Annotated in this window: 114 protein-coding genes, 4 pseudogenes and 1 riboswitch (1 of these 119 running past the window's edge); of the genes and pseudogenes, 57 read left to right on the top strand and 61 right to left on the bottom strand. The window is 68.9% G+C overall.

Annotated elements, in window-relative coordinates; translation table 11 throughout:
• On the top strand, positions 1-484 hold the final stretch of the coding sequence (locus VJT49_RS35135) for a hypothetical protein (protein WP_414635878.1). 503 nt of this gene lie to the left of the window's left edge; only the last 484 of its 987 coding nucleotides appear in the window; the start codon falls outside the window, past its left edge; the stop codon is at positions 482-484.
• Positions 485-505: 21 nt separating this feature from the next.
• Here VJT49_RS35135 and VJT49_RS08775 read toward each other — a convergent pair.
• Positions 506-1,744 (bottom strand): annotated as a pseudogene (locus VJT49_RS08775) (MFS transporter); the annotation flags it as partial.
• Between the two features lie 92 nt (positions 1,745-1,836).
• Positions 1,837-2,259 (bottom strand): MarR family transcriptional regulator, encoded by a 423-nt coding sequence (locus VJT49_RS08770; protein ID WP_324164286.1) that lies wholly within the window; start codon positions 2,257-2,259, stop codon positions 1,837-1,839.
• Here VJT49_RS08770 and VJT49_RS35130 point away from each other — a divergent pair.
• Positions 2,158-2,544 carry a helix-turn-helix domain-containing protein gene (locus VJT49_RS35130; protein WP_414635881.1) on the top strand — a complete coding sequence of 129 codons (387 nt, stop codon included), beginning with the start codon at positions 2,158-2,160 and terminating at the stop codon, positions 2,542-2,544. The genes VJT49_RS08770 and VJT49_RS35130 overlap by 102 nt on opposite strands.
• Here VJT49_RS35130 and VJT49_RS08765 read toward each other — a convergent pair.
• Positions 2,483-3,922 carry an NCS2 family permease gene (locus tag VJT49_RS08765; protein WP_324164217.1) on the bottom strand — a complete coding sequence of 480 codons (1,440 nt, stop codon included), beginning with the start codon at positions 3,920-3,922 and terminating at the stop codon, positions 2,483-2,485. The two genes, VJT49_RS35130 and VJT49_RS08765, sit on opposite strands and share 62 nt — an antisense overlap.
• A gap of 63 nt (positions 3,923-3,985) precedes the next feature.
• Between VJT49_RS08765 and VJT49_RS08760 the strand changes: the two genes are divergently transcribed.
• Positions 3,986-4,273 carry a DUF2530 domain-containing protein gene (locus tag VJT49_RS08760; RefSeq protein ID WP_324164216.1) on the top strand — a complete coding sequence of 96 codons (288 nt, stop codon included), beginning with the start codon at positions 3,986-3,988 and terminating at the stop codon, positions 4,271-4,273.
• A 145-nt stretch (positions 4,274-4,418) separates the two neighbouring features.
• Here the strand turns inward: VJT49_RS08760 and VJT49_RS08755 are convergent, their stop codons facing one another.
• Both VJT49_RS08755 and VJT49_RS08750 read right to left on the bottom strand, forming a co-directional pair.
• Positions 4,419-7,232, bottom strand: coding sequence for a sacsin N-terminal ATP-binding-like domain-containing protein (locus tag VJT49_RS08755; RefSeq protein WP_414635877.1), 2,814 nt, complete (start codon positions 7,230-7,232; stop codon positions 4,419-4,421).
• Positions 7,219-8,007 carry a DUF3027 domain-containing protein gene (locus tag VJT49_RS08750; RefSeq protein ID WP_324164214.1) on the bottom strand — a complete coding sequence of 263 codons (789 nt, stop codon included), beginning with the start codon at positions 8,005-8,007 and terminating at the stop codon, positions 7,219-7,221. The genes VJT49_RS08755 and VJT49_RS08750 overlap by 14 nt, the downstream gene beginning before the upstream one ends.
• 87 nt (positions 8,008-8,094) lie before the next feature.
• Here VJT49_RS08750 and VJT49_RS08745 point away from each other — a divergent pair, with 87 nt between their 5' ends.
• From VJT49_RS08745 to VJT49_RS08735, 3 genes are all read left to right on the top strand, one after another.
• Positions 8,095-8,865 carry a glutaminyl-peptide cyclotransferase gene (locus tag VJT49_RS08745; protein WP_414635876.1) on the top strand — a complete coding sequence of 257 codons (771 nt, stop codon included), beginning with the start codon at positions 8,095-8,097 and terminating at the stop codon, positions 8,863-8,865.
• A gap of 157 nt (positions 8,866-9,022) precedes the next feature.
• Positions 9,023-10,579 (top strand): MFS transporter, encoded by a 1,557-nt coding sequence (locus VJT49_RS08740; RefSeq protein ID WP_324164213.1) that lies wholly within the window; start codon positions 9,023-9,025, stop codon positions 10,577-10,579.
• Between the two features lie 10 nt (positions 10,580-10,589).
• Positions 10,590-11,090 carry a DUF2771 family protein gene (locus VJT49_RS08735; RefSeq protein WP_324164212.1) on the top strand — a complete coding sequence of 167 codons (501 nt, stop codon included), beginning with the start codon at positions 10,590-10,592 and terminating at the stop codon, positions 11,088-11,090.
• A 15-nt stretch (positions 11,091-11,105) separates the two neighbouring features.
• On the opposite strand, the gene VJT49_RS08730 is transcribed toward VJT49_RS08735, so the two are convergent.
• Positions 11,106-11,492 (bottom strand): cold-shock protein, encoded by a 387-nt coding sequence (locus tag VJT49_RS08730; RefSeq protein WP_324164284.1) that lies wholly within the window; start codon positions 11,490-11,492, stop codon positions 11,106-11,108.
• Between the two features lie 130 nt (positions 11,493-11,622).
• Here VJT49_RS08730 and VJT49_RS08725 point away from each other — a divergent pair, with 130 nt between their 5' ends.
• Entirely contained in the window at positions 11,623-11,844 is a 222-nt protein-coding gene (locus tag VJT49_RS08725) for a hypothetical protein (protein ID WP_324164211.1), read from the top strand.
• On the opposite strand, the gene VJT49_RS08720 is transcribed toward VJT49_RS08725, so the two are convergent.
• Positions 11,822-12,439, bottom strand: a complete 618-nt coding sequence (locus VJT49_RS08720; protein WP_324164209.1) for an HAD family hydrolase — start codon at positions 12,437-12,439, stop codon at positions 11,822-11,824. The two genes, VJT49_RS08725 and VJT49_RS08720, sit on opposite strands and share 23 nt — an antisense overlap.
• An 81-nt stretch (positions 12,440-12,520) precedes the next feature.
• On the opposite strand from VJT49_RS08720, the gene VJT49_RS08715 reads away from it, so the two are divergent.
• Both VJT49_RS08715 and VJT49_RS08710 read left to right on the top strand, forming a co-directional pair.
• Positions 12,521-13,126: a TetR/AcrR family transcriptional regulator gene (locus VJT49_RS08715; protein WP_324164208.1), complete on the top strand. Its 606-nt coding sequence runs from the start codon at positions 12,521-12,523 to the stop codon at positions 13,124-13,126.
• 2 nt (positions 13,127-13,128) lie between these two features.
• The gene (locus VJT49_RS08710; RefSeq protein ID WP_324164207.1) at positions 13,129-14,088 is read left to right on the top strand and encodes a R2-like ligand-binding oxidase; all 960 of its coding nucleotides are present in this window, start codon (positions 13,129-13,131) and stop codon (positions 14,086-14,088) included.
• A 36-nt stretch (positions 14,089-14,124) separates the two neighbouring features.
• Here the strand turns inward: VJT49_RS08710 and VJT49_RS08705 are convergent, their stop codons facing one another.
• A complete protein-coding gene (locus VJT49_RS08705; RefSeq protein WP_324164206.1) occupies positions 14,125-15,480 on the bottom strand; it encodes a hypothetical protein in 1,356 nt (451 codons plus the stop codon).
• A 310-nt stretch (positions 15,481-15,790) separates the two neighbouring features.
• Here VJT49_RS08705 and VJT49_RS08700 point away from each other — a divergent pair, with 310 nt between their 5' ends.
• The 7 genes from VJT49_RS08700 to VJT49_RS08670 all read left to right on the top strand — a co-directional run bounded on the left by VJT49_RS08700 (position 15,791) and on the right by VJT49_RS08670 (position 21,947).
• Entirely contained in the window at positions 15,791-16,384 is a 594-nt protein-coding gene (locus VJT49_RS08700; RefSeq protein WP_324164205.1) for a ferric reductase-like transmembrane domain-containing protein, read from the top strand.
• A complete protein-coding gene (locus tag VJT49_RS08695; protein ID WP_324164204.1) occupies positions 16,381-16,581 on the top strand; it encodes a ferredoxin in 201 nt (66 codons plus the stop codon). Before VJT49_RS08700 ends, VJT49_RS08695 begins: the two co-directional genes overlap by 4 nt.
• On the top strand, positions 16,578-17,843 hold the full coding sequence (locus VJT49_RS08690; RefSeq protein WP_324164203.1) for an NAD(P)/FAD-dependent oxidoreductase: 1,266 nt from the start codon (positions 16,578-16,580) through the stop codon (positions 17,841-17,843). The genes VJT49_RS08695 and VJT49_RS08690 overlap by 4 nt, the downstream gene beginning before the upstream one ends.
• A gap of 37 nt (positions 17,844-17,880) precedes the next feature.
• Positions 17,881-19,515 carry an AMP-binding protein gene (locus tag VJT49_RS08685; RefSeq protein WP_324164202.1) on the top strand — a complete coding sequence of 545 codons (1,635 nt, stop codon included), beginning with the start codon at positions 17,881-17,883 and terminating at the stop codon, positions 19,513-19,515.
• A gap of 124 nt (positions 19,516-19,639) precedes the next feature.
• Complete coding sequence (locus VJT49_RS08680; RefSeq protein WP_324164201.1) at positions 19,640-20,401, top strand: PhzF family phenazine biosynthesis protein; 762 nt, start codon at positions 19,640-19,642, stop codon at positions 20,399-20,401.
• On the top strand, positions 20,401-20,775 hold the full coding sequence (locus VJT49_RS08675) for a YccF domain-containing protein (protein ID WP_324164200.1): 375 nt from the start codon (positions 20,401-20,403) through the stop codon (positions 20,773-20,775). The genes VJT49_RS08680 and VJT49_RS08675 overlap by 1 nt, the downstream gene beginning before the upstream one ends.
• Positions 20,776-20,783: 8 nt before the next feature.
• Positions 20,784-21,947 (top strand): alcohol dehydrogenase catalytic domain-containing protein, encoded by a 1,164-nt coding sequence (locus tag VJT49_RS08670; protein ID WP_324164199.1) that lies wholly within the window; start codon positions 20,784-20,786, stop codon positions 21,945-21,947.
• Positions 21,948-21,954: 7 nt separating this feature from the next.
• Here the strand turns inward: VJT49_RS08670 and VJT49_RS08665 are convergent, their stop codons facing one another.
• Genes VJT49_RS08665 through VJT49_RS08630 form a run of 8 tightly spaced genes read right to left on the bottom strand, consistent with a single transcriptional unit; the run spans position 21,955 to position 27,823 of the window.
• Complete coding sequence (locus VJT49_RS08665) at positions 21,955-22,764, bottom strand: metallophosphoesterase (protein ID WP_324164198.1); 810 nt, start codon at positions 22,762-22,764, stop codon at positions 21,955-21,957.
• A gap of 15 nt (positions 22,765-22,779) precedes the next feature.
• The gene (locus VJT49_RS08660; RefSeq protein WP_324164197.1) at positions 22,780-23,364 is read right to left on the bottom strand and encodes a DUF2087 domain-containing protein; all 585 of its coding nucleotides are present in this window, start codon (positions 23,362-23,364) and stop codon (positions 22,780-22,782) included.
• Between the two features lie 44 nt (positions 23,365-23,408).
• Positions 23,409-24,191 (bottom strand): HAD-IIA family hydrolase, encoded by a 783-nt coding sequence (locus VJT49_RS08655; protein WP_324164196.1) that lies wholly within the window; start codon positions 24,189-24,191, stop codon positions 23,409-23,411.
• Positions 24,192-24,220: 29 nt separating this feature from the next.
• Positions 24,221-25,339 carry an ABC transporter ATP-binding protein gene (locus VJT49_RS08650; protein WP_324164195.1) on the bottom strand — a complete coding sequence of 373 codons (1,119 nt, stop codon included), beginning with the start codon at positions 25,337-25,339 and terminating at the stop codon, positions 24,221-24,223.
• Positions 25,336-26,103 (bottom strand): ABC transporter permease, encoded by a 768-nt coding sequence (locus tag VJT49_RS08645; protein WP_324164283.1) that lies wholly within the window; start codon positions 26,101-26,103, stop codon positions 25,336-25,338. Before VJT49_RS08645 ends, VJT49_RS08650 begins: the two co-directional genes overlap by 4 nt.
• Positions 26,104-26,134: 31 nt before the next feature.
• On the bottom strand, positions 26,135-26,896 hold the full coding sequence (gene modA / locus VJT49_RS08640; RefSeq protein ID WP_324164194.1) for a molybdate ABC transporter substrate-binding protein: 762 nt from the start codon (positions 26,894-26,896) through the stop codon (positions 26,135-26,137).
• Positions 26,893-27,297, bottom strand: a complete 405-nt coding sequence (locus VJT49_RS08635; protein WP_324164193.1) for a helix-turn-helix transcriptional regulator — start codon at positions 27,295-27,297, stop codon at positions 26,893-26,895. The genes modA and VJT49_RS08635 overlap by 4 nt, the downstream gene beginning before the upstream one ends.
• 46 nt (positions 27,298-27,343) lie before the next feature.
• A complete protein-coding gene (locus VJT49_RS08630) occupies positions 27,344-27,823 on the bottom strand; it encodes a MarR family winged helix-turn-helix transcriptional regulator (protein ID WP_324164192.1) in 480 nt (159 codons plus the stop codon).
• 87 nt (positions 27,824-27,910) lie between these two features.
• On the opposite strand from VJT49_RS08630, the gene moaA reads away from it, so the two are divergent.
• The 3 genes from moaA (at position 27,911) to VJT49_RS08615 (ending at position 30,314) form a co-directional block, all read left to right on the top strand.
• Positions 27,911-28,975 carry a GTP 3',8-cyclase MoaA gene (moaA, locus tag VJT49_RS08625; RefSeq protein ID WP_324164191.1) on the top strand — a complete coding sequence of 355 codons (1,065 nt, stop codon included), beginning with the start codon at positions 27,911-27,913 and terminating at the stop codon, positions 28,973-28,975.
• Between the two features lie 40 nt (positions 28,976-29,015).
• Entirely contained in the window at positions 29,016-29,273 is a 258-nt protein-coding gene (locus VJT49_RS08620) for a MoaD/ThiS family protein (protein WP_324164190.1), read from the top strand.
• 372 nt (positions 29,274-29,645) lie between these two features.
• Positions 29,646-30,314, top strand: coding sequence for a transglycosylase family protein (locus VJT49_RS08615; RefSeq protein WP_324164189.1), 669 nt, complete (start codon positions 29,646-29,648; stop codon positions 30,312-30,314).
• 172 nt (positions 30,315-30,486) lie between these two features.
• On the opposite strand, the gene VJT49_RS08610 is transcribed toward VJT49_RS08615, so the two are convergent.
• The 6 genes from VJT49_RS08610 to VJT49_RS08585 all read right to left on the bottom strand — a co-directional run bounded on the left by VJT49_RS08610 (position 30,487) and on the right by VJT49_RS08585 (position 34,484).
• Positions 30,487-31,422 (bottom strand): molybdenum cofactor biosynthesis protein MoaE, encoded by a 936-nt coding sequence (locus VJT49_RS08610; RefSeq protein ID WP_324164188.1) that lies wholly within the window; start codon positions 31,420-31,422, stop codon positions 30,487-30,489.
• A 67-nt stretch (positions 31,423-31,489) separates the two neighbouring features.
• Positions 31,490-31,978: a cyclic pyranopterin monophosphate synthase MoaC gene (moaC, locus tag VJT49_RS08605; RefSeq protein ID WP_324164187.1), complete on the bottom strand. Its 489-nt coding sequence runs from the start codon at positions 31,976-31,978 to the stop codon at positions 31,490-31,492.
• Between the two features lie 9 nt (positions 31,979-31,987).
• A complete protein-coding gene (locus tag VJT49_RS08600) occupies positions 31,988-32,395 on the bottom strand; it encodes a VOC family protein (protein WP_324164186.1) in 408 nt (135 codons plus the stop codon).
• 10 nt (positions 32,396-32,405) lie between these two features.
• Positions 32,406-32,795: a helix-turn-helix transcriptional regulator gene (locus VJT49_RS08595; RefSeq protein ID WP_324164281.1), complete on the bottom strand. Its 390-nt coding sequence runs from the start codon at positions 32,793-32,795 to the stop codon at positions 32,406-32,408.
• A 92-nt stretch (positions 32,796-32,887) separates the two neighbouring features.
• Complete coding sequence (locus VJT49_RS08590; protein WP_324164185.1) at positions 32,888-34,282, bottom strand: NAD-dependent malic enzyme; 1,395 nt, start codon at positions 34,280-34,282, stop codon at positions 32,888-32,890.
• 13 nt (positions 34,283-34,295) lie between these two features.
• The gene (locus VJT49_RS08585; protein ID WP_324164184.1) at positions 34,296-34,484 is read right to left on the bottom strand and encodes a hypothetical protein; all 189 of its coding nucleotides are present in this window, start codon (positions 34,482-34,484) and stop codon (positions 34,296-34,298) included.
• A gap of 87 nt (positions 34,485-34,571) precedes the next feature.
• Between VJT49_RS08585 and VJT49_RS08580 the strand changes: the two genes are divergently transcribed.
• Positions 34,572-36,800 (top strand): helicase-associated domain-containing protein, encoded by a 2,229-nt coding sequence (locus VJT49_RS08580; protein ID WP_324164183.1) that lies wholly within the window; start codon positions 34,572-34,574, stop codon positions 36,798-36,800.
• 200 nt (positions 36,801-37,000) lie between these two features.
• On the opposite strand, the gene VJT49_RS08575 is transcribed toward VJT49_RS08580, so the two are convergent.
• The 6 genes from VJT49_RS08575 to VJT49_RS08550 form a co-directional block, all read right to left on the bottom strand.
• Complete coding sequence (locus VJT49_RS08575; protein ID WP_324164182.1) at positions 37,001-37,582, bottom strand: DUF742 domain-containing protein; 582 nt, start codon at positions 37,580-37,582, stop codon at positions 37,001-37,003.
• A gap of 3 nt (positions 37,583-37,585) precedes the next feature.
• A complete protein-coding gene (locus VJT49_RS08570; RefSeq protein ID WP_324164181.1) occupies positions 37,586-38,008 on the bottom strand; it encodes a roadblock/LC7 domain-containing protein in 423 nt (140 codons plus the stop codon).
• Between the two features lie 154 nt (positions 38,009-38,162).
• Positions 38,163-38,771, bottom strand: coding sequence for a GTP-binding protein (locus tag VJT49_RS08565; RefSeq protein ID WP_324164180.1), 609 nt, complete (start codon positions 38,769-38,771; stop codon positions 38,163-38,165).
• Positions 38,752-39,435, bottom strand: a complete 684-nt coding sequence (locus tag VJT49_RS08560) for a DUF742 domain-containing protein (RefSeq protein ID WP_324164179.1) — start codon at positions 39,433-39,435, stop codon at positions 38,752-38,754. The genes VJT49_RS08565 and VJT49_RS08560 overlap by 20 nt, the downstream gene beginning before the upstream one ends.
• A 24-nt stretch (positions 39,436-39,459) precedes the next feature.
• The gene (locus VJT49_RS08555) at positions 39,460-39,915 is read right to left on the bottom strand and encodes a roadblock/LC7 domain-containing protein (RefSeq protein ID WP_324164178.1); all 456 of its coding nucleotides are present in this window, start codon (positions 39,913-39,915) and stop codon (positions 39,460-39,462) included.
• Positions 39,912-42,764 carry a nitrate- and nitrite sensing domain-containing protein gene (locus tag VJT49_RS08550; protein ID WP_324164177.1) on the bottom strand — a complete coding sequence of 951 codons (2,853 nt, stop codon included), beginning with the start codon at positions 42,762-42,764 and terminating at the stop codon, positions 39,912-39,914. The genes VJT49_RS08555 and VJT49_RS08550 overlap by 4 nt, the downstream gene beginning before the upstream one ends.
• Positions 42,765-42,999: 235 nt before the next feature.
• Here VJT49_RS08550 and VJT49_RS08545 point away from each other — a divergent pair, with 235 nt between their 5' ends.
• Together VJT49_RS08545 and mdlC are read left to right on the top strand one after the other, a co-directional pair.
• Positions 43,000-43,785, top strand: coding sequence for an ABC transporter ATP-binding protein (locus VJT49_RS08545; RefSeq protein WP_324164176.1), 786 nt, complete (start codon positions 43,000-43,002; stop codon positions 43,783-43,785).
• 121 nt (positions 43,786-43,906) lie between these two features.
• Positions 43,907-45,466, top strand: a complete 1,560-nt coding sequence (mdlC, locus tag VJT49_RS08540; RefSeq protein WP_324164175.1) for a benzoylformate decarboxylase — start codon at positions 43,907-43,909, stop codon at positions 45,464-45,466.
• Here the strand turns inward: mdlC and VJT49_RS08535 are convergent.
• The 4 genes from VJT49_RS08535 to VJT49_RS08520 all read right to left on the bottom strand — a co-directional run bounded on the left by VJT49_RS08535 (position 45,456) and on the right by VJT49_RS08520 (position 50,736).
• Entirely contained in the window at positions 45,456-46,214 is a 759-nt protein-coding gene (locus tag VJT49_RS08535; RefSeq protein ID WP_324164174.1) for an ABC transporter permease, read from the bottom strand. The two genes, mdlC and VJT49_RS08535, sit on opposite strands and share 11 nt — an antisense overlap.
• Complete coding sequence (locus VJT49_RS08530; protein ID WP_324164173.1) at positions 46,211-46,984, bottom strand: ABC transporter permease; 774 nt, start codon at positions 46,982-46,984, stop codon at positions 46,211-46,213. The genes VJT49_RS08535 and VJT49_RS08530 overlap by 4 nt, the downstream gene beginning before the upstream one ends.
• A gap of 3 nt (positions 46,985-46,987) precedes the next feature.
• Entirely contained in the window at positions 46,988-48,016 is a 1,029-nt protein-coding gene (locus tag VJT49_RS08525; protein WP_324164172.1) for an ABC transporter substrate-binding protein, read from the bottom strand.
• 191 nt (positions 48,017-48,207) lie between these two features.
• Positions 48,208-50,736, bottom strand: coding sequence for a nitrate- and nitrite sensing domain-containing protein (locus tag VJT49_RS08520; RefSeq protein WP_324164171.1), 2,529 nt, complete (start codon positions 50,734-50,736; stop codon positions 48,208-48,210).
• Positions 50,737-50,935: 199 nt separating this feature from the next.
• Here VJT49_RS08520 and VJT49_RS08515 point away from each other — a divergent pair, with 199 nt between their 5' ends.
• The 3 genes from VJT49_RS08515 (at position 50,936) to VJT49_RS08505 (ending at position 54,522) form a co-directional block, all read left to right on the top strand.
• On the top strand, positions 50,936-51,898 hold the full coding sequence (locus VJT49_RS08515) for an ABC transporter substrate-binding protein (protein ID WP_324164170.1): 963 nt from the start codon (positions 50,936-50,938) through the stop codon (positions 51,896-51,898).
• 277 nt (positions 51,899-52,175) lie between these two features.
• Positions 52,176-52,958 carry an FAD-dependent monooxygenase gene (locus VJT49_RS08510; RefSeq protein ID WP_324164169.1) on the top strand — a complete coding sequence of 261 codons (783 nt, stop codon included), beginning with the start codon at positions 52,176-52,178 and terminating at the stop codon, positions 52,956-52,958.
• Positions 52,885-54,522, top strand: a complete 1,638-nt coding sequence (locus VJT49_RS08505) for a DNA repair helicase XPB (protein ID WP_324164168.1) — start codon at positions 52,885-52,887, stop codon at positions 54,520-54,522. Before VJT49_RS08510 ends, VJT49_RS08505 begins: the two co-directional genes overlap by 74 nt.
• 52 nt (positions 54,523-54,574) lie before the next feature.
• Here VJT49_RS08505 and VJT49_RS08500 read toward each other — a convergent pair whose 3' ends face one another.
• Positions 54,575-55,534: a YafY family protein gene (locus VJT49_RS08500; protein ID WP_324164167.1), complete on the bottom strand. Its 960-nt coding sequence runs from the start codon at positions 55,532-55,534 to the stop codon at positions 54,575-54,577.
• 61 nt (positions 55,535-55,595) lie between these two features.
• Between VJT49_RS08500 and VJT49_RS08495 the strand changes: the two genes are divergently transcribed.
• The gene (locus tag VJT49_RS08495) at positions 55,596-56,189 is read left to right on the top strand and encodes a DinB family protein (RefSeq protein ID WP_324164166.1); all 594 of its coding nucleotides are present in this window, start codon (positions 55,596-55,598) and stop codon (positions 56,187-56,189) included.
• Between the two features lies 1 nt (position 56,190).
• Positions 56,191-56,442 (top strand): annotated as a pseudogene (locus VJT49_RS08490) (VOC family protein); the annotation flags it as partial.
• A gap of 72 nt (positions 56,443-56,514) precedes the next feature.
• On the opposite strand, the gene VJT49_RS08485 reads toward VJT49_RS08490, so the two are convergent.
• Entirely contained in the window at positions 56,515-56,952 is a 438-nt protein-coding gene (locus VJT49_RS08485) for a hypothetical protein (protein WP_324164165.1), read from the bottom strand.
• Here VJT49_RS08485 and VJT49_RS08480 point away from each other — a divergent pair.
• Positions 56,836-58,041 carry an XRE family transcriptional regulator gene (locus VJT49_RS08480; protein ID WP_414635873.1) on the top strand — a complete coding sequence of 402 codons (1,206 nt, stop codon included), beginning with the start codon at positions 56,836-56,838 and terminating at the stop codon, positions 58,039-58,041. The genes VJT49_RS08485 and VJT49_RS08480 overlap by 117 nt on opposite strands.
• A 158-nt stretch (positions 58,042-58,199) precedes the next feature.
• Here VJT49_RS08480 and VJT49_RS08475 read toward each other — a convergent pair whose 3' ends face one another.
• Positions 58,200-59,111, bottom strand: a complete 912-nt coding sequence (locus tag VJT49_RS08475; protein ID WP_324164163.1) for a GntR family transcriptional regulator — start codon at positions 59,109-59,111, stop codon at positions 58,200-58,202.
• A gap of 415 nt (positions 59,112-59,526) precedes the next feature.
• On the bottom strand, positions 59,527-59,895 hold the full coding sequence (locus VJT49_RS08470) for an Imm1 family immunity protein (protein WP_324164162.1): 369 nt from the start codon (positions 59,893-59,895) through the stop codon (positions 59,527-59,529).
• A gap of 696 nt (positions 59,896-60,591) precedes the next feature.
• Here VJT49_RS08470 and VJT49_RS08465 point away from each other — a divergent pair.
• The 4 genes from VJT49_RS08465 (at position 60,592) to VJT49_RS08450 (ending at position 64,392) form a co-directional block, all read left to right on the top strand.
• Entirely contained in the window at positions 60,592-60,951 is a 360-nt protein-coding gene (locus VJT49_RS08465) for a WhiB family transcriptional regulator (RefSeq protein ID WP_324164161.1), read from the top strand.
• On the top strand, positions 60,948-61,280 hold the full coding sequence (locus tag VJT49_RS08460) for a hypothetical protein (protein ID WP_324164160.1): 333 nt from the start codon (positions 60,948-60,950) through the stop codon (positions 61,278-61,280). Before VJT49_RS08465 ends, VJT49_RS08460 begins: the two co-directional genes overlap by 4 nt.
• Positions 61,277-62,035 (top strand): hypothetical protein, encoded by a 759-nt coding sequence (locus VJT49_RS08455; protein WP_324164159.1) that lies wholly within the window; start codon positions 61,277-61,279, stop codon positions 62,033-62,035. Before VJT49_RS08460 ends, VJT49_RS08455 begins: the two co-directional genes overlap by 4 nt.
• A 206-nt stretch (positions 62,036-62,241) precedes the next feature.
• Positions 62,242-64,392 carry a hypothetical protein gene (locus VJT49_RS08450; RefSeq protein WP_324164158.1) on the top strand — a complete coding sequence of 717 codons (2,151 nt, stop codon included), beginning with the start codon at positions 62,242-62,244 and terminating at the stop codon, positions 64,390-64,392.
• A gap of 226 nt (positions 64,393-64,618) precedes the next feature.
• On the opposite strand, the gene VJT49_RS08445 is transcribed toward VJT49_RS08450, so the two are convergent.
• The gene (locus VJT49_RS08445) at positions 64,619-66,127 is read right to left on the bottom strand and encodes a recombinase family protein (RefSeq protein ID WP_324164157.1); all 1,509 of its coding nucleotides are present in this window, start codon (positions 66,125-66,127) and stop codon (positions 64,619-64,621) included.
• 32 nt (positions 66,128-66,159) lie between these two features.
• Here VJT49_RS08445 and VJT49_RS08440 point away from each other — a divergent pair.
• From VJT49_RS08440 to VJT49_RS08425, 4 genes and pseudogenes are all read left to right on the top strand, one after another.
• Positions 66,160-66,381: pseudogene (locus VJT49_RS08440) on the top strand (VOC family protein); the annotation flags it as partial.
• Positions 66,382-66,930: 549 nt separating this feature from the next.
• Positions 66,931-67,062, top strand: a complete 132-nt coding sequence (locus VJT49_RS08435; RefSeq protein ID WP_324164156.1) for a hypothetical protein — start codon at positions 66,931-66,933, stop codon at positions 67,060-67,062.
• A 41-nt stretch (positions 67,063-67,103) separates the two neighbouring features.
• Positions 67,104-67,883 carry a DUF4253 domain-containing protein gene (locus tag VJT49_RS08430; protein WP_324164280.1) on the top strand — a complete coding sequence of 260 codons (780 nt, stop codon included), beginning with the start codon at positions 67,104-67,106 and terminating at the stop codon, positions 67,881-67,883.
• A 30-nt stretch (positions 67,884-67,913) separates the two neighbouring features.
• The gene (locus tag VJT49_RS08425; protein ID WP_414635880.1) at positions 67,914-68,726 is read left to right on the top strand and encodes a DUF72 domain-containing protein; all 813 of its coding nucleotides are present in this window, start codon (positions 67,914-67,916) and stop codon (positions 68,724-68,726) included.
• Between the two features lie 43 nt (positions 68,727-68,769).
• Here VJT49_RS08425 and VJT49_RS08420 read toward each other — a convergent pair whose 3' ends face one another.
• A complete protein-coding gene (locus VJT49_RS08420) occupies positions 68,770-69,342 on the bottom strand; it encodes a type 1 glutamine amidotransferase domain-containing protein (protein ID WP_324164155.1) in 573 nt (190 codons plus the stop codon).
• A gap of 92 nt (positions 69,343-69,434) precedes the next feature.
• Here VJT49_RS08420 and VJT49_RS08415 point away from each other — a divergent pair, with 92 nt between their 5' ends.
• Complete coding sequence (locus VJT49_RS08415; RefSeq protein WP_324164154.1) at positions 69,435-70,400, top strand: o-succinylbenzoate synthase; 966 nt, start codon at positions 69,435-69,437, stop codon at positions 70,398-70,400.
• A gap of 163 nt (positions 70,401-70,563) precedes the next feature.
• Here the strand turns inward: VJT49_RS08415 and VJT49_RS08410 are convergent, their stop codons facing one another.
• On the bottom strand, positions 70,564-72,936 hold the full coding sequence (locus VJT49_RS08410) for a xanthine dehydrogenase family protein molybdopterin-binding subunit (protein ID WP_324164153.1): 2,373 nt from the start codon (positions 72,934-72,936) through the stop codon (positions 70,564-70,566).
• Between the two features lie 186 nt (positions 72,937-73,122).
• On the opposite strand from VJT49_RS08410, the gene VJT49_RS08405 reads away from it, so the two are divergent.
• On the top strand, positions 73,123-73,338 hold the full coding sequence (locus VJT49_RS08405; protein WP_324164152.1) for a PspC domain-containing protein: 216 nt from the start codon (positions 73,123-73,125) through the stop codon (positions 73,336-73,338).
• A 66-nt stretch (positions 73,339-73,404) separates the two neighbouring features.
• Here VJT49_RS08405 and groL read toward each other — a convergent pair whose 3' ends face one another.
• The 4 genes from groL to VJT49_RS08385 form a co-directional block, all read right to left on the bottom strand.
• Positions 73,405-75,036, bottom strand: a complete 1,632-nt coding sequence (groL, locus tag VJT49_RS08400; protein ID WP_324164151.1) for a chaperonin GroEL — start codon at positions 75,034-75,036, stop codon at positions 73,405-73,407.
• A 254-nt stretch (positions 75,037-75,290) separates the two neighbouring features.
• On the bottom strand, positions 75,291-76,661 hold the full coding sequence (locus VJT49_RS08395; RefSeq protein WP_324164150.1) for a serine/threonine-protein kinase: 1,371 nt from the start codon (positions 76,659-76,661) through the stop codon (positions 75,291-75,293).
• 67 nt (positions 76,662-76,728) lie between these two features.
• Positions 76,729-76,935, bottom strand: coding sequence for a cold-shock protein (locus VJT49_RS08390; RefSeq protein ID WP_324164149.1), 207 nt, complete (start codon positions 76,933-76,935; stop codon positions 76,729-76,731).
• Between the two features lie 100 nt (positions 76,936-77,035).
• The gene (locus VJT49_RS08385; protein WP_324164148.1) at positions 77,036-77,650 is read right to left on the bottom strand and encodes an AIM24 family protein; all 615 of its coding nucleotides are present in this window, start codon (positions 77,648-77,650) and stop codon (positions 77,036-77,038) included.
• A 115-nt stretch (positions 77,651-77,765) separates the two neighbouring features.
• On the opposite strand from VJT49_RS08385, the gene glp reads away from it, so the two are divergent.
• The 6 genes from glp (at position 77,766) to VJT49_RS08355 (ending at position 83,006) form a co-directional block, all read left to right on the top strand.
• The gene (gene glp, locus VJT49_RS08380) at positions 77,766-78,977 is read left to right on the top strand and encodes a gephyrin-like molybdotransferase Glp (RefSeq protein WP_324164278.1); all 1,212 of its coding nucleotides are present in this window, start codon (positions 77,766-77,768) and stop codon (positions 78,975-78,977) included.
• A gap of 75 nt (positions 78,978-79,052) precedes the next feature.
• Entirely contained in the window at positions 79,053-79,328 is a 276-nt protein-coding gene (locus VJT49_RS08375) for a GlsB/YeaQ/YmgE family stress response membrane protein (protein ID WP_324164147.1), read from the top strand.
• Between the two features lie 229 nt (positions 79,329-79,557).
• Complete coding sequence (locus VJT49_RS08370) at positions 79,558-80,271, top strand: phosphatidylserine decarboxylase (protein WP_324164146.1); 714 nt, start codon at positions 79,558-79,560, stop codon at positions 80,269-80,271.
• Between the two features lie 9 nt (positions 80,272-80,280).
• Positions 80,281-81,243: a CDP-diacylglycerol--serine O-phosphatidyltransferase gene (gene pssA / locus VJT49_RS08365; RefSeq protein WP_324164145.1), complete on the top strand. Its 963-nt coding sequence runs from the start codon at positions 80,281-80,283 to the stop codon at positions 81,241-81,243.
• A gap of 233 nt (positions 81,244-81,476) precedes the next feature.
• Positions 81,477-82,646: a helix-turn-helix transcriptional regulator gene (locus VJT49_RS08360; RefSeq protein WP_324164144.1), complete on the top strand. Its 1,170-nt coding sequence runs from the start codon at positions 81,477-81,479 to the stop codon at positions 82,644-82,646.
• A 63-nt stretch (positions 82,647-82,709) separates the two neighbouring features.
• On the top strand, positions 82,710-83,006 hold the full coding sequence (locus VJT49_RS08355; RefSeq protein WP_324164143.1) for a hypothetical protein: 297 nt from the start codon (positions 82,710-82,712) through the stop codon (positions 83,004-83,006).
• 536 nt (positions 83,007-83,542) lie between these two features.
• Here the strand turns inward: VJT49_RS08355 and VJT49_RS08350 are convergent.
• Both VJT49_RS08350 and VJT49_RS35125 read right to left on the bottom strand, forming a co-directional pair.
• Entirely contained in the window at positions 83,543-84,001 is a 459-nt protein-coding gene (locus tag VJT49_RS08350; RefSeq protein WP_324164277.1) for a recombinase family protein, read from the bottom strand.
• A 155-nt stretch (positions 84,002-84,156) separates the two neighbouring features.
• Positions 84,157-84,477, bottom strand: a pseudogene (locus VJT49_RS35125) (recombinase family protein); the annotation flags it as partial.
• A 281-nt stretch (positions 84,478-84,758) separates the two neighbouring features.
• Here VJT49_RS35125 and VJT49_RS08345 point away from each other — a divergent pair.
• Positions 84,759-86,972: an AAA family ATPase gene (locus VJT49_RS08345; RefSeq protein WP_324164142.1), complete on the top strand. Its 2,214-nt coding sequence runs from the start codon at positions 84,759-84,761 to the stop codon at positions 86,970-86,972.
• Positions 86,973-86,996: 24 nt separating this feature from the next.
• Here the strand turns inward: VJT49_RS08345 and VJT49_RS08340 are convergent, their stop codons facing one another.
• The 6 genes from VJT49_RS08340 to VJT49_RS08315 all read right to left on the bottom strand — a co-directional run bounded on the left by VJT49_RS08340 (position 86,997) and on the right by VJT49_RS08315 (position 91,387).
• The gene (locus tag VJT49_RS08340; protein ID WP_324164141.1) at positions 86,997-88,007 is read right to left on the bottom strand and encodes a hypothetical protein; all 1,011 of its coding nucleotides are present in this window, start codon (positions 88,005-88,007) and stop codon (positions 86,997-86,999) included.
• 25 nt (positions 88,008-88,032) lie between these two features.
• On the bottom strand, positions 88,033-89,274 hold the full coding sequence (locus VJT49_RS08335; RefSeq protein ID WP_324164140.1) for a hypothetical protein: 1,242 nt from the start codon (positions 89,272-89,274) through the stop codon (positions 88,033-88,035).
• Positions 89,271-89,543: a hypothetical protein gene (locus tag VJT49_RS08330; protein ID WP_324164139.1), complete on the bottom strand. Its 273-nt coding sequence runs from the start codon at positions 89,541-89,543 to the stop codon at positions 89,271-89,273. The genes VJT49_RS08335 and VJT49_RS08330 overlap by 4 nt, the downstream gene beginning before the upstream one ends.
• Before the next feature lie 53 nt (positions 89,544-89,596).
• Entirely contained in the window at positions 89,597-90,133 is a 537-nt protein-coding gene (locus tag VJT49_RS08325; protein WP_324164138.1) for a YbaB/EbfC family nucleoid-associated protein, read from the bottom strand.
• A 304-nt stretch (positions 90,134-90,437) separates the two neighbouring features.
• Positions 90,438-91,046, bottom strand: coding sequence for a LytR C-terminal domain-containing protein (locus VJT49_RS08320; protein WP_324164137.1), 609 nt, complete (start codon positions 91,044-91,046; stop codon positions 90,438-90,440).
• Complete coding sequence (locus VJT49_RS08315; RefSeq protein ID WP_324164136.1) at positions 91,043-91,387, bottom strand: DUF3263 domain-containing protein; 345 nt, start codon at positions 91,385-91,387, stop codon at positions 91,043-91,045. The genes VJT49_RS08320 and VJT49_RS08315 overlap by 4 nt, the downstream gene beginning before the upstream one ends.
• A 117-nt stretch (positions 91,388-91,504) precedes the next feature.
• Here VJT49_RS08315 and VJT49_RS08310 point away from each other — a divergent pair, with 117 nt between their 5' ends.
• From VJT49_RS08310 to thiD (VJT49_RS08285), 6 genes are all read left to right on the top strand, one after another.
• Complete coding sequence (locus tag VJT49_RS08310; RefSeq protein WP_324164135.1) at positions 91,505-92,062, top strand: peptide deformylase; 558 nt, start codon at positions 91,505-91,507, stop codon at positions 92,060-92,062.
• 116 nt (positions 92,063-92,178) lie between these two features.
• The gene (locus tag VJT49_RS08305) at positions 92,179-93,093 is read left to right on the top strand and encodes a S1C family serine protease (protein WP_324164133.1); all 915 of its coding nucleotides are present in this window, start codon (positions 92,179-92,181) and stop codon (positions 93,091-93,093) included.
• Positions 93,094-93,381: 288 nt separating this feature from the next.
• Positions 93,382-93,834: a hypothetical protein gene (locus VJT49_RS08300; protein ID WP_324164132.1), complete on the top strand. Its 453-nt coding sequence runs from the start codon at positions 93,382-93,384 to the stop codon at positions 93,832-93,834.
• A 689-nt stretch (positions 93,835-94,523) separates the two neighbouring features.
• Positions 94,524-96,188, top strand: coding sequence for a phosphomethylpyrimidine synthase ThiC (gene thiC / locus VJT49_RS08295; protein WP_324164131.1), 1,665 nt, complete (start codon positions 94,524-94,526; stop codon positions 96,186-96,188).
• Positions 96,185-97,015, top strand: coding sequence for a bifunctional hydroxymethylpyrimidine kinase/phosphomethylpyrimidine kinase (gene thiD, locus VJT49_RS08290; protein WP_324164130.1), 831 nt, complete (start codon positions 96,185-96,187; stop codon positions 97,013-97,015). Before thiC ends, thiD (VJT49_RS08290) begins: the two co-directional genes overlap by 4 nt.
• Positions 97,016-97,035: 20 nt before the next feature.
• Positions 97,036-97,884, top strand: coding sequence for a bifunctional hydroxymethylpyrimidine kinase/phosphomethylpyrimidine kinase (gene thiD / locus VJT49_RS08285; RefSeq protein ID WP_414635872.1), 849 nt, complete (start codon positions 97,036-97,038; stop codon positions 97,882-97,884).
• Here the strand turns inward: thiD (VJT49_RS08285) and VJT49_RS08280 are convergent, their stop codons facing one another.
• The 4 genes from VJT49_RS08280 to thiO form a co-directional block, all read right to left on the bottom strand.
• Positions 97,885-98,322, bottom strand: a complete 438-nt coding sequence (locus VJT49_RS08280) for a MarR family winged helix-turn-helix transcriptional regulator (RefSeq protein ID WP_324164129.1) — start codon at positions 98,320-98,322, stop codon at positions 97,885-97,887.
• Between the two features lie 110 nt (positions 98,323-98,432).
• Positions 98,433-99,209 carry a thiazole synthase gene (locus VJT49_RS08275; RefSeq protein WP_324164128.1) on the bottom strand — a complete coding sequence of 259 codons (777 nt, stop codon included), beginning with the start codon at positions 99,207-99,209 and terminating at the stop codon, positions 98,433-98,435.
• A 4-nt stretch (positions 99,210-99,213) separates the two neighbouring features.
• On the bottom strand, positions 99,214-99,414 hold the full coding sequence (thiS, locus tag VJT49_RS08270) for a sulfur carrier protein ThiS (RefSeq protein ID WP_324164127.1): 201 nt from the start codon (positions 99,412-99,414) through the stop codon (positions 99,214-99,216).
• Between the two features lie 12 nt (positions 99,415-99,426).
• Positions 99,427-100,524: a glycine oxidase ThiO gene (gene thiO / locus VJT49_RS08265; RefSeq protein WP_324164126.1), complete on the bottom strand. Its 1,098-nt coding sequence runs from the start codon at positions 100,522-100,524 to the stop codon at positions 99,427-99,429.
• Positions 100,518-100,626, bottom strand: a riboswitch (TPP riboswitch). (Overlaps the previous gene by 7 nt.)
• Positions 100,627-100,646: 20 nt before the next feature.
• On the opposite strand from thiO, the gene thiE reads away from it, so the two are divergent.
• Positions 100,647-101,312, top strand: a complete 666-nt coding sequence (thiE, locus tag VJT49_RS08260) for a thiamine phosphate synthase (protein WP_324164125.1) — start codon at positions 100,647-100,649, stop codon at positions 101,310-101,312.
• 130 nt (positions 101,313-101,442) lie between these two features.
• On the opposite strand, the gene VJT49_RS08255 is transcribed toward thiE, so the two are convergent.
• The 3 genes from VJT49_RS08255 to VJT49_RS08245 all read right to left on the bottom strand — a co-directional run bounded on the left by VJT49_RS08255 (position 101,443) and on the right by VJT49_RS08245 (position 104,660).
• The gene (locus VJT49_RS08255; protein WP_324164124.1) at positions 101,443-102,321 is read right to left on the bottom strand and encodes a hypothetical protein; all 879 of its coding nucleotides are present in this window, start codon (positions 102,319-102,321) and stop codon (positions 101,443-101,445) included.
• Positions 102,322-102,459: 138 nt separating this feature from the next.
• Positions 102,460-103,935 carry an MFS transporter gene (locus VJT49_RS08250; RefSeq protein ID WP_324164123.1) on the bottom strand — a complete coding sequence of 492 codons (1,476 nt, stop codon included), beginning with the start codon at positions 103,933-103,935 and terminating at the stop codon, positions 102,460-102,462.
• Positions 103,932-104,660: a GntR family transcriptional regulator gene (locus VJT49_RS08245; RefSeq protein WP_324164122.1), complete on the bottom strand. Its 729-nt coding sequence runs from the start codon at positions 104,658-104,660 to the stop codon at positions 103,932-103,934. The genes VJT49_RS08250 and VJT49_RS08245 overlap by 4 nt, the downstream gene beginning before the upstream one ends.
• Positions 104,661-104,817: 157 nt before the next feature.
• Between VJT49_RS08245 and VJT49_RS08240 the strand changes: the two genes are divergently transcribed.
• Both VJT49_RS08240 and VJT49_RS08235 read left to right on the top strand, forming a co-directional pair.
• Positions 104,818-105,852 carry an SIS domain-containing protein gene (locus VJT49_RS08240; RefSeq protein WP_414635871.1) on the top strand — a complete coding sequence of 345 codons (1,035 nt, stop codon included), beginning with the start codon at positions 104,818-104,820 and terminating at the stop codon, positions 105,850-105,852.
• Positions 105,849-106,769 carry an N-acetylglucosamine kinase gene (locus VJT49_RS08235; RefSeq protein ID WP_324164120.1) on the top strand — a complete coding sequence of 307 codons (921 nt, stop codon included), beginning with the start codon at positions 105,849-105,851 and terminating at the stop codon, positions 106,767-106,769. Before VJT49_RS08240 ends, VJT49_RS08235 begins: the two co-directional genes overlap by 4 nt.
• 88 nt (positions 106,770-106,857) lie before the next feature.
• Here the strand turns inward: VJT49_RS08235 and VJT49_RS08230 are convergent, their stop codons facing one another.
• On the bottom strand, positions 106,858-107,499 hold the full coding sequence (locus tag VJT49_RS08230) for a DUF3159 domain-containing protein (protein WP_324164119.1): 642 nt from the start codon (positions 107,497-107,499) through the stop codon (positions 106,858-106,860).
• A 208-nt stretch (positions 107,500-107,707) separates the two neighbouring features.
• Between VJT49_RS08230 and VJT49_RS08225 the strand changes: the two genes are divergently transcribed.
• Genes VJT49_RS08225 through VJT49_RS08215 form a run of 3 tightly spaced genes read left to right on the top strand, consistent with a single transcriptional unit; the run spans position 107,708 to position 109,901 of the window.
• Entirely contained in the window at positions 107,708-108,514 is an 807-nt protein-coding gene (locus tag VJT49_RS08225; RefSeq protein WP_324164118.1) for an SGNH/GDSL hydrolase family protein, read from the top strand.
• Positions 108,515-108,543: 29 nt separating this feature from the next.
• On the top strand, positions 108,544-109,023 hold the full coding sequence (locus tag VJT49_RS08220) for a DUF6932 family protein (protein WP_324164117.1): 480 nt from the start codon (positions 108,544-108,546) through the stop codon (positions 109,021-109,023).
• Complete coding sequence (locus VJT49_RS08215) at positions 109,023-109,901, top strand: hypothetical protein (RefSeq protein ID WP_324164116.1); 879 nt, start codon at positions 109,023-109,025, stop codon at positions 109,899-109,901. Before VJT49_RS08220 ends, VJT49_RS08215 begins: the two co-directional genes overlap by 1 nt.
• Before the next feature lie 231 nt (positions 109,902-110,132).
• On the opposite strand, the gene VJT49_RS08210 is transcribed toward VJT49_RS08215, so the two are convergent.
• Positions 110,133-112,877, bottom strand: a complete 2,745-nt coding sequence (locus tag VJT49_RS08210; RefSeq protein ID WP_324164115.1) for an AfsR/SARP family transcriptional regulator — start codon at positions 112,875-112,877, stop codon at positions 110,133-110,135.
• A gap of 315 nt (positions 112,878-113,192) precedes the next feature.
• A partial coding sequence (gene thpD / locus VJT49_RS08205) for an ectoine hydroxylase (protein ID WP_324164114.1) occupies positions 113,193-113,957 on the bottom strand: 765 nt, incomplete at its 5' end.

Below are 113,957 nucleotides of genomic sequence, written 5' to 3'. Positions count from 1 at the left end.
CGTGGGTTTCAGCCGGGCCACGGATCGCCCGGGACCGGCGCTGGACGAGCTGATCACCACGGTCGCCCGTGAAGTGGTCGCAACGACCATGACGGCCGATCTGCCGCTGCCGCCGGTGGCACCGGACGGGACCATCCCGATGCGTCAAGCCGATCCGGTGCCAGGTCACGGCATTCTCGACTCACCGTGGCCGGCGATCTCGTGGCAGCTGTGCACCCGGCTGGCCCGAGAACTCGCAGGTACCCCCAGACCGGCATTCGACGGCCGCTGCACCGTCCGCGGCATCCAGGTCGCCTACACCGACGCCGTTTCGCCGCGGCGTTATCCCGACACCATCGCCGGCAGGCCGGCCCTGGTCACCGCCGATTTGGTGGCGATCAGGCTCACCGACGACACAGTCCAGGAGCTGACCTTCACCGGCAGCGGCCGGTCGCTCGAGGCGCTCGCCGAGAAGGTCCTGCCCGCTCTGCTCGGTACCGCCTGACGGGCTTGCCCTGCCGGTGAACAGCACATGGAAACCGGTGAACGGGCGGGCCCGCCAGGTCACCCCGCCTCGGCGGAGCAGCGCGACCGCGCAGACGGCCGCGGCGAGCATGGAGACAACGCCGCCGACGAAGAACGGCGACCGGCCGCCGAAGGTGTCGGCCATCCAGCCGACCATCGGCCCGCCGACCGGATTGCCGCCGATCATCACCAGCACGTAGATGCCCATCACCCGGCCCCGCATCTCGGGGCCGACCGCGGTCTGGACCAGTGCGTTGGCGGTGTTGAGGAAGGTGATCGTGGCGAACCCCAGCGGCACCAGGGCCAGGCCGAACGCCAGATACGTCGGCATGAGCCCGGCGAAGAACTCCACCGCGCCAAGGCCGAACGCGGCGGCCAGCAGCAGGCGAACCCGGGGCTTGCCCTTCGCGCCGCGGCGCGCGGCCAGCAGCGAGCCGGTGAAGCTGCCCACCGCGAGCAAGGTGGACAACAGGCCGTAGCCGTCGGCCTCGGTGCCGAACACGTTCCCGGCGATGATGGCCAGTGACGTGAAGAAGGTGATGCCGAAGGTGCTCACGAAGAACATCAGGGCCATCACGGTCACCAGGTCCAACCGGCCGCGGACGTAGGCGAGCCCTTCGCGAAGCTGGCCCTTGGTGCGCGCGAGCGCCGGCGCACGGTAGAGCTGGTCGGAGTTCATCAGCAACAGGCCGGCGATCACGGCGAGGGTGCTCACCGCGTTCGCCAGGAACATCCAGCCCGTCCCCACCAGGGTGATCGCGAACCCGGCGATCGCTGGGCCGACGATCCGGGCCATGTTGAACACCGACGAGTTGAGCGCGACCGCGTTGGCGATCTGCTTGCGCCCCACCATTTCCGCCACGAAGGCCTGCCGGGCGGGCACATCCAGCGCGGTGAACGCGCCGAGCACGACGCACAGCACGTACACCTGCCACAGCGTGACAACGCCCGTCACGTCGAGCAGCCCCAGCACCAGCGCCTGCACGGCCGAGCCGCTCTGGATGAAGACGCACAGTCTGCGCTTGTCCATGCGGTCGGCGAGTACCCCGGCCCACAGTGACAGCAGCAGCGTCGGCGCGAACTGCAGAGCCACCGCGACGCCGAGCGCGACCGGGCTGTTCCCGGAAAGCCGGAACACGAGCCAGTCCTGGGCGATGCGCTGCATCCAGGTGCCGATGTTGGAGATCACCTGACCGGAAAAGAACAGCCGGTAGTTCCGCACTCGCAGGGAGGCGAACATGCTTTCTTTACGGGCCGGTGGTGGGGCCTGTCCCCGGGTAGCTGTGGTTGTCGGAAAGGACTTCTGCTCGCCACCCGTGTTCGGCCGCACTGTTATTCGTTCCCCGCCATCCTGTCGATGATCTCGGCGGCGTGGGAGAGCACTTCGCGCTCCTCGCCGCTCAACTCCGCCAGCTTGCGGTCCAACCAGGCCTCACGAACGGAGATCGTCTCCCGCACGAAGCTCAGGCCCACCGGGGTCAGCGTCACGATCGACTGCCTCCCGTCGGTGGGGTGCGGGCTGCGCTCGACGTACCCGAGGTCTTCGAGCGCCGCGATCACCCTCGTCATCGACGGCGGCTGGACGCCTTCCTTCGCGGCCAGTTTGCTCGGCGTGAGCGACCCGCACTTGTACAGCGTGGACAACGCCGCGAGCTGCGTCAGCGTGACGTTCTGGCCGGCCCGCTGTGCCCTCAATTTGCGGTTCAGCCGCACCACCGCGAGCCGCAACCGGCTCGCCAGCGCAGGCTCCCGCATATCGGACACATATTTAGCATACCTTACGATCCACACCGCAGTCGCGGTCTGACCCAGCAGCATCTCGCCGACCGGATGGGCGTCACCGAGGGACGGGTCTCCCAGATCGAGCAGGGCAAGGTGTCGGGCCTGGACGTGCCTGCCCGCTACGCTGCCGCGATCAGCGGCACGCGCGATCTACTTCGACGACGGCGACATCGCCGCCATCGCCTGAACAACCAGGTCACCGGAGGGCGGCTTGGATGGGGCCGATGGCGAAGTAGACGACGAACGCCAGCGAGATGACCCACATCAGCGGGTGGATCTCACGGATCTTGCCCGTTGCCACCCGGATCACCGTGTAGCTGATGAACCCGGCGCCGATGCCGTTGGCGATCGAGTAGGTGAACGGCATCACCACGATCGTGAGGAACGCGGGCAGTGCCACGGAGAAGTCGGTGAAGTCGATGTCGCGGACCTGGCCGATGAGCAGCGCACCGACCACCACCAGCGCGGGCGCGGCCGCTTCGACCGGCACCGACTGGTACAGCGGGGTGAGGAACATCGCCGCGATGAACAGGATCCCGGTGACGATGTTCGCCAGGCCCGTCCTGGCACCCTCGGCGATACCGGAGGCGGACTCCACGAAGACCGTGTTGGAACTGGCCGAGCCGAACCCGCCGGCCGCTCCCGCCAGGCCCTCGACGAACAGCGCCCGGCCGACACGCGGCAGTTGCCCGTCGGGAGCGAGCTGTCCGGCTTCCTTGGCCAGGCCGGTCATGGTGCCCATCGCGTCGAAGAAGTCGGCCAGCACGAGCGTGAACACCAGCAGGATCACGGTGAGCACCGGCAACCGCGTCCACGCGCCGAAGGACACCTGCCCGACCAGCGACAGATCGGGCAGGCCGACGATCCGGCTGGGCAGCGCCGGGTAACCGAGGTTCCAGCCCTTCGGGTTGGTGCCGTTGGACGGGCCCGCGTGCACGAGGGACTCGACGATGATCGCCAGCACGGTCGTGGCGAGCACGCCGATCAGGATGCCGCCGCGCACCCGCTTCGCCACCAGGATCCCGGTGATCAGCAGCCCGGCCACGAACACCGCGGTCGGCCAGGACGCGATCGATCCGCCGATGCCCAGGCCCACCGGCACCGTGGTGTTCGCCGCGTCCGGCAGCCGCCGCACGAACCCGGCGTCGACCAGGCCGATGAAGCAGATGAACAGGCCGATGCCGACCGCGATGGCCGACTTGAGCGCCGCGGGCACGGCGTTGAACACCGCGGTGCGGAATCCGGTGAACACCAGCAGCACGATGATCAGGCCCTCGATCACCACCAGGCCCATCGCCTCCGGCCAGGTGACCTGCGGGGCGATGGTGACCGCGACCAGGCTGTTGATGCCGAGCCCGGTGGCGATGGCGAACGGGTACCGCGCGATCAGTCCCATCATGATGGTCATCACACCGGCCACCAGCGCGGTGACCGCGGCGACCTGCGGCACCGGGAGGATGTTGCCCAGCACGTCCTTGTGCGCGCCGGCGTCCGTGGGCGAGAAACTGCCGATGATCAGCGGGTTGAGCACGACGATGTAAGCCATCGTGACGAAGGTGACCAGACCGCCGCGGATTTCCCGCCCGGTGGTCGAGCCCCGTTCGCTGATCCGGAAGAACCGGTCGATCGTCGACATGCCGTCCCACCTTGTTTCGAACCCGATCGGGTTAACCGCGCATCCGCGGGTAGCCTTCCTGACGTGGCCGATTCGATCAACTCCCGGGTGGCGAAGGGCACCTTGCGTCCGGTACCCGAGCTGCCGCCCCGGCTGATCGACCTGTTCCCGATCGTGCTGGTCGGCACCGGGCTGTGGCTGGCCGCCTTCGTGGTGTTGCTGGTCCACGCGCTCATCAGCGACCAGGCGCCCGGCGTGTGGCTGTGGACCACCGTCGCCGGCGTCGTGATCAGCTGCATGGGCCTGGGCATCATGAGCTGGCAACGCGCCGCCGCCCGCCGCGGCTCGAGAAGCGCCCAAACCGGCCTCTAACCGCGCGAGTCCGTCCTCGCGACAGGCGAGTCCAGGTCTCCCGACGCGCGAGTCCAGCTTTCGCGACGCGCGAGTCCAGCTTTCGCGGTGGGCGAGTCCAGCTTTCGCGGTGGGCGAGTTCGGCTTTCCGGCCGCTGCGCGGGCGCTAGGCGTACGCCGCCACCGGGTCCGAGCCCTCGAGCAGGGCCGTGATCAGGTGCCGGTCGGGCCAGCGCTCGCAGGCCCAGGCGAAGGCGCGGGCGAGACCGAACGGCGTGTCCTCCGCGTGATGTTCCCCGTGAAACCGACCACTTTCGACCCACCACGGCGCGGCACGCTTGACACCGTCGACCTCGACCGCCAACTCTTCGTGCACGAGTACTCCGCCGTCCGGCAGCGGGATGTCGAGCAACTCGGCCACCAGGGTGATCGCGGTCAGCTCCAACCACGGAACGTACTCACCATCGTCCGGTACGCGCGCCGAAACCAGTTCGCTCAGCACCGGAACGTCCAGCAACTCGGCCAGCAGTTCGGCCCGCCCCGGCACCTCGAACAACTCGACGGCGACCAGCCGGTCCGACGGCCAGACGGGGACCAGCCACGGCCGGTCGAGGACGGCGGCGTGTTCGGCGTCGAGCACCGTGCCGTCGACGGCGCGCACCCGTTCGGGCGGAGCCAGTTCGGACCAGTCGAGATCGGCGTCCGCCACGGCCGCATAAGCCCGCGACGTCAGGCCGGACGCGATCGAGCGCGATGGGTCACCCAGCCGGTCCAGCAGGTCGGCCGCGTCGTCGAGATCGGCGACACCCAGTTCGGTGCGCACGCCGATCGCGGCGAGCACGTCCAGCGCTTTCTGGGGGTGCAACCCCCAGATCCCGCCTGGGGCCAAGCCTCCAGACCCGCTCCGGACGCCGACCTCGGGCACCGGGTCGTACAACCCGGCCAACGCCGTGGCGTCCGGCATCCGCCAGTCCTCCGGCGCGCGGCCGGCGAGCACCGCGTTCCGGGCGAGCCACTGGCCGGACGGACCGCTCAGCGCCTGCCAGGTTTCCCGCTCACCGGCGAGCAACCCCAGCGCCTGCGGCCACGCTTCGTCGGCGACCAGGTCGAGATCGCGGATCTCCCCGCCGGCCACCGCGAAACCTTCGACCGCCCCGACCCTCGTCAACGCGCCGGCGGGCCAATCCGCGGCGAAATCGGGATCCAGCACGGAATACGGGCCGTCCGGACCAAGCATGTCGGGATCGAACACCTCGAGCAGCGGCGAACCGGGCAAGATCAGCTCGTCGGCTCGCCGCCAAGTGTCCTCAGTGGGCAGTGCGAGCGCGCCCAGCCCGCTCACCCCGGCCTCCGACGCCAGTCGCAGCACGGCCTCGGCGAGCGGCAGAGTGTCCAAACCGGACTGTGCGTCTTCGACGCTGCGGTCCACCGCTTCCCGCAGCGCGGGCGCGTCGAGCAGGTCGCCCGCGTCGGCTCGTTTCGCGCCGAGGCGCTCAAGCAGAGTATGAGCGGCGTCAGGGTGCACCAGACGCAGGCCGGTCACCTCCGCCCGTGCCAGCAAATCCAGCAGTTCGCCGCCGAACTGCAGGGCACCACGGGGACCGGGCACGGTCCGGCCGTCGGCCAGCGGAACCGGCAGTGCCCCGAGGTCGTCGGTGGAGACGGAGTGCGCCTCCAGCAACGTCAGCAGGACTTCGTAAAGGGAATGCCACCAGGCGACCGGACGGTCGACGCCGGTCAGGATCTCGACCAGTTCCGGCATGTCGAGCCGCTCGGCGCCGACGACGGCGAGCGCGCCCACGGCGTCGGGACCGCACGGCGTGGCCAGCCGCGGCACGATCTCCGCCAGCAACTCGACCAGTTCCGGCGAATCGACGCTCAGTACGCGCGCGCCCGAACAAGGCAGCTCGCCACCCGCGGCGGCGGGCAGCCACGCCTGCCCGGCCAGCTCCCGGAGCACCAGCTCCCGCAACTGGCCGTCTACTTCGGACAGCGGGAACCCGGCCCGTGGCACCAGGGCGAGGCGCTGCTCCGGCGCGAGGAGGCGAACCAGTTCGGGGTAGCCCCAAGCCGCCGTCCGGAGTGCCGCTTCCGAACCTGGAAGCAGACGGCGGCGCGACGGCTCGAGCGGCACGGAAGCAAGCAAGCGGGCGGGCAGCGACAGCCGCTCGTCGGTCGGTGTCGGAGCGTGCAGCACGTCGTGTGAAAACGCTTCCGGCTCACCGTCGAAGGGAACGGCCCAGACGCACCCATTCCCGTTCCAGGTCAGCCAGCGCCGGACGGAATCCGGCGCGGACAGCTCGACCAGACCGTCGACTTCGGATCTGGTCCAGGCGACGCCGTCGACCTCGACGCGCGCCAGCCACGGCAGGGCGAGCAGCAGATCCTCGACCTCCCCGGCCAAGCGGTCGAGCAGGTCCTCCGGGTCGATGTCGTCGGCCAACGGCAGCCGGACCTCGGTGTCGAAGCCCTCCGGCGGTTCGTCACCGGCAGGCCACGGCAGCCGGAGCACGGGAACGTCGCCCTCGCGCCCGGCCGCCTCCCGGGTCGCCTCGGCCGAGAACGCGACCCCGCCGGTCCGCGAGATCACCCGGGGTTCGCCGGTGACCGCGAGCACCGCGGCGAAACCGACCCCGAACTGGCCGACCGCGCCGTTCTCCTTCCGCGACGCGCGCAGCGAGGAAAGCGCTTCGACACCGGCGGAATCCAGCGGGGCGCCGGTGTTCGCGAACCGCAGTTCACCGTCCACAACGGACACCCGGACCGCACCTGGCGTGCCCACGGACATCGCCGCGTCGGCGGCGTTCTGCGCCAGTTCCACGAAGAGCCGGTCGCGGTAGGCGCCCACCCGGAGATCACGTTCGGCGTTGGTGTCCTCGGTGAACCGGGTCGGCGAGTCGCGCCACGAGCGCAGCACGGACTCCCGCAGGGCTTCGGTGCCGAAGGGATCCTCGGTCACGAGAGGGTCATTCGCCGTCATCGGCGTGGACCGCGTCGGCCAACGGCTCCATGTCCAGCAGCGAATCGTCGTAGACCAGTTCGGCCACCGGCACCGAGGAGGTCAGCTCGACCTCGACCTCGGAATGCGCGCCACAGCCGTACTCGGCGTTGACCACATGCCCGTCGGCCGGGGAGATCTCGTTGCCGCACACGCCGAACGCGGCTCGCAGTGAGCCGGCCAGCGGCAGGTAGAACCCGCACGTGCCGCAGCTTCCCGGCGCGCTGCGGGCCATGTCGGAGCGAGGCCCGAACTCGCCGTTACGCCACCGTGAGGCCACTTCCTGACGACCGAAGCGGGAAAGCACGTGCACCCGGCCGAGCCCGGCCTCGTGCGCGACCGCTTCCACCGCGGAGTCGTCGGAGGCCAGGTAGGCGGGGACCAGCCGCGGATCGTCTCCGTCGGTGGGAAGGATGTCGCCGACCCCGAGGTCACCGGCCCGCACCCGCCGCTCCCACGGCACCCACTTCGGCGCGACCAGCGCCTCCGGTCCCGGCGTGAGCACGACCTCGCTCACCGTCACCGGCATGCCGAGCCCGCAGGTGGCGACCGTGACCGACCAGTGCCAGCCCCGGTAGCCGGGCACCCACGCCTCGAACAGGTGACTCACGGCCACGGCGTCCTCGTGCCGGACCCCGGCGTGCGGACCGACCTGCTCGGCCCCCGCTTCGGCGACCGCGGCCTCGCGGGCAAACTCGACGGCGTCGACCAGGGCTCGCCGGACGGAACCGTCGTCCAGGGTGAGCAGCAGCGTCATAAGTCAATTGTGCAGCGGCGGTGACGGGGATACACGTTCGGGTCAGATGAGGCTGCGACTTCACTTCCGACATGTCAGGGTGTGCCCGTGCGCATACTTCTCGCCATCATCCTCGTGGTCACGCTCACCGCTTGCGCGACCGCCAACTCGAGCAAGGGCAACGTCCCGAGCTTGCGGCTCGAGGTGCTGGCGACCCTGCCGCACGACAGGGGGTCCTTCACCGAGGGTCTGGAAATCTCCGGCGAAACGCTGTACGAGAGCACCGGGCTCGAGGACCGCTCGTTCGTGCATGCCGGCCCGGTGGGCCGGCCCCCCACGATCAGCACGGACTCGTTGCCGTCCCCGATGTTCGGCGAGGGCATCACCGTGCTCGGCCCCACGATGTGGCAGCTCACCTGGAAGGACGGCATCGCCATCGAGCGCGACACCGCCACCCTGGCGGAGCTGCGCCGCGTCAGGTACGAGGGCGAGGGCTGGGGACTGTGCCACGAGCAGGGCAGGCTGGTCATGAGCAACGGCACCGACCGGCTCACCTTTCGCGACCCGGCGAGCTTCGCCGAGCTCGGCGAGGTCACCGTCCACTCGGTGAACAAGACGTACTCCCAGCTCAACGAACTGGAGTGCGTGGACGGCAACGTCTACGCCAATGTCTGGCAGACCGACTACATCCTCCGCATCGATCCCGCGACCGGCGTGGTCACCGGGCTGATCGACGCGTCCGGCCTGCTCACCGCCGAACAGCAGCAGGGCGCGGACGTGCTCAACGGTATCGCGGCGATCCCCGGAACCGACGAGTTCCTCATCACCGGCAAGCTCTGGCCGGTGACATTCCGGGCACGGTTCCTGCCCGCGAGTTGAGGTGCGTGCTGAAGAACCACGCAGGTTCAGGCAAGATTGACGCGTGGGGCGCAAACGGAAATGGACGCCGGAACCCGGGGCCGGCCAACCGTGGCGTCCCGATGCCCCACCCCGGCGCCCGGTGGCCGCGCGAGATCAGGCACGCCGCCCCCCGCACATGACGGAGCCGATCGACCCTTACCCGAGGAGTGATCGCGCCGCCCCGCCGCCTCCCGGAGCCCGCCCTTACCCACCGCGGCAACCGCCGCCGCGAAGGACGGAACCGCTCTACGAGCACTACGACACCGACGGCGGTTATCCGCGGCCCCCGCGCGAGGAGACCCACCGCAACCACAGCGAGGCAGCCGCGGGCACGTTCCCGCGTATCCCGAAGAAGATCACGGTCACCCGCGTCGCGATGATGCGCGGCCGCGAACTCGGCGGCCGGGCCGTCAACGCCTTCCATCGGGCGACGAAGGCCGACGGCGCCGAGAAGTCCGGGCTCACGTCGCTGACCTACGCGGTGATGCTGAACTACGCCAGTGACGCGGCGATGGCCGTGGCGCTGGCCAACACCCTGTTCTTCGCCGCGACCAGCGGGCAGGGCCGCGGCAAGGTTGCGCTCTACCTGCTCGTCACGATCGCCCCGTTCGCGCTGGTCGCACCGGTGATCGGACCGGCACTGGACCGGATCCAGCGCGGCAGGCGGCTCGCCATGTGCGTGTCGTCGCTCGGGCAGGCGCTGATGGCGGCGATCATGGCGCTGCACTTCGACGACTGGGGGCTGTACCCGGCCGCGCTGGGCATGATGGTGCTGTCCAAATCGTTCACCGTGCTGAAGTCGGCGATCACGCCACGGGTGCTGCCGCCGGAGATCACCCTGTCCAAGACCAACGCGCGGCTGACCGTGTTCGGCCTGGCCGCCGCCGGGGTGTTCGGCGCTGTCGCCAGCGGGGTGAACTCGATCTTCGGCTCGGGGGGCGCGCTGTGGTTCACGGCGCTGATCTGTCTCGCGGCCGCGTGGCAGTCGATGCGCATTCCGGCCTGGGTGGAGGTCACCGAGGGTGAGGTGCCGGCCACGCTCAAGCTGCGTGCCGGGAAGAGCCGCCAGCCGCTGGGCCAGGACGTCGTGGTCGCGTTGTGGGGCAACGGGACGATCCGTGTACTCACCGGGTTCCTGATGATGTTCGCCGCGTTCGCCGTGAAGGCGCAGGCCGAGCACAGCGGGGACAGCCCGTTCGTGCAGTTGCTGATGCTCGGTGTCATCGGCGCGGCCGCGGGCGCGGGCGGGTTCGTCGGCAACGGGCTGGGCTCCCGGCTGCATTTCGGGCACCCCAACCAGGTGGTGCTGGCCGTCGGGGTGGCGACGCTGGTCTCGACCGTGCTCGGCGCGATCTTCGCCGGGATCGTCACGGCCGCGATCGTCGGCCTCGTGGGCGCCACGGCCAGCGCGCTGGCGAAGGTGAGCCTGGACGCGGTGATCCAGGAGGACCTGCCCGAGGAGTCGCGGGCCTCGGCGTTCGGCCGATCGGAAACCGTGTTGCAGCTCGCGTGGGTCTTCGGCGGCGCGGTCGGATTGCTGCTACCGCCCATCTACTGGGTCGGCTTCCTGGTGGTTTCGCTGCTGCTGGCGATCGGGCTGGCGCAGACCTTCCTGGTCCGGAGCGGGACTTCGCTGCTGCCGGGTCTGGGCGGCAGGCGGCCCCGACACCCGGCGCGCACTGCCGACTCGTAGTGTTTCACCCATGCGGAGGCTGTGGCGCAACGTGGTGGTGCTGGTCGGTGGCGTGCTCGCGCTGAGCGGATGCTCGGCCGCGGGGCCGCCCGAGGTCACCTTCTATTCGGACGGCCACACGGTGAACGCCAGGCCGCTGAAGGAATGCGACGCGCTGGTACGCGACTGCACCGCGGACCCGGACGCCGCGGTCAGCCTCAAGGTCCGCCCGGGCAAGCCGGTGCAGGTGTCGGTGCCGTCGGAGATCGGCGACACGCCGTGGCTGGTGATCACCCAGTACGCCGACGCCACCGGCACGCTCAAGGCCAAGCAACAGTTCTTTTCGCCCAACGCCAAGCTCGCCTACACGGCCACTTCGGACACGCCCGCGGATCAGCTCATGGTGGTCGAGGTGCAGCAGCTGGGGGCGGCCTACGCCGCGGACGCGGCGGGTAATCCGGTCCTCGACGAAAACGGCAATCCCCAGCTTCTCGCCCGCGCCTACTGGTCGCTGCAGGTTCAGCCCGGTTAAGCGTTTTCCCGTGGCCTACGGGTCGAGGTCGCGCGCGACGGCCCGCATCACCTCGGCGATCCGCTTGGTGTGCCGGCGGTCCGGGTAGCGGCCCCGGCGCAGATCGGGCTGGACCTTCATCTCCAGCAACTTGATCATGTCCTCGATGAGGCCGTGCAGCTCCTCGGCCGGCCTGCGCCGCGCCTCCACCACCGACGGCGGGGCGTCGAGCAGGCGGACGGAAAGGGCCTGCGGGCCGCGCCTGCCGTCGGCCACGCCGAACTCCAGCCGCTGACCTGCCTTGAGTGCCTCGACGCCGTGCGGGAGCGCGGTCTTGCGGATGTAGACGTCTTCGCCACCGTCCTGCGTGACGAAACCGAACCCCTTCTCCGCGTCGTACCACTTGACCTTGCCGGTCGGCACTGCCCTCACCCAATTCCTTCACTCTGTTACACGACGAACGCGCCCTGGGCGTACCCGGGACGCGTACCGTTCAGCCTATCGCTGAAACGTGCCCTATGGGGAGTGGATAGCGCGTTCTAACCTTTGACGCATGGGAACTTCGGCGAAGACATACCCTCGCAAACCCTGGCTCATGCGGCTGGGCATAGGTGTGTTCGCAGTGGGCGTACTCGCCGTGCTGGCCGTATTCGTCATGTTCGCCGCGGGCCTACGTGACCTGCCGGTCTGGCTGAGCGCGGCGGCCGGGGTGGCGACCCCGCTCGGCATCGCGCTCGGCCTGATCGCGCTCGTCAGGGAACACCGAGCCCGCTGACCGCCAGCCAGGCGGGGAACTCGGCGAGTGTGTCGAAGACGACTTTTGCCCCGGCGGCGAGAAGCTCGTCGCGGGTGCACGGGCCGGTGGCGACGCCGATCGGGACCACGTTCGCGGCCTGCGCGCCACGAACGTCCCCGAGATGGTCGCCCACATAGGCAGCTGCGCCGTACTCCTTCAGCGCCGTCGCCTTCTGGTGTGCCCACAACTCGCCGATGAGCACGTCGACGTCGAAACCGAGCGCCTTGACGTGCCGCGCGGCGTTCGGCCGGTACTTTCCGGTGACCACCAGCGTCCGGCCGCCCACCCGGCGCACCGCCGCCAGTGCCTGGTGCGCGCCCGGCAACGCGACCGTCGAGGCGACCACGATGTCCGGGTAGAGCTCGCGGAACCTGGTGACCAGCGCGGGAATGCGGTCTTCCGGCGCGCCGGAGTCCCGGAGCACGTGGTCCAGCGGGGGGCCGAGGTGGGCGGCGAAGTACTCGCCGTCCAGCGGCAGCCCGCTCTCCTCACCGAGCGCGTTCATCACGGCGACCATCCCCGGCCGCGGATCGATGAGGGTCATGTCGAGGTCGAACCCGATGGTGGTCGGCACCCGGGCCACGGTAACGGTTTACAGCACGATTTAAAGAGTCGAAGTTCTTGACATGAGTCATACTTGTGTCAAGCTAGCAGAGTGGCCAAGATCACCTTCATGGAGCAGACGAAGGCATCCCTCCGCGAGGCGCTGCTCGATGCCGCCACCGACCTGCTGGCCACGCACGGCTACGGCGGACTGCGGATGGTCGACGTCGCGGCCGCCGCGGGAGTGAGCAGGCAGACCGTCTACAACGAGTTCGGCAACAAGACGTCCCTCGTCCAGGCCGTGGCGTTGCGTACGACCTCGGAGTTCCTGGAGGGCATCCGCCTGCGGCTCGATTCGGCCGGGGACCTGCTCACCGGCGTGCACGCCGCCGTCGTCTACACGATCGAGCACGCCACGGACAACGAACTCGTCGCCTCGGCGTTGGGCACCCGGGCCGGAGAGGACCTGCTGCCACTGCTGACCACCCGCGGCGAGCCCGTGCTGTCCGCGGCCAGCGGCATGGCCGCGGTGGTTTACCGGGAACTCGCGCCGGATCTCGACGAGCACAGCGCCGAACTGCTCGCGGAAACCGTGGTCCGGCTGGCGTTGAGCCACCTCACGCTGCGAACCCATTCCGCGACCGAGGCCGCGGACATGATCTGCGCCGCCGTCGTCGCCCCGTTCCTAGCCAGTCGCCGATCGTCCACAATGGAGTAGACATGACCGAGACGTTGAGTTCCCACCGCACCGGCTTCGCCTCGCTCCGCGAAGGCGGCCTGAACTGGGATTCCTTCCCCCTGCGGCTGTTCGTCAAGGGAAACCACAAGTTCTGGAACCCCGCCGACATCGACTTCAGCCAGGATCCCACCGGCTGGCAAAGCCTCGATGCCGAAGATGAACGTTCGGCCACCTACCTCTGCGCCCAGTTCATAGCCGGGGAAGAGGCCGTCACGCAGGACATCCAGCCGTTCATGAGGGCGATGGCCGCCGAGGGCCGGTTCGGCGACGAGATGTACCTGACGCAGTTCGCCTTCGAGGAGGCCAAGCACACCGAGGTGTTCCGCCGGTGGATGGACGCGGTCGGGCTGACCGGGGACCTGACGCCGTTCGTGGCCGAAAACCCGTACTACCGCAAGCTTTTCTACGAGGAGCTGCCCGAGTCGATGAGCGTACTGGAGCGGGACCCGAGCCCGGCGAACCAGATCCGCGCGAGTGTCACCTACAACCACGTGATCGAGGGCAGCCTGGCGCTCACCGGGTACTACGCCTGGCAGGTGATCTGCACCGAACGGCGGATCCTGCCCGGAATGCAGGAGCTGGTGAAGCGGATCGGCGACGACGAGCGCAGGCACATGGCCTGGGGGACGTTCACCTGCCGCCGCCACATCGCGGCCGACGACTCACTGTGGGACTCCGTGCAGCAGCGGATGGGTGAGCTGCTGCCGCACGCCCTCGGCATGATCCAGTGGGTCAACGACCAGTTCGCGGAACCCCCGTTCAACCGGGATCCGCAGGAGTTCCTCAACTACGCGGCCGATCGCGCCCAGCGCCGGCTGGGCGCGATCGAGTCGGCGCGAGGCGTTCCGGTCGAGCAGATCGATCTCGACTACTCGCCGGAACACCTCGAGGACACCTTCGGCGAAGAGGACGCGAAGGCGCTTGCCGAGGCGGGCAAGTGAGGGAAGTGTTGCGGGGCAACACTTCCCTCACCGGCCTCACTTGCCGCAGTTGAGTTCCTTGACCGATGCCGCCAACCGTTGCTCGAGGAAGTCGAGCAGGTTGCGGGCGGCCTCCGGGTCTGGCGACGGCGCCTCGGCGAACAGGCCCTGGGCCGCCTTCAGCCGCTGCCGGCCGATGGTGACCATGTTGGTGCAGTACGCCTTGGCGGTGTCCGTGGCCAGGTTCACCGGGGGCTGGTTGACGCCGGCGCGGTACAGGTTCGCCTTCACCAGGTTCGGCTGGTCGTCAACCAGCGTCATCGGGTCGTTCGGTGGAATGAGCGCCGACGGTGGCTGCTGGAAGGCGGCCGCCTGGAGCTCGTTGAGCGCGAGCGACGTGGTGGGCGCGCCACCCGCGGTCAGATCCGGTGCGGTGAACGGCCGGCAGCCGAGAGCCGGCTCGACAAAGGCGTTGAGCAACCGGTTGTCGCTGCCGTTGGCCAGGACCGTCGCGTTCGCGATCGGGTTGCCCGCCTGGGCGGTGCGGCCGTCAGCCGTCGCCAGGTAGGTCGTGTCGACGTTGTCGCTCTGGTCCTGGTCGACCACGCCGAAGTCCCGGACGGTCGGGCAGGGCAGGCCGTCCTTACCGGTGCCGAGCGGGGGAATTACCAGCTTCTTCGCCGCGATCTCGCCGTTGGCGGCGGAGAAGAACGCGGGCGCGTTGCAGTAGGCGAACTGCCCGAACTGCGACTCGCCGAGCCCGTTCACGCAGTTGCCCTGCTCCAGCGAGTTCGCCGTACCCCGCAAGGCGAGCGTGTCACCGTTGAAGCCGAACCAGATGCCGACCACGGCCCCGGCGGGCAGGGTGGGCACGACCGGTGCGGCGGCCGGCTTGGTGCCGCGGTCGATCACCAGCGGGCGATAGACGGACAGCTTTCCGGTGGCGGGGTCGAGAATGGTGGCTTCGACGAACGCCGACTGGCCATCGGTCGCTTCGTGGCAGGCGCCGCCGGGCTCGGTGCCGGTGAGCACGTACGGAGCGGCGAGCCCCTGCGCGGTCAACGGGTTCGCCGGCACCGTCAGCGTGCAGTTGGGGTTGGGCTCGTCCGCTGGCTTCCGCTGGTCGTCCTGGTCCTGCTGGTTCTGCCGACGGCCGCCGTCGGCCGGGTCCTGCTTCCGCTTCCGGTCACCCCTCTCCTTCGTCGGCGGACTCGTCGCCGGTGTCCTGGTCCAGGTCTCCTTGGTGCGCTGAGCCGTTGCGCTCGCCTGGACGTCCTGCCCGCCCGGCCTGTGCTGGGCCGCGAGCGAGGTGAGGCCGAAGGCGAGGGTCAGCGGGATCGCCAGAAGCAGGCCGCCGAACAGAAAACGCCGTACAGGTCGGGATGCACGATGGCGAGCACGTCGTCGGGGCAACGTTTTTCTCCTCGTCCGGTTGGTTTGACAGGCGTTGACCTGTCCCCCCTGCTGAACGGCTCGGAACGCTAGCACGGATAACGGAAAGATCACACCAGGGCGAACGCGTCCAGGTGGGACAACAACCGGCCAAACAGGACAGAAGAAGAACTCTCCTTGGCAGCAAAGGGAAAACGGTGAATCGAGACGCTCACCACTCCCGTTTCCGGGGCGACTCATGTAGGTTGCCTCCCGACAACCGATCGAGACCTAACCGAGATCTTGAGGGTCCTTGCCGGTTGGGGGAGCACCTGGCCCACAGGGAGGGATCGTGTACCAACTGGCGGTGCTCGCCGCGTCGGAGTCCCCGCACGACGCCGGGGTGCACCAGGTGGCCGCGCTGTCGGCCCGGATGGCGTTCGCCTTCATGTGCCTCGGCCTGAGCTGGGGCACCTTCACCAGCACCGGGTGGCTGTACCGGCTGACCGGCCGCCAGGCGACCCGGAGCAGTCACATCGTGTTCGTCACGCTGGCGATCGCCTTCGCGACGATCCACGCGCTGGCCTTCCTGTTCATGGAAAACGACGTGTTCGGCCTTGATGACCTGTTCGTCCCGATGATGTCCCGCGGGCTGCCGGAGGCGCTCGGCACCGTCTCGCTGGAGCTCATGCTCGCCATCTGGCTTTCCAACGCCCTGCAACGGATGTTGCGGTACGGGCAGTGGCTGCGGTTGCACCGGCTCGGCTATCCCGCCGTCGCGCTGGGCGTGCTGCATTCCTTCGTCGGTGCGGCCATCGACGGGCACCTGGAGCCGCTGTGGATCTCCGGCCTGGCGATCGCGGTGCCGACCGCACTGGTGGTCGCGCTGCGGTTCCTGCCGCCCGGGCTGCTGACCCGGTCCGGACTGGTCAAGGCGGAGCGGTGAGCCTGCTGCGGGTGAGCGTGGACAATCACCGGTGCCACCGATATGCCTTCTGCCAGGCCGAAGCGCCCGAGAACTTCAAGGTCACCGAGGACGGCCGCCTCGACTACGAACGCCGGCCGCGCACCCCGGACACCGATCGCGTGCTGATGGCCGCGCGAAGCTGCCCGATGCAGGCAATTCACGTGGAAATGCGATGAAATCCCCCGAACACATCGCGGTGGTGGGAGCCGGGCTGGCCGGGCTCCGCGCCGCCGAACGGCTGCGGGAACTCGGCTTCCACGGGGAACTGACCATCATCGGTGCGGAAAAGCACAAGCCCTACCACCGTCCCGCGCTGTCCAAGCAGTTTCTCGAGGGCGGGCTCCGTGGCCGCGACCTCATGCTGCCGAGCTACTTCGACCTCGACGCGGAATGGCGGCTGGGCACGCCGGTGCAGCGGCTGGATCCCGCGCGGCGCGTGCTGTATCTGCCCGGCGAGCCCCCGGTGCGGTACGACGGGCTGGTCATCGCCACCGGGGTCCGCTCGCGCGCCCTGCCCGGAGCGCCGCTGCGCGACCCCCGCGTGCACATGCTGCGCACGATCGACGACGCGACCGCACTGCACCGCTCACTGGCCGCGTCGGACCTGCCGTGCCTGATCATCGGCGGTGGCTTCACCGCCTGCGAACTCGCCTCGACCCTGCGCGATCTCGGCCGGGACGTGGTGCTGGTGTCCAGGTCGAAGACGTTGCTGCGCGGGGCCTTCGATCCGGTGATGGGCGAGGCGATCACCGGGCTGCACCGGAGCAAGGGCGTCGACGTCCAACTCGGCGCTCAGGTCCGGCACTGGGCTCCCGCCGAACGGGGCGTCGGCGCGTACCTGAGCACCGGGAAGTTCGTCGTCGCCGGGTGCGTGGTCCTCGCGGTCGGCGGCGAGCCCGAGACGGACTGGCTGTACGGCGCGGGTCTCGACATCTCCGACGGCGTGCTGTGCGAGCCGACATGTCACGTGGTCGGGGCGTCGGACGTCGTCGCGGCCGGGGACATGGCTCGATGGCCGAACCGCCGCTTCGGATCGACTCCACGGCGGATCGAACATTGGCTCAACGCCATGGAAATGGGCCGGGCGGCGGCGGAAAGCCTGCTCGCCGGGCGGGCGGCGGCCGTTCCGTTCGAGCCGATGCCCCGGTTCTGGTCGGAACAGTACGGAGTCCGCTTGCAGGCCGCGGGCATGCCGCGCCTCGGACGCCGGGTCGTCCGGCTTTCCGGGGACGCCCGCACCGGCGCAGGGGTACTCGGCTACTTCGCGGATGACCTGCTCGTCGGCGTGGTGGGCCGGGAAAGCCCGCGCGCCATGCTGCACTGGGCGGCCAAGCTGCGCGCGTCGCTGACCCCGGCGGCCGCGGCCGCCGCTACCCGCAGGCGGATCTGGCGGGCCTGGCGGCAAACGACATGTACAGCGGAAGGAGCCACTGCCTAAACTTCGGTTGGTCGACACCGATGGTCTGGAGGCGTCCATGTTCGCTGTGAGCTACTCGTCCGGAACCGCCGAGACGCCGATGCTGGGGGACACGATCGGCACCAACTTCGACCGCGCCGTGGCCGCGTTCGGCGACCGGGAAGCACTGGTGGACCGGCCGACCGGCCGCAGGTGGACATACACCGAGCTGGCCGCCGAGGTCACCGCGCTGGCGGTGGGCCTGCTCGAACTCGGTATCACCAAGGGCGACCGGGTCGGGATCTGGGCACCCAACTGTGCGGAATGGACGATGACCCAGTACGCGACCGCGAAGATCGGCGCGATCCTGGTCAACATCAACCCGGCATACCGGTCACACGAGCTGGCGTACGTGCTCAACCAGGCCGGGGTCAAGCTGCTGGTAGCCGCGGAGAAGTTCAAAACCTCGGACTACGCGGGCATGATCGCTGAGGTGCGGCCGAAGTGCCCGAACCTCGCCCACGTCGTGCTCCTCGGCAGCGAGGAGTGGAACTCCCTGCGGCGCGGCGAAAACGACCCCGGCCGGCTCACCGCGATCGGGCTGTCCACGGACGATCCGATCAACATCCAGTACACGTCGGGCACCACGGGCTTCCCCAAGGGCGCGACCCTGTCACACCACAACATTCTCAACAACGGTTTCTTCGTGGGCGAGCTGTGCAACTACACCGAAGCGGACCGGATCTGCCTTCCGGTGCCGTTCTATCACTGCTTCGGGATGGTGATGGGAAATCTGGCCGCCACCACGCACGGCGCGTGCATGGTCATTCCGGCACCCTCGTTCGAGCCGAAAGCGACGCTGGAAGCGGTGCGGGCGGAACGGTGCACGTCGCTGTACGGGGTACCGACGATGTTCATCGCGGAACTGGCCGAACCCGATTTCGGCTCCTATGACCTGTCCTCGCTGCGCACCGGGATCATGGCGGGTTCGCCGTGCCCGGTGGAGGTGATGAAACAGGTCATCGAGCGGATGGGCATGGCCGAGGTGGCGATTTGCTACGGCATGACCGAGACCTCGCCGGTATCCACCCAGACCAGGGCGGACGACTCGATCGAGCGCAAGGTGTCCACTGTGGGCAGGGTGGGGCCGCACCTGGAGGTCAAGATCGTGGATTCCGAGACCGGGCTGACCGTGCCCCGCGGCAAGCCCGGCGAACTGTGCACCCGCGGCTATTCGGTCATGCTCGGGTACTGGGAACAGCCGGACAAGACCGCCGAGGCGATCGATTCCGCGCGCTGGATGCACACCGGGGATCTGGCCGTGATGGACGACGAGGGTTACGTCAACATCACCGGCCGGATCAAGGACATGGTGATCCGAGGCGGGGAGAACATCTATCCGCGGGAGATCGAAGAATTCTTCTACACCCATTCCGACATCCTCGACGCCCAGGTCATCGGCGTGCCCGACGTGAAGTACGGCGAGGAACTGATGGCCTGGATCCGTATGCGCGAGGGCGCCACCCCGCTGACCGCGGAAAGCCTCCGCGAATTCTGCACCGGAAAAATCGCGCACTACAAGATTCCGCGCTACGTGCACGTCGTCGAAGAGTTCCCGATGACGGTCACCGGGAAGATCCGGAAGGTCGAGATGCGCGAGCGGTCGATCACGTTGCTCGGCCTGGGGTCCGTCGCCCGGGCCCGCCACGCGTAGCCCCGAAGCCGGACTCGCGCGCCACGAAACCCCGACTCGCCCATCCCCAAACCCCGACTCGCCCGTCACGAAAGCCGGACTCGCGAGGGGGCGTTGACCGCGGGCGTCGGGCTAAAGTGGTCGTATGCGCCTGCATGTCGTCGACGCGTTCACCGGCACCGCCTTCGCGGGCAACCCGGCCGGGGTGGTGTTGCTGGACGAACCCGCGGATCCGAAGTGGATGCGGACGGTGGCCGCCGAACTCAAGCACTCGGAGACGGCGTTCGTCGAAATCGGCGGAGACGGCCCGAAAAACCTGCGATGGTTCACCCCGACCGTCGAAGTGGACCTGTGCGGGCACGCCACCCTGGCCACCGGGCACGTGCTCGGCGGTGAGCAGGTTTTCGCCACCAGGAGCGGGGAACTGCGCACCCGGGCCGAAGGGGGCTGGGTCAGCATGGACTTCCCGGTCGACCCACCGTCGGCCGCCGGGGACGAGGTGGCTTCCGCGTTGCCGGGCGCGACGGTCGCGGAGGTCGTCCGTGGCAAGTGGGACATCCTGGTCCGCGTCGCCGACGCCGCCGAGGTCCGCGCGCTGAAGCCGGATCTCGAGCTGATCGCCGGCTGGGATGCCCGGTGCGTGATCGTCACCGCGGCCGCAGACAGGCCCGGGACCGACTTCGTCAGCCGCGTGTTCGGCCCCGCGGTCGGTGTGCCGGAGGACCCGGTGACCGGCTCGGCGCACTGCCTCCTGTCGCCGTACTGGTCGGCCCGCCTGGGGCGCGAAGAACTGGTCGGCGAGCAGGCTTCGGAACGGGGTGGCATCGTCCGGGTCGTACCGAACGGGGACAGGGTCACCCTCGCCGGTCAAGCGGTCACCGTCTTCCGTGGGGAGTTGCTGGTCTGATGCGCCTGCTGCTGAACGTGATCTGGCTGGTGCTGGCCGGCTTCTGGTTGGCGGTCGGCTATGTCGTCGCCGGAATCATCTGCTGTGTCCTGATCATCACGATCCCGTTCGGTATCGCGTCCTTCCGGATCGCGAACTATGCCCTGTGGCCGTTCGGCCGGACCCTGGTCGACCGGCGCGACGCCGGCGTGGCGTCGCTTCTCGGCAACGTCATCTGGATCGTCTTCGCCGGCTGGTGGCTGGCGCTCGGGCATCTGGTGACCGGGTTCCTGCTCTGCCTCACCATCATCGGCATCCCGCTGGGGCTGGCGAACTTCAAGCTGATCCCGGTGTCCCTGGTCCCGCTGGGCCGCGAGATCGTCCCCGCACCCTAGTTCGGATCATGAAGGCAGTCGTCTACGAAGGCGTCCGCACCCTCGGCGTGCGGGACGTCGCGGACGCCGCTCTCGAGGGCGGCTCCGCCGCCGTGGTCCGGGTGACCTCCAGCGCCATCTGCGGTTCTGACCTGCAGATGTACCAAGGCCGGACCGGAGCGGAACCGGGGCTGGTGCTCGGCCATGAGCCGCTTGGTGTGGTCGCGCAGGTGGGGGCGGCCGTCGAGACGATCTCGCGCGGCATGCGGGTCGCCATCCCCACCCACCTGTACTGCGGAAACTGTCACATGTGCGACCGCGCGTTGTCGGCATTCTGCCTCCGGGCACGACCGGAGGGGCTGGGCGCCGCCTACGGTTACGCGGGGATGGGTGACTATCAGGGAGCCCAGGCCCAACTGCTTCGCGTGCCGTGGGCCGACGCCAACTGCATCCGGCTACCCGGAGAGCCCGGCGACAGCTACGAAGACGACTTCGTCCTGCTCGCCGACGCCTTCGTCACCGGCTGGCATGCCACCAATCTCGCCGAGGTGGGCGCGGGCGACACGGTCGCCGTCTTCGGCGCCGGCGCCATCGGCCTGCTCTCCGTCTACTCCGCGTTGCTGAAGGGCGCCCGCGAGGTGTACTGCGTGGACGGTGTCGACGTCCGGCTGGACAAGGCCGGCGAACTCGGCGCCATCCCGGTCGACTTCCGGCAGGGCGACCCGGTGTCGCAGATCCGCCAGCGAACCGCACAGCCGATCGGGCAGGAAAAGCTGGGCGGCGTCGACAAGGTCATCGACGCGGTCGGCTTCCAGGCGCGCGACCGCGCCCGTCCGGACACCGAACGTCCCGATCAGGTGGTCGCGGACGCCGCGCGCCTGGTCAACCCGGCCGGTGCGGTGGCCATCGCCGGCGTGTACCCGGAACGGGACCTGGCCCCTCGGCCCGGCGCCACGGCCGCCGGGGACCTCACGGTTCCGTGGGCGACCTTCTTCGGCAAGGGTGTCACCGTCCGGTTCGGCCGGACCCACGACCGCCGATACACCACCGGTCTGCGCGACCTGATCACCTCGGGCCGCGCCCGTCCCGGCACGATCGTCAGCCACCACGGCAAACTCGAAGACGCGCCTGAGCTCTACCGCCGGTTCGAGAGCCGCGAAAACGGCGTCGTCAAGGCCGTCCTCCAGCCGTGAGCGGCACTTAGTCCTCCGGTTCCCACGGCAGTTCCACGACCAGGCACGGGCCGCCCGCGAACAGGCCGCCGTCGATGCCGAGCGCCAGGCCGCCCGCGTACAGGAAGGGCGCCTCGACCTGCGCGGGAAGGATGCCCAGCTGGTCGGCGATCACGCTGTGCCCGTGCACGATCCGCTCGCCGCCGAGCCGGACCAGCAACTCGGCCGCCGCCTGGTGTCCGTGCGGGCCGCGGAACGCGTAGCGGGACGTCATCCGGCGCCACACGTCCCACCACTCGGCGAGGTCGTCACCGGCCAGGATCTCGGCGGCCACCTCGTTGATCTCGTCGACGTCGTCGCCCCACTCCAGGTACTCGAGGGTGTCGGAGTGCAGCAGGAGGTGGTCGGCGGCGTGCGCGACGAGCGGGCGGGTGCTCAGCCACTCGACGTGCTCGCTGGTCAGCTCGTCCTGGTCCGCCGGCCGGCCGCCGTTGATCTGCCAGCTGCGCGCGAAGCTGCGCGACCCGAAGCCGCCGGAATCGCTGGGGATCTCGGTATCGCCGAAGTGGTGCATGCCGAGCAGCAGGATCTCGTGGTTGCCCAGCAGTGTCTGTACCGAGCCGCCCGCCTTGGCGGCCTGCTCCTGCAACCGCATCACCAGGTCGATCACGCCGATGCCGTCCGGCCCGCGGTCGACGAAGTCGCCGAGGAACCACAGGTGCGCGTCACCACCGCACCAGTCGTCGGCGTCGTCGACGAGCTTGCTCGCGCGCAAGGCGGCGGCCAGCTCTTCCCGATGCCCGTGCACGTCACCAACGACATACGTTTGGACATCCACCCCAAGACGATAAGCCTAGGTCCCCTTCGACAGATCGACCGGTCCGTTACAGCGGCGGTAGATGCCGTCCTCCCGGCACAGCAACTCCTCGTCGACCAGGTAGCGGCGCAGGCTGACGTGATCGACGCCGCCGCCTGCCCATTCCCGGAGCACGACATTGACCTCGCGTTCCGGGTAGTCGACGCCGGGTTCGAAACACTGGACCACGTGCTCGAGCACCAGCCGGCGCCGGCCGCGCTGTGCCGGGAGGCCGCGCAGCCGGTTCTCCCGCACGAACGTGCCGACCACGCGCGCCATCGTTCGGTCGACGTACCCGTGGTCCTCGGCCGACGGCCGTCGCACCTGCCGGGCCAGTTCTCTGCCTTCTGGGGGCAGGCCCCCGGACCGCCTCAACACCTCCGGGCGCGGAGCAACCCTGTCGCCCGACAACTCGACGAGGCCGGCAGCGCTCAGGCGCCGCAGCGCGACCGCCGCGGCGCGGACACCGACGCCGGCGGCTTCGGCTGCCTCGGCGGCGGTGTTCGCGCCGAGCACCAGCGCGGAGAACACCTTCAAGCGCGTCGGTTCGGCGAGCATTCGTACCAGCGCGTCGGCATCCATCCGCCGAATGTAGGCGCCGGGCTACCCTGCCGCCAAAGGAAATTTCACCGACCGAACGGGTCCCGGGTACGTCCGACCAGCTCGGCGATCGAGTCGATCACCATGGTCGGCCGGTACGGGTAGAGGTCGGCGGACTCCTTGGTCGAGATGCCCGACAGCACGAGGATGCTTTTGAGCCCGGCCTCGATCCCGGAATGCACGTCGGTGTCCATCCGGTCGCCGATCATGATGGTGTGCTCGGAGTGCGCACCGAGGTTGTTGAGCGCGGAGCGCATCATCAACGGGTTCGGCTTGCCGACGAAGTACGGCTGCCGCCCGGTCGCCCTCTCGATCAACGCGGCGATCGACCCGGTCGCGGGCAAAATCCCTTCGACGCTGGGCCCGGTGGCGTCCGGGTTGGTGGCGATGAACTTCGCCCCCGCGGCGATCAGCCGGATCGCCTTGGTGATCGCCGTGAAACTGTAGGTCCGGGTCTCGCCGAGGACCACATAGTCCGGGGCCGTGTCGGTGAGCACGTAGCCGATCTCGTGCAGCGCGGTGGTCAGCCCCGCCTCGCCGATGACGAAGGCCGAGCCGCCCGGCCGCTGGCTGTCCAGAAACTTGGCGGTGGCCAGCGCCGAGGTCCAGATCCGGTCCTCCGGCACGTCCAGTCCCGTCCGCAGCAACCTGGCCCGCAGGTCACGCGGGGTGTAAATGGAGTTGTTGGTGAGCACGAGGAACTTCGTGTCGTGGGCGCGCAGTTCGGCGAGGAACTCGTCGGCTCCGGGCACCAAGTGCTCCTCGCGCACCAGCACGCCGTCCATGTCCGTCAGGTACGTCCACGTCATGCTGTGAGACTAACGGCGTTTGGGCCCGGCTACGCGCGTCCGATCGCGCGCGAGGAAGCCGAGGAAGCACTGTGACTGGTGGCGATCGCCGGGTGAATGGTGACCGTGGTGGCTTTGATCGACAGCTGGACCACGGTGCCCGGCTCCAGGTGCAGCTCGGCGACCGCGGCCGGGGTGAGATCCGCCGACAGCCCCGCCGACCAGCCTTCGCCCGTGGTGCGCAGCCGGATCACCGGACCATGCGGTTCCAGGGTGCCAACCACCGCGGCCACGGTGTTCCGCGGACTGCCGGGATGACCGTCTTCGGCGGGGTACACCGAAACCGCGCTGGGGGCGAAAACCGCGACCGCCGGCTTGCCGACCTCGGCGTCCGAGGCGAACATCCCGGCTACCAAATCGCCGTCCTCGGTACGCAACCCTCCATCGGTGGCGGTCCCGGGGACGAGATTGAGCCCCGCGATCCGGGCGGTGAACGCGGTTCGCGGCGCGGTGAGCACTTCTCGTGTCGGGCCGCGCTCGACGATCCGGCCGCCGGCCAGGACGACCACCTGGTCGGCCAGGGCGAGTGCGTCCAACGGGTCGTGCGTGACGAGCACGGTCGCCCGGTTACCCGGCTCGGTGAGAACCCGGCGCAGCAGTCCCCGGATCGCCGGTGCCGCGTCGACGTCCAGTGCCGCCAACGGCTCGTCGAGCAGGAGGAGCTCGGGATCGGCGGCCAGCGCCCTGGCCACCGCGACGCGCTGCGCCTGCCCGCCGGAGAGCTGCCCCGGCCTGCGATCGGCGAACTCGCCCGCGTCGACCTGCTCGAGCCAGTGCCGGGCGATCTCCCGTGACCGGGCGCGGCCGACGCCCCTCGCCCTCGGCGAGAAGGCGACGTTATCCACAATGGACATATGCGGGAAGAGCAGCGGATCCTGGGACAACATGCCCACCGCGCGGGCATGCGCGGGCAGGCCGTGCAGGTCACGACCGCCGAGCGTGATCCGGGCCCGCCCCGGCCGCAGCAACCCGGCAAGGCAGCCGAGCAGGCTCGACTTGCCGGAACCGTTGGGGCCGAGGATCGCCAGCACACCGCCCGCCGGAACGTCGAAACTCACGTCCAGTTGGAAGGCACCCCTGGCCAGCACGATCTCGGCGGTGAGGCTCACTGTCGCAGGCCCTCCACGGCGCGCGGCCTCGCCACCGCGATGACCACGATGGCGACCACGATCAGCAACAGCGCCACCGCGACCGCGCTGTCCACATCGGATTCCGCCTGCGTGTAGACCTCGAGCGGGAGCGTCCTGGTCACCCCCTCCAGGCTGCCCGCGAAGGTGATCGTCGCGCCGAACTCGCCCAGTGCGCGGGCGAAGCTCAGCACCACACCCGAGCCGAGCGCGGGCACCAGAAGCGGGAGGGTGACCCGGCGAAACACCGTCCACGGCCGCGCACCCAAAGTGGACGCGACCCGCTCGTAGGCGTCGCCGCCACCCCGCAGGGCACCCTCGAGGCTCACCACGAGGAACGGCATCGCGACGAAGGTCTGCGCGATCACCACCGCGGTCGTGGTGAAAGGAACCTGGATGCCGGCGGTCTCGGTGAGAAGGTAACCAAGGAAGCCCTTGCGGCCCAACAGATATAACAGTGCGAGCCCACCCACCACCGGCGGCAGTACCAGCGGCAGCAGCACCACGGCTCGCAGCACCCGGATCCCGGGCACCGCCGACCGCGCGAGCACCACCGCCAGCGGCACCCCGAGCAGCACACACGCGAGCGTGGACAGCGCCGCGGTTTCCAGCGACAGCCGCAACGCCCGCAAGGCGGAGTCGGAGACGATCAGGCCCGGCACCCGCCGCAGATCCGTCCGCGACAGCAGCCCGGCCACCGGCAGCACCACGAGCGCCAGCGCCAGCCCAGCGGGTACCCACAACACCCACGGAACTCGCCGCGTGCCGGATCCCCGCTCAAGAAGTGCCAAAGCCCACCTTCGCCAGTTCCTGCTTGCCCTGGGCGCTCAGCACGAACTGCTCGAACTGCCGGGCAAGGTCCGTCTGCGGAGCACCCCTGACCACGGCGATCGGGTAGTTGTTGATCGCACCGGCCGCCTCGGGGAAGTCGACCTTGTCCACCTTGCCGTTCGCGGTCGCGGCGTCCGTCACATAGACGAGCCCGGCGTCGGCGTCCCCGGAAGACACCTTGGCCAGCACCTGCTTGACGTCCTGCTCCTCGCTGGCCGGCTTCAGCGTGACCCCGGTGTTCTTCTCGACCTTCTGGGTCGCCGAACCGCACGGCACCTGCTGGGCGCAGACGATTACGGTCAGCCCACCGGCGGCCAGATCCGCGAACCCCTTGATGCCCTTGGGATTCCCCGGCGCGACCGCGATGGTCAGCTTGTTCGTGGCGAACACGGTGGGCGTGCCGTCGATGACCCCGCCCTGCACCGCCTTGTCCATGTTGGCCTGGTCGGCGGAGGCGAACACGTCGGCTTTCGCCCCGTTGGTCAACTGCTGCACCAGAACCGAGGACCCGGCGAAGTCGAAGATCACGCTGACGCCGGGGTGCTGGGCCTCGAACTCGGTCTTGAGCTCCCCGAACGACTCGGTCAGGGACGCGGCGGCGAAGACCGTCAACGCCTTCCCCTCGGGAGTTCCGCCCGACGAGCCTCCGGAGGAACCGCAAGCGGCTACCAGCAAGGTCGTCGCTATGGCGGCCAGAACCTTCTTCATCGCTCTCCTCCCGGAGTCTCCACGACAACCTGCGTCGCCTTCACCACGGCGACCGCGAGCACTCCCGGCCGCAGTCCGAGTTCCCGCACCGCCTCCGTACTCATCAGCGACACCACCCGGTGCGGGCCGCACTGCAGCTCCACCTGTGCCATCACCTTGTCCGCGGTCACCTCGGTGACCAGGCCGACGAACCGGTTGCGGGCCGAACGGCCGACCTCCGACGGATCCTCGGGCCGGGTAGCCTGGGTCCGGGCGAACGCGGCGAGTTCGGCACCGTCGACAACCTTGCGGCCCGCCGGGTCGCTGGACGCGGTCAGCTGGCCGGCCCGCACCCACCGGCGGACCGTGTCGTCGCTGACGCCGAGCAGCCCGGCGGCCTCGGACAACCGAAATTGCGGCATAGCGGGGACATTATCTCCGCAAGTACGGCTCTGACAACGAAACCTGTCAGGCGTTCTCGCCGAGGAGGTCGGCCCGGATCAAGTCGATCAACTCGCGCTGGAACCGCTCGATCGCCGCGCGCTCCTCGGGCGAGAACCGCCGGAGGACCTGCTCGGTGGCGTCCTGGGCCGAGCTGAACAGCGGGGTGAGCTTGTCCTCGTCCACCGGCACGATCTCGACGAGCACCTTGCGGCGATCCTCGATGTCGCGGACGCGGCGGACGAAACCGGCTCGCTCGAGCCGGTCGATCACCCCCGTCACCGCGCCCGTGGAAAGCCCGGTCAGCTGCGCGATCCGGCCGGCGGTCAACGACCCCTCCGCACGGGCGGCCAGATCGAGCGCCTTGTGGTCGGTGGCGGACAGGCCCATCTGCTCGGCGATCCTGGCGTGCCGGAGCACGGCGAGGGTGCTCATCTCCCGTCCGAGTTCACTGAACCGGGCCAGCTCGTCCGGCGGCACGGAGTACCTCGGTTCCTCCTCCGCCATCCTGCTCCCTCCACGCACGAAAAGACCCGATGCGCGAAATATTCTAGTGATCGTCCTGAGCCGGTTTAACCAGCTAGGCTGGTTCCAATGAGTGTGGTGAACCTCGGACTCCCGCGCGTACCGGCAACGCAGGACCTCCCGGCCAGGCCGCGGCCGGACAACCCCGCCCTCGTCGACACGTTCGGCCGCGTCGCCACGGATCTCCGTGTCTCCCTCACGGACCGCTGCAACCTGCGCTGCAGCTACTGCATGCCCGCGGAGGGCCTGCCTTGGCTGCCGAGCGAGAACGTGCTCACCGACGAGGAACTGTTGCGGCTGCTGCGAATCGCGGTGAACCGCCTCGGCGTCACCGACATCCGGCTCACCGGCGGTGAACCGCTGCTGCGGCCGGGCCTGGAGGGGCTCGTCGCGGAGATCGCGCGGCTGCGTCCCCGCCCCCGGCTTTCCCTGACCACCAACGGAATCGGGCTCGCCAAGCGAGCGGCCGCGCTGCGGCAGGCCGGCCTGGACCGGATCAACGTCTCGCTGGACACCGTCGATCGCGAAACGTTCACCCGGCTGGCCCGGCGCGACCGGCTGTCCCACGTGCTCGCCGGGCTCGCCGCGGCACGGGAAGCCGGGCTCGACCCGGTCAAGGTGAACGCGGTCCTGCTGCGCGGCGTCAACGAGCACCAGGCGCCGCGCCTGCTCCGGTTCTGTCTCGAACACGGCTACCACCTGCGGTTCATCGAGCAGATGCCACTGGACGCCCAGCACGGCTGGAACCGCGCCGACATGGTGACCGCGCAGGAGATCCTCGACGCGCTGCGCGCCGAGTTCACGCTCACGCCGAGCCCCGCCAAGCGCGGTGGCGCGCCGGCCGAACGCTGGCTGGTGGACGGCGGCCCCGGCGACGTCGGCGTGATCGCGTCGGTGACCAGGCCGTTCTGCGCGGCGTGCGAGCGAACGAGGCTCACCGCTGACGGCGCGGTCCGGTCATGCCTGTTCAGCAACGACGAAACGGACCTGCGTGGCCTCCTGCGCGGGGGTGCCGACGACGAAGAAGTGGCGCGGGCCTGGCGGATGACCATGTGGGGCAAGCTCGCCGGGCACGAGATCAACGAGGCCGGGTTCGCCCAGCCGATCCGGCCGATGAGCGCGATCGGCGGCTGACCAGGCCGGCCAGGGCGCCAGGAGAGGGAAAGGACAGCCCTTGACCACCACTGTGCTGGTGCGGTACTTCGCGTCCGCGCGCGCTGCCTCAGGTGTGGACCAGGAGATCCTCCGGCTGCCCGCCGGCGCCTCCGTCGAGGAGGCTCTGGGGGCTCTCCGGGAGCGCCATCCGGAGACCCTCCCGCGCGTTCTCGAGGCGGCCAGCTTCCTGCTCGACGGAGTCGCCGTCCGCGACCCTTCCCGACCGCTCCCGGACGGGTCCGAACTCGATGTGCTGCCCCCCTTCGCAGGGGGTTGAGTGCCCGGTTCGGGTGTCGCACCAACGGCCCAGTCACTCAAAATTGACGTGACCCATGCCTCACGATCCGTGAAATATCTCGGCTTGGATACGGCCCGGTAACGGGCAGTTGACCAGCAAGAACGTCTGAATCGGCAAAGGTTGCGTTACGTTACTGTGATGTAGGTCACATCACGAATAATTTCCGATCACGCGCTTCGTTACGTACCGTCGCTTTTCGGCTGGCCCCGACCAGCCATGGCACGACCGGGATTCCGAAGCGCCACACCTGTCCGGCGGAATCCCGGAACCCGATACCCCGAGCGAAAGACGGCTCCTGGACAGGGCGAGGGGACCCGACCCCACGGCGGCGCGGGAAGCCGAGAAGTTGGAATGTCCTACCGAGGCAAGCACCGCAAGATGTCCCCCGCCGTTCGCAACATCGCCCGCGCCGCCGTCGCGGGAATCGCGGTCGGCACCCCGCTGGCGATCGCTGCGACCCCCGCGCAGGCCGCCAGCGTGAACTGGGACGCCATTGCGCAGTGCGAGAGCGGTGGCAACTGGAGCACCAACACCGGCAACGGCTTCTACGGCGGCCTGCAGTTCACGCAGGGCACCTGGAAGGCCTACGGCGGCACGGGCAGCCCGCAGAACGCTTCCCGTGAGCAGCAGATCGCGGTCGCGGAGCGCGTTCTGCAGGGCCAGGGCATCGGCGCCTGGCCGGTCTGCGGCAAGAAGGGCGGCTCGGCCGGAACCTACAAGGGGACCAACACCCAGGGTTCCATCAAGCAGAGCACCCCCAAGAAGAGCACGCCGGCCCCCAAGAAGACCACGCCGGCCCCGAAGAAGGCGACCACTCCCGCTCCGGTGCGGACCACCGCCGCGGCGGCGCCGAGCTCGAACCCGAACGGTGACTACACCGTCGCGGCGGGCGACACCCTGTCGCAGATCGCCGCGAAGTTCAACGTTCCGGGTGGTTGGCAGCAGCTCCAGAAGCTCAACTCCCAGTACATCCCGAACGCCAACCTGATCCTGGTTGGCCAGAAGATCGCCACCAAGTGACCTGCTGAAGGCCACTGTGCCCCCACCGCTATCCCCCGGGCGGTGGGGGCGCGGCATTCTTCCGTGGGAGTGCCGGGCCACGCTGCCCGGCACTCCCACGGAAGTACCACGAATCTTCCCGCGGAAAACCATCTTCCAGCGGAAAATTCAGAGCCACTGAAAACACGGACGTTCAGGGCGAGTTGACCCACTCGTCGGTGCCGTCGGCGAAATGCTGGTGTTTCCACACCGGCAGGCGGGCCTTGACCTCGTCGACCATTTCGGCGCACGTAGCGAAGGCTTCGGCCCGGTGTTCGGCGGCCACGGCGCAGGCCAGGGCCACATCGCCGATCTCGAGAGCGCCGAGCCGGTGGCTCACCGCCACGGCACGCACGCCCGCACGGCGGGCAGCCACCTCGGCGACCACTTGGGCCAGCACCTCCGAGGCGCTCGGATGCCCCTCGTACAGCAAATTCAGCACGGTCTTGCCGCCGTCGTGGTCCCGCACCACACCGCCGAAGGTCACCACGGCACCCGCCGCGGCGCCGGCGACCAGATCGGCGTGAGCCTCGACGGACAGCGGTTGCTCGGTGACCTGAGCCAGCGCGATCCGTACCGAGGACGGCGAGGGCCCTGGTGCGGCCTCAGCAAGCCGTGAATGGTCTCTACCAGACAACTGGTCCAGAGCATGCTCGAGAACCCCTTCCAGCACGCTCAGGCCGTCTCTGACGCCGCCACGCGAGCCGGGCAGGTTCACCACCAGCGTCCGGCCGGAGACGCCGGCGAGCCCGCGGGACAGCACGGCGGTGGGCACCTTGGGCAGGCCGGCCGTGCGGATCGCCTCGGCAAGGCCGGGCAGCTGGTAGTCCAGCAGGACCGCCGTCTCGTCCGGGGTGCGATCCGTCGGGGAGATCCCCGTGCCGCCCGTGGTGATGACGACGTCCACATCGTCGTTCAAGCATCCACGCAGCGCCCGCCCGACCGCCTCGCCGTCCGGCACCACCAGTGGTTCCGGCACGTCGAAGGATCGCCCGGACAGCCAGTCCACGATCAGCGGTCCTGTCCGGTCGGCGTAAACCCCGGCGGCCGCACGATTGGAGGCGACCACCACCCGCGCAATGCGCTTCATTCCCGCTCCTGTGTCATGCGGGACACCCGCACCCGGTCGCGACAACAAGCAACTCCGCAATCGTGGCTCATCGTCGCTCCTGTGTTTTGGGGGAAACCCAGAGTCCGGTCTTCCCGCCCTCCTTGCGCACCAAACGCACCTCGTCCAGGGTGGCGGCGGGATCGACGGCCTTGATCATGTCATGCACGGTGAGCCCGGCGACCGCGACCGCGGTCAGAGCCTCCATCTCCACCCCGGTACGGTCCGTGGTGCGCGCGGTGGCCTGGATCCGCACTTCGGCCTCACCGAGCGAGAACTCCACGTCCACTCCGGACAGCGCTATCTGGTGACACAACGGAATCAGCTCCGGAACCCGCTTCGCGCCCATGATCCCGGCGATCCGCGCGGTGGCGAGCGCGTCGCCCTTGGGCAGCCCGTTCGACGACAGCAGCCCAAGCACTTCCGCGGTCGTCCGCACGACGCCGGTCGCCACGGCCGTCCGGGCCGTCGCCTGCTTACCCGAAACGTCGACCATACGGGCGGCGCCCGTATGGTCGACGTGACTCAGTTCGCTCACATGGCCAGCCTACTTCGGCTGAAGTATCCGAATCGCATTGCCGAAGGGGTCCCGCAGGCCGCAGTCGATGCCGTACGGGCGGTCCATCGGTTCCTGGGTGAACTCGACGCCCTTCGCGACCAAGTCCTCGTAGGTCTTGTGGCAGTCGTCGGTGGCGAATCCGATCCAGCCACCGGCCGCGCCCTTGGTGAGCACGTCGCGGACCTGCTCGGCGGTCTGCTCGCTCATCCTCGGCGGGCCGGGCTTCTCCAGCAGGATCTCGCGGCCCGGCTCGCCCGGCACGGTGACCGTCAGCCACCGCATGAAGCCGAGATCCTGATCCTCCTTCACCTCGAGGCCGAGTTTGCCGACGTAGAAGTCGAGCGCCTCGTCCTGGTCGAGCACGAAAATCTGGGAAAGTGTGATCGCGTTCAGCATGACGGCAACGCTAGTCAGCGGCTACGGCCGTGGCTTCTCCAAAACTGCTCGGTCTCGTCCAGGCCATGGTGAAGCAGGTGGGCACCGGCCGGGCCTCGCCACTCGCCCGGTACTCCGACGGCGACTGGCCGACGATCTCGGAGAATGTCCGGGAAAACGTGCCCAGGCTGGTGAAGCCCACGGCGAAACAAATGTCCGTGACGCTCCGGGTGGTCTCCCGCAGCAGCGACATCGAGCGCTCGATGCGGCGGCGCTGCAGGTAGCGATGCGGTGTCTCCCCGAAGGTCGCGCGGAAGACGCGGATGAAATGTGCCTCCGAGACGCAGGCGACGCGGGCGAGCGCGGCGGTGTCGAGCGGTTGTGCGTAGGCCCGGTCCATCGCGTCCCGGGCCCGCAACATCCGCCGGTTGGAGTCCTCCACCGCGGCGCTGTGCCTTCTGGGGGTTTTTCCCCAGACCCCGGCTGGGGGCAAGCCCCCAGACCCCCTGCCCGTCACCCCGCCGCGCCGGTGCGGCGAGCGGCCGCCTTGACCGCCTCGGCCACCGCCGGGGCGACCGCCGAGTCGAACACGCTCGGCACGATGTAGGAGGCGTTGAGCCGGTCGTCCACCACGTCCGCGATCGCGTTCGCGGCGGCGAGCAGCATCTCGTCGTCGATGTCGTGCGCCTGGGCGTCGAGCAGGCCGCGGAACACGCCGGGGAAGGCGAGCACGTTGTTGATCTGGTTGGGGTAGTCGCTGCGCCCGGTGGCCACCACGGCGGCGTGCTTCTGCGCCTCCAGCGGGTCGATCTCCGGGTCCGGGTTGGCCAGCGCGAACACCACTGGATCGTGGGCCATGGTGGCCACCTGGCCGGCCCCGAACAGGTTCGGCGCGGAGACACCGATGAACACGTCCGCGCCGACCAGCGCGTCGTGCAGGGTTCCGGAAACGTTGCCCTTGTTGGTGTTCTCGGCCAGCCAGCGCAGATTGGGGTCCAGGTTGGACCGTCCGTTGTGGACGATCCCGTCGATGTCGGCCGCGATCACGTCGGCCGGCTTCTGGTGCAGCAGCAGGCGGATGATCGCCGAACCGGCGGCGCCCGCGCCGCTGACCACGATCTTGCAGCCGGAGATGTCCTTACCGACCACGCGCAGCGCGTTGCGCAGCGCGGCCACCACCACGATCGCCGTGCCGTGCTGGTCGTCGTGGAAGACCGGGATGTCGAGCTGTTCGCGCAGCCGGGCCTCGATCTCGAAGCAGCGCGGCGCGGCGATGTCCTCCAGGTTGATCCCGGCGTAGACCGGCGCCAGCGCCTTGACGATACGGATGATCTCCTCGGTGTCCTGGGTGTCCAGGCACACCGGCCAGGCGTCCACGTCGGCGAACTTCTTGAACAGCGCGGCCTTGCCCTCCATCACCGGGAGCGCGGCGGCGGGCCCGATGTTGCCCAGGCCCAGCACGGCCGAACCGTCGGTGACCACCGCGACCGTGTTGCGCTTGATGGTCAGCCTGCGGGCGTCCGCGGGATTGGTGGCGATGGCCGTGCACACCCGGGCGACGCCCGGGGTGTAGGCGCGGGAGAGGTCGTCGCGGTTGCGGAGCTGGACCTTCGGCGCGACGGACAGCTTGCCGCCGAGATGCATCAGGAACGTGCGGTCGGACACCTTCCGCACCCGCACACCGGGCAGCGCGTCGAGCTCCTTGGTGACGTCCTCGACATGGTCGGCGTTGGAAACGTTCGCGGTGATGTCGACCACGATGGCGTCGGAGTGCGACTCGACGACGTCGAGCGCCGTGAGCACACCGCCCACCCTGCCGACCGCGGTGGTGAGGTCACCCGCCGCGCTCGCCGACGGGGGCGCCTCGACACGGACAGTGATCGAATAGCCAGGGCCGGGAACCGGCACGTCACCTACCCCTTTACTTGTTGATCTCGGTCTGCGGATGCACGTAGGGCACCGATTCCAATGGGAACGCGAGGTCACCGAACGGGGACAGCGCACCCTGCCGGTCGGCGGCCAGTTCGGTCACCGGGTGCTCGCCGTCGCCCACCTCGGGCCAGGTCGGGTCGATTCGCGCGCTTTTCCTGCCGTTGTCGCCTTTGGCCACAGCGTTCTCCCTCCTGCGGATACCTGTGGTCCAAGTCTGCCTCAACCGGCTGAGAACCTCGTGTCCAGGGAGGTATTCTCACCTGTGATGCCCGCGACCTCTCTGGCGGACTGGCTGCGTTCGGCCACCGATGACGAGCTGGCCGCGTTGCTGCAGGCCAGACGAGACCTGGCCACGCCGCCGCCGGCCGACAGCACAGTCCTCGCCACCCGTGCCGGGAGCGCGGGCTCGGTGGCTCGCGCGCTGGAAGATCTTGACACCGTCACGCTGGCCGCGCTCGACGCACTGCTGCTCACCGAGGCCGACACCGAGGCGGTGCCACTGGCGGCGGTCGCGACACTGCTCGGCACCGACCCGTCGCCCGCCCTGGCCCGGCTCCGCGGGCGCGCCGTGGCCTGGGGGCCGGACGACGCGATCCGCGTGGTCCCCGTGGTCCGGGAACTGGTCGGCCCATTCCCGGCGGGGCTGGGCGCCTCCGTGCCCGAGCTGGCCGGCGCCGACCTCTCCTCGATCCGCGACGACGAACGCGCGGTGCTGAACACCCTCGCCGCGGGCCCGCCCATCGGCCGCACCCGGGACGCGGGCCGCGAAACGAGCCTGGCCGAAGCGACCACGCCGATCCAGCGGCTGCTCGCGCGCGGCCTGCTGCTGCGCCGCGACGGCCAGACCGTCGAACTGCCCCGCGAGATCGGGATCGCCCTGCGCGGCGGACGCTCGTGCTCGCCAGGGGCGCTCGCCGAACCAGAACTGCCCACCATCCCCCATCAGACGTCCACAGTGGACACAACGGCCGCCGGCGAGGCGCTGGAGTTCCTGCGCCAGATGGAATCCCTGCTCACGCTGTGGTCCGAACAACCGCCGCCGGTGCTCAAGTCCGGCGGACTCGGCGTCCGTGAGCTGCGTAAACTCGCCCGCGAACTCGAGGTCGACGACACTCGCGCGACCCTGCTCGCCGAACTCGCGGCGGGTGCGGGCCTGGTCGCGGACAGTCAGGCCACCACGCCCGAGTGGGTACCGACGACTCTGACCGATTCGTGGCTGGCCTCCGCCCCCGCGCAGCGCTGGCTCACGCTCGCCCAGGCCTGGCTCGACCTGCCGCGTTTGCCGGGACTGGCCGGGCAACGCGACGCCAAGGACAAGCCGATGGCGCCGCTTTCGGACGACTTGCGCCGCCCGCTCGCACCGCCCGCCCGGCGCCGCGTGCTGAGCGCTCTTTCCGATCTCCCGGCCGGGTCGGGGGTGCGCGATCCCCAGGACCTGGTGGCGGTGCTGGCCTGGCGCGCGCCCCGCCGTGGCGGGCGGCTGCGGGACGAGACCGTGCGCTGGACCGTCGCGGAGGCGGCGGTGCTCGGCGTGCTCGCGCTCGGCGCGATGACCAGCGCGACCAGGGCGCTGCTCGCCGACGACCGCGGCGCCGCGCTGTCCGCGATGGCCGACGCCCTGCCCGCGCCGATCGACCACGTCCTGGTCCAGGCGGATCTCACGGTGATCGCGCCCGGCCCGATGGAACCGGAACTGGCCAGGGAGATCAGGGCGGTGGCCGATGTCGAATCCGCCGGGCACGCCACGGTCCACCGGGTCACGGAGTCCTCCGTGCGCCGCGCCCTTGATGCCGGCCGCACCGCGGACGAGCTGCACGAACTGTTCCGCAGCCGGTCGGCGACGAGTGTGCCCCAGTCGCTGACCTACCTGATCGACGACGTGGCCCGCCGGCACGGCCGCCTGCGTGGCGGGGCGGCCGGGTGCTTCCTGCGGTGCGACGACGAGGTGCTGCTGGCCGAGGTGCTCGGCCAGCCGGTGGCGGCCGAACACGAGCTGCGGAGGATCGCGCCGACCGTGCTGGTCAGCCCGTTTCCGCTGGCGGAGGTGCTGGACGGGCTGCGGGCCGCGGGATTCGCGCCCGCCGCCGAAGGCCCGGACGGGCGGGTCATGGACCTACGTCCCGGGGGCCGCCGGATCCCCCCGCGCCCTCGCAACACCCGCCGCGTCTTCAGCGAGCCGACGGTCAACCCGGACCAGGTGATCACGGTGATCACGCAACTCCGCGCGGGAGACCGGGCGGCGAGCCGGCGGAAGGGAGCGGAAGTACGGCTCCCGGGTGGTGGAGGTGGTTCGGACACGGCGGCGACGATGGCGCTGCTGGCGCGGGCGAGCCGGGAGCAACGCGAGGTGTGGATCGGCTACGTCGACTCGCACGGCACGGCAAGCCAGCGCATCCTCACTCCGGCGCGTGTCGGCGGCGGCGTCCTGATGAGCACGGACGACGAGCGCTATCCCCTGCACCGCATCACCTCCGCCGCCCTCGTCGACGACTGACCCGCCCCGCGAGTCCCACCTTCGCCGCGCACGAGTTCCGCGGTCGCGGCTCTGAACGTGGAACCGTGCGCCGGGAACGTGGGACTCGCAGTGCGGGAGTGGGACTTCGAGTCACCACGTGATCACGGGCCGGCCACTAACCACTGAACCAGCGGCAACACCAGACTGGCACCGAGTGGGACTCGCGCTGGGCCCCGGGTTCAGATCGAGCGGAGGCCCTTGAGGACGCGCGCCATGAACTCGCGCGAGGAGCGGTCGCCGAAGGTGAGGCCGGGCTGGTGGATCATCACCAGCCCCAGGTTGTCCATGTCACTGACCAACACCTTCACCACGTTCAGCGGCAGCACCAGGTACGCGGCGATCTCGGCGACCGAGCGGGTGGCCACGCAGCAGAGCTCGCAGATCCGCCGGTGCTGCACCGAAACCGCGCCCTCGAACCGGCGCCCGCGCTCGCTGGTGGACACCAGCGCCTCCAGCGCGAGGTCGTAGTCGGGCCGGGTGCGGCCGCGGGTGCGGGCGTAGGGCCGCATCAGCATGCGGTGCCTGATGTTCGCGGTGGACCCGGTGGCCGGCACCGCGGGCTTGGGCATGGCGGGCGACTGTTGCGCGACCGCCGGCGGACCGTGCCTGCCAAGGCCGGGAACGCGCACCGGCAGCAGCACCGCCGACTTGTTCAGTACGTACCGGGACGGCGAGTCGAGGCCTTCCCTGTCCAGACCCTGGTGCAGGGCTTCCCAGGCGTCGTGCTCAGGGCGGGACGCCCCGGATGTCGGTTCTCTCATCGGTTATCCGCGCACCCCACCCTGCAACTGCATGCGCAGCGCCGGCGTCATCTGCTGGCCGACCCGGTCCACCAGCAGGGTCATTTCGTAGGCCACCGTGCCGATGTCGGAGGTCGGCGCGGCGAGCACCGCCAGGGCGGACCCGTCGGAGATCGACATCAGGAACAGGTAGCCACGCTCCATCTCGACCACGGTCTGGTTGGCCGCACCGGCCTCGAAACAGCGAGCCGCGCCGGCGGTCAGGCTGACCAGCCCCGACGCGACCGCGGAGAGCTGGTCGGCGCGGTCCCTCGGCAGCCCTTCCGAACTGGCCAGCAGCAGCCCGTCGGAGGACACCACCACGGCATGTGCCGCGCCGGGGACCCTGCGGACGAAATCGGTGATGAGCCAGGCGAAGCCGCCCGACGAGTCTGCCCGAGCCGTCACTGTCCCCTCCTCCAGCCTGTCGTGGGCGGCATGCGCCGTGAGTGTCGCCGCTGCCAGGGTATTACCCCGAACGGCATTGTCGACCCGCGGTGAGAAGTGAACCCTTCCTTTCACCCCAACGGCCGCAGCCCGCACAGGACGCCGCACACCGCGCTCATCCCGGCTGTAGTGCGGTGTCGCGCGAAATGGCATGTTCCACCACGGAGATCAAGACCTGCTTCGCCGACTCCCGTTCCCGCGCGTCGCAGGCGATGATCGGCACCTCGTCCGAGATCGTCAGCGCGTCCCGGACGTCGTCGATCTGGTGGTGCAGCAACCGGTCGAAACAGTTGATCGCCACGATGTAGGGCAGGCCGCGGTTCTCGAAGAAGTCGATCGACGGGAACGCGTCGGCCAGCCGCCGCGTGTCCACCAGCACCACGGCGCCGATCGCGCCGAGCGCCAGGTCGTCCCACATGAACCAGAACCGGTGCTGTCCCGGCGTGCCGAAAACGTAGAGCACCAGGTCCGAGTCCAGCGAGATCCGGCCGAAGTCCATCGCCACCGTGGTGGTGACCTTGTCCGGGGTGGCGGAGATGTCGTCGACCGAGAGGCTCGCCTCGGTCATCTGCGCCTCCGTGGTGAGCGGGTCGATCTCGGACACCGCACCGACGAGCGTCGTCTTGCCCGCGCCGAAACCGCCGGCCACCACGATCTTGGCCGACTGCGTCGGCCCACTGGCCGCCGACGTGTTCGCGTCGGAGTCAAATTCTCCGAAGCCCACTGAGCACCCTCTCCATGAATTCGATACTGGGGCGGTCACCGACCACGGATGTCGCGGAGTGCACCAGAACAAGGCCCAGGCTGGCAACGTCGCCGATGAGCACTCGCACCACTCCCAACGGTAACCGAAGATACGCGGCCACTTCGGCCACCGAACGCGTGTCCAGGCACAGGCTGCAGATCGACCGGTGCTCGGGAACTCGTACGCGGCCCAGCGCGCGGCCGCGCTCGCTGGTCGACACCAGCGCCTCGACAGCGAGGTCTTGACTCGGCCTGGTCCGGCCGCCGGTCCGGAAGTAGGGACGGACGAGGCCGGACGTCTCGGCCGGTACCGGCGGCACGGGAGGCAGGCTCGGATGGCTCATCGGCCCCGGTGAAGCCGGGGGGAAGGCGGTGAACTCCGAGTCGCACGACGAATCGCCGAACAGTTCCGCGGCTGGTCCGGACAACAGGCGGTCGCGGTAGTCGTCCGGACCACCGTGAGCCGGGTCGGACGCGTCTTCCTCGCGCGAGTTCCGCGCCCGCCGTTGCCGCCACTCCCGGTCCACTCTGGCCCGGAAGGACGTCCAGTCCTCCTCGGCCGACGTGTTGCGCGGCTCGTCGCCGGAGGCGTCCTCGCTCGCTCGCTCGTCCCCCACGTTGGTGCTCTCCAGCCCCGCTTCCACGTCACTGCCTCCATGCCCGGCGCGCTATCCACGCGCCGCCCCCTGTAGCTGGGCCCGTAACTCGGGCGTCAGCTGCTGGCCCACCCGGTCCACCAGCAGCGTCATCTCGTACACGACGAGACCGATGTCACTGTCCGGCGAGCCCAGCACGGCCAGACACGAACCGTCCGAAACGGACATCAGAAACAGGAAGCCATTGGCCATCTCGATCACGGTCTGCGCGACCGGCCCGCCCTCGAACACCTTCGAGGCGCCGCGGGCGAGACTGGTCAGCCCGGATGCGACGGCCGCCAACTGGTCCGCACGGTCCTTCGGAAGCCCGCGGGAAGCGGCAAGTAACAGCCCGTCCGCCGAAACCACGACGGCGTGCGCGGCACCGGGTACCCGGTGCACGAAATCCGTGATGAGCCAAGCGAAACCGTTCTGCGCGCTGGCGGCGGCCTTGCTGCCGCCAGGGCGCCTCGAACCCGGCCTTGTCACTCGTCACTCCTAACCGCGGCGTCCGGTGGGGTGGACTCCCCGCCATCGACCGAAACACTCCGTCCCCCAGTGCCCTCACGCAGCGCGTGCCGGCCCGAGGTGTAACCGTGTTGGAAACTAACCATACGTTCCCGGGCAGTTGTCGCCGAACGTGCGATGGCGCTTTGCCCTGGCTGCCCGGCCGTCCGGTCGACGAACGAGTCCGGCTCTCCGCCGGAGACCGAACCCGGGATCAGGTAGGCGTTGGGAACGCGCTTCGGAAGCCCGGCAGAGGTGGTTTCTTCGGCCTTCTTGTCGAGCAGTGCCCGCGCGGCCTGCCAGCCTTCGTCGGCGACACTGCGCCAGGCGTCGTCCGCGACCCCGGCGGTCTGCTCCTGCGGAGCCTGTTCGGGCGCGACCTCGGCGGAGTCCTCCGTTTCCGGCTCCGCGGCCACCTCCCCGGCGCGGTCTTTGTCGCCCCCCTCGGCGAACCAGCGCGAGACGACCGACTGGTAGATCGGCAGGCGTTTGGTCGGGACGTCGTCGTCCAGCACCCGGGGTTCCGGCAGGACCGGTTCCGGCTCGGGGCCCGGCTCCGGCGGCGTGAACCGCGGTTCCCGTTTCGGCAGCTCCGGCGGGTTGAACTGGTCGGACTGCCTGCCTCCGTTCGGTTTCGGCTCGGGGGAGGACGAAGTCCGGCCCTGGCTCAAAAAGGCCGCACTGGAGGAACCGGCGACCAGATCGTCGAGGCTGATCGGCTCATCGAGCGGGCGCAGGCCACCGGCCGCGGTCTGCTCGGCCGCCGAGGGCGAGCGCGGACGCTGGGCAGGCACCTCGGGCGGGGCGTCCACGGCCTCGGCGGACGGCCAGGAGATCTCCGAGGCCGACTGCGGTAGCGGTGGCGGGGCTTCCGCGCTCACCGGGCCGAGCAGTTCGGCGGGCACCACGACGCGGGCGATCACACCACCGTCGATGTCCTCGTTCTCCCGCAACCGCACCTCGACGCCGTGCCGCCGGGCGAGCCGCGCGACCACGTAGAGACCCATTCGCCGGGTCACCGAGACGTCCAGTTCCGGCGGGTCGACCATGCGCTTGTTGGCCTCGCCGAGCTGTTCTTCGGACATCCCGACGCCGCGGTCGGTGATCTGGATGGCCAGCGCCTTGCGCCTGGTCACCACCGCACGCACGTTCACCTTCGTCTCCGGCTCGGAGAAGTAAGTGGCGTTGTCGAGCAGTTCGGCGAGCAGGTGCACGAGGTCGTGCACGGTCAGCCCGCGCACCGCGACGTCCGGGATGACGCCGACCTCGACCCTGGCGTACTGCTCGATCTCGGACACGGCCGCGCCGATCACGTCGGCCGCGCAGACCGGCTTCGGCACGGACTTGGCCAGGCCCGCGCCGGAGAGCACCAGCAGGCTTTCGCCGTTGCGGCGCAACCGGGTCGCCAGGTGGTCGAGCTCGAACAGGCTCGCCAGGTGGTCGGGGTCCTGCTCGTCGGCCTCCAACCGGTCGATGACACTGAGCTGGCGTTCGACCAGCCGCTGCGACCGGCGGGACAGATTGACGAAGATGCCGTTGACGTTCTCTCGCAGCAGCGCCTGCTCGGCCGCCATCTTGATGGCCTGCTCGTGCACCGCGTCGAAGGAGCGCGCGACCTCACCGATCTCCTCGCGAGTGGTGATCGGGACCGGCTCGGCCGCGTGCTTCGCCGCGGCCATCGGGTCGGCATCCTCGAGGATCTTGTGCACCGTCTGGGGCAGCCGGGAGTAGGCGATGTCGAGCGCGCTGCGGTTGAGCACCCGCAACGGCTTGAGCATCGCGCGGCTGATCACGACGGTCAGCCCCAGTGCGAGGACCAGCGCACCCAGCACGAAGCCGATATCCCGCCACGCGGCCATCAAAGCCGCGCCGGCGAGTTCGTCGGAACGCGCCCGGACGCTGTCGAGCAGGCCGGTCTCCACCGCGCGCAGCTTGTCGAGGTTGACCGCGCTGGCCGAAGCAAGCGCATCCCGGCTGATGCCCGGCGTCGCGCCGTTGGCGGCGTGCGCCAGTGCGGTGGCGGCCAGCTGGGCCCTGGTGTCGACCTCGGGGCCGCTGACGGTGTCGGTGTAGGCCTCGATCTCGGCGGTGGTCGCGTTGGCCTTGAACACGTCGAGCGAGGCCGCCGCACTGGACTGGGCGGCCCTGACCTGGTCGAGCAGGATGCCGGTGAACGCGTTCCGCAGCGCGGCGATCTCCAGCGCGGCGTCCTCGCGAGCCGTGAACTCCTTGGTCTCGGTGAGCGCCTGGGCGTTGGTCCGGTCGCGGAGCAGCACCCCGTCCTCCACAGAGGACGTCCCACGGCCGAGCTGGATCAACGAGTCGAGCACCGAGCTGTAGGTGGTGAACGCGGCCAGTTCCGAGTAGGGCGGCGTGTTCACCGAGGTGCGCAGAGGGGCCAGCGCGTCGAGCCGCGCGAGACCGCGATCGAACCGCTGCTGGATGGTCGGGTCGTCGAAGCGCACCTGGTCTTCCTGGGTGCGCAAGGCCGCGACGGCCTCGTTGACCGCGGAGATCTGGGCGTTGAGCGAGGTCTGCAGTTGGACGTCCGCCGGGTTGATGATCTTGGCCACGGCCAGCGCGCGCTCACCCTGCAGCAGGTGCACCACCTCGGTCACCCGGCCCATGAGATCGGCCTGCGCGGTGGTCTGTTCGAACTTGGTGGCCTGGTCCAGTTCGTCCACCGCGCGCAGGACACCGAGTGCGAGCGCGGTCACGGTCGGGATCGCCAGGACGAGCGCGAGCTTGGAGCGCACCTTCCAGTTACGTAAGCTCAGCCTGGAACCCGAGGATGGAGTGCCCGCTACCCCTGGGGTGTCTTCTTTCGGCACCGCTGTACCACCGTCGTTCCCGCCAGCGTTCGGCTTACTGGATTGCAGGTGCAGAGGGTAGCGAAGTGCCGCTGACGATGTAACCCTTGCTTGGCCAACCGGTTAATGGGCGCCACCGCATACTTCCCTGAGCGGACAAGACGCTCGCCCCACGATCTGTGCGCAATACTCTCAGTAAACCGTTGATCAACAGAGACGACACCTGGTGAACTTCGTCACTGGAGAAGGAGTTGCGTTGCCGGCACAGCTCGAAGTCCGCGCGCTCGATCACCGCTACGGCGACCACCAGACGGTGCGGGACGTGTCGTTCACCGTCGAGGCGGGACAACTGGTCTGTATCGTGGGTCCGTCGGGCTGCGGCAAGTCCACGCTGTTGCGGTGCATGGCCGGGCTGCTCGGCCCGGCATCGGGAACCGTGCACCTGCACGGCGACCTGGTGCGGGGCGTGCCCGAAGACCTGGCCGTGGTGTTCCAGGACTACAGTCGCTCCCTGTTCCCCTGGCTGTCGGTGACGGGCAACGTCGAGTTCCCGCTGCGGTCGGCGCGGATGGGACGCGACGAGCGCCGCAAGCGTGCGCAGGAGGCCCTCGAATGGGTCGGGCTCGGCGAGGTCGGCCGGAAGTACCCGCGGCAGCTTTCCGGCGGGATGCAACAGCGGGTGTCGATCGCGCGGGCGCTGGCCAGCCGTCCCGCCCTGCTGCTGATGGACGAGCCGTTCGCCTCCGTCGACGCGCAGACCCGGTTCGAGCTGGAAGACCTGCTGCGGCGGGTGCGGCGGGAACAGGGCAGCACCGTCCTGCTGGTCACGCACGACATCGATGAAAGCGTTTACCTGGCCGACCGCGTGCTGGTGCTTTCGCCCGCGCCGGCGTCGATCGTCGCCGACCTGCCGGTGGACCTGCCCGCCGAACGCGATCAGATCACCACCCGCGAGTCGGCGCGGTTCGTCGCGCTGCGCGGCGAAATCGCCCGCCTGATCCATCGCGAGTCCTTCGCTCGCGCACCGCGAGTCCCCCTCTGACGCACCCCGAGTTCGGCTCCCAGGTCACAAGAGTTCCTGATTCATGACAAAAGGGGTGGAAGGCTTGGGACCGCTTCGGCATGCTCGGTCCGGGACAGCTCCGAATAATCCGGGAGACGCGATGACCACGGTCCGGGACGCGGTACGGGCACTGATGCGGGGCTGGAAGCTCACCACGGTGTTCGGCAATCCGGGCAGTACAGAACTGACGTTCCTCGCCGACTGGCCTGACGACTTCCGTTACGTACTGGGCCTTTCCGAAACTTCGGTGGTGGCGATGGCCGACGCCTTCGCGCAACTGTCCGGGAACGCGGCGGTGGTGAACGTGCATTCCGCGGGCGGCCTCGGGCACGGGCTGGGCAGCCTGGTCACCGCCTTCCACAACCGGGCGCCGCTGATCGTGCTGGCCGGCCAGCAGTCGCGGTCGCTGCTTCCCGGTGACCCCTACCTGGGCGCGCTCGAGGCCACCGAGTTCCCCCGGCCCTACGTGAAGTGGAGCTACCAGCCCGCCCGCGGCGAGGACGTGCCCGCCGCCTTCGCCAGGGCCTACCACCTGGCCATGCAGCCGCCCACCGGCCCGGTCTTCCTGTCCGTCCCGGCCGACGACTGGAATCTGCCCGCCACGATCCCGCGCGCCGGACCTCGGATCGCCCCCTTCTCTCCCGATCCGGAGGCGCTGGCGTCGGTGGCGTCCGCGCTGGATGCCAGCACCCGGCCCGCGCTCGTGGTGGGCGCCGCGGTGGACGCCGACAACGCCGTATCCGAAGTCGTCGAGCTTGCCGAGAAAACGCTTACCGCGGTGTGGGCCGCGCCGTTCTCGGCGCGCAGTTCCTTCCCCGAGAACCATCCGCTGTTCGCCGGTTTCCTGCCGCCGAACCCGGCGGGCGTGGCCGGGGCGCTGGCGCCGTACGACTGCGTGGTGGTGCTCGGCGCGCCGGCGTTCACCTATCACGTGGTCTCGGCGAACGGCCCCGAGTTGCCTCCGCTCCACGTGATCAGCGACGACCCCCAGATCCTCGCCCGCGCCCCGGAAGCGGCCGGCGTGCTCGCGACCGCGCGAACCGCGGCCGCCCACCTCAAGGCCCTGGTGCGCACCGCCGATCGTCCCGCGCCGGAACCCCGGAAACCCGCGCCCCCGGCTCCCGAACCCGGTCCGGGCATGCCGATGTCGCCCGCGTTCGTCTACCGGACGCTCGCCGAACTGCTGCCGGAGGACGCGCTCGTCGTCGAGGAAGCGCCCACGCACCGAGGGGTGCTCCAGGAGCAACTGCCGATCGCCCCGCCCCGGGGTTTTCTCACCATGTCCAGCGGTGTCCTCGGTTACGGGCTCCCCGCGGCGGTGGGCGCGGCACTGGCCCAGCCCGCACGTCAGGTCGTCGCGGTTCTCGGTGACGGCTCCAGCATGTACGCCATCCAGGCGCTTTGGACCGCCGCGCGGCAACGGACCCGGGTGGTTTTCGTCATCCTGGACAACGGCGAATACGGCGCGGTGCGCAAGCATGCCACCCGGAACGACGCGGGGAAGGTGCCCGGCATCGAACTCGGTGGCCTGGATTTCACCGCACTCGCCCAGGGCATGGGCTGCGCCGCGCACCGGATCGACACCGCCACGCACCTCCGCTCCGCCCTGACCTCGGCCTTCACCTCCGCCGAGCCGACGCTCCTGCACGTCACCCTGTGAAACCCTGGTGCCAGGCCAGGGCACGCCGCTCCACCTGCGCCAACAGGGCGTTCAGCAGATACCCGAGCACGCTCACCAGCACGATCCACGCCCACATTTCCGGGAACAGGAAGTTGCCCTGCGCGTTGATCATTCGGAAGCCGATACCGCTGGTGACGCCCACCAGCTCCGACACCACCATCAGGATGATCGCGATCGACAACGCCAGCCGCATGCCCGCGAAGATCTTCGGCGCCGCCGCGGGCAGCAGCACCCCGGCGACCCGGCGCGGCCCGCGGATCCGGAACGCACGACAGGTCTCGAGCTTCACCTCGTCCACGGACCGCGCCCCGTCGATGCTGTTGAGCAGGATCGGCCAGATCGTGCCGAACAGGATCATCGCGATCTCCATCCGCGGCTCGAACCCGAGCACCAGCAGGAACACCGGCACCAGCAGGATGGCGGGCACCGAGCGCGCGAAGAAGAGCAGCGGCGAGACGTAGTCGGTGAGCACGGGGGAACGCCCGAGCGCGAGCCCGACCGGTACCCCGATCATGACCGCGATCAGCCACCCGAGGAACAACCGGCCGAGGCTGGGCAACACGTCGCCGGTGAACGCGCCGTCGCCGAACCAGGCGTGCCCGGCGGCGCCGAGAATCCGCCACGGCGGCGGAAAGTACGGGTTGCCCACGCTGCTCGTGATCCACTGCCAGGCGAGCAGGAACACCAGGAAGAACAGCCAGCGCCGGGCGAGCGCACACCACTTCACACCGCGCCTCCCGCCGCCGCCCACGGGAGCCAGCGTCGTTGCGCGGACAGCAGCCCGATGTTCACCAGGTACCCGAACAGGCCGGTGAACACGGTGGCCGCGAGCACCAGGTCCATCTGCTGTGTGGATAGGCCCCAGTGGTAGACGAAGTGACCGATGCCGACGTCTCCGGCGAAGTACTCGGTACTGACCAGCACGATCAGCGCCACCGCCGCCGACAGCCGAACGCCGGTCAGCACGAACGGCGCCACGGCGGGCAGGATCACCGCGAACGCCACCCGGAGCGGCGGGGTCCGGAACACGCGCGCGGTGTCCAGCAGTTGCCGGTCCATCTCCGCGACGGCGTACACGGTGTTGAACAGGATCGGCCAGCACGAGGCGAACGCGGCCAGTGCGATCTTGGTCTGCGCACCGCTGCCGAGCACGAGCATGGCCAGCGGGATCAGGGCCACCGTGGGCAGCGGCCGCAGGAACTCGATGACCGGGCCGGTGACCAGCCGCAGCGGCCGAACGCGACCGAGCAGCAGGCCCAGGGGAACGCCGACCGCCACGGCCATCCCCAGCGCGATCACCCACGACAGCAGCGTCGAGGCGGCATCCGGGACGAACCGCGGGTCGACGAAGAGCCCGAAGAATCGCGCCAACACGGCCGACGCGGGCGGCAGCACGCCGGCCTTGACCACACCCGACCGCCCGGCCACCTCCCACAGCGTGAGGAAGGCGGCGAGACCGATCAGCCGCCGGACCGCCACCGGAAGCGTTCCACGCAACGGTCAAGCCTGCGGCGTCGGCACGACGAGCTTGGTGGCGTCGAGCTTCGCCGTCAGCCCGCCATAGCTCTGCATCAGCGTGATGACCCGCTGAAGCTGGGTGGTGTTGACGGAGGTCGGGTAGGCGTCGATGTTGAGCAGCGCGGCGGTCACCCTGTCGACACCGGAGAGGTCGGGCAGCACTTCGGCGAGCTTCTTGCGGTCCGACGCGTCGGACTGCGCGGGGATCATCGCCCGCTGGAACGCGGCCACCGTCTTCGGGTTGGCGTCGACGAACTTCGACAGCGCGATGTAGCCGGTCTGCGGCATGTTCGCGGTCGAGCCGGTGACGATCTTGAGCACCGGCTGCACGCCCTGCTTCTGCTCGGCCGTGGTCAGGTAGGGCTCGACCTCCACCCCGGCGTCGAGCTGCCCGCCGGCTATCTGGGCCGGTATGTCGGGGAACTTCACCGGCAGGTAGTGCGGGGAGTTCGGGTCGACGTCGTTGTCCTTCAGAGTCGCGCGGACCAGCAGTTCGGCGACGGACGCGGCCTGCTGGATGCCGATCTTCTTGCCCACCAGGTCCTTCGCGCCGGTGATGCCCGAATCCGGCTTCGCCACCAGCACCACGGAGTTCTCGTTGGCGGTGTTGCCCTCGACCACGATCTTGGCGTCGAGCGTGTTCTGGACGACCGCCTGGAAGAACGAGACATAGTTGGTGACGGCGAAGTCCAGTTCGCCGTTCTGCAGCGAGGTGAAGGCCTGCGGGCCGGCGCTGAAGGACTTGAGCGTGACCTGGAGCCCCTGCTGGGTGAAGTAGCCGTACTTCTCCGCCAGCTTCGCGGGCGCGCTGCCCTGGCTATGCAGGATGCCGATGGTCAGCTTGGACTTCTCCAGCCCCGCCGCGGACCCGCCGCCCGCGGAACTGCTCCCGCTCGACCCGTTCAGCACACTGCACCCTGCGGACGCGGCCAGCGGCCCGGCGACGGCCGCCCCCAGCGCCAGCCGGACGAAGCCCCGGCGAGTCGTGGCCGCACCTGCGTTCATGCTCATAGACGACGCTCCTGACGAGGCGATTTTCTGTTATCAACTGTGACAAGCGGACGCGAATTGGTAAATCTCCGACCATCGTCGTGCCCGGGCGAAACCTATCAATGTCCGCCCGAAAAGCAAGGGATCCAGGCCCATTTCCGTTGCCGGAAGCGGGTTCCGGAGCAGGAACCGGAAACGGAAGGCTATTCCACCTAGTCCGTGGTGTGGCCACTGTCAAATGCCCGCGCGCGCTCCCTGGCACGCTCGACGCCGTCCTGCAGCCGGGTCATGCGGCCGCGCACGGCGTCCGGCTCGAGCCGCAACGTGGGTGGGTCGAAGGAGGTCTGGCGGCTTGCCTCGGCAGGAGGTCCGGGGGTGGTACCCCCAGCCGACTCTGCCGACGGGATGGTGTGTTTCGGCATGTGGACGCCGTTCGGCTGAGCCGAGGACTCGTCCCCGTCGGACTCGGGCCACTCCGGCTCCCGCTCCTCGGGATCATCCGCCGGCCAGTGCTCACCGGTCTGGAACCACTGCGACAGCACCTCCTGGTAGGCGGGCAGCCGCTCGGTCGGCTCGTCGTCCCCGATGTGGTGCCGCCGCAGCTCGTCGTTGTCCTCGTCCGGCCATCCCGGCGGGCACTCGTCCTGCTCGACCGGCGCCCGCCGGGTCTCCTCCGGGATCACCGGCAGCGCCAGGACCTCTTCCCGCTGCGGCATCGGCTCGGGCTCGGGTTCCGGTTCGACCGGCACCGGGGCGGTCACCGGGGGCAACGGCACGACGAGCCTCGCCGGGATGACCACGGTCGCCTTCAGCCCGCCGGTTTCCGCCGCGCTGAGCCGGACCTTGATGTCGTGCTGCCGGGCCAGGGTGGCCACCACGAACAGCCCCATCCGCCGGGACACCTCGACGTCCACCGCGGGCGGCTGGGTCAGCCGGGCGTTGGCGCGCCTGATCTCCGGTTCGGGCATGCCCGCACCCGAGTCGGTGATGTAGACCTCCCAGGCGCCGTCGCCGGCGACCGAACTCACCACGCGGACGGTCTTCTCCGGCGGCGAGTACAGCGTCGCGTTCTCCAGCAGCTCGGAGATCACGTGCACCAGGTCGCCGCACGCCTCGCCGCGCACCGCCAGTTCCGGCGCGGGGCTGAGCTCGATGCGCTGGTAGTGCTCGACTTCGGACAGCGCCGCACCGATGATCTCCTCGGCCGCCGCGGGCTCGGTGGGCGAGGAGTCCGGATCGTGCCCGGCGAGCACCAGCAGGTTTTCGCTGTTGCGCCGCATCCGGGTGGCCAGGTGGTCCAGTTCGAACAGGCCGCCGAGGGTTTCCGGGTCCTGCTCCTCGGCCTCCATCCGGTCCAGCACGGCGAGCTGCCGCTCGACGAGGTCCTGGCTGCGCCGGGACAGGTTGAGGAACATCGCGTTGATGTTCTCCCGGAGCAGCGCCTGCTCACCGGCCTGCCGCACGGCCTCCCGGTGCACCACGTCGAAGGCACGTGCCACCTGCCCGAGCTCTTCGCGGCTGAACACCGGCACCGGAGCCACGCTCCGCCGAGCGGTCGCTTCGGGATGCGGATCGGCCAGGATGCCCTCGACCGCCGCGGGGAGGCGGTTTTCGGCCACATCCAGCGCCGTCCGCCGCAACAGGCGCAACGGCCGCAACAGAGAGCGCGCGATGATCACCGCCAGCGCGACGCACAACACGAGTACGCCGATGACCGCACCGGCGTTGACGATCGCCGACCGGCGGGCGTCCGCGGCCAGCGCGTCGCACCGCCGCTGGATCAGCGCCTGCAACGCCTCCTGCACCTGGTAGGCGCGGTTGACGGTGTAGGTGGCGGCGGTGTCCCACCGCTGTGGGTCCAGACCATTCAGGTTCTGCCCGTTCTCCGCCCGGGTGACCGCCGACTCGAAGAGGTTGTTGCCCTCATCGACGATCATCCCGATCACGGTGTCGTCGTACATCCGCTGCCCGGCCGGGGTGGCGAACTTGCGGAAGTCGCTGCGGGCGGCGGACAGCTCGGCGTCGGCGCCCAGCAGCGCGCGCAGTTCGTCGCCGTTGATCTGGTGTTGCTCCAGCGCCTCGGCGAGCAGGGCGCGCTTGACCGACATCTGGTCCTTGACCCTGGCCAGTGCGTTCGCGGCCAGCCGCAGGCGCGACAGGTCGGGTTCGGTGATGTCCGAAACCGCCTGGTCGGACAGGTCGAGTATGCCGGAGATCAGCTCGTCGTAGGAGCGCAGCACGGCGTCGGCGGGCAGGTTCGACTGTTCCCCGGAGAACCGCAGGCCGGTGAGCACGTCCAGCCGGGCCCGGGTGGCCTGCAGCCCGGTCACGCCGGCCTGGGACAGCCGGTCGCGGTCGGCGTCGAACTCCTTGCCGAACTCGCCGATCGCCGCGTCCACCTTGGCGCGCTGGTCGCGCAGCTCGTTGAGGTTGCCCTGCCTGCCGCCCGCCACGTACCGGACGGTCAGGTCCCGCTCGCGCTGAAGCTCGTGGATGACCGCGTTGACCTTGTCGTCCACCCGGCCGTGCGCGGCCAGTTCGGCGAGCAGCTGAGCCTGGTCGAGATCCTGGTGTACCTTGAGGCCGGCCAGTGCCAGCACGGTCAGCATGGGGATGAGCAGGACGACGATCAGCTTCGTCCGCAGCCGCCAGTTCCGCAGCCGCCACCGCCCGCCGCCGTGGACCTCGGGTCCGCGGTCCACGGCGTCAGCGCCATCGGAACGCTCGCGCTGACGGGCCACCTGAGTTCCTTCTCGTCACCAATCCGCCGGACACGGATCGTCACCGGCATGGACTCGCTAACCTACTAGAACGGAGCTGAATCGTGGCACGGGCCAGAGCGCTCTCTACTCTCGGTGCGGTCCCCCGGCGATGGTATTGGCACGAGATCCTAAGCTCCACCCGCGTAGCACAATTCGCTCGTTCGCGAGGGGAGTCACCATGCGAAGGGTGGCGATCATGCTGGTCGCGACCCTGTATTTGGTTACTGGCTGCAACAACCTGCTCGGCGGATCCCGGTCGGATGACCGGCTCATCCCCGAGCTGACAACACTCCGGGTAGGGGTGGGCAATCCGATCGATACCGCACCCCTGCGCATCGCGGTCGAGGACGGTTCGTTCACCCGCGCCGGGTTGCACGTCGAACTCGTCGACGAGGCTTCCAACACCGAAGGACTGTCCGGACTGGCCAGCGGACGTCTCGATGTGGCCTTCGCCACAGACGTCGCCTTCTTCAAGGCCGCCGCGGCCGGGACCGCGCTCCAGCTTCAGGGCGAGGCCTGTACTTCCGCGCCCTTCACGATGGCGCTGATGACCCTCCCCGGCTCCACCTACACCCAACTGACCGGCAAGAAGACACCCAGGATCGCCGTCGACGAACTCGACGACCTCGGCGTGCTGACCGTGCGCTCGATGTTCGCGACCGCGGGCGGCGACCCGAGCAAGATCAGGTTCGTGCGGCGCTCGTTCGGCGAGATGCCGGCCGCCCTGCGCGACAGGTCCGCGGATGCCGCGCTGATGATCGAGTCCTTCATCACCGAGGCCCAGCAGAACCTGGGGGCGCAGGTGCTGGCCGACTCCTCGCGGGGCGCCACCATGAACTTCCCGATGACCGGCTATGCGTCCAGCGGGATCTTCGCCCAGGCCAACCCGCGGACACTCGCTTTGTTCCGGTCCGTCCTGGCGGACGCGCAGCAACGCGCGACGGATCCCAGCATCGTCCGGCAGGCGCTGCCGCGGCTGGCCGCGATCGACAACGCGACGGCGGATCTGGTCGCACTCGGCGAGTATCCGAGCTCACTCAACGGCGTCCGGCTGCAGCGGGTCGCGGACCTCATGCACAGTTCGGGCATGCTGGCCAATCGGCTCGACGTGCGGTCGATGGTACCGCCCGACGTCTCCTGAGCCTGTCCTCAACAGAGAAAACCCCAGTTCAGCCGCCGACGGCGTCCGGACAAACGCTCTTTGCGGAATTTCCGTTCGTGATCCGCTCGTGGTTGTCCAGGGCCAGGGTCGACAACACCGAAACGATCTGCGCAGCGGCCAGGCGTGCGGTGAGCGCTGACAGGTGTGCAGTATCGGTAAGCGCCTGCGCGAGGGCACGCTCGCAGCGCACTCCGCGCCCAAGGCGGCGGCTACCGGGGCATGCTGAGGCCGGTCGGAAGGCTAGATCGGCACGGCGGTGACCGCGATCTACGGCGAGGAGACGCGCCTCGCCGGAGCCTTGAACCGGTCCACGTTCAGTGGTGCGACCCGCCAACTCGAGGCCTACCGGCACGGCCACGCCCTGTTCGCGGGCGACGCGGCGCGCATCCATCCGCCGCTCGGCGGCCAGGGCCTGAACCTGGGCGTCCAGGACGCGACCAACCTCGGCTGGGAGCTCGCGGCGACGGTCCGTGGCTGGGCCCCGGACGGCTTGCTGGACAGCTACCACGACGAACGCCATCCGCCCGCCGCCCGGGTACCGCACCACACGTCGGCCCAGCGGATTTTGTTCGATCCACTGCCGAACGAGGACCTGGTCGCGTTGCGGGACATCTTCGCCGACCTGATGCGGCTCCCCGACACCAACCGGTTTCTCGCCGGCATGATGTCAGGCCTGGACGCCGAGGGCCGCGTGCCCGACCTGGAGCTGGTCACCGCCGGCGGGCCGACACGATTGGCCCGGCTGCTGCGCTCGGGCCGGGGGCTGCTCGTCAACCCCTCCGGCCGGCTCACGCCCTGGGCCGATCGTGTGGACGTGGTGCACGCGCCTGGGGCGGGCCCGCTGCTGATCCGGCCGGACGGAGTGCGCTGCTGGTCCGGCGAGTCGTCGCTCGAGGACGCGCTGCACAGGTGTTCGGCACGGAGACGACGCGCTCACCTGGTGCAGTGCCCGTATAAAGGAACACGTGACCGATGGCCCGCTGATCGTCCAGTCCGACAAGACCGTCCTGCTCGAGGTCGACCACCCGGCGGCCGATGACGCGCGGATCGCGATCGCGCCGTTCGCCGAGCTGGAACGCGCCCCGGAGCATGTGCACACCTACCGGGTCACCCCGCTGGCGTTGTGGAACGCGCGGGCCGCGGGCCACGACGCCGAGCAGGTGGTGCACGCGCTGACCGCGTACTCCCGGTTCCCGGTGCCCCAGCCGCTGCTGATCGACATCGTCGACACGATGGGCCGGTTCGGCAGGCTGCAGATCACCAACCATCCCGCGCACGGGCTGGTGATGGCCACCACGGATCGCGCCGTGCTGGAAGAGGTGCTGCGCAACAAGAAGATCAACCCGATGCTCGGCACGCGGATCGACGAGGACACCGTGGTCGTGCATCCTTCCGAACGCGGCCGGCTCAAGCAGGCGCTGCTCAAGGTGGGCTGGCCCGCCGAAGACCTCGCGGGGTACGTCGACGGCGAGGCGCATCCGATGTCGCTGGCCGAGGACGGCTGGGCACTGCGGGACTACCAACGGCAGGCCGCGGACGCGTTCTGGGCCGGCGGTTCCGGGGTCGTCGTGCTGCCCTGTGGCGCGGGCAAGACGCTGGTCGGTGCCGCGGCGATGGCACGGGCGCAGGCGACGACGCTGATCCTGGTCACCAACACGGTGGCGGGCCGCCAGTGGAAGCGGGAACTGGTCGCGCGAACCTCGCTCACCGAGGACGAAATCGGCGAGTACTCCGGGGAGAAGAAGGAGGTCCGGCCGGTCACCATCGCGACCTACCAGGTGATCACCCGCAAGACCAAGGGCGAGTACAGGCACCTGGAGCTGTTCGACTCCCGGGACTGGGGCCTGGTGGTCTACGACGAGGTGCACCTGCTGCCCGCGCCGGTGTTCCGGATGACGGCCGACCTGCAGTCCCGCCGCCGGCTCGGGCTCACCGCCACCCTCGTGCGCGAGGACGGGCGCGAGGGCGATGTCTTTTCACTGATCGGCCCGAAGCGTTACGACGTGCCGTGGCGGGACATCGAGGCCCAGGGCTGGATCGCGCCCGCCGAATGCATCGAGGTACGAGTGACGCTGACCGACGACGAGCGGCTGCGTTACGCGACGGCCGAATCGGACGAGAAGTACAAGCTGGCCTCGACGGCACGGACGAAGACGCCCGTCATAAAGTCTATTGTGGACAAACACGCGGGCGAGCCGACGCTGGTGATCGGCGCCTATCTCGAGCAACTGGACGAGCTGGGCGCCGAACTCGACGCCCCGGTGATCCAGGGCTCGACGCGGAACAAGGAACGGGAGGCACTGTTCGACGCCTTCCGCCGCGGCGAAATCGACCGGCTCGTCGTGTCCAAAGTGGCCAACTTCTCGATCGACCTGCCCGAGGCTTCCGTCGCGATCCAGGTCTCCGGCACGTTCGGCTCCCGGCAGGAAGAAGCACAGCGGCTCGGCCGCCTGCTCCGCCCGAAGGGCGACGGGCGCCAGGCACATTTCTACTCGATCGTGGCAAGGGACACTTTGGACACCGAGTACGCCGCGCACCGGCAGCGTTTTCTGGCCGAACAGGGCTACGCCTACACGATTCGCGACGCCGACGCCTACCTGTAGCACCGCCTGCCTCGGCTTGAAGTTCGCGCGGTATGAAGACCGACCGGGTCCGTCAGCCGATCCCGGCCATCGCCGTGAGGCGGCGGGCGAGCAGGGCGGCGGCCTTCCGCAGTTCCGGAGGCTCCAGTACCTCCACCTCGAAGCCCAGCCGGGCCGCGTGCGCGGCGAGCCAGTCCAGGTTGTCCCCGCCGACGACGAGCACGCACCACCCGTCGCGATCGTCCTCGACGCGCCCCACCTGGGGCGGCACCAGCTCCCGCACCTGGTCGGGCCGGGCGTGCACCCGCACCCGGGCCAGATACCGGTACGGCGCCCCGGTCACGGACCGCTGCACGTAGACGACCGGGTCCGGATGTTCCCTCGCCCGGAAGCGCCAGGTCGTCGCCACCACCTCACGCATCCGGTCCAGCCGGAAGGTGCGCCAGTCGTCGCGGTCGACGTCCCGCGCCATCAGGTACCAGCGGCGGCCGGTGGTGACCATCCGCACCGGCTCGACCGTGCGCTCGCGCTCCCCGCCGTCGCGGCCGGCGTACCTGAACCGCACCCGCACGGCGTCGCGACAGGCTCGCGCGAGCGTCACCAGCAGCTCCGCGTCGATCTCGACCCCGGGACCGACAAGGGTCTCAGTGGCGCCGTGCACCGCGCGCACCTCGGCGCGCAGCCGGGGCGGCATCACCTGGTCGAGTTTCGCCAGCGCCCGCAGCGCGGCCTCGCCCGCCCCGGCGACCGTGCCCCCCGCCGCCAGCCGCAGGGAAACCGCCGTCGCGATCGCCTCCTCGTCATCGAGGAGCAGCGGCGGCAGCCGGGTGCCCGCGCCGAGCTGGTAGCCGCCGCCGACGCCCGCCGACGCGTGCACGGGGTAACCGAGCGCGCGCAGCCGCTCCACGTCGCGGCGCACCGAGCGGTCGGTGACCCCCAGTTCGGCGGCGAGCTCGGCGGCGGTCCAGGACGGCCGGCGCTGCAGCAGCGCCAGCAACCGCAGCACCCGCTCGGTCGTCGCCTCGACGGTCACGCGCTCATCGTTCCACAAATCACGGAACGAAGCTGTCCGCTATATGCGAGAGGCTGGCACCATGACCGACCAGACCTGGAACCCCCTGCTCCGGGAACAGCTCGCCCTGCACCGGACCAGCCAGCTGCGCGCTCGCCTCGACGGACTCACCGACGACGAGTACTTCTGGGAGCCGGCCCCCCACTGCTGGAACGTGCGCCCGCGCGGCACCGGCACTGCACCGGTGCGGGCCGGGTCCGGCGCGATGACCATCGACTTCGCGATGCCGCAGCCCGACCCGCCACCGTTCACCACGATCGCCTGGCGGCTCGGGCACGTGATCGTCGGGGTGCTCGCGGTGCGCAACGCCACGCACTTCGGTCGCGCGGCCACCGACTACCAGTCGTTCGAGTACGCCCCGACCGCGGCCGCTGCGCTGACCCAGCTCGACACGGAGTACGCCACGTGGCTGGCCGGGGTCGAGTCCCTCGGCGAAACCGGCCTCACCCGTCCGTGCGGGGAGGCCGGTTTCTCCGAGGGGCCGTACGCCGGGCGTCCTCTGGCAGCGCTGGTGCTGCACATCAACCGCGAGCTGATCCACCATCTGGCCGAGGTGTGCCTGCTCCGCGACCTTTACCTGTACACCCACGAGCAGACCCGGCAGGAGGCGAGCTGAAATGGCCCGCGACGCCCAGATCACCTTCGACTGCGCCGACCCGGCCGGGTTGGCCGCGTTCTGGGCCGATACCCTCGGCTACCGGCTGCAGGACCCGCCCAAGGGCTTCGAGTCCTGGGAGCAGGCCCTGGAAGCGATGGGCGTGCCGCCCGAGAGCCGCAACGACGCCTCGGCGGTGGTCGACCCCGAGGGCTCCGGGCCCCGGCTGTTTTTCCAGCGGGTGCCGGATGATACACGTCTTGAAGACGCAATCGCCGCCTGAGGCGCCACACAAGCACGCCGGGTCGCCCTGCTGGTACCGATCGTGCCCCGCTATGTACCCTGGTCAGAGGCGGGATTGGTTCCAACGGGCACGGGTGGTGAAATGGTTTCTTCCGGTTCCGGTCGGCGGACTGCTGGCGACCGCCATTGCCAGGGCTGCGGCGGGGCGCTGGCCGCTGACAACACTGCGCGCTTGTGCGGGAGGTGCCACCGCGAGCAGCGTGACCAACTCCGCACGCCCCCTGCTCAGCTCAGGAACGATTTTTTTGAGACTAATGAATTCCGGGCAGCGTTTGAAAGTCAGCACATAGGTAAGGTGTTTAAGGCTTACCGAAACCATCCCCGACACCTCCAGCTTTTCGGAAAAGGGCTCAACCAGGAGCTTTTGGGGCGCTGGCTTGGGCTTACGCAAGCCCAGGTAAGCAAGATCGAGAACGGCAAGCCTGAGCAGAATCTTGAGGTTCTGCGGAATTATGCCCGGATCTTGCATCTGCCTCAGCACATACTTTGGTTTGACTTCCCGGGCCAAAGTCGACTAAAGTCGTTGCCGACTGCAAATACTGGAGGCTCGAATCGCGATGGAAGCCTGATCGTTCCGCAGTCGCAAGATGAAATTCTGCTTGCAAATACTGGCATGGATACCCTTGAGCTAATCAACCGTATCCGGTCGTCTGCGATAAACTCGTCAACGGTTGATGCCATAGCGATTAAAGTCGAGCAGTTATGCTGCGACTATCCGCATATGGACGCTCGCAAGTTGATACATAGCGGCAGGGAATGGCTCGGCAAAATGACCGACCTACTTGGAGGCCGCCTCAGCCTTGCGCAACATCGCAACATTCTTAGCAACGCTGGCATGCTCGCGTTGCTTGTCGGGTGCCTTGAAAACGATCTCGGCGACCAGACCGCCGCCGAGGCTACTCGGCGTATGGCAATGGACCTAGGTAAGGATGCTGGCGAATCCGGAATCGTGGGTTGGTCCCACGAAATGCTCGCATGGTTCCACCTTACGACAGGAAACTACCGCGCAGTCATTAATGCAGCAGGGGCGGGAATTCAAGCGGCCCCATCTCATTCCGTAGCAGTGCAACTCTATGGACAGCAGGCAAAAGCGTACGCTCGAATGGGCAGGCCGGAAGAGGTTCGTCAAGCGCTCGAAAAGGGTAGTGCCTTGCTTGACAATTTGCCGTTCCCGGAACGTCCAGACAACCACTTTGTTGTCGATCCCGACAAGTGGGACTTCTACGCGATGGACACCTATAGGATCGTCGGCCAAGATAATCTTGCGAAGCGCAACGCTCTGGAAGTCATCCGGCGCGGCGTCAAACCTGATGGTCAGATCGTGACGCCAATGCGTAACGCTGAGGCACAGCTAACGCTAGCCGTCATTGCCGCGCGGCAGGGCGAGACGGACGAAGCCGCAACACTAGGCATCGAGGCCTTGCAAAACGGGAGGCAGAGCCGCCCTTCACTTCTCATGGTTGCGTCTGAACTGGAACACGAACTCGACACATACGGGCAACGTGCGGGCTCGGACTTTCGTGAGTTGTTCGAACAGATCAAGCACACGCCGGGACAAGACGAGTCGTAACCCGTCCCATTGGGCCCGTCACGCCGTCACAGCCCGGCGTGACGGCGTGACGGGCCCAAGAGTCTCCTTGACCTCCGACTATGGCGGCGACGCCGCACGCGCGTGCGCTCACGCAAGGGTCAGCCGGTGCCCGGCGAGTCGTTCGGTCGGTCTGCTCCTTAAGGGCAACCGCCGTCGTTGGTAAGAAACTCGACTAATCCAGTGGGGCACAGTTTTGACCTGGCCATGTCATTTTGATCAGTGAATGATATAATCCCGTCGCTGCATTTTGGGTAACCGCAGTTGTGGCCTGACGTTCCTTTTTTTTGTCCGTATTGTTGCCAGTGAGATTTTTCGGCGACGTACCGGCCGCTGCCAAACCGTGCCGTAATGAGCCCGCGTTTTGCTAGTAAATCCATCGCTCTCGACATCCGAGTGTGACTCGCCCCATAAAAGCGGTGGGCCTCGACCTCGCTTGGCATCCTCGAACCCGGCTTACGTTTGCCGCTGAGGATTTCTTCAGCGAATCGGCTGGCGAGCTTCAGATACGGCAACATTGGGGCGCCGCGGCCGTAGCGATCCACCACGAAACGGCCCAGTTCTGTAGTCGCGACCCACTTTCGCGATGTATCGTTCTCCAACTCCTGGAATGCCTTTCTGAGCGTGCCCTGCGAAACACCGAATTCAATGGTCAAGTCTCGCTCATTGCCGAATCGGAAACCAGGTCGATAGACGTCGGACTCTATCCGGCTCCGAATGAGATTTGCGATCCTCTCATATTTGCATTCTACTGCCTCTGGATTCGATCCATCTAAAACAAAACTACCGCCCGGCCGTCGGATCAGAAGACCTTCTCTAGAAAGGTCTAGAAGCGCCCGCCTTGCGGTCCCTAGAGATACATTGTACGTTTCCGAAAGACTCCTTTCGCCGGGGAGCCGTTCATTAGCCCGCCAATGCCCATGAGTAATTTTCTCCCTGAAATGGTCGGCGAGCGATTCCCATAATAACCTTTTCGGGTTAGGAACGAAAATGTCACGCTCGTCGTGATTGCTCAACCCACTGCCCTTCCTTCGTATGATTCGTACCGTCATGGGCGCGCACCTCCACTGGTCATCGATTCGCTAGCGCGGCGGGATTCAGGCGCAGCGTGACTGGAAAAGAATGACTTGAGCGAAGCAAGCAAGCCCAGTCGTGCATGCCGATGATGCCTCGTCATCCGCTGTTCTGCGGTGGACAAGACGTGAAGTGCAGCGAGCACTTTTCGGCAGGTGCCGCATTCGTAGCCGGGTTCGGCGCACATCGCCGCTGCCGCGAATCGGGTCCCGCACAGTCCCAAAAACCAACCGCCCGACGACAGTCCATCCGTCATAGCCGTGTCCGATACCAGGTGATCCACGGCCGGACCGGCGGACGTCACGAATGTGAAGTGAGGTGTTGTGGTCGTTCTGGTTTCTGTGCCGTTCATGTTCCCGCCCTCTTTTCACGGTGGTTGGTTGTCGCTGCCGTTTAGTAGCTGTCGTAGGGCCGCCATTCGACACAGGTTGGCCGTGCTCGTGTTTCGAGCCATTCGAGCAATGCCGCTCGTGCTTGTCGTATCGGGATTAGTGCGGTGCGTGGGAAGACGGCACCGGTTGAGCCGTTGAAGATGAGATCGACGTCGGGGACTGGCCGCCGGGGGTTGTATGAATTCGCTATGGGCATGGCCGGGTCGTCGTTGTCCATGTAGTTGAGCGCGGCAAGGTCGTGTGCAGTGGAGGCACTGACTCGGAACTGGTGATTGGGAACGGGACCGGCTTTTGAGCTGTGGAATTCGACATCACCGACGAACAGGGTTGTTTCCCAGTGGACGTGATCCGTGTTCAGGATCTCGTCCACGAGCCTGACCGAGCCCGGCATTCCGTGTGTGACACGCGCAATGCCCGTGGTCAAGGATGCCGTGAGGATCATGCGGGGATCACGCTGCTACGCGGGAGATGGGTCATCGGGTTGCCTGCCCTTGCGATCGATTGTCCGGGGGGTTGGTGGCAACCGTGCGGCCACAACTGGAGCGCGTCTATATCAATCTGGGAATGCGGCATGTCCGCGCCGGAATATCGACAGGTCACGGGCCACCTCTCCCGCGCAACGGCCGGTTTTTCTGTCGCCTCCGCGCGATGGTGATCAACATCCCGGCGGAAAATATGTTCACCAATAATATTTTTTCTTGGAATGTGTGCGCGCGCGATTTGGCGGTTTAGCTGGGGTTATTCCAGCGGTGACATAGCCATATTCCAGTGCCGGAATAGTTGATTACGTTGTCCCGGGGCTTACTTGGGTCATCGGTTCGCAGAAGCGGGCAGAAAACTCAGGTAAAGGAACCAAACCTATTATGTCTGAACATATTTCGCGCGCCGTTTCGACCGGCGTGTTTTCGATCCGGGAAGTTAGCTGGATTCTCGGTGTCCATGAGTCCGAGGTGTGGCGCTTGATCCGGGTGGGTGTGCTGCCCAGGGTCCGCCGTCACGGTCGGATGGTCGTGCCCGCTTACGCGGTGGCACGGCTGCTGCCCGCCCCCAGCGAATGGGGGAAGCAGTGAACAACAAGCACGAGGACGAATTTTGTGCCAACGAATTCTATGCCGATGTTGCCGCTGGACTTGACGAGTTGGAGGCCGTGCCGACCGGGGTGTTGTCGGATGTGGTGACCCGCGACGGCGCGTGCATGTGGCTCACCACTGGTCCGGAGCACCCGGAGTGGGACGGGGATGAGATGACCGATCGCTCGGTGGCCGCGCGGATCTGCGCGGACTGCGGTGTGCGTGACGAATGCCTGGAGCTGGAATTCCGCACGGCAGGGTTCGCCACGTTCGGGGTGTGGGGTGCGCTGGCCGAGGATGACCGGCGTGCCGCCTACCTGGCCTGGTCTCAGCGGCGGGACGGGGGCCGGGAATGAACCTGACTCCGACTCAGTTGCTCGTGGCTCTGGCGGTGGCGCTGGTGGTGTTGTGCCTCTGGCGGGCGTCGGCACGCCGTGCCCGGCGCGCGGCGGACGCGGCTCGTGCGGGTGCGCGGTTGCTGTCGCTGACCGGCCGTGTCGTGGTCGGTGCGGCGCTGCTGTCGGCAGTGCAATGGCTGGCGTTCACCTACCCCGGTGCGCCGTGGCCGCTGCGGGCCGTCGCACTCGGGCTGCCCGCGCTGTTCACCTCCTACACGCTGACCAAGGCGCTCACGGTGACCACTGTGGACATCCGGCGGGAGATGCGGCGGGGTGATCGCCGATGACCGAACCACGTACGAACGGCGGGGAATCGGTCGAGCGGGTTGCGGTGCAGGTGGACCGGTTGTGCTGGTCGGGTGTGCTGCTCGGGCTGGCGTTCACGATGACCAATGTGCAGCAGTTCGCCGCGAACGGTGCGCGTTCATGGTCGCTGCCCTGGTGCACGGCATGGCTGCTCGACCCGATGGTGTCGGTGGTGTTGCTGTCCATCCTGCGGGCCGAACAGGTCACGGCACGCTACGGGGTCCGCACCGGTGGATGGGTGCGCGTGGCGAAGTGGTTCACGCTCACCGCCACCTACGTGATGAACACGTGGGAAGCGTTCACGACCGGAAGCCCGTCACGGGTGGTGCTGCACTCGGTGCCGCCGCTGGTCGTGTTCGTCGCCGCCGAGGCGGTGACCGATCTGCGGGACAAGCTCGGCGCGGCCATGGTGGCGGCACGGTCAGCCGCGTTCATGAACGCGGCTGAACCCACGCCGGCATCAGCGCCAGAGACCCCGACGGCGGTGCCGCCCGGGACGACGTCGGCTGGGGACACCTCGGACAACGCCACGCCGGGCGGGACCGTGTCGGCGGGCAACGGATCGGCCGAGCGTCGGCGGCGCACATCCTTTGCGGAGTATCTGGCCATGGCCCGGCAGGCACGGACACCCGAGGTGAGCGTGACCCCGGCGTGGGTTCGACAGGTCACCGGGTGCTCGCGTGGCCTGTCTTCGCGGCTTGCGGCCACGCTGATTGACGAAGGGGGTGGCCGGTGATGACCACCCCCGAGAATCCGGAGAACCCGCACCATCACACGGGCGAGCTGGTGTCGAAGGTGTACGACGCGGAATTGGTGCCCGACCACGACCCGGGTCGGGATCGGCGGCCGGTACCGGTGGTGCGCCACTGGGTGATCGACTGCACCGGGTACCTGATCCGGCGGGTCCGTGAGTCCGGCCGGGTGGCCCGGTGGCGCGGGCTGGTGGCCTACCGGGTGCGGAAACTGCCGCTGGATCTGCTGCGGCTGCTGTGGTTCCTGCTGCGCGGGCATGCCCGGTGGATCGTGAAGTGCTGGACTTGGGTCACCTACGCGGATCTGCGCAGCGATGTGCGGCAAGCACGGATGTCAGGCGACCCGAAGGCACGCCGTGAAGCACAGGAAACCATCCGCGCGGACGCGAAAGCACGGTGGGCCAAGTTCACCATCGGTGTCCGCCGAGTGGTGCTCGCTGCGGCCGTGGTGGTGGTTGTGCTGGTCGTGCTGGCGTTGGCGGAACTGCTGTTTGACCGGGCGGGTATGCCGCGCTGGCTGGTCGCGATCTACGACGTCCGGGATTTCTGCGGTGCGGCCATCGTGACCGTGGCGCGGTGGCTGGTCGTGCTCGGCCCGATCGGTTGGGCCATGGCGGCCATCTGGGAAGGACGCGACCGCACGCCCGGTGCGGGATGGCTGGCCCAACCTGACCGCGCGGATGCGGAGTCCTGGGTAGACGAACGCATGATTTCCCGTGCCCTGGCACACCTCGGGGTCGCCCCGCTCAACGCGTTCTTCAAGAACGGTGGCGAGCTGGTCTACCTCACGGCCGCACGCAAGGACGGAGATGGAACCTTCGCGCGGATCCGGTTGCCGCTCGGGGCCACCGCCGACATGGTGGCCGACCGCCGTACGACACTCGCGGCGAACCTGGGCCGGGCGTCGCTGGAAACCTGGCCTACCAAGGGTGATGAGGACGGAGTGCTGGACCTCTGGGTTGCCGACAAGGGCACTTTGCAAGGCGGGGCGGGTGATTGGCCGCTGCTGCACGACGGCACGGTGGACGTGTTCGAGGGCGTGCCGTTCGGACTGACTCAGCGCGGGCTGATCGTGAACGCACCCCTGCTGGAAGCCAACTGGCTGATCGGTGGACGCCCCGGGCAGGGCAAGACCTCTGCAATGCGGACCCTGCTGCTCGGCGCCGCGCTGGACCCCACGGCCGAGCTTTGGGTGTACGTGATGGGCGAGAGCCCCGATTTCGAGCCCCTGAGGCCGCGTCTGCGTCGCTATCGGATGGGGATGGATGATTCGGTCGCCGCCGATGCCGTGGCGGCACTGAAGGCGCTCATAGAGGAGATGGAGCGGCGCGGCCGGACGCTCGGGGCACAGCCTGGGCAGCCGCCGAAGGTGTCGCGCAAGCTTGCCGACCGTGCCGGACTGGGCTTGCACCCGCTGGTCCTGGCCATCGACGAATGTCACGAGTTGTTCCAGCACAAGAAATACGGCAGGCGGGCAGAGGAGCTTGCAGTCCGGCTGATCAAGCGTGGCCGCAAATACGGCATCATCCTGCTTCTGGCCACTCAATCGCCTACAAAGGACAGTATTCCGAAGGAGATCACCCGCAACGTGTCCTGTGGTGTGGCTTTCGCGGTCGCCGATCACATTGCCAATGACGGATTGTTGGGTGCGGGCCGGTACCGGGCAGGCATCCGTGCCACCGAACTGCGGATGAAAACCGACCGGGGTACCTGTGTAGCAGTGGGTATCACAAACGAACCATGGGAATTGGTGCGCACCTTCTACCTGCCCTTTGAAGACGGTATCGACCTGGTGAGCCCGGTCATTGCCCGCGCCATGGCGCTGCTCGCCGAACAAGGACGGCCGGTAGCCCTCGCGACCGGGGAGGACGAGACACCGGCACCGGCCGATCACCTGGCCGATATCGCGGAGGTGTGCGCGGGAGAGAAGCGCGTGCGCACACAATCCGTCCTCGCCCGGCTGATCGCCCGAAACCCCGGCGAGTACGACGGATGGACCCTGACCGACCTGTCCGCCGCCCTCGCCCGTCACCACCTCGCCCCGGCCAAGTCGAACGGGATCATGGTCATCCGGGCCGACGACGTGGCATCCGCACTCCTCGTCCGCGAGGACGAATCGGCCGGGGAAGCACCCGGGGAGGCCACGGGGAGCCGGGGAGTTCTCCCCAGCACCGAAAACACCCCAACTCCCCCGCCCGACCAGGGAAAACCCCGCCGAGGGAGGCGCAAACCTACCGACCGGAACACTCCCGGAAACCCCGGAAAACAGGGCGAGTCACCAACCCGGCCCGGCTCCCTCCCCGAGGACGGAACCACCGAGGGGAACGGCGATGACCGATAGAGCGCCGAGCACGGCCGATCCCCCGCAACACGCCCGCCCAACCCGCGCCCTAGACGACCCGCTCACGCTCGGGCGAGCGGCACGCATCGTGCGGCTAGCCTTGGCTCGCCAGACCGGACGGCCCGATGACCACACACCCAAAGCAGAGGCACCCATACCCGAGAACCGACCCTGAAGACGGCAGAGCCCCGGCGACCACGGTTGCCGGGGCTCTGCCGTATCCGGATCAGGCCGGGTACGCCGAAGCCGTGGCGTGCCGTAAGTCGCGCCACGTGATTTTCACCCGGTCCGGGTCGAACACCCGGGGACGGCCCGGAAATGCACGGATCACAGTCAGCTTTTCGATGAACATCCGGAGAAACTCCCGCTGCTCGTCCAACGTCATATCCGGCCACGCCGCACGCACTCCAGCAATGTCCACGTTGACCACCTTCGGCGGCAGCCCCGCGTACTCCGTGCGCAAACGCTGCTCGTTCTCCGCAATCGCCCGGCGCGCCTCCTGCCACTCGACCGAAGTCAACGCGCCCGGCGTGCCCCACATCGCCGCCAATTCACCACGCTGACGCTCCAACCCATCCAACTCTTTGGTGATCGCATCCCGGCGCAGGCCGTGCTCATCAGCTGCGATCGCGTTCAGGAATTCCGGCTTGTCCAGCTCCGCCCATAGGCGATCAACAACAAATGTTTCAGTCTTCTCCAACACGATTCCGATGCAGCCCTTTCCCCCGACATTCGGATGACAGGTCAGATACGGCACTCGCTGGTTTTTCATCTGTTTAAGTGAGCCGGTCAGTCGCGCCCCGCAAACCCCGCACACTGCCAGTCCCCCGGTCAGCAAATACTTGCGACCGGCTGGGTTGCCCTTGTGCTGGTCACCAATTGGGTAGGTGCCTTTTCCATCCGCGCGCTTGACCCGACGCGGCTGTGACAGTTTGAGCTTGCACGCTTGCCACGTGGCCTCGTCCAAAATTGGCTCCCAATTCCCTCGCGCGACAATCTGACCCCGGTACACCCGGTGGCCCGCCACTGTGGGAAGGGTGACCCAGTTCCGCACCGCGCTGGGCCAGATCGTGCCCCCGTGCGCGCCGATCAACCCGCGCGACCGGAACTCGGCAGCAATGTTCGCTAACGACCAGCCCGACAGAACCCACTCGGCAGCCTGCCGAATCGCGTCCGCCTCCTCCGGAACCTGTTCATACGTTTTGGCGCCGTCCTCGGTTTTCGCGTGCCGGTAACCGAACGGGCGACTCCCCGGCGCCTCACCCAACGCTGCTTTTTCCGCCAGCATGTCATTAATCCGCTTTTTTAGCCGACGCACCTCACCCGCACCAAGAACAGCTTTGATCCCGGCCACCTCATCACGGATACGAACGATCCCGTCCCGGTCGGTGTGCAATTCCGTGATGCCAGCCGCATCCATCAGCGCCGCCAGCTCAAACCATTGAATTTCGCGGCGCTCGATCCGGTATTGCTCCACTGCCCAAATGTGCGCGATCTCGCCCCGTTCGATCGCCTCACGCAACCGGTTGTATTCAGGTCGGACAACATCATCCGCCGCCGCCGATAAATCATTGTCCGCAAAAACCACAACCGGCACACCCGGCCACATCTTCGCCGCGTACGCACGTCCCCAACGCTCTTGTGCCGTCACACCTTCCTTACGCCCGGCACGATCGACCGAGATCCGGCAATACAGTGCCACGTACGCTACAAACAGAGCACCACCGCTAGTCATAGGCTCATCCTCACTCGGTTACGTCTCCAAGACAACTACCCGAACGCAGGCAGGCCAAGAACCGCGTGCACCTCGATGTGCGAGCCGCCCCAGGTCTCGAGGGCGACGCACGGATGGCGGCCCTGGAGGCGGAGGCCGAGCGGCTCGTCTCCCACGGCGCCGCCCGGCTCCGGCGCCACGAGCCCGCTCCCCCGCTCGACGCCGGTCACATCGTGATGGCCGACCCAGAGGGCAACGAGTTCTGCCTCGACTGATCACCCGCGCAGCCGTCACCACCGATGACCGGGCATGATTTTCCGTGTTCGGGGGAATACGGCCTGCGTGGCACGAAACCCCTTCACCACGGCCGAACTCGTCCCGCGGTACCTGGTCACCCTGGTCACCCTGGTCACCGCCGCCGTGGCCGGAGTGATCACGACGTTCGGCAGTGCTCGCTTCCTGGCTTCGCGAGGCGGCCAGCACCCCGTCGACGCGCTGCTGGCCGGTGAAGCGGTGGCGCTCGCGGTACTGGTCGTCGTCGCGTTCGTCACCGCTCGGCGAACCGACAGCGACACGATCGAGCGAATCTGCCGGCACATTCTCTGGGGGGACCTTCGTCGTCGCCGCGGTGCCGGGTCTCGGCTGGTTCGTGCTGTGGCCGTCCGGCGGCAGCCCGCAGGCGCTGCTGGGGCTCGTGGCCATCGTGGTCGGCTCGTTTCCGCTGGTCGCGGCCTACCGCCGGCGGTCGGCGCTGCCGACGGTAGTCGGCTGCTGCCTGCTCGTCCCGGTCGTGATGCTGGCACTGTGGGGTTGGCACTGGGGGGTTGGCACTGGGGGGACGGTTGTTCCTGCTGCTGCCGTTCTCGCTGGCGGTCGCCGTCGGCTGGGCACTCGTTCTCGCCCTGATCTCCTACGCCGCCACCCGGCGAGCCGAAAATGTCGTACCCTCGAACTAGTGTTCGGAGTTGTTGGTGAAACCTACCGCGAGGGGACCCAGATGACCATCGCCACTTCTCCGCTGCGGACGCGGTCGGGGCTGGACCTGCCCGCCGGCCGCTGGCACGGCCCGCTCTGGGCGTCGGACGAGCCGCTGAGCGAGCCCGGCCGGTACCGGGACTGCGTCGCCGAGTTCGGCCGCTCGAGAGCGCTGTCCGGCCACGGGCTGTGGCCTGTGCTCATTCCGCATGATCCACGCTTCGCCGCCGCGGGCGAGGACTGGCTCGACGATCGGAGCAGGCTGGCGCCCGCCCTGGCGGAGATCGAGGCGGTGGACATCGCCGAGACGCTCGCCCGCTGGTGGGATCCGTTCTGCTGCACCGGCGGTGTCGGCTGCCTCCGCCCCTATGGCGCGAACTTTCCCGGCCTGGCAAGGAAATCCGTGCTGCGGGTCGATCCGCACGCAGAGGCCGGGAACACCGGTTCCATTCTGGCCCGCCGGGGCGCCTACCGGCTCGGCCTGGTGCCGGTCGATCGGCCCGCGGACATCCCGGCGGTGCTCGGCTGGACCGGCATGATCAAGTCGACCGAGCAGGTCGCGGCGATCTCGGCGGTGTTGCGCAGTTGGGAGGATCGGTTCGGCGCCACGTTGATCGTGCTCGGCTTCGACGAGTTGGAACTCTCCATCGCCGCCCCGCCGCGAAACCAGGGCCGCGCGCTGGTGCTCGCCGCGGAACATCGCTCGTTCAGCGTGCGGAGCTTTTCCGGCCAGCCCGGCAATCTGCGTGAGTACGCGGGCGGCTTGGTGCACCGCCGTCATTGGCGATTCTCGTGGGATTGAGGAGGCCGCCTGCAGGACTTGGAGATCAGGATCGGCACCTCGGGCTGGCGCTACCCGCCGTGGCGGGGCGTGTTCTACCCGAAGGGGCTGGCCCAGCGCCGTGAGTTGGAATACCTCTCGCGGAAGATGAATTCTGCCGAAATCAACGGGTCGTTCTACTCGCTTCAGCGGCCGGAGCGCTATCGCGGCTGGTTCGAGGAGACCCCCGACGATTTCGCGTTCGCCGTCAAGGGCGGAAGGTTCATCACGCATATGAAGCGGCTGCGGGAGGTCGAGGCCCCGCTGGCGAACTTCTTCGCCTCGGGCGTGCTCGCGCTGGGCCACAAACTCGGTCCGATCCTGTGGCAGCTTCCGCCGAACTTCGTCTTCGAACGCCAGCGCCTGTGCGGGTTCTTCGACCTGCTGCCACGCACTACCCGAGCAGCCGCGAAACTCGCGAAAAAACACGACGACAAACTGAAAGGAGATGCTTATACGGAACCGGGCCGCAACCTCCGGCTGCGCCACGCGCTCGAGGTTCGGCACCCCAGCTTCGCCACTCCCGAGTTCACGAAACTCCTGTGCGACAACGAAGTCGCCCTGGTCGTCTCGGACTCGGCCGGGAAATGGATCGCGCTGGAAGAGGTCACCGCCGACTTCGTCTACGTTCGCCTGCACGGGGACGAAGAGCTTTACACCAGCGGCTACAGCGACGTGGCTCTGGACCGCTGGGCGGAAAAGGTTCTGAACTGGGCCCGCGGTTCAGACGTGTACGTCTACTTCGACAACGACGTAAAAGTCAAGGCGCCCGAAGACGCGATCGCACTGGCCGAACGGGTGGCGCGCGAGTGCCCACCCTCCTGACACGACAGAGACGGGTGTTCGAAGGGAGGGCACTTGAGTGCGCCTACGCGCTCGCGGCCTGGGCCCGGTGCTTGCCTTCCGCGATCTCCTCCACCATCTTGCCGCAGAAGGCGGGCAGGTCGTGCGGCTTACGGCTGGTCACCAGACCGCCGTCCACCACGACCTCTTCGTCCACCCATTCCGCACCGGCATTCCGCAAGTCGGTTTGCAGGCTCGGCCACGAAGTCACCCGGCGGCCGCGTACCACGTCGGCCTCGATCAGAGTCCACGGCGCGTGGCAGATCGCCGCGACCGGCTTCTCCTGGGCGAAGAACTCGTGGACGAACCGGACAGCTTCCGGCACGGTCCGCAGGAAGTCGGGGTTGGCCACACCGCCTGGCAACACCAGAGCGTCGTAGTCGTCCGGAGAGGCCTTCGAGACCTCCTTGTCCACCGGGAAGGTGTCGGCCTTGTCGAGGTGGTTGAACGCCTGGATATCGCCGGACTTGGTGGATACCAGCTCCGGCCGGCCACCGGCCTGCTCGACGGCCTTCCACGGCTCGGTCAACTCGATTTGCTCGACGCCTTCCGGTGCCACCACGAAGGCGACGCGCTTCCCGGAAAGGTTCTCAGGCACGATCGCTCTCCTTTCGTCGGCGGGATCGCTCCTTGTGCCGTTGGCTTACCCGGGGACCAGCGAGGACGAAACACCGGCCGTAGGCTCGGGCCGTGGTCGTGTACGCCGTCCCGCTCCGAAACCGCTTCCGTGGCATCACCGTTCGTGAAGGAGTTTTGCTGCACGGCCCGGCCGGGTGGGGCGAATTCTGCCCGTTCGCCGACTACTCGGACGCCGAGAGCGTGCCCTGGCTGGCCGCGGCAGTGGAGGCGACCGAACTCGGCTGGCCGCGACCGGTGCGGGATCGGGTGCCGGTCAACACGACCGTCCCGGTGGTTCCCCCCGAGCGGGCACACGATCTGGTCGCCGCGTCCGGCTGCCGCACCGCGAAGGTGAAGGTGGCCGACCCGCAGTCCTGTCTTATGGACGATTGCGAGCGGGTGGCTGCCGTGCGGGCGGCTCTCGGGCCCGGCGGCGCGGTCCGGGTGGACGCCAACATGGCGTGGGACACCGACACGGCCGTGCGGGCGATCCGGGAACTGGACCGGGCCGCGGGCGGGCTGGAGTACGTCGAGCAGCCGTGCCCCTCGGTGGCGGAACTCGCGGCAGTGCGCAGACGGGTCGACGTCCGGATCGCGGCGGACGAGTCGATCCGGCGGGCGGAGGACCCGCTGCGGGTGGCGGTGGCCGGGGCCGCGGATGTCGCGGTGATCAAGGTGTCCCCGCTGGGCGGCGTGCGGCGAGCGCTCGAGGTCGCCGAGGCGTGCGGGCTGCCGTGCGTGGTGTCCTCCGCCGTGGAGACGAGCGTCGGCCTGGCCGCCGGTCTGGCGCTGGCGGGCGCGCTCCCGTCGCTGGACTTCGCCTGTGGGCTGGGCACGATGTCCCTGCTCACCGGCGATGTCACCAGCCACTCACTGTCCCCGGTGGACGGCTACTTACCCGTCCCCCGCTCCGCCCCGGAACCCGATCTCGCGGGCACGGTGGCCGCCGACGACCAGACCACGCTTGTCTGGAAGGAGCGCCTCGCGCGAGTTCGTTCCTGGTACTACAGGGCTGGATCGACTTCAGTCCGGCGATAGGCCGAACTCGCCCACCCCCAGCCACCCCAACCCAGCCACACCGCGCCTACCGAACCGCCATCGACCACCTCACCCGCTCAGCCGGCCTCGCCGCCTGAACACAAACCCCACCCATCAAACACAAACTTGACTCGATCTTCACGACATACGCCGCCCAAGCCCTCTAGGCGATGGCCTCGTCGGCGTCGCGAATGTCGCCCTCGGCGCGGACCGGGAGGGTGTCGAACGCGGCAGGCGGCTCACGCCACGGCGAGACGGGGTCGCCACCACGAGCGGCCTGGATCGCGCGCCAGACCCGTTGCGGTGTCGCCGGCATGTCGATATGCCGCACGCCGAGGTGTTTCAGCGCGTCGACCACCGCGTTCTGCACGGCGGGCGTGGACCCGACGGTCGCCGACTCGCCGATTCCCTTGGCGCCCAACGGGTTTCGCGGCGTCGGCGTCTCCGTGCTGGCCGTCTGTAGGTCCGGGACGTCCGCCGCCGAGGGAATCTGGTAGTCGGCGAAGGTCGCGGTGACCGGGTTGCCGTCCTCGTCATAGGACACCTGTTCCCACAGCGCCTGGGAAATCCCCTGTACCGCGCCACCGTGCTGCTGGCCCCGCACGATGAGCGGGTTGAGCACCCGGCCGCAGTCGTCGACCGCGATGTGCCGCAGCGGCCGCACGTACCCGGTTTCGACGTCCACCTCGACCACCGAAACGTGCGCGCCGAACGGAAAAGTAGCGCCGTCGGGCCGGAAGTCGGTCTTTTCGGTCAGCGGGCGGCCCTCGTCCGCGGCGGCCAGCGCGACTTCGGCCCAGTTCAGCCCGGCCGTGGGCACACCGACCACGCCGAGCCTGCCGTCCTCGGCGAGTTCGATGTCCTCGGCCGAGGCCTCCAGCCGGGTCGCGGCGATTTCCTTCGCCCGGCGCAACACCAGTTCGGCGGCCTGCCGTACCGCGCTGCCGCCGATTTGCAGCGACCGCGAACCGCCGGTGCCGCCGCCGCGCGGCACCTCGGCCGTGTCCGACTGGAGGAAGCCGATCGCCTCGAGCGGAATGCCCAGCAGGTCCGACACGATCATCGCGAACGACGTCGGGTGTCCCTGGCCATGCCCCGAGGTGCCGACCTTGATCAAGGCGCGGCCGTCGGTGCCGACCTCGACCGAGGCGTACTCGCCCGCCCCGCCGCCGGTGATCTCCACGTAGACACTCACACCGATGCCCAACAGCATGTTTTCCCCGGCCGCGATCCGGCTGGCCTGCTCGGCACGCAGGTCCTCGTAGCCGGCCAGGCGCAGTGCCTCGGTCAGTGGAAGGTCGTAGTCGCCGGTGTCGTAGACAGCGCCGTTCAGCGTCCTGTACGGGAACTCGTCGGGCTTGAGGAGGTTCCGGCGCCGGATCTCCGCCGGATCGAGGTCGAGCTCGACCGCGGCGAGGTCCATCAACCGCTCCAGCATCGCGGCGGCCTCCGGGCGCCCGGCGCCGCGGAAGGCGCCCACCGGGGCGGTGTTGGTCATGGCGGCGATCGCCGCGTAGCTGATCCGCGGAATCCGGTAGACGCCCTGCGACATCACTCGCGTCGGTCCAAGCGCGAGCGCGCCGCCGAAACCGGCATACGCCCCGGTGTCGGCAAGGACCCGGCAACGCATCCCGACGATCGTGCCATCGGAACGGAAGCCGAGTTCGGCGTACTGGACCTGGGCGCGCCCGTGCGGCATCGCCTGCAGGTTCTCCGACCGGGTCTCGACCCACTTCACCGGCCGCCCGAGCCGGCGGGCCGACTCGATCGCCACCGCGTGCTCGGCGATCAAACCGGCCTTGCCGCCGAACCCGCCACCCACATGAGGGGCGATCACCCGGAACCGGGCGGGGTCCCAGCCGAAGAATTTCGCGGCCATGTTCTTCAACAGGTGCGGCATCTGGGTGGAAACGTGGATGGTGACGTCGAAGTCACCTTCGGTGGCCGGCACGACGGCGATCGCGTTGCCTTCCAGCGGAGCCACGGCGACGCGCTGGTTCTCCATCCGCGCCCGCACCACGACGTCCGCGCCTTCCAGCACCTCGGCGCCGGCCTCGTCCCGCTCGCCTGCCGCGATGTTGGACTCCAGTGCCGGGAACTGCACCGGCGCGTCCTCCCCGATCGCCTGCTCGGCGTCGACCGCGACGGGCAGTGGTTCGTAGTCGACGTCCACCAGTTCCAGCGCGTCGGCCGCGGCGGTGGGGGATTCGGCGATCACCGCCGCTACCGGTTCCCCCGCGAACCGGACCCGGTCCGCGGGCAGGGCATACCGCACGCACTGCGGGTTCACTTCGATGAACGCCGGCAATTCCGGCAGTCCCAGGTCCGCGGCGGTGTAGACCGCGACGACACCAGGGGCCTGCTCGGCCTCGGCGGTGTCGATCCCGTTGATCAGGGCGTGCGCGAAGGGTGAACGGACGAATCCGACATACAGCGCGCCGTCCAGGCGAAGATTGTCGACGTAGGTTCCCCGTCCCCGCAGCAGTTCCGGGTCCTCGACCCGACGGACCTCGGTTCCCAGCAAAGATCCCGGCATGCCACCGAATGTACTGTGGCGCGAAGCGCCTCCGTCGAGGGCGGTGGCGGGCGAGGGGCCGGCCGTACCGTGTCCGTTGAGGGCGGTGGCGGGCGTGTACCCTGACCTCGCATCCGGAGCTGTTCAGGGTGGCCTCCGGGCCGTTCCCTGATGTCAAGCGGCCAACCGCCAGGCGAGTATCGAGTCATGACGACTCCCACCGGAACTCACACCGAAACCAAGAAACTCCGCCGCAGCGCGGACGACCGGATGGTCGCGGGCGTCTGCGGCGGCTGGGCCAGAATGCTCGGCGTGGACGCTGCGATCCTGCGGATCCTGTTCGTTGCCGCCACCGTTCTGGGCGTCGGCACGCCCGTGCTGATCTACGCGGCGTGCTGGGTGCTGATGCCCGAAGAGACCTGACCGCGGGCCGAAAATCACGAAAAAGGGGCCTTGGCGGGTTCGCCAAGGCCCCCTTCCGTGCGTGGATCAGAAGTCCATGCCACCCATGCCACCGTCGGCGCCACCCGGAGCGGCCGGACCGGCCTTCTCCGGCTTGTCGGCGACAACAGCCTCAGTGGTCAGGAACAGCGCCGCGATGGAAGCGGCGTTCTGCAACGCGGAACGGGTGACCTTCGTCGGGTCCGGCACGCCGGCCGCGAGCAGGTCCTCGTACTCGCCCGTGGCGGCGTTGAGGCCGTGACCCGCAGGCAGGGTCTTGACCTTCTCCACCACGACGCCGCCCTCGAGGCCGGCGTTGACCGCGATCTGCTTGAGCGGAGCCTCGACCGCCACCTTGACGATGTTGGCACCGGTGGCCTCGTCGCCGGTCAGGCGGAGACCCTCGAACGCGATCTGGGCGGCCTGGAGCAGGGCCACGCCGCCACCGGCGACGATGCCCTCCTCGACGGCGGCCTTGGCGTTGCGCACCGCGTCCTCGATGCGGTGCTTGCGCTCCTTCAGCTCGACCTCGGTGGCGGCACCGGCCTTGATGACGGCCACGCCGCCGGCCAGCTTGGCCAGCCGCTCCTGCAGCTTCTCACGGTCGTAGTCCGAGTCGGAGTTCTCGATCTCGGCGCGGATCTGGTTGACCCGGCCCTGGATCTGGTCCGCGTCGCCGGCACCCTCGACGATGGTGGTCTCGTCCTTGGTGATGACGGCCTTGCGGGCGCGGCCCAGCAGGGTGAGGTCGGCGTTCTCCAGCTTGAGGCCGACGTCCTCGCTGACCACCGTGCCACCGGTCAGGATCGCGATGTCCTGCAGGATGGCCTTGCGGCGGTCACCGAAGCCCGGAGCCTTGACGGCGACGGACTTGAAGGTGCCGCGGATCTTGTTGACGACCAGGGTGGCCAGCGCCTCGCCCTCGACGTCCTCGGCGATGATCAGCAGCGGCTTGCCCGACTGCATGACCTTCTCCAGCACCGGGAGCAGGTCCTTGACGTTGGAGATCTTCGAGCCGAACAGGAGGATGTACGGGTCCTCCAGCACGGCTTCCTGACGCTCCGCGTCGGTGACGAAGTAACCCGAGATGTAGCCCTTGTCGAAGCGCATACCCTCGGTGAGCTCGAGCTCGAGGCCGAAGGTGTTCGACTCCTCGACGGTGACGACGCCTTCCTTGCCGACCTTGTCCAGCGCCTCGGCGATCAGCTCACCGATGGTGCGGTCCGCGGCCGAGATCGAGGCGGTGGCAGCGATCTGCTCCTTGGTCTCGACCTCCTTGGCGGCCTTGTGCAGCTGCTCGACGACGGCCTCGACGGCGGTCTCGATGCCGCGCTTGAGGCTGATCGGGTCGGCACCCGCGGCGACGTTGCGCAGGCCCTCGCGCACGAGCGCCTGGGCGAGCACGGTCGCGGTGGTGGTGCCGTCACCGGCTACGTCGTCGGTCTTCTTGGCGACTTCCTTGACGAGCTCGGCCCCGATCTTCTCCCACGGGTCCTCGAGCTCGATCTCCTTGGCGATGGAGACACCGTCGTTGGTGATGGTCGGCGCGCCCCACTTCTTTTCGAGCACGACGTTGCGGCCACGGGGGCCAAGCGTCACCTTGACGGCCTCGGCGAGGGTGTTCAAGCCGCGCTCGAGACCGCGGCGGGCGTCCTCGTCGAACGCGATCAGTTTGGCCATTGCGGTGTTGTCCTCCGGTATTGGGCGCCACCGGCTTTTCCTAGGTGCCGGCAGCAGGACATGTCCTTCGGCCAGGCTCGGTGCCCGCGACGGACGACCTCGCCCGGTAGTCCCGGACTCGGCCTCACCGTCCCGACCTTCAGGCGAACGGTCGGTGACCGCCCACCTAGCACTCGCCTATGTCGAGTGCCAACGCCGTGTTTAGCACTCTCCGGGAGAGAGTGCAAGAACAGCAGGTCAGAGCGGTGACGCAGTCAGGCCGACGGTTTGATGGAAATCGATGCCGGCGGCAACCGGTTCGAACTGGAAGGCGCCGTCGACCCGCCACCGCCCGGGCCGACCGGAATGTTGGGCGCGGGTGTCTCGGGCGACGAGTCGCCGGTCAGGAGGATCACCGCGACGACACCGCCGGCCACCACGAGCAGCCCGAGCAAGAGCCACAACCACTTGAGCCCGCCACGCTTCTTCGGTGGAGGCGGCGCGAAGCCGGGCGGGCCGTAGCCGGGCGGTGGACCGTACGGCGGCGGCTGGCTGCCAAAGGGCGGCGTGCCGTAGGCGGGTTGCCGCGGGTAACCGCTCGGCGGCGGACCATAGCCGGATGGCTGCTGGGGATAACGCTGCGGTGGGCCGTAGGGCTGCCGCGGTGGGGGCGGCTGCGGGGGCTGGTAATCCGGCTGCTGCTGTCCCCAGCCGGGCTGTTGCGGTGGATACGGCTGCATCGGGCTGCCCTCTCCCCTCGGGATCGCGGCCTGGGGCGAACCCGGTGCTTGCTCGGAGTTCACCGTGGGACCGAGTGCCTTGCGTGCCGCGGAGATCAGCTCGACACAGCTGTCGTACCGCTCGGCCGGATTCTTGGCCATCCCCTTGCGGATCACGTCGTCGATCGCGGCGGGCACCGCGACCAGCCGGGCCACCGCGGGCGGCTCGCCCGCCAGATGTCCCTTGATCACGGCGGGCACGTCGCCCTTGAACGGCGGGCTACCGGTCAAGCACGCGAAGAGCACGCAGGCCAGCGCGTACTGGTCGGTGCGCCCGTCCAGCGGCTCGCCACGCAGGTGCTCGGGGGCCGCATAGGTCGGCGAGCCGAGGAAGTCCCCGCCACGGGTGCGGTGCCCGGTGGCACCGCGGCGGGTCAGCCCGAAGTCGGCGACGTAGACGTGCTCACGCGCCGACTCCCGGCTGGTGACCAGCACGTTGGCCGGTTTGACGTCCAGGTGCACCAAACCCCGGTTGTGCAGGCTGTCCAGCGCGTCGGCGACCTGGTCGAGCAGCCTGAGCGCGCGCTCGGGCGCGATCGGACCGTCGGCGATCAGGCTCGCCAGGTCCGCACCGTCGACCAGGCGCATGGCGATGTAGTGCATGCCGTCGATCTCGCCGAAGTCGTACAGGGGCACGACGTTGGCGTGGTCGATGGCAGAGGTGTTCCGTGCCTCGTCGACGAACCGCTCCCGGAACTCGGCATCGGCCCCGAGGTGCTCACCGATCACCTTCAGGGCCACCTTGCGCCCGAGTCGGACGTCGGTGGCCCTGTACATGACGCTCATGCCGCCTTTGCCGAGCACCCCATCGATGCGGTAGTTGCCCAGCCGGCGACCGGTGAGGTCCCCCGGCACATCGCCTGTCACGTCGCGCAGCCTAGCGTCCGGGACGGTAGGGGGCGGCGGGCACCGAGAGTCGGCGGTGGTGCCGGGGCTAGGCGAGCTTCCGGACTTCCGCGGCCTGGCTGCGCCCGTCGCGGCCGGCCTGGATCTCGAACTCCACCTTGTCGCCCTCGTCCAAAGTGCGGAATCCGTCCGACTGAATGGCCGAGTAATGCACGAAAACATCCGGGCCGTCCGGGGAAGCGATGAACCCGTAGCCTTTTTCGGAATTGAACCACTTGACCGTGCCGACTGCCACGGCGTCCTCCTTGCGACCGAAGAACACTGGGAGGCCGTGCCGAGTCGGGCTCCCGGATGCGATCACGCTACCGGAATAACGCGCGTGGGCAATGCCCAATTCACGGAGATTTACGTGCTTGCACCAGAACCTTTCCGGGACCGGCGAAGTCCAGGGCCAGCCCCTCGCCGGTCCGAATCGATTGAAGGCCGGACGGGTCGATCGCGCGCAGGCGTACCTGCAGGGTGTCGGGATAAGCGAGCAGGAATCCCGCCCGGACCGTGATCAACTCACCGGGTTCGAGCGTGAGCTGGTCCACCGGACCCGCGCAGCCGAGCACGAGCGGCCCGGTACCGCTGTAATGCTCGAGAAACCCACCGTCGCCGCCGAAAAGCGTCTGCAGGCCCTGCCAGCCGGAGTCGGCCCGCACCGTCGACGGGCGCGCCAGGAACGCGTGCCTGGCCACGCACCAACCGGTCCGGCCGTCGAACTCCAGCGGATAAACGTCTCCCGGCCCGGCGGGCGCCAGATCAACCCAGCCGCCCTGCGCCGGTGCGGTGAACACCGAAGGGGCGCCTTTGCCGTGCCCGCGCAGCCCACCGCGGGACGCGGGCACCTCGGTGATCCCGAAGCTGCTCGCGATCATCGCCTCACCGGGCGCCTGCACCGCCTCACCGGACGCCAAGATCACGCGCGCCACCCCGAAACTGGGCGTGTGCCGCGTCTGGACCTGCAACCGAAACCTCCTGCCCGCCCACCGCCACCCACAACGGAGGCGCTCCGCGGCGCGGTGTCAACCCGCGGAGCGGGGAGAGTGTTGCATGGCGGTCTGGCCGGGGGAGGATGGTCCGGTGATTTCCGTCGACGACTACCGGGCCACCATCATCGACCTGCTGGGCACCGCCGCCAGGGCCAGCCTCCCGCTCGCCGGCTGCGCCGGCCTCGTGCTGGCCGAAGATCTGCGGGCCGGCGTCTCGCTGCCACCGTTCGACAACTCGGCGATGGACGGCTACGCGGTCCGCTCGGTCGACGTGGCCGAGGCGAGTCCGGCGGCACCGGTGGAGCTGCCGGTCGCCGAGGACATCCCGGCCGGCCGCACGGACGTGACCGAACTGCTGCCCGGCACCGCGCACCGGATCATGACCGGCGCGCCGATGCCGCACGGCGCGGACTCGGTGGTGATGGTCGAGCACACCGACCGCGGCACCGAACGGGTGCGCATCGAACGCGCCACCGCCCCCGGCGCGCACGTCCGGCGCACCGGCGAAGACGTCAAGCAGGGCACGATCGCGCTGCCGACGGGCACGGTGCTCGGCCCGGCGCAAATCGGGCTCGCCTCGGCGGTGGGCGCGGACCGGCTGACCGTGCGCCGGCCCCCGCGGGTGCTGGTCGTGTCCACCGGTTCCGAACTGGTCGTGCCGCCTCGCAAGCTGCGGCACGGGCAGATCTACGAGTCCAACAGCGTGATGCTCGCCTCAGCGATCCGCGAACTCGGCTGTTCCGCCGAGGTCATGATGAGCGTCGACGACGTGGCGGCGTTCCGCTCGGCCATCGAGCCGCGGCTGGGCGAGTTCGACCTGGTGGTGACCTCGGGCGGGGTCAGCGCCGGGGCCTACGAGGTGGTCAAGGACGCGCTGGGCGGGCTCGGGGTGGGCTTCGCCAAGGTCGCCATACAGCCGGGCGGGCCGCAGGGCAACGGCCGGTGGAACGGGGTCCCCGTGGTGACTCTGCCCGGCAATCCGGTGAGCGTGCTGGTGTCCTTCGAGGTCTTCCTGCGTCCCGCCCTGCTCACCTCGCTGGGGCACACCACCGTGGACCGGCGCAGGGTGCGCGCACGGCTGACCGAGGGTCTCAAGTCGCCGCAGGGCCGGCGGCAGTTCCGCCGCGGGTTCTACTGGCATACCGAGGGCGAGGTCACCGGAGAGGTCGGGCCGCGGGGCGGGCCCGGTTCGCACCTGCTCGCCGCGTTCACCCAGGCGAACTGCCTGATCGTGCTGCCGGAGGACGTCACTGAGGTGCCGGAGGGCACCGAAGTCGACGTTTTGTTGCTCACGCACGACTAAGCCCCGACTAAGCCACGATGCCGTCTACCACCGTCTTTCGTGGCGGCGCTCCGCGCTGCCATTACGATCCCGTGCGTGGGCATCTTCTCGTGGATCCTCTTCGGCGCGCTGGCCGGCTGGGTCGCCAACCTGGTCGTCGGCGGGCGCGGCCGCAGGCGCCTCGGGTGCCTGGTCAGCGTGCTGGTCGGGGTGCTGGGCGCCGCCCTCGGCGGGTTCGTCTACCGGCTGGCCACCGGGCATGCGAGGACCTTCGAGTTCGATCTGCCCAGCTTCGGCGTCGCCGTGCTCGGGGCCATCGTGCTGCTGGGGTTCCTCCGGTTGGTGTCGAGATCGGAACGACGGCCACGATAGGGTGACGGTTCGTAACGTTTACTCGACGAACGGTGATGATCATATCGTCCGGAAGGTAAAATATGCCTGGTGGCATTCGCCCGGCCGCCGGGCGGGTGTGTCGTCGGGGGACGCATCCGCCCGGCGTTGGTTTCCGGAACCTGAGCGCCACTGGGCGGTGTGCTCGCGGCTGACGGTAGCGTGGTGACCCGGAACTAGGTCGGCACGAGACCACGGGAACGCCCACCAGATGAGCCCCAACCCGCCGGAGCAGGCGAGCAGCCCGATCACGCACGCCCTGCGACTGGCCCGCGAAACCCTCCCACCGATGCACCCGGCAGGTCGCCCGTTCGTGGCGGGCGGCGTCGCCGCCACCCTCCTGCTGCGGCGCCTGTCCAAGCCGTTGGGCGCCCTGGCCGGACTCGCCACCCTCGCCACGGCCGCGTTCTTCCGTGAGCCACGCCGCGTCCCGCCGGACCGCGGCGGTCTCGCCGTCGCCGCCGCGGACGGCCTGGTTTCCCTGATCGAGGAGGCGGCGCCGCCGCCCGAGCTCGGTCTTCCCAGCCGGCCGCGGATGCGGGTCAGCGTGTTCCTGTCCGTGTTCGACGTGCACGTCCAGCGCGCGCCCGCGACCGGCGTGATCGAGCGCGTCGCCTACCGGCCCGGCAGGTTCCTGTCGGCCGATCTCGACAAGGCCAGCGAGGACAACGAGCGCAACTCGCTCCTGCTGCGCACCGAGGACGGCCACGAACTGGTCGTCGTGCAGATCGCCGGGCTGGTCGCGCGCCGGATCGTGTGCCAGGTCGCCGAAAGCGACAAGGTGTCCGCCGGGCAGACCTACGGGCTGATCCGTTTCGGCTCCCGGGTCGACCTGTACCTGCCCCCGGGCAGCCGGGTGCTGGTGAACAGGGGGCAGCGCACGATCGGCGGCGAGACGGTGCTCGCCGAGCTTCCTAGCGATTAAGGATTCTCAATGGTTCGCGCCATGACCCCCAGCGTCCGGCTGCTGCCCAACGCGGTCACCGTGCTCGCCTTGTGCGCGGGGCTGTCCGCGGTCCAGTTCGCGCTGCACCACCAGTACACACTCGCGATCGGCGCGATCGGCGTGGCGGCGGTGCTGGACAGCCTCGATGGGCGGATCGCGCGGCTGCTCGACGCCACCTCCAAGATGGGCGCCGAACTGGACTCGCTGTCCGACGCGATCTCCTTCGGGGTCGCGCCGGCGCTGGTGCTGTACGTGTGGCAGACCGACACGCAAGGGCTCGGCTGGATCACCTCGCTGGTGTTCGGGGTCTGCATGGTGCTCCGGCTCGCCCGCTTCAACACCCTGCTCGAAGTCGAGAAACCGCCTTATGCCAACGAGTTCTTCGTCGGCGTCCCAGCGCCCGCGGGCGGCCTGCTGGCGCTGCTGCCGCTGATCGTCGCCATAGAGTTCGGCGACGGCTGGTGGTCGGCACGGGTCGTGGTGTGGATGTGGACCATCGCGATCGCGCTGCTGCTGATCAGCCGTATCCCGACGCTGTCGCTCAAGACGGTCCGGGCCCCGGCGAAGGCCGCGGCCCCGCTGCTGGTGGTCGTGTGCCTGCTGGCCGCGGCGATCATCCAGTACCCGCTGGTCTCGCTGGCCATCGCACTCGTGCTGTACCTCGCGCACATCCCGTACTCGGTCCGCCGCTACCACTGGCTGGCCAACCACCCCGAGGCGTGGAACGTGCCGATCAGCGAGCGCCGCGCCATCCGGCGGGCGCGGAGCACGCGGCGGCTCCGGCTACGGAGGCCCCGTTTCCCGCGTGTCGCGGGCGGGAACCGCCTGGGCGTCCGGCTTCCCCGGCCGGACCACGTGGTCCGCGGCGTGCGGACCTTTTCGCCGGACGGGCAGGAGCGCACCCGGCGCCGCAGCTGGCGTCGGATCGGCCTGCGCCGCGGCGACCGCTAGCCAGCTTACCCAGCCCTCGCGAGTCCCACGCTCCCCGCGCGCGAGTTCCACATTCCACACATGTGATCAGGTGTACGCCAGAGGGTCGGGTTCCTGATCAGGGGAAACAGGGCTGAAAGTGATGCGTGTCACAGCGTGGCGTGTCGGCCGGTGGCGGGGCCGGTGTGGGCCGACCCGGTGATGCGTGATCTGTGCCGGTACTCGCAGCTCGTGTGGGTACTACCCTTGCGACCATGAGCGAGGCACCCGAGATCGGCCGGACCCTCCGTCAGATCAGGCTTGCCCGTGGTAAGTCACTCGCGGTAATCGCTGGGCTGGCGGGTATCTCGGTCAGCTACCTGTCACGGCTCGAATCGGGCGAACGGGCGCTCGACCGGCGTTCACTAATCGTGGCCCTAGCGAACGCTCTAGAAGTCGCGCCCAGTGAACTGATCGAACTACCAGTTCCCGCACCCGGAGACGGCAACACCAACGGCGCGGTCCAGTCACTGCGCGTCGCGATGATGTCCGTCAGCAGAGGACTCCCGGGCGGACAACTCGCCAAACTGGACGAATTGCGCGACCGCGCCCACGCCGTCGAACGCGCCGACTACCACCAACGGGGTGTGCTGATACCCAGCTTGGTCCGCGACGTGCACACCACCCTTGCCGCCGGACACGACAGGCGAGACCTGCTCGAACTGGCCGTCATGCTGCACGCGCAGACTGTCCGCGGGTGGCTGTATATCGTCGGCGCGCCCCTAGATCTGCGATGGCAGGCCGCCACCTTGGCCCGCCAGGCCGCCGAAGACCTGGAAGACCCGACAGCGCTGGGTGTCGTTGCCTGGGCTTCCGTCGTAGAGATGCTCGCCTCAGGCGCGTTCGACCTGGCACAGGTGGAGCTGGACGCAGCGGCAGTACCCACCGACACCAGCGAAGGACTGCAACTCAACGGCATGTTGGCCTTGTCGCACGCGCTCGTAGCCGCAGCGGACAACCGTCTGGGCGACATTGCCGCACCGCTTGAGCATGCGGCTGACATCGCCCAACGGACCGGGCAAGGGAACGCCTTCCGAATGGGGTTCGGGCCTGTCAACGTGGGCTTGTGGCGCATAGCCAGTGCGTTGGAGGCTGGCGACGCTGACACCGCCATCGAGGTGGCGCAGACCTTGCACCCGGAGGAGAACCCCAGCCGGGAACGGCAGGCAACCTTCTGGATGGACTATGGCCGCGCGCTGGCTGGTGTGCGCCGCCGGGATGAGGCCGTGAAGGCGTTGCGTAAGGCTGAGTCGCTGCATCCGCTGCGCGTGCTGCGTAACAGGTTCGCTCGGCAGACTATCGCCGAACTGGTCTCTCACGCCAAGCGCGACGCCGTTGGGCGCGAGTTGCGGGGTATGGCCTACCGGGCCGGTCTGCACGTGTAGCCCGTTCAGGTGTTTGCCAGGGCGGCAACATCCAAAGTGCATTGTCCGCCACGCTAGATCTTCGTGAGCGGGAGCAGTGCAAGGGACGTAGAGCGGCACGCCGTGACCGGTATGGATACCGAACGGGACCGGGCGTTGGTCGCCGCCATGGCCGAGGTTGCCGAGGCACTGACGCGACTGGTGTCCGCCTACGGCCGTGTCGGCACCCTGGAGGCCGTTGGTACGGACATCCTGCGGACGTACGGCAGCGGTGTGATCCGGCTCGGCGCGGAGATGGCGGCACACGCGGACCGACTCGACGGCAACGCGGCGCCTCGGTCGTCCCCGGGTACGGACCCATCCTCACTGACCATCCCCTGAAACGGCCCGCGTTCCTCCGAGGTTCCCCGCATCGGCATCGGGGTTGAGCGCGGGCCACCAAACTCCCGCACGGCGTGAGGTCCAAAGCATTCACTCGCGCCGCGTGGTTGGTTCTCGGCGGTATGGAGTCCGAGAACCGGGCGCAATCCCCGGCGCCCAGCTCGGCCGGTGCCGTCAGCTTCCCCACGCGGCGGCACCGGCCGAGCATCCACATTCGACTATCCACAGGAGACCGACAGTGGTGCAATGTGAAGTAGTGTCAGGGACGCTTCCGATTCGGATTTCGGCTCAGGTGCCGCCGCCCACGCGCATCGTGCAGGAACCCGTGGACTACGGTGACCGGGCCGAACTCGCGCGTCGTGTCCTCGCCGGTCTGCGCAATCTGCCCACTGTGCGGCCCGGTCACCTGGTAGCCGGTTGTAGTTGGTGTGGCGGTTCGGGTACCTGGACGGACCCCGAGACCGGCGAAAAGTGGCCGTGTATTCAGTGCAGGCATGGCAGGGACGGTAGCGACAACTAAAGTGACTAATTGTAGCTCATGCACCAATGCCGGGTGGGACATGGAAACCGGTCGCCTTCCCGTCCTTCCGCACCCCCAACGGTCCCCCGCACACGGCACACTTCGTGAACATGGTCAGGAAGTTCAGGCCCGGCCGGACCGTGCGCCGTTTCGGGTCATTGAGAATGGTCTGCACTTCGTAGAAAAGTTCCTCGCCCACAATGGAATCCCATTGAGCCGGTACCAGTTCCACGTTCTTCGTGCCTTCACCGTTGCGGACATCCCGCCAGTTGTGATCATGCTGGCGGAGTCCCGCGTAGATCGGATTGCGCCCGATGTGGGTGATCTCGCGGGGGGTGAACGGCTTGCCGTTGCGGCGCCGGTAGCCGCGCCGTTCGAGGTATGCGGCAATCTGACGAGTGGACACCCGTGCGCGCAGGAACCGAAAAACCAACCGGACCACATGCGCCTCCTCGGGCCTCGGTTCCGGATGAATTCGCCGGTCTCGGAATCGTAGACACGACTGAAACCATAAGCGATACGGCCGTGCGGCTTTCCTTCAATGAAGTTGTCACCCAACGCACGGGAGGTAGCATCAGAGATTTCAACGGCGCGTTTCTCCGCTTCCAGACCCCCGGACAGCAACGCGATACGGTCCCGAGAATCACGCGGGTTAAAGAATTTCCGTTCCGTGTGAATGAAGATCCAGACACGCGCTTTGGCGCAGGCACCGACCAGTAAAACCCATTCATCGGTATCACGGGAACCGCGCGACCATTCCCACATGCAAACGAAATCTGCGTCGAACTGACCTGTTTTCAGGTCCTTGATCAGCTTGGGGAACTCGACCCGTTCCCGCTGCCGGTAACGCGAGGCCGAACCGATTTCCCGGTACGGCTTGTCGTGCAGAGTGAAACCGTACTTGTCACCGTCGCGCTGGTGGTGCTTGTGCTGTTCCTCGGGACTGCGCTCTGTGCTGTGCCGGTTGAGGGAAACGTGCTGGAGCTCCCGGCCTACAGGGGTGCGGCCGTCAAGATCAGTTGGGCAAGCTTCGCCCTGCTATCGGTTGCTTTGTCTACGTTTGCGCTGGTCAGAGTGGCCATCGGGGCGAACGTACCTTTACGTACACCCCACGACAAGTTAGGTTCCCGGCGCGCGAGTTCTGCGTTGGCGACGCGAACGTCGAATTTCGCACGTCCTGAAGGTGGGACTCGCGCGCCCGGCGGGGCGCTCGCGCGGCCTAGAGTGTGTGCGTGACCTCGTCTCAGATCACGCTGACCATCCGGCACACCCCCTCCGCGCTCGACGCTCGCCGCGGCGTCGTGCGGCTGCACCCCGAGGTGCTGGACGCGCTCGGCCTGCGCGCCTGGGACGCCGTGCACCTCACCGGGGCACGGGTGAGTGCCGCGCTGGCCGTTCCGGCGGACGCCGGGGGCATGCCCGGGGTGGTGCTGGCCGACGACCTGACGATGTCGAACCTCGGGCTCACCGAGGGCGCCGAAGTCGTCGTCGCGCCGGCGAGGGTGGCGGCGGCCAGGACCGTCACGGTGGCGGGCTCGCGGCTGGCCAGCGCGTCGGTCTCCCCGCGCACGCTGCGGCTCGCGCTGATCGGCAAGGTACTCACGGTCGGGGACGCGGTTTCCCTGCTGCCCCAGGACCTGGCGCCGCCGCCCGGCTCGGACCCGGCGTCGGTGCGCGGCCAGCTGTCCAGGGCCATCGGCGCGACCTGGACCACCGAACTCCTCACCGTCACCGCGACCGATCCCGGCGGCGTGGTCACCGTGGGACCGTCCACAGTGGTCACCTGGCGTGACTCCACGCCCCGGGAACAGGCTGCCCCGGCGCCACAGTCCCCCGTGGATGACCACCTCGACGTGGAGATCGTCACCGAACCCGAAACCACCACCGTGCCGGTCAGCGACCTCGTCGGGGCGGGTGTCCCGGCACGGAAGCTGGCGGAGTGGTTCGATCTCGCCTTCCATCGGCCGGAACTGCTGGCGCGGCTGGGCACTTCCGCCCGGCTGGGAGTGCTGCTGTCCGGCCCGGAAGGGGTCGGCAAGTCGACTCTGGTCTGTTCCGTCGCGACCGCGGAAAAGGTGCGGGTGGTCAGCCTGGCCGCGCCCGGTATCGCCGTGCTGGAGCCGAACGCCGCGGCCTCCCGGCTCCGGGAGACGCTTCGCCAGGCGACCGCCGAGCAACCGACGGTGCTGGTCCTCACCGACGTCGACGTACTGCTGCCGGCCACCCAGCCACCCCCGGTGGCGACCGTACTGCTGAACGAGTTGCGGGATGCGCTGGCCAAGCCCGGCTTCGCGGTGATCGCCACGACCGCCCATCCCGAAGCCTGCGACCCCCGGTTGCGCGCCGCCGACCTGCTCGACCGCGAGCTGTCGATCGGTTTGCCCGACGCCAGGATCCGGACCGAACTGCTGCGCGTCCTGCTCAGGGACGTGCCGCTGGAGCCGACCGTGGACGAGGCGGCGATCGCCGAGCGGACGCCCGGTTTCGTCGCCGCAGACCTGCTTGCGCTCCGCCGGGACGCGGCGGTCCGGGCGGCGCTGCGGCAACGGGAAGCGGACGAACCGCGGATCTCCCAGCAGGACCTGCTGGGCGCATTGGAGTCGGTCAGGCCGATCTCGATGTCCACTTCGGACAACCTCGCCACCGGCGGGCTCAGCCTGGCGGACGTCGGGGACATGACCGAGGTCAAGCAGTCGCTGACCGAGGCCGTGCTGTGGCCGCTGCGCTACCCGGACTCCTTCGCCCGGCTGGGCATCGCGCCACCACGCGGAGTCCTGCTGTACGGGCCGCCGGGCGGCGGGAAGACGTTCCTGGTGCGCGCGCTGGCCGGCACCGGAGCGGTGAACGTGTTCGCGGTCAAGGGTGCCGAGCTGCTGGACAAGTGGGTCGGCGAGTCCGAACGTGCCGTCCGCGAACTGTTCCGGAAGGCCGCCGACGCCGCGCCCTCACTGATCTTCCTCGACGAGGTCGACGCGCTGGCCCCACGACGTGGCCAGTCCGGCGACTCCGGGGTGTCCGACCGGGTGGTCGCCGCGCTGCTCACCGAGCTGGACGGGGTCGAACCCGTGCGGGACGTCGTCGTGCTCGGCGCCACCAACCGTCCGGAGCTGGTCGACCCGGCGCTGCTGCGGCCGGGACGCTTGGAACGCCTGGTCTACGTGCCACCACCCGACGCCGAAGCACGCGCGGAAATTCTTCGTTCCAGTGCGAAGAACACTCCGCTGGCACCCGATGTGGACCTCGCCGAAATGGCATCCGGTTTGGACGGCTACTCCGCGGCGGACTGCGCGGCGCTGGTCCGCGAAGCGGCACTCACCGCCATGCGCGAGTCACTGGAGGCCACCGAGGTCACGGCGGCCCACCTGGCCAAGGCCCGCGACACCGTCCGCCCGTCCCTTGACCCGGCACAGCTCGCCGCGCTGGAGGCTTACGCGAGCGCGCGTTGACAGTTCCCTTTCAACGACTCCCTTTCAACGACTGGGGACGACGTTCACGACGCGTTGCAGGCGAGGCGTGACGAATACGGTGTTGTGGCGCGCCGGGTGCAGCCGGATGCGGTGGCTTACCGCGAATTCCCGGCCGCTGACGAGGATGGTGTATCTGGGTGCCAGAGCCCGGCGCACCCGGCCAGGAGTGGGACCCAGCACCGCGAGCCCGCTGAAATTGGATTCGTCGACCCGGATACGAGGGTTTCCGTTGAGCGGCTCGACCCGTCCGGCGCGAATCTCGCGGACCTTTCGGTAGGTCATCCGGAGAAACAAGAACAGGAGGAGCACGGCTAGCCCGACAAAGGGCCCGGGATCTTTCGAAACGGTACCGACGTACAGATAGAAGACACCGAAAACGAGCCACGCCAGCGGCCACGCGTAGCCTCGCCTGACGTACTTTCGCTGGGAAGGATGCAACCCGCCCGCGAGGTTCACCTGAGCCAGCTCGGCCTCTCCGGGGGTCATGGGCTCGCCCGCCGTGCCGGGAACGGCTCCCGGACTGATTCCGACCACCCGGCCGCGAATGGGCGTGAAGAAGACGGTGACTTCCTGACCACCGTGCGCGGTGACGGGGATGCGCGGATCCACCGGAAGCGACCAGACACCGATATTGACACGAAAGCGGGACTGCGCGTTGTAGGAAACGCGCGTGAAAAGACCTGACCGCTCTTGTTCCTGGTACATGTCCGCCGATTCGAGTCGGCCGTGCATCATCCGCACCCGGCCGGACAGCACTTCGAGGACTCGCGGTAGCACCGCCCACAGCCCAAGCAGCAGCATCAGCAACCCGAGGCCCAGATAGACCAGGTCCGGTCTCGGCAGGATATTCCCGTATCGCGCGATCCTCTCCTCCGCGGCGGGCTTGGCCAGCGCCGTCCAGACGATCCCGGTCACGATCGCGCCGTACTCGATGGGCAGGCTCCTGAGAACTGTCTTTCGCTGCGACGCATGAAGACGTCCGGCGAAGTTGGCCTGTTCCACCTCGCCGGACACCGTGCGGTTCGCACCCGGTGAGCCGCTAATCGCCGGATCCTCCTTCGGCCTCGCCGCCGGATTCGCCCTCGCCGTGTTCGGCTTCGTACGCTTCGCTGGCCTCGCTCGTTCGGGTGTCTTGTTCGTTGTACTGCCTCCGGGCCTCGGCTCCCACCGCGATGCCGTCGCCCCAGTTCGGTTTCGGCGGGCGGCCGCCATTCTCGACCCACTTGTCCAGGTTCAGGAAACTCTTTTCGAGTGGGTTTTCCCTTTCTCCTCCGGTAGCCTTCTCGATCTCTTCGGCGGTCTTGCGCGCCTCGGCCGCTTCCTTGGCTTCCTTACCCGCCTGCTTGAGTTCGTTCGCCTTCGACTCGATCTTGGCGGCCGCATTCAGGCTCTTGTCGACGGCGCGGTCAGCGGCCTTGCCGACCTTCTTCAGCGCGTTGGCCGCCGCTTCGATGGCCGCCTTCGACTTCCCCGCGTTCTTGGCCAGCGTCTCCATCTTTTCTACGATCTTCGCGATCCTGGTGCTGATCTTCTCGGCGAGTATCCCGCCTTCGACCACGGTGTCGGCGATGAAGGCCGCGACCGTCCCGCCGAAGGAGCACCACGAGGTGGCCAGCGCGGCGAGTCCCTTGACGATCAGCCCACCGACGAATTCCGAGATCATGTCGCGGATCAGGCCACGTTCGGTGCCCACTATCGCGGCACCGACCTGCATCGCGTTCGACGCGCCCTGCGCGTGTCCGGCGGCTCCTCGCAGGGAATCGGCGTAGCTCTTGGCGGTGGCCTGGTAGGCCGCGGCGCCGTCGCCTTCCTTGTACGCCTCACGGGCGCCGCCGGCTTTCCGCTCGTAGTCGCCCGCGGTCTCGTTGAGCTGTTTGGCGACGTTCTGCCAGGTCACCGCCTTGGCGGTAACGGCTTCGGGGTTGCCGGCGAGCTCGTCCAGACCCTTTTTGAGAAAGCTGATGTGCTCGATGAGCCAGCCGACACCGGCGCTGGCCAGCGTGCCGAGCGGGTCCATCGCGGCGCCGAGCAGATCCAGACCGTCCGTCGCGACGTCGAAGCCGGCCTGCAGCCAGTCGCCGTCCGAGAAGTCCTTGACGGTCGTCGCGACATCGTTGAACAGCCCGGATCCGGAAGTCTGGGCCGTGGCGTCGTCGACGAGGCTGCCGCCGTCGGAGCCCATGCCGGTGAAGAAGCCCGACGACGATTCGGACTTCGCGACGAGCGGGTTTTCCTCGCCTCCTTCGCTCGACGGGGCCTCGGTGGTCTCCGCGGAGGTCATGACTGGATGTCCTTACCGATCGCGGTGAGCGTGGACTTCGTGTTCTCCTCGTGGGCCGACAGCATTTCTTGCGCCGTCTTGACCTTGTCGGCCAGATCGTGGCCGGCGTCGCCGAGTCCCTTCACGAACGAAGTCGCGCTGTGAATCCAGTATTCGATACCCGCGGCGACGATCTGCCCGACAAGACCGAAGGCGTTGAAATCGCCCAACCCCTGTGCCGCACCGGTGGCGTCGATCGCCTGGTGGACCTTGTCGGCCGTGTCGCGCACTTCGGACTCGTGCCCGGCGAACGCCGCCAGGTCGACCTGATATCCGCCTGCCATTACCAACCCCTCTGCAGAACTGATCCGAAATCGTCGTCGCCGTCGTCCTCGACGGGCGGCCGTGCCGGACGCGGTGGCCTCGGCTGCGCGGGCGGGGCCGGCCTGCCGGGCTGCGGCGGTACTGGTGGCCACACCGGCGGCGTGGCCTGCTCGTCGTTGAAGACGAACTGGGGCGGCTCGGGAGGAGGCTGTTCGTCGGGGACTTCGGGCGCCGGAAGCTGCTCTTCGAGGAACTTCATGGCGTCGCTGTCGGTCCCGATCACCGGCGCCATGACCGCGGCGATCTGCCGAGCCGCCTGCGCCTGGGCGCGTTGGGCGGTGGCGAGAACCGAGGCCGCCAACTGGTTAAGTGGTATCCCCTGGGCCCGCGGGCCGAACGAAAGCTGCTGGAGTGCGCCGCTGGCGTTGACCGTCACGGTCGCCGCGCCGTCCCTGCTCGTCAGCGTCGCGGACAATTGCTGGAGCTGCGCCTTCGCCTGCTCTGCTTTGTGCCTGATATTCTGAATGTCCGATTGCTCGCCGGAATTCACTGCCACAGTGACCTCGTACGGGATAGTTCCTTCACATTAATGGGATGGAGCTAACCCGGCCCGGGTTCCCACGGCAAGCCAGAACGAAGATTGTCCGTTTTGCGGACAATGTGTCGCAAAACTGTTTGTTGCGGCAAAGATTCCTTTCGGAACCCGGTGCGGAGACGATGCCTGTTCCGGAAATCGACTGACGGGGCAACTCGCAGGAGGAACGGGTTGCCCGACCAGTCTCGCGAGTGCCCTCACACCGCGAAGCCCCGGCTCGAAGGGGCCGCACGATTACCTGAACAAGAGGTATGACAAGGGCGCTTCAGCCGTCCTTGCCCTTCAGACCCTGGTAGTCGTTGGTGACGATGACGATCACGCCCGGGGTGGAGTTCTGGATGCCCTCGAAACGCGGCTCGGCCTGCATGCCGAACGCGGACGACAGCGCCTTCGCCGCGGTCTCCTCGTCGGTGCCCGGCGTGTAGTAGGCGGTGGTGGTCGGGATGACCCCATACGGGTAGTTGCCCGACTCGGTGATGTTCCAGCCGGCGGCGCGGAAGTCGTCGGACGCCCGCGCGGCCAGGCCCTTGATGGTGCTGTTGTTGTAGACCCGCACCGGGACCCACTTGGCGTCGGACTGGCCGCCCTGGGCAGGCGGCGGCGCGGTCGTGCCCGCGGCCGGTGGCTGCGTGGTCGTGGCGGGCGGCGGCGGGACGGTGGTCGTGGTGCTCGCCGGCGCGGACGACGGGGAAGTCGTGGGCGGCGGGCCGCCCGGGCCGGGCGGCGGAGCCGCCGAACTGGCCGGCGCGGCGTTCTGGCTGTTCCCACCGCTGAGCGCGGTGACGGTGCCGATCACCACGGCGACCAGCGCGATGCCGACCAGCACCACGCCCGCCAGCCGCATCGGCCGGGACAGCCCCTGGAAGAAGTTCATCGCCCCTCGATCCCCAGCCGCCGCGCCACCCGTTTGCGGGCGCGCACGGATCGCAGCTTACGAAGTCGCTTGACCAGCATCGGATCGGCCAGCAGGGCCTCCGGCTTCTCCAGCAACTGGTTGAGCAACTGGTAGTACCGGGTGCCGGAGAGGCCGAACTCCTCGCGGATCGCGTGCTCCTTGGCGCCCGGGAACCGCCACCACTGGCGCTCGAAGGCCAGGATCGCGAGCTCACGCGGAGAGAGCCCGCCGGTCGGACCCGCGTCCTGGGACCGCGCGCGCTCGCTGGTCACCTCGGGCGGCGCCTCGCCGTTGTTCGGCAGGCTCTCCGCGGCTTCCATCCGACCCCAATCACACGAGTGTCATTCCGCGGCAGCCATTCAACCACGCGGGCCGGTGTCCGTGGTGGGATCACGGCCCGGCGCGTCATGACGTCGCCCTGGGTACCATCACGGGTTGTGACGATTCACCCCATCCGCATCGCCGGTGATCCCGTGCTGCACAGCCCCACCCGCGAGGTGGAGAAGTTCGACGACGAACTGCGCACGCTCACCGAGGACATGTTCGAGACGATGTACGCCGCCGAAGGGGTCGGGCTGGCGGCCAACCAGATCGGCGCGGCACTGCGGGTGTTCGTCTACGACTGCCCCGACGACGAGGGCAACCGGTTCAAGGGCCTGGTGGTCAACCCGAAGCTGGAGACCTCGGAAATCCCGGAGACCATGCCCGATCCCGACTCCGACTGGGAGGGTTGCCTTTCCGCACCGGGCGAGTCCTTCCCCACCGGACGGGCCGGCTGGGCCAAGGTCACCGGTTTCGACCGCGACGGCAACCCGATCGAGGTCGAGGGCACCGGGTACTTCGCCCGCTGTCTCCAGCACGAGACCGATCATCTCGACGGCTACCTCTACCTCGACCGGCTCGTCGGCCGCCACGCCCGCGAGGCCAAGCGGATGATCAAGCGCAACAAGTGGGGTGTGCCCGGCCTGTCCTGGCTCCCGCCCAAGGAACCGTAAGCCGACAGCGAACGCCCCCCGACAAGGCCGCCACCTGGGCGCACACTGGATGTAACGGTGTAATCGGCGACTGGGCAGACCAGTAGGCGCGCTCTGCGGAAACGGTGGTGGGGCGAATGGACTCCGAAGCGCTTGACGCCTACTCGCGGGCGGTCAGCACCGTGGCGGCCGAGGTGACTCCGCATGTGGCGAGTGTGCAACTGGCGGTCGGCGGCGGCTCGGCCGTGGTGTTCGCCGACGACGGGTACCTCATCACCAACGCCCACGTGGTAGGCCGCGACCGGAACGGCACGGCGACCTTCTCCGACGGAACCGAGCAGCCCTTCTCCGTGATCGGCGCGGACCCGCTCTCCGACCTCGCCGTGCTGCGCGTTCGCGGCGAAGCGCCGCCCGCGGCGCGGCTCGGCGACGCCGACAAGCTCGTCGTCGGGCAGCTCGTGGTGGCCATCGGCAGCCCGCTCGGGCTGGCCGGGTCGGTCACCGCGGGCGTGGTGAGCGCGCTCGGACGGGCACTCCCGGTGCGGACCGGTCGCGCGGGGCGGGTGATCGAGGACGTCATCCAGACCGACGCCGCGCTCAACCCCGGCAACTCCGGCGGCGCGCTGGCCGACTCCTCCGGACGGGTGGTCGGGGTCAACACGGCCGTCGCCGGGTTCGGGCTCGGGCTGGCCGTGCCGATCAACGCGACCACCCGCCGGATCATCGACACGCTCCTCGTCGAGGGCCGCGTCCGCCGGGCATACCTCGGTGTGGTCGGGGTCCCGGCGCCGCTGCCCGGCGACGTCGCCGAGCACACCGGCCAGCACGCCGGGCTGCGGGTGGTGGAAGTCGTGCCGGGTGGGCCGGCCGACCGCGCGGGGCTGCGAACGGGGGATCTCATCCTGACGGTCGGGCGCGAGCGGGTGTCCGACGCGCAGGACATCCAGCGGCGGCTGTTCGGCGAGGTGATCGGGACCCGGCTGGCGGTGACCGTGCTACGGAACGGCGCGATGGTGGACGTCATCGCCAACCCCAGCGAACTGGTCGGTTGACAGGCGGCGACGCTCTCGCCATCCTGACGACAGGCGTTGATCCGCCGCCCAACCTCCTTCGGCCTTCTCCGGCAGGGCCGCACGGTGGAGGCAAAGGGGAACGCATTCCTCGGATCGCTGATCATCCGCCTGTCGCGGGCTCGTTCGCCGGGGGCCGGGTTTCGTGACGCCGAGGGCCTGATGACAGCGAACAAGAACTTCAAGCGGCGAGTCCGCGAACGTGCACGACGCACGGGCGAGTCCTACACGGCTGCCCTCAGGCACCTTCGGCAGAGCAAGGAGTACCTGATGCAGTCGACAGAATGGCAACGTGTCGAAAACCCGGACTTCGGCTATGCCGTCCGCATTCCGCGGGGGTGGGACGAGCGGCCGCCGAACCTGAAGAACAGCCCGTGGGAAACCGTCCGCTTCGGTGACCCGGCCGACCGGCGGCACTCGGTGATCGTGTTCCGCCAGGCCGTGCGGCCGGGCCGCAGCGCACTGGAACTGGCCGAACTGGTTCAGCCGTCGCTCGAATCAGCCGGTTTCACGGACTTCGAGATCACCGAAAGCGGACTCGGCGGGAAGTCCGGCGCTTTGCTGCGGTGCGCACGGCACGACGCCGGGCGCACGTGGGCGGTCAGCGAATACATTGTGGTCGAAGGCAAGGTCAGCTTCTGCCTCGGCTGCGGCACCTCGATTCCCGACGAGGACGAAACGCTGTTCGCGCGTATGGCCGAAGGTTTCGAGTTGATCGGATAGCCACGAAGGGAAGTGTGGCCGTGCCCGCCCGGCCACACTCGCCCAAACGAAGAAAGCGGCCGATCGGCTCACGGAGTCCTCGTGGCCGCGCGCGCTGTATCGATCCCGCGTGAACGGGAAGAACCTCGACGGCTCTGGAACTCCTTTTTTCGAGCACCAGGTCGAACGGAACGGGCAGCGTTATCGATTCGCCGAACGGGACGCGCTGGGAACGCTGGTAATGCCCGCCGACCGATCGGCGAACAGAGTCACGGTCGGCCCGTATTCGTCGAATCGGCGGTACCGGGGCCTGTGCGCAGGCCCACAGCTTCTCCACCCGATCGGTGCGCGCGTTGCTCCTCGAAACGATCGCCATCACCAGCTTGGCACGATACGCCGGGACCGGGTCGCGGTCCGGCCGCTCGGACAGTTCCGCCCGTGGAACCACGACCAGATCAGGCTCCTCCAGCCGGTGCCCGGCTGGAGCAGACCTCCGGCGGCGTGCTCGTGGCGTCCGAGGTAACGATAGTACTGGAGAGCTAGCTCGCACTTGAGCTCCGCGGCTCGGCATGGCATGGTCGAAGGCACAACTGAAATCGCGGGAGCTCGCGCCTTGGCGGGCTGAGAGGGTGGCTGGTGTCCGTTCGGACCCGGTGCCACCGACCGCCGAACCTGACCGGGTAATGCCGGCGTAGGGAGTGAAATTTTTCGTGACCACACTGGAAAACGACGTTCAGCCGCGCGTGACCACCGGGCCGATCACCGGCTCGCGCAAGGTGTATCACCAGACCGAGTCCGGTCTCCGGGTACCTGCCCGCCGGATCGAGCTGTCCACCGGTGGCCACTTCGACGTCTACGACACCTCCGGCCCGTACACCGACCCGGACGCGCGGATCGACGTCCACAGTGGACTCCATCCGCTCCGCCGTGGCTGGGCGGACGGGCGTGCGCACAACACCCAGCTGGGCTGGGCGAAGGCCGGGGTGATCACCCGGGAGATGGAGTTCGTGGCCGCCCGGGAGCGGGTCAGCCCGGAGTTCGTCCGCGACGAGGTGGCCCGCGGCCGGGCGGTGATCCCGGTGAACCGGCGGCATCCGGAGAGCGAGCCCATGATCATCGGGAAGAACTTCCTGGTGAAGGTCAACGCGAACATGGGGAACTCGGCGGTGTGGTCCTCGGTCGAGGAGGAGGTCGACAAGATGGTGTGGGCCACCCGCTGGGGCGCGGACACCATCATGGACCTCTCCACGGGCAAGCGCATTCGCGAAACTCGCGAGTGGATTCTGCGGAACTCGCCGGTGCCGGTCGGTACCGTGCCGATCTACCAGGCACTGGAAAAGGTCGACGGGGATCCGGAGAAGCTGTCCTGGGAGGTCTACCGGGACACCGTGATCGAGCAGTGCGAGCAGGGCGTGGACTACATGACCGTGCACGCCGGGGTGCTGCTGCGCTACATCCCACTCACCGCCAACCGGGTGACCGGCATCGTCTCGCGCGGCGGTTCGATCATGGCGGCCTGGTGCCTCGCGCACCACCGGGAATCCTTCCTTTACACCCATTTCGCGGAGCTTTGCGAGATCCTGCGGGCCTACGACGTCACCTTCTCACTCGGCGACGGCCTGCGGCCAGGCTCGATCGCGGACGCCAACGACCGGGCCCAGTTCGCCGAACTGGAGACCCTGGGCGAATTGACCCACATCGCCCGCGAGCACGACGTCCAGGTGATGATCGAGGGTCCCGGGCACGTGCCGATGCACAAGATCAAGGAGAACGTGGAGCTGGAGGAACGGCTCTGCGGTGAGGCGCCGTTCTACACCCTCGGCCCGCTCGCGACCGACATCGCACCCGCCTACGACCACATCACCTCGGCCATCGGCGCGGCGCAGATCGGCTGGTACGGCACGGCGATGCTGTGTTACGTCACCCCGAAGGAGCACCTCGGCCTGCCGAACCGGGACGACGTCAAGACCGGCGTGATCACCTACAAGATCGCCGCGCACAGCGCCGATCTCGCCAAGGGGCATCCGTACGCGCAGGAGTGGGACGACGAGCTGTCCAAGGCGCGCTTCGAGTTCCGCTGGAACGATCAGTTCAATCTGTCCCTGGACCCGGACACGGCCCGTTCCTTCCACGACGAGACGCTGCCCGCCGAGCCCGCGAAGACCGCGCACTTCTGTTCAATGTGCGGGCCGAAGTTCTGCTCGATGCGGATAACCCAGGACGTCCGGAAGTATGCTGAAGAACACGGGTTGTCCACAGTGGAAGCGATCGAAGCCGGTATGCGGGAGAAGTCCGAGGAATTCGGCGCGAACGGTAACCAGGTGTATCTGCCCGCACTCGAAGCCCCGTCGTCGCGAGAAACGCCCCGGCCATGACCACCACTCCCCGCACCGCACTGACCATCGCCGGATCCGATTCCGGCGGTGGCGCGGGCATCCAGGCCGACCTGCGCACCTTCTTCGCCTGCGGCGTGCACGGCCTGACCGCCGTCACGGCGGTCACCGTGCAGAACTCGCTGGGTGTGCGGGGATTCACCGAGATCCCGCCCGAGGTGGTCAGCGCCCAGATCAAGGCGGTGGCGGGCGATATGGGCGTGCACGCGGCGAAGACCGGCATGCTGGCCACCGCGGAGATCATCCAGACGGTCGCCAAGACCCTCGATGAGGTCCACATCGGACGAGACGCGCACTTCCCGCTCGTGGTGGACCCGGTGGCGGCGTCGATGCACGGCGACGCGTTGCTGCGCGAGGAGGCGCTGGAGGCGATCCGCACCGAACTCTTCCCGCGCGCGACGCTGGTCACCCCGAACCTGGACGAGGTGCGGCTGCTCACCGGCGTCGAGGTGACCGACCGGGAGGACCAGCGGCGCGCGGCGGACGCGCTGCTGGAGTTCGGGCCGCTCTGGGTGCTGGTCAAGGGAGGCCACCTGTACGACGATCCGGAGTGCGTCGACCTGCTCTCCGACGGTGTGCAGTACATCGAGCTGTCCGGCCACCGGCACGAGACACCGCACACCCACGGCGGCGGGGACACCCTGGCGTCGGCCATCACCGCGGCGCTGGCCCACGAACTCGGCGTGCCCGACGCCGTCGCCGAGGGCAAGCGGTTCATCGAGCGGTCCGTGGCCGAGGCCTACCCGCTCGGCGAGGGCATCGGCCCGGTTTCCCAGTTCTGGCGGGTCGACCTCCACAAGGGGTGGTGACCTTCGGCCAGACTGTGTTCATGACCGAGGTATCCATGACCGAGGAGAGTTACCCCACGGCTCTGACGATCGCCGGCTCCGACTCCGGGGGCGCCGCCGGCCTGCAGTCGGACCTGCGGACATTCCTGACCTGCCGCGTGCACGGGCTCGTCGCGGTCACCGCGGTGACCGTACAGAACACGCTCGGTGTGCACGACCGCGCTGACCTCCCGCCGCACATCGTGGCGGGGCAGATCGAGGCGGTCGCCACGGACATGGGCGTCGGCGCCGCGAAAACGGGGATGCTGGCTTCGGCAGAGATCATCGCGGCGGTGGCCGAGGCCTGCGGCAAGGCCGACATCGGCCGCGACCGGCAGGTGCCCTTCGTCGTCGATCCGGTCGCGGCCTCGATGCACGGGCATCCGCTGTTCGACGACGCCGGCCTCGACGCCCTGCGGGACCTGCTGCTTCCGCGCGCGACCGTGCTCACGCCGAACCTCGACGAAGTCAGGCTGCTCACCGGTCTGGCCGTGACCGACCGCGAGCTCATGCACGAGGCCGCGATCGCGCTACACGCGCTGGGGCCGCGGTATGTGCTGGTGAAAAGCGGCCACCTCACCGAGGATCCGGAGTGCGTGGATCTCCTGTACGACGGTGAGAAGTTCGTCGAACTGCCGGGGCCGCGTTTGGCCACTCCGCACACGCATGGCGCCGGCGATGCCATGGCCTCCGCGCTCACGGCCGGTCTGGCCCGGGGCATGAGCGTGCCCGAAGCCGCGCGCTTCGCCAAGTGGTTCGTCAGCAACGCGGTCGCGCACTCGTACCCGATGGGAGCCAAGGTCGGCCCGGTCTCCGCCTTCTGGCGCCTCTCCCCGGAAAACCGGAACTAGTCAGGTAAGACTGTCGTCGGCGAGAAGGGCCTCGAACGCGGGCAGGGCCGCGGCGATGGCATCACGATGGTGCTCGGGAAGTCGCTCCAAGCGCCTGCCCAGCTCGTGAACACGGGTCAACCAGACATTCTTGAGCGTGCTTTCGCCTTGCTCGGTCGCGGTCGCGAGCCACGCCCTGCGGTCGATCGGATCGGGCTCGCGGCGCGCGTAGCCGGCCTCCACCAGCGAGGCGACGATCCTCGACATGGTCGCCGCGGCCACCCCCTCCTTCGCGGCGAGATCGCCCAACCGCATCGGTCCCAGCGCGACGAGTGTGGCCAGCGCGGAGATCGACCCGTGACCCAGGCCGGGCGCACCCGCCTGGCGCAGGGACCTGGACAGCCTTCCTACCGCCAGGAAAAGTCGCCCAGCGACATCCTCGGTTGACGACTGGTCCACCACCCATGCTCCTTCTGCCCAACGGGTCCCCGACCACGAGGTGCGACCACAATACGGGCTACGCGGAAGAAATCGTGGTAAAGAGCGCACCTTGTCCGCCGAAGGCCCCATTACCAACGCGGCGGGCTCGACGCGTGCGCCCAGAACCGCTGCGGGATCCGGCCCGCGCCGCGCGCGAGCCTGCCCGCGACGACGGCCGAGCGCATCGCGTACGCCATCCGTTCCGGGTCCTGCGCACGGGTGACCGCGGTGGACAGCAACACGGCGTCGCAGCCCAATTCCATGGCCAGTGCGGCGTCCGACGCCGTGCCGATGCCCGCGTCCAGCACGATCGGCACCCCGGCCCTGGCCACGATGAGCTCGATGTTGTGCGGATTGCGGATGCCCAGACCGGTGCCGATGGGCGCGCCCAGCGGCATCACGGCGGCACACCCGGCTTCCTCGAGCCGCAGGGCGAGCACCGGGTCGTCGTTGGTGTAGGCCAGGACGGTGAACCCGCCTGCGACGAGTTGCTCCGCCGCGTCCAGCGTTTCGACCGGGTCGGGCAGGAGGGTGCGCTCGTCGGCGTGCACCTCCAGCTTGATCAGGTCGGTCTCCAGCGCCTCACGGGCAAGGCGCGCGGTGAGCACGGCTTCGGCGGCGCTGCGGCAGCCCGCGGTGTTCGGCAGCAGCCGGATCCCCAGGCGGCGCAGGAGCGCCAGCACCCCGGAGCCGCCCTCGGCGTCGGCCCGCCGCACCGCCACCGTGGTCAGTTCCGTGCCGGAGGCGACCAGAGCGCGCTCCAGCACGGCGAGGTTCGCCGCACCACCGGTCCCGATGATCAACCGGGAGGTCAGCTTGTGCTCGCCGATCACCAGCTGCTCGTCGTGGATCTCCTCGTCCGGCATTTCCTCACCCACCTTGCACCGCTGTCAGGATTTCCAGTCGCGCCCCCGGCTGTACCACGACCCCGGCCCAGTCCGCGCGCCGGACGACCTCGCCGTCCAGCGCGACCGCGATCCCGCGCTGCGTGGTACCCAGCGCCGCAAGCAGTCCGAGAACGGTGGCGCCGTCCGGAAACGACCTCCAGTCCCCGTTGACCTGTACCTCCAACTTGCCCTCCGATCACCTGAGCCGGCCGGGATGTGCCGCCTCGACGCCCTCCGGTGGTTTCTCCCCGGCAAGCCAGGCGACGATCGCGTCCGCGGTCACCGGCGCCATGAGCAACCCGTTGCGGTGATGTCCGGTGGCGGCGAACACCCCGTCGCCGAGTTCGCCGAGGAACGGCAGGGTGTCCACGCTCGCGGCGCGCAACCCGGCCGCGATCTCCACCAGCTCGTACTCCCCGATGCCCGGGAAGATCCGTTCGGCGCCTTCGAGGAGTTCACGGACTCCTCGCGCCGTTACGGTCTCGTCGAACCCGGCCTCGTACTGGGTGGCGCCGAGCACGAGTTCACCGTCGGCACGCGGCACCAGATAGATCGGCCGTCCCTCAACGACCGCGCGCACCGTGCGGGACGGCGGCGGCAGGCTCGTCCGGCGCGCGCGCAGCCGCAGGATCTCGCCCTTCAACGGCCGCACGGCACCTTTCAGCTCCGGGTGCAGGTTCGCGCTCCACGCGCCCGCGGCGATTACGGCCACGTCGCAGGTGAGGTCACCTTGACTCGTCGTGACGTGTCCCGCGGCGACCTCGGTCGCCTTCTCCGCCAGGAACTCCGCTCCGCACCGGTCCGCGGCGGCGCGCAGGGACCGCAGCAGCTTCCGGTTGTCCACGGCGAGATCGCCCGGCACGAGCAGCCCGCCGCGCACCGCGCCGCTGAGCCCCGGTTCGACGATCCGCATCCGCCTGCCGGTCACCGTCTCGACCGCGCGCCCGACGGAGCCGAGGTAGTCCGCGAGGATGGCCAACTGGTCGGCGTCTCCGCGGTCGAGCGCGACCACGACGGTGCCCGCCATGGACAGCCCGGGCCCACCCCCATCCGCCGCGAGCTCTTCGGCGAACGCGGGCCAGCGCCGTAGGGATTCCTCGCCCAGCCGCAGCGCGGCCTCCTCACCGGGCCAGGCCTCCGCGATCGGGGCAAGCATCCCGCCCGCCACCCAGGAAGCCCCGCGGCCGGGTTTGGGGTCGACCACTGTCACCCGGTGCCCGGCCGCCGCGGCCCGCCAGGCCACGGACAGCCCGATCACGCCACCGCCGACCACGGCGATCCGGTTGCTTCTCACGAAATCACGCTCCCTGCGCCGGCATGATCCGGATCAGGTTCCACGGTCGGAGCGGCGACAGCTCCCTCTCAGCCCATGCCCCGGGCTCCCGTGCGGACTCCTCCAGCATATACGTTCGAACCATGCCAGGGCTCAACGGTGAACAGATCAGGAAGCGGCTCGGCGAGGCACGGCTCTACCTGTGCACCGACGGCCGCCGGGACATCGGAGACCTCGCGGAGTTCGCCGACGCGGCGCTCGCGGGCGGGGTCGACATCGTCCAGCTACGGGACAAGACGGACGGGGTTCCCCTTGAGGCGATGCAGGAACTGGCCGCGCTCGAGGTTCTCGCGGAGGCGTGTGCGCGGCACGGCGCGTTGCTCTCGGTGAACGACCGCGCGGACGTGGCGCTGGCCGTGGACGCCGACGTGCTGCACCTTGGCCAGGACGACCTCCCGGTCAGCGTCGCCCGGCGCATCCTCGGCGAGAACCCGGTCATTGGACGCTCCACGCACACGGTCGGGCAGGCCGAGGCGGCGGCACGGGAGCCCGGCGTCGACTACTTCTGCACCGGGCCGTGCTGGCCGACCCCGACCAAGCCCGGCCGTCCCGCGCCCGGTCTCGATCTCGTCCGCACGGCGGCGGCCTTCGGCACCGACCGGCCGTGGTTCGCCATCGGCGGGATCGACCTGACCCGGCTGCCGGAGGTCGTGCGGGCCGGGGCGTCCCGCGTGGTGGTCGTCCGTGCGATCACCGAGGCCGAGGACCCGGAGGCCGCCGCGCGGGCAATTCGTCGCCGGCTTGCCTAGGACCCCGAACTCGCCCGCCGCGAACCCCGAACTCACGCGTCCCGAAAGCCGAACTCGCCCGACCCGAAAGCCCGACTCGCCCGACCCGAAAGCCCGACTCGCCCGTCGCGAAAGCCCGACTCGCGAGTTGTCAGCCGCTGGTGGGGGAAGAAGCGCTCGACGGTGGGGCCGACGAGGAGGACGACGGGGCGCTGCTCTCCGCCGAGTCCTCGGTCGGGGTCACCGGCGCGCTGCTGCTGGGCCGGCCTGTCCGGCTGGACGGCGTGACGGTGTTGGTGCGTGTCTCGGTGGTTGTCGGGTGCACGGGGGTCGTGGGCTTGTCCTTCGACGCGCCGCCGTTGCCGAGCCTGCTGATCGTCGTGCCGGTGCCGCCGGACACCGCGTGGCCGGTGACCGTTTCGAAGCCGGTGATCACGAGCATGCCGACGACGAACGCGACCACACTCATGCCCGCCGCCAGCGTCCACCGGCTCTTCCACCACGGACGCGTCGGCTTCGGTGCGGGACCGATGGCCTCACCCGGGACGAGCACGGTCGGGGCGTCGGCGTTGGGCAAGCCGCCGCCCAGGGCTGGCAGGGCCTGGGTCGGCCGTGGCAGATGCACCGTGGGGGCGTTCGGGTCCACTGCCGCGTTCCGTGGGTCGACCGGCGGCCGCGGGTGGCCTGTCGGGCCGTTCGGGGGCGGCACCGGGCCGTTCGGGCGCATCAACGGGTTCGCCGGGCTCTTCGGCGGCGGCTCGACCAGCCTCGTTTCCTGACGTAACCGGGTGTCGGTCAGGGCGAGAACTTCCTTCGTCCTGCGCGCCGCGTCCCTCGTCCTGCGCAGCGACCGCAGGTACACCTCGCTCCCGATGGTGGTGACCACGCTCGCGATTCCCGCGCCGGCCACGGTGCCCTCGACGCCCAGCGTCGACCCGAGAAAAGCCGCCGTCACCGCCGCCAGGGCTGACGCGATCACCTGCCCGGGCTTGAACGCCCGCTTCTCGCCGGCGCCTTCCTTTTCGACCATGGTTCCGTTCTACTCGCCACTGCTCTTTATCTCACCGTTGCCAACGAGTTAATCGAACGAAACACTCCCGATGTTAGCAGCAGGTGAGGTGCGCCACGTTCAAAGTCCACATTGGACAAGAAGGTGAGCGCTAACGCCTTACTTACCCACGTGAGTCGGCGGTGAAACGACCGAGCAGTGGAGGCATTCGCCGGGCCTTGGATGCTCCGGCGAAGGCGGCGCGGGTTCGGCCAGCACGTCGTTTCGGACGCCGGCGCCCAACAGACCGCCAACAATGGTGAGCCCGGCGCACACGACCAGGGATATCCGCCATCCCGCGGTCAGCACCGCGGGGTCCGAATAGGACTCTCCCCGCAGCCCCGCGATCGCCGGCAGCACCGCGATGGCCAGCAGGCTGCCCGCCCTCGCGACCGCGTTGTTGACCCCCGAGGCGACTCCCGCGTGCCGGTCCGGCGCGGCGGCGAGCACGGTCGCGGTCACCGGCGCGACCACGGCGGCCAGCCCCAGCCCGAACACCACCACGGCGGGCAGCACCACGGTCGGATAGGAAGCGCCGGGCGCGATTCGCAGCATGAGCAGCATCCCGGCGGCGATCAGCAGGGGACCGGCGACGAGCTGTGACCGCGGTCCGATGCGCTGCGCCAGCTGCCCGGAGCGCCCGGAAAACACCAGCATGATCGCGGTGATCGGCAGGGTCGCCGATCCCGCCGCGGTCGGTGAATAACCCAGCGACACCTGAAGTTGCATCGTCAGCAACATCAGCACCCCGCCAAGCGACGCGTACACGACGAAGGTCAGCCCGTTGGCCAGGGTGAACGTGCGGTCGGCGAACAACGACGGCGGCACGAGGGGGTCTGCGGAACGGAGGAGAAGCCGGACGAACAGCGCCAGCCCCGCGACACCGGCCACGGCCGTCACGAGCACCAGGGGGTGCCCCACACCCCGGGCGGGGGCTTCGACCAGCGCGGCCGTCACGCCGCCGAGCCCGAGCGCCCCCAGCACGGCGGCGAGCACGTCGGGCCGCCCGGCACTGGTCACATCGCGGGATTCCGGCACGTACTTGCGCGCGAGCCACACGCAGGCCGTCGCGATCGGCACGTTGATCAGAAACGCCAGCCGCCACGACCACACCTGCACCAGCAGCCCGCCGACGAGCGGCCCGATCGCCGCCGCGATCCCGCCGAGCCCCGACCAGGCCCCGATCGCGCGGGCACGGTCCGCGCGGACGAACGATGTCTCCAGAATGGCCAGCGACCCCGGGGTCAGCAAGGCGCCACCGACACCCTGCAACACCCGCATCCCCACCAGCATCGACGTCGAGACCGACGCCGCCGACAAGACCGAAGCGACGCCGAACCACACCACGCCGAGCACGAACATCCGCCGCCTGCCGTACCGGTCGCCGAGCGAGCCGGCGATCAGGATCAGCGAGGCCAGCGCGAGCAGGTAGCCGTCCAGGATCCATTGCAGACCCGAAACGGACGCATCCAGTTCGGTCCCGATCCTGGGCAGCGCGACATTGACGATCGTGCCGTCGAGCATGGCCATGCCCGAACCCAGCACGGTCGCCGCGAGCACGCCGCGCGCCTGTCCGCTCCCCCAGGCGATCGTCACGGTTTCGTCAGTGTCGCCACGAACTTGTACCGGTCACCTCGGTAGATGGACACGACGTACTCGACGGGCTTGCCATCCGCGCCGAAGGAATGCCTCGACAGCAGCAGCATCGGGCTGCCCACGTCCGCGCCGAGCAGGTCGGCCTCCCGCGGCCCGGCGAGCGCTGTCTCGATCGTTTCCTCCGCACGCTCCATCTCGACACCGTACTGCTCGCGCAGCGCCGCGTAGAGCGAACCGCCGGCCGCCACGTGCTTGCGCAGGCCCCGGAACCGGGCGAGCGGCAGATGCGTTGTCTCCAGCGCCATCGGCTCCCCGTCGGCCAGCCGCAGCCGGCGCATCCGCAGTACCTTGGCGCCGCTGCGGATGCCGAGCAGCTTCGCGAGATCGTGCTCGCTCGGCAGTTCGTCGATCTCCAGCAGCTTGGACGACGGTTCCCGACCCAGGGCGATCATGTCCTCCGTGTAGGAGGACAACTGCAGCCGCTGCGCCATCTTCGGCTCGGCGGCGAAAGTGCCCTTGCCTTGAACACGATGCAACCTGCCTTCGGCCGTCAGATCCGCGAGCGCCTGCCGGACCGTCGTGCGGGAAACCGCGAAATCGGTGGCCAGTGAACGCTCTGTGGGGATCGGCGAACCGGGCGGCATCGCGCCAAGGAGGTCGAGCAGATGCTGCTTCAACGCCCAGTACTTCGGCTCGCGCTGGCCTCGCGTTGCTAACTCCACCATGACTTGACTCCTCCTCGAACCGCGCACCGAGTCCAGGATGAAACTACCCTTTCCACATGCCGGTTTGCTCGGGGTACTATTGGTCTAGACCTCAAAAGGAACTGTTGCGAGTGGATGTCGGCACTCCCGGTTCCGAACAAGCTCACCCGGTGAAGGGATGCCGATGACAGTACCCGGACAACACATGGCCGCCGAGATCGCCGAGCAGCCCACCGTGCTCGCCGGGCTGGTGGCACGGCGGACGGGAATCGCCAACGTGGCCGAGGTGATCGCGCGACGACCGCCCCGGTTCGCGTTGCTGGCCGCGCGCGGTTCCAGCGACCATGCCGCGCTGTACGCGAAGTACCTGATCGAGGTACTTCTCGGACTGCCGGCCGGGCTAGTCTCGCCGTCGACCGTCACACTCTACGGCGCGCGTCCCGACCTGCGGGACGTGCTCCTGATCTCCGTCAGCCAGAGCGGCGGTTCGCCGGATCTGCTCGAATTCACCGAAACCGCGCGGGAGCAGGGCGCCTTGACGGTGGCGGTGACCAATACACCGTCCTCGCCGCTGCACAAGGCGGCGGAGCTCGCCGTCGACATCGGCGCGGGCGTCGAGCAGGCCGTCGCCGCGACCAAAACCTACTCGGCCACCTTGCTGGCGCTCTACCTGCTCATCGACGCCGTGCGCGGGGGCGATGGCGCCGAGGCCGCGGAACTCGGTGCGCTGGCTCAGGAAGCGCTCGCGGTGCCGGTGCGGCACGCCGTCGACCGGTACCGTTTCGTGGACCGGATCATCACCACCGGCCGCGGCTACTCCTATGCCACGGCACTGGAATCCGCGCTCAAGCTCGCCGAGACCAGCTACCTGGCCGCCCGCGCGTACAGCGGGGCAGACCTGCTGCACGGTCCGGTCGCCGCCGTCGACGAAGGGACCGCCGTCCTCGCGGTCACCGGAGCGGGCCGCGGTGGTCAGGCCATGCACGACGTGCTGGACGCGGTCGCCGAACGTGGTGCGGACGTGCTCGCACTCGGTTCGTCGAGCGCCGACGTGCCTGCCGCCGTCCGGATTCCGGTGCCTGCCGTGGCCGAGGAGCTGGCGCCGGTACTGGAGGTGCTCCCGGTGCAGAACCTCGCGCTTGGTCTGGCCCTGGCGCGCGGCGGCGATCCGGACCGCCCGCGCGGTCTGCGCAAGGTGACGAAGACGCGATGACCCGGTTCGTAGTCGGGGTGGACGCGGGCGGCACGTCGACCCGCGCGCTGGCCGTCGCCGAGGACGGCACCGTGCTCGGCAGTGGTGGGTCCGGCGGCGCGAACCCGAACTCACACCCGCCCGAGCAGGCCGCCGCCCGGATCGGCGAAGCCGTCGCGGCAGCGCTCGGCGACCTCGATCCCCGGCAGGCAAACGCTTGCGTAGTCGGGATGGCGGGCTCCAGCAAGCTGACCGACCCGGCGATCGCGGCCCTGTTCGAGGCCACCTGGCAGCGACTCGGCCTGGCCAAGGTCGGCGTGCTCAGCGACGCGGAAGCGGCGTTCGCCTCGGCGACCTCGGCCCCGGACGGCACCGTGCTGGTCGCGGGCACGGGGTCGATCGCGGGCAGGATCCGCAAGCGCCGCATGGTCTCCACCGCCGGCGGTTACGGGTGGCTGCTCGGTGACGAGGGGTCGGGATTCTGGCTCGGGCGGGAAGCCGTCCGGCGAGCTCTCGACGAACTGAGCCGCGGGGCCACGCTGGGTGCGCTGTCGACGGCGGTGCTGGCCGAGGCCGGGGTGGACGCGGGCGACCGGATGCACGCCTGGCGCAGGCTGATCACCGTCGTCAACGGCGAGCCACCGATCCGCCTTGCCCGGTTCGCACCGCTGGTGAGCGGCTCGGACGACGCGGGCGAGATCATCGACCGGGCGGCCGCCCTGCTGGCGGAGACCGCGATGGCCACGCGAGAGCCCGGCGAGGACACGCCCGTCGTGCTCGTAGGCAGCGTGCTCTCCGGACCGGTCGGCGCGAAGGTGCGGGACAAGCTCGCCGGGATCGAAGTCCACGCCAGCTCGGACGGGGTGCTCGGGGCGGCCTGGCTGGCCGCTGTCGACGCCTACGGCGAAACCGCCCGCCGGCCCGAACAACGTGTTTGACCGGTTATTCGCCGCCGCACTGTCCCGAACGGCCGCACTCGCGTACGGTGGGACCCGGCCCCCGGACCTCCCCCTCGCCGGGGGCCGTCTACTTCTCCGCCAGCCGCAGGCCCGGGTGATCGGCGGGCAGTGACCGGTACAGCACCCAGCCGCTGACCGCGATGGTGAGCGCTTGTAGCGGCCAGGTGAGCACGGTGCGTGCCACGCCGAGCGCGACGAGTTGTCCAGCCCACCACAGCGGCAGGTAGACCGCGACCCGCAGCAGGTACTGGCACGACCACAGCAGGCTCGCCCGCGAGTAGGCGCGCAGCAACACCGGATCCTTGCGCCACCGGGTTTTCTGGCCGAGCAGCAGTCCGACCACGACACCGAGCAACGGCCAGCGGACGACCACGCTCGCCGCCCACAGCAGCGCGCTGGCCACATTGGACAGCAACTGGATGAGGAAGAAGTCCTGCGCCCGCCCGGTGTGCAGGGCGATCAGCGCCGCGACGATCACCGCGGCAAGGCTGACCACCACCACCCGCGCCCGGTCCCCACGAACCAGCCGGACCGCGCCCACCACGACGGCGACGCCGATCGCGGACACCGCGCCCCAGGCGATCGAACTCCCGGCGATCAGCCAGCCGAGCACGAAGGCCAGCGGGGGCAGGCTCGCGTCGAGGGCGCTTTTGCGACCACCAAGAATGCCGGCGAGAGATTCGCGCTCGGGGCCACCTTGTGAGGTCACCCTTACAGCCTGCCTGATGACCCGAACGATGTTCGAAGAGACCTTGGCCACACGATCGTGATGCCAGCCGGGAATAGTGGTGACGCGCGGGCTGTCAAGATAGGAAACTCGACGTCCGAGGGAACCGACGGTGGCGTAAGTCGGTATTTCCGGTGCAAGCTCGGTCACGGCGAACTGCATCAACGTGCTGGCGAAAGGGGACAACAGCGTGTATGGCTACCAGAGCTACGTCGCACTTGGTGACAGTTTCACCGAAGGTCTGAACGACCATCTCGCCGACGGCACGTTCCGCGGCTGGGCCGACCGGCTGGCGGAGATACTGGCCGGCGGCCGGCCCGGGTTCGAGTACGCGAACCTCGCGTTGCGCGGCAAGATGCTCGCCGAGATCATCGAGGAGCAGGTTCCCCTCGCCCTCGAGGCCAAGCCCGGCCTGGTCACCTTCTGCGGCGGCGGCAACGACGTGATCGTGCCCGGCACCGACGTCGACGAGATCTCCGCGCAGATCGACGAGGTAATCGCCAAGATGCGGGCCGCGGGCATCGAAGTGCTGCTGTTCAACGGCCCCGACCCCAAGCAGCTCTCGGTGATGAACGTGCTGCGCGGCAAGATCGGCATCTACAACGCGAACCTCTGGGCCATCGCGCACCGGCACGGCGCCAGGGTCGTCGACCTGTGGGCCATGGACGTGCTGCACGACCCGCGCGCCTGGAGCGACGACCGGCTGCACTTCACGCCCGAGGGCCACCACCGGATCGCGCTGCACACGGCCGAGGTGCTCGGCGTGCCCACGACCGAGGACTGGCGGGAACCGTGGCCCGCCGTCGACACCCCGCGCGACTGGATCACCCTCCGCCGCTCCGACCTGGCCTGGACCAAGACACACCTGCTGCCGTGGATCCGGCGCCACCTGCGCGGCCAGTCCATGGGCGACGGTCTGTCCCCCAAGCGCCCGCAGCTCTCCCCGCTCCTCCCGCTCCAGGCCCCCACCGCCGAGGACCACGCCACCGCGGGCTGAGGCCAGCCACCTCCTGATAGCTTTGACCCATGCCGCTCCCGCATTGGACCCTGGAGGGGTTTCTCCCACCGGGGCGGCTTCCCGCCGACCTTGCCGACATCTATGAACGACTCGTCTTCGACGCCCCGCACCGCAACGACCGCGAGATCCTGTTCAGCGCGCTGAACAGCTATCTGGGCGCGGTCGCGCGGATCATCCCCGCCGGCCGCGCCTGGGTCGGTGGTGCCTTCATCGCCCGCAGCGAGTTCGTGCCGAGCGGGCTCGACGTGGTGCTGATGCCGGACGACTGGGGCAGCCTCAAGCGGATGACCGGCCCCGCCCGCGACTCGCTGTACGGCCTGCTCACCCTGCGCGGCGTGATCGTCGGCCAGCCCGCGATGTACCTCGACCAGGTGCAGCCCGTCGGTGGTCTGCTCGACGGGTTCCTGTGCTTCCCCGGGGACGAGGAGACCTGGGCACGAACCTGGTCCGCGGGTGGCACGCGAGGATTCCCCGAGGTGGTGTGGTAATGGAGTTCCGGCGGATCGCCGACGACATTCCCGGCGGCACTTGGCTGGACGACCTGGCCCGCGCCTCGGCGATGGCCGCGCATGCCAAGTTCGAGCGCACCGCGCGGTCACCGCTGCTCAAGGTATCCATGCTCGGCTCGTCCAACCTCGACGCCTATACCTTCTCCGACATCAGCCGCGCGTTGCAGGACGCCACGGCGAAGATCGGGCACATCATCCGGAACCCGCAGGGTGAGATCACCTACGTCCAGCCCACCGATCGTGACAAGGCGCCGCTGCTCCAGCGCGGCCAGGCCGGGAACACGATCTTCTTCGGCTTCCCCGAGCCCGTCCCGGACGACGCGCTCATCCACGACGGGATCGAAACGCTTTCCGAGCGAGCGGTGAAGGAGCTGTGCGACTTCCTGCCCGCCAACGGATCCGACGACGGCGCGCTCGACGCCGTGCTGTTGCAACGGGACACCGTGCGAAACGCGGTCAGCGACATCGTCAACGCGGTGGTCAAGAACGCCGGCATCGGGCTGCGGCTCACGCCGACCTCGGGTGAGGACGTGTCCAGGAGCATGACCTTCGAGCAGGCCAGGGTGCTCCAGGCCAGCCTGCGCGAATCCCGGGACGCCGTCGGGTACGAGACGGTGTCCGGGCGGCTCGACGGTGTCCGCACCCGCCGCCGGATCTTCTATCTGGAACGCGAGTCGGGTGGCACGATCCAGGGCGCGGTGTCGCCCGATCTGCTGGACCAGATCAAGGAGAACCTGGACCGCCCGGTGACCGCGCGGCTCCGGGTCGTCCGCACCACCACGATCGACGGCAGGCGGGGCCGTCCCGTCCACGAACTGCTCGACATCACCCCGGAAGTCACCCTGTTCAGTCAATGAGCCGCGCCTGTGGTGAACAGCGCCGAGGCACCGAGCGCGGTCAGCGTGCGAGCGTGGTTCCGGGGCTGTCCGGACCCCTTCGCGTCCAGAAGCCATTACGGTCTGAGCCCAAAACAGTACCGCCAGTAATACCATGGCAGGAAAGCAAACGGCCGTCTGACGCTCCCCCATTGCGTCAGACGGCCCAGGTCGAACCCTACGCCAACTACGAGCGAAGTCACTAAGAATTCGCTAACCGCGTTCAAGCTCCAGGGCGGCCGATCCGTCCGCCGTGGCGGGCGCATGCCGCGGGCTGACGCGTTTGTACAGCTCAAGGGCGAGCGCGAGCTGCACGCGAGCGTCTTCGACGGCTCCGGACGCCCGCAGTATCCGGCCCAGGATTCGTCGGGAAACCGCTTCCTGGAGCAGGAACCCGCGTTGCTCGGTCAGTTCGATCGCCGATCGCGCGCAGCGCCGCGCGGCTTCGAGATCACCAAGTCCGAGGTGCAGTTCCGCCAGATTGTTCAGCGATACGGCAACATAACCGTCGTCGCCGAACCGGCGGTCGATCGCGAGGGAGGCGGTCTGGTGCTCGATCGCCTCCACATACTTTCCGGCCCGCTTCTCGGCTTCGGCACAGTGGTTCAGCGCCTGCCCGTGGAGGTCGTCATCGCCGGTCCGCGCGGTCTCTTCGGCCGCGGCGCGTAGGCGGTCGATCGCCTCGTCGTACCGGCCACGGAGGGTCAGCGCGCAGCCGAGATGGATCTCCGCGGAGACGACCAGCCTGCGCTCGCCAAGGGAACGGGCGATCGTCAGCGCGGCCTCCGCGTCGGCCAGGCATGCGCCGGTGACCTCGAAGGTCCTCGCGAACGTGCACCGCGAGACGAGCATCCAGTAGCGGCCCTCGCCGCTGCCCGCCGCCTCGGCGGAGGCCATACCGAGCGACAGCAGCCTCGCCCACTCGTCCCACAGGGGCCGCACCACGCGATAGGTATGGACCACTCGGGCCAGCCGCCAGACGTCCTCGTGCCGGCCCGCCGCCTGCGCCGCGGTCAGGGTCGCGAGCAGGTTCGGCCACTCCGCGGCGAAGAAGGCCAGTGCGTCGTCGAAACCCGCGGGCTCCGGGGTTTCGAACTCGGCCGCGCGGAAGTCGAGCCCGTCGACGACCGGCGGCAGGCCGCGCCGCGCCCGGTCGGCGGCCGTCAGGTAGTACCGGACCGCCTGGGCCGGCACCCTCGAGCAATCCACCGGGGTGGCGAGTTCCCGTTGGTAGAGCCGGACCAGGTCGTGCTGGGTGAACACGTCCGGGCCGCTCTCGGTCAGCAGGTGGTGCGCCGAGAGGACGTGCAGCCGCCGCCGGGCCTCGGCCAGGTCGGTTCGCTCGATCGCGGCGACGAGATGCGGCCCGACGGTGGAGATACCGAGCGCCCCGAGCGCGCGGAAGGTCTCCGCGACGCCCGGCGGCAACACCCGGAAGGACACCTCGAGCGCGGCACGCACGCCCGCGTCGTCCACGTCCAGCGCGCTCAGCCGCGTGCGTTCCTCGGTCAACTCGGCGAGGAACCGCTCGGCGCTCCACTGTGGACCGGAAGCCAGGCGGGTGCGCGCGATCCGCAACGCGAGTGGGAGATCACCGCACAACTCGGCAAGCCGCTCGCGATGCCCGGCCGTGCGGTGACCGGCGAGCCCGGCGATGAGCCGTACCGAGTCCGGCCGGGACAGCGGATCGAGGCGGCGCACCCGCGCGGCGTTCGACACGATCAGGCCGTCCAGTCTCGCCCGGCTGGTGACCAGCGCCATGGACCGGCTCCCCGGCGGGAGCAGCGGCCGCACCTGTTCGGCGCTGCGCGCGTCGTCGAGGACCACCAGCATCCAGCGTCCGGCGATCAGCGACCGGTAAAGCGCTACCCGCTCGGCGTGCCGCTCGGGAAGATCCGCGAGCGGCACGCCCAGCCCCAGCAGGAACTGGGTGAGCACGTCGCCGGGCTCGGCGGGTGGATGGTGCGGATCGAACCCGCGCAGCGCGGCGAACAGCACGCCGCCCGGAAACCGTTTGGCGGCGCGGTGCGCCCACGACACGGCCAGCGCGCTCTTCCCGACGCCCGCGATGCCGGTGATCACCGCGACCGCGCCTTCAGCCAGCCCGTCCAGCCAGTCCAGCTCGGCTTCCCGGCCGGCGAGCGTCCCGGACTCCCGGGGCAGTTGCCGGGGAATCACGCGCGTGACGTCGACCGCGGGCGGCCGGGCCGGCTCCGTCGCGGGCAGGCTGTCGTTGAGGATCCGTTCCTGCAGGGCACGAAGTTCCGGACCGGGATCGATGCCGAACTTCGCCGAGCTGAACCTGGCGACCCGGCGGTAGATGTCCAGGGCGTCGGCGCGGCGACCCGAGTAGTAGAGCGCGCGCATCAGTTGCCCCACGGTCCGCTCGGCACGCGGGTTTTCGCGGACCATCGCGGTGAGTTCGGCGATCAGTTCCGCGTGGCGGCCGAGTGCGAGGTCCGCGTCGACCCGCGCGCCGTGCACGGCCAGGCGCAGGTCGGTCAGCTCGGGAGCGGACACCGAATCGGGCACCCCGGACAGCTCGGGGCCCTCGAACAGCGCGTATGCGAGGGCCAGCAGTTCGGCGCGCTCGGGCAGGGGCAGGCCCGCGGCCCGGTCGAACAGAACGTGTGCCCGGTGCACGTCGATCCGGTCGGGATCGATGGCGAGCCGGTATCCGGGTGCGGCGGTTTCGATCCGCGCCTGCTCCGGTGAGCCCAGGGCACCCAGCACGCGCCGCAGGTGCGAGACGTTGCCGTGCACGATGGTTCGCGCCGTGGCCGGGGGATTCGCGCTCCACAGCGCGTCGATGAGGTCATCGAGCGGGACGATCCGGTTGGGCTCGAGCGCGAGCAACGCGAGCAGGCCACGCACGGCGGGACCGCCGACCGGCACCGGCCGTCCGGCGTCGAGCAGCTGTACCGGTCCGAGCAAGCGGATGCGTAAGCCGTCCCCCACGGCACCTCCCCGGGGGATATTGAACACGAGACGGCACCGCGCCACCAGTCCCGATCCGGTGGCGCGGGCCGCGCTCGGTGAAACATGCGGCTGGGTCGGGTGCTCCCGGCCGGGCTCGCTGTCGGAGCACGGCGACGGGAGCCACCCCGAGCGAAGGAGCGCCTAGCCACCGGCCGACAAGCGTGACCGCTCAGGCGGTCGCCATCACGGTGGCGACACCGTAACAGGGCGCTATAGCCGCACTACAGGCGACCCGCGCGAAGACCTTGTGTGATTCAGCCAACTGATCTTCTGGCGCGGGCTCGGCTGGAGGCCTCAGCGCGTGACGGGTGTGAAGTCACGGCTGCCGACGAAGGTCGGCCGGGGCTTGGCGGCGGCGTACGGCTCGACCAACGTGTTCTCCACGCTGTTGAACACCACGAAGATGTTCGACCGCGGATACGGCGTGATGTTGTTGCCGGAGCCGTGCATGATGTTGGAGTCGAACCACAGCGCCGACCCCGCGGGGCCGGTGAACTGGTCGATCCCGTGCTCCGCCGCGAGCCTGGTGATGTCCTGGTCGCTGGGCACGCCGACCTCCTGCTCCTTCAGCGAGCTCTTGTAGTAGTCGTCCGGCGTCTCGCCGACACAGGGCAGGAAGGTGCGCTGGGAGCCCGGCATGACCATCAGCCCGCCGTTGAACGGGTAGTTGTCGGTGAGCGCGATCGAACAGCTCACCGCCCGCGGCCGGGGCATGCCGTCCTCCGCGTGCCAGGTCTCGAAGTCGGAGTGCCAGTAGAACGGGCCGCCGGTGAAACCCGGTTTGAAGTTGAGCCGCGACTGGTGGACGTAGACGTCCGAACCGAGGATCTGCCGGGCGATACCCACCACCTCAGGGCGGCGGATGATGTCGTCGACGACGTCGCTGAGGCGGTGGACGTCGAACACGGACCGCACGGCGCCGTTACCGTTCTCCCGCACGATGCGGTCGTCGCCGCGCAACGTGTCGGTCTCGGCGAGGCGGGTCATCTCGTCGACCAGGTCGAACACGTCGCGTGGCGGAATGATCACGTCGGCGGAGTGGTATCCGCGCTTGTCGTA

The sequence above is a fragment of the Amycolatopsis sp. genome, assembly GCF_035276945.1.
Classification (GTDB): domain Bacteria; phylum Actinomycetota; class Actinomycetes; order Mycobacteriales; family Pseudonocardiaceae; genus Amycolatopsis_E.
Note: the sequence above shows the minus strand (reverse complement) of the source record. Positions and strands in the feature narration are given on the sequence as shown.

Bases quoted from the DNA above. Each gene is read 5' to 3' on its own strand.
- VJT49_RS08770 (WP_324164286.1), bottom strand. From the start codon at position 2,259: ATGCGGGAGCCTGCGCTGGCGAGCCGGTTGCGGCTCGCGGTGGTGCGG.
- VJT49_RS08765 (WP_324164217.1), bottom strand. From the start codon at position 3,922: ATGTCGACGATCGACCGGTTCTTCCGGATCAGCGAACGGGGCTCGACC.
- VJT49_RS08755 (WP_414635877.1), bottom strand. From the start codon at position 7,232: ATGACGGCGAATGACCCTCTCGTGACCGAGGATCCCTTCGGCACCGAA.
- VJT49_RS08750 (WP_324164214.1), bottom strand. From the start codon at position 8,007: ATGACGCTGCTGCTCACCCTGGACGACGGTTCCGTCCGGCGAGCCCTG.
- VJT49_RS08740 (WP_324164213.1), top strand. From the start codon at position 9,023: ATGACGGAGCCGATCGACCCTTACCCGAGGAGTGATCGCGCCGCCCCG.
- VJT49_RS08735 (WP_324164212.1), top strand. From the start codon at position 10,590: ATGCGGAGGCTGTGGCGCAACGTGGTGGTGCTGGTCGGTGGCGTGCTC.
- VJT49_RS08725 (WP_324164211.1), top strand. From the start codon at position 11,623: ATGGGAACTTCGGCGAAGACATACCCTCGCAAACCCTGGCTCATGCGG.
- VJT49_RS08710 (WP_324164207.1), top strand. From the start codon at position 13,129: ATGACCGAGACGTTGAGTTCCCACCGCACCGGCTTCGCCTCGCTCCGC.
- VJT49_RS08690 (WP_324164203.1), top strand. From the start codon at position 16,578: ATGAAATCCCCCGAACACATCGCGGTGGTGGGAGCCGGGCTGGCCGGG.
- VJT49_RS08685 (WP_324164202.1), top strand. From the start codon at position 17,881: ATGTTCGCTGTGAGCTACTCGTCCGGAACCGCCGAGACGCCGATGCTG.
- VJT49_RS08680 (WP_324164201.1), top strand. From the start codon at position 19,640: ATGCGCCTGCATGTCGTCGACGCGTTCACCGGCACCGCCTTCGCGGGC.
- VJT49_RS08675 (WP_324164200.1), top strand. From the start codon at position 20,401: ATGCGCCTGCTGCTGAACGTGATCTGGCTGGTGCTGGCCGGCTTCTGG.
- VJT49_RS08670 (WP_324164199.1), top strand. From the start codon at position 20,784: ATGAAGGCAGTCGTCTACGAAGGCGTCCGCACCCTCGGCGTGCGGGAC.
- VJT49_RS08660 (WP_324164197.1), bottom strand. From the start codon at position 23,364: ATGGATGCCGACGCGCTGGTACGAATGCTCGCCGAACCGACGCGCTTG.
- VJT49_RS08655 (WP_324164196.1), bottom strand. From the start codon at position 24,191: ATGACGTGGACGTACCTGACGGACATGGACGGCGTGCTGGTGCGCGAG.
- modA (WP_324164194.1), bottom strand. From the start codon at position 26,896: ATGAAGAAGGTTCTGGCCGCCATAGCGACGACCTTGCTGGTAGCCGCT.
- VJT49_RS08635 (WP_324164193.1), bottom strand. From the start codon at position 27,297: ATGCCGCAATTTCGGTTGTCCGAGGCCGCCGGGCTGCTCGGCGTCAGC.
- VJT49_RS08630 (WP_324164192.1), bottom strand. From the start codon at position 27,823: ATGGCGGAGGAGGAACCGAGGTACTCCGTGCCGCCGGACGAGCTGGCC.
- moaA (WP_324164191.1), top strand. From the start codon at position 27,911: ATGAGTGTGGTGAACCTCGGACTCCCGCGCGTACCGGCAACGCAGGAC.
- VJT49_RS08615 (WP_324164189.1), top strand. From the start codon at position 29,646: ATGTCCTACCGAGGCAAGCACCGCAAGATGTCCCCCGCCGTTCGCAAC.
- VJT49_RS08610 (WP_324164188.1), bottom strand. From the start codon at position 31,422: ATGAAGCGCATTGCGCGGGTGGTGGTCGCCTCCAATCGTGCGGCCGCC.
- VJT49_RS08600 (WP_324164186.1), bottom strand. From the start codon at position 32,395: ATGCTGAACGCGATCACACTTTCCCAGATTTTCGTGCTCGACCAGGAC.
- VJT49_RS08595 (WP_324164281.1), bottom strand. From the start codon at position 32,795: ATGTTGCGGGCCCGGGACGCGATGGACCGGGCCTACGCACAACCGCTC.
- VJT49_RS08580 (WP_324164183.1), top strand. From the start codon at position 34,572: ATGCCCGCGACCTCTCTGGCGGACTGGCTGCGTTCGGCCACCGATGAC.
- VJT49_RS08575 (WP_324164182.1), bottom strand. From the start codon at position 37,582: ATGAGAGAACCGACATCCGGGGCGTCCCGCCCTGAGCACGACGCCTGG.
- mdlC (WP_324164175.1), top strand. From the start codon at position 43,907: ATGACCACGGTCCGGGACGCGGTACGGGCACTGATGCGGGGCTGGAAG.
- VJT49_RS08525 (WP_324164172.1), bottom strand. From the start codon at position 48,016: ATGAGCATGAACGCAGGTGCGGCCACGACTCGCCGGGGCTTCGTCCGG.
- VJT49_RS08515 (WP_324164170.1), top strand. From the start codon at position 50,936: ATGCGAAGGGTGGCGATCATGCTGGTCGCGACCCTGTATTTGGTTACT.
- VJT49_RS08495 (WP_324164166.1), top strand. From the start codon at position 55,596: ATGACCGACCAGACCTGGAACCCCCTGCTCCGGGAACAGCTCGCCCTG.
- VJT49_RS08475 (WP_324164163.1), bottom strand. From the start codon at position 59,111: ATGACGGTACGAATCATACGAAGGAAGGGCAGTGGGTTGAGCAATCAC.
- VJT49_RS08460 (WP_324164160.1), top strand. From the start codon at position 60,948: ATGAACCTGACTCCGACTCAGTTGCTCGTGGCTCTGGCGGTGGCGCTG.
- VJT49_RS08455 (WP_324164159.1), top strand. From the start codon at position 61,277: ATGACCGAACCACGTACGAACGGCGGGGAATCGGTCGAGCGGGTTGCG.
- VJT49_RS08445 (WP_324164157.1), bottom strand. From the start codon at position 66,127: ATGACTAGCGGTGGTGCTCTGTTTGTAGCGTACGTGGCACTGTATTGC.
- VJT49_RS08430 (WP_324164280.1), top strand. From the start codon at position 67,104: ATGACCATCGCCACTTCTCCGCTGCGGACGCGGTCGGGGCTGGACCTG.
- VJT49_RS08410 (WP_324164153.1), bottom strand. From the start codon at position 72,936: ATGCCGGGATCTTTGCTGGGAACCGAGGTCCGTCGGGTCGAGGACCCG.
- VJT49_RS08405 (WP_324164152.1), top strand. From the start codon at position 73,123: ATGACGACTCCCACCGGAACTCACACCGAAACCAAGAAACTCCGCCGC.
- groL (WP_324164151.1), bottom strand. From the start codon at position 75,036: ATGGCCAAACTGATCGCGTTCGACGAGGACGCCCGCCGCGGTCTCGAG.
- VJT49_RS08370 (WP_324164146.1), top strand. From the start codon at position 79,558: ATGAGCCCCAACCCGCCGGAGCAGGCGAGCAGCCCGATCACGCACGCC.
- pssA (WP_324164145.1), top strand. From the start codon at position 80,281: ATGGTTCGCGCCATGACCCCCAGCGTCCGGCTGCTGCCCAACGCGGTC.
- VJT49_RS08360 (WP_324164144.1), top strand. From the start codon at position 81,477: ATGAGCGAGGCACCCGAGATCGGCCGGACCCTCCGTCAGATCAGGCTT.
- VJT49_RS08335 (WP_324164140.1), bottom strand. From the start codon at position 89,274: ATGACCTCCGCGGAGACCACCGAGGCCCCGTCGAGCGAAGGAGGCGAG.
- VJT49_RS08320 (WP_324164137.1), bottom strand. From the start codon at position 91,046: ATGAACTTCTTCCAGGGGCTGTCCCGGCCGATGCGGCTGGCGGGCGTG.
- VJT49_RS08315 (WP_324164136.1), bottom strand. From the start codon at position 91,387: ATGGAAGCCGCGGAGAGCCTGCCGAACAACGGCGAGGCGCCGCCCGAG.
- VJT49_RS08305 (WP_324164133.1), top strand. From the start codon at position 92,179: ATGGACTCCGAAGCGCTTGACGCCTACTCGCGGGCGGTCAGCACCGTG.
- VJT49_RS08300 (WP_324164132.1), top strand. From the start codon at position 93,382: ATGCAGTCGACAGAATGGCAACGTGTCGAAAACCCGGACTTCGGCTAT.
- thiD (WP_324164130.1), top strand. From the start codon at position 96,185: ATGACCACCACTCCCCGCACCGCACTGACCATCGCCGGATCCGATTCC.
- thiD (WP_414635872.1), top strand. From the start codon at position 97,036: ATGACCGAGGTATCCATGACCGAGGAGAGTTACCCCACGGCTCTGACG.
- VJT49_RS08275 (WP_324164128.1), bottom strand. From the start codon at position 99,209: ATGCCGGACGAGGAGATCCACGACGAGCAGCTGGTGATCGGCGAGCAC.
- thiE (WP_324164125.1), top strand. From the start codon at position 100,647: ATGCCAGGGCTCAACGGTGAACAGATCAGGAAGCGGCTCGGCGAGGCA.
- VJT49_RS08255 (WP_324164124.1), bottom strand. From the start codon at position 102,321: ATGGTCGAAAAGGAAGGCGCCGGCGAGAAGCGGGCGTTCAAGCCCGGG.
- VJT49_RS08245 (WP_324164122.1), bottom strand. From the start codon at position 104,660: ATGGTGGAGTTAGCAACGCGAGGCCAGCGCGAGCCGAAGTACTGGGCG.
- VJT49_RS08240 (WP_414635871.1), top strand. From the start codon at position 104,818: ATGCCGATGACAGTACCCGGACAACACATGGCCGCCGAGATCGCCGAG.
- VJT49_RS08235 (WP_324164120.1), top strand. From the start codon at position 105,849: ATGACCCGGTTCGTAGTCGGGGTGGACGCGGGCGGCACGTCGACCCGC.
- VJT49_RS08220 (WP_324164117.1), top strand. From the start codon at position 108,544: ATGCCGCTCCCGCATTGGACCCTGGAGGGGTTTCTCCCACCGGGGCGG.
- VJT49_RS08215 (WP_324164116.1), top strand. From the start codon at position 109,023: ATGGAGTTCCGGCGGATCGCCGACGACATTCCCGGCGGCACTTGGCTG.